Source organism: Polaribacter sp., assembly GCF_049276715.1.
Taxonomy (GTDB): Bacteria; Bacteroidota; Bacteroidia; order Flavobacteriales; family Flavobacteriaceae; genus Polaribacter.
The window spans coordinates 1-96,854 of record NZ_JBASWY010000028.1; the positions used below are offsets into that span (position 1 = coordinate 1).

Consider the following 96,854-nt stretch of genomic DNA (forward strand, 5'->3'; position numbering starts at 1 on the left):
TGTTATGCAATAGCAAAACAAGGAACATCTAAAGTAGAACGTACTAATGCTTTTGCTGAAATAAAAGAAGAAGTTAAAGCTTCTTTTAGTGAAGAAGAAATGACGGAATTTGGTCATCTTGTTGGAGGTTATTACAGGAAAGCTGAAAAAGAAGCTGTTCGTGAATTAACATTAAGTGAAGGTTTACGATTAGATGGTAGAAAAACTGATGAAATTAGACCAATTTGGTGTGAAACAGATTACTTACCATCAACACATGGTTCTGCTATTTTTACTAGAGGTGAAACTCAAGCCTTAGCAACAGTTACTTTAGGAACATCTAGAGATGCTAATAAAATAGATATGCCATCCTTCGAAGGAGAAGAAACATTTTATTTACACTATAACTTCCCTCCTTTTTGTACAGGTGAAGCACGCCCGTTAAGAGGTACTTCTCGTCGTGAAGTTGGTCACGGAAATTTAGCACAACGTGCATTAAAAGGAATGATTTCTGAAAATTGTCCTTATACTGTTCGTGTAGTTTCTGAAGTATTAGAATCTAACGGTTCATCTTCAATGGCAACAGTTTGTGCTGGTACAATGGCACTTATGGATGCTGGTGTAGAAATGAAAAGACCAGTATCTGGAATTGCAATGGGATTAATTTCTGATGGCGATCGTTATGCAGTATTATCTGATATTTTAGGTGATGAAGATCATTTAGGTGATATGGATTTTAAAGTTACAGGAACAGCTGATGGTATTACAGCTTGTCAAATGGATATTAAAATCAAAGGATTAAGTTACGAGATTTTAGTAAATGCTTTAAAGCAAGCAAGAGATGGTCGTTTACACATTTTAGAGAAATTAACAGATACAATTGCTGCACCAAATGCAGATGTAAAAGCACATGCTCCTAAAATGATTACAAGACGTATTCCTAATGATATGATTGGTGCATTTATTGGTCCTGGAGGAAAACATATCCAAGAATTACAGAAAGAAACTAAAACTACGATTGTAATTACAGAAGACCCAATAACTGAGGAAGGAATCATTGAAATTTTAGGCACAAAACCAGAAGGAATAGAAGCTGTAATTGCTAGAATTGAATCGATGCTTTTTAAACCAGAAGTTGGTAGTGTTTACGAGGTAAAAGTAATTAAAATGTTAGATTTTGGTGCAGTTGTAGAATATACAGAAGCTCCAGGAAATGAAGTTTTATTGCATGTAAGCGAATTAGCTTGGGAACGCACAGACAATGTTTCTGATGTGGTAAAAATGGGAGATATTTTAGATGTAAAATATTTTGGTTTAGATCCAAGAACTCGTAAAGAAAAAGTATCTAGAAAAGCTATTTTACCAAAACCAGAAGGTTTTAAAGAAAGACCACCAAGAGATGATAATCGATCTGGAGGACGTGACAATAGAGGTGGAAGTAGAGATAATCGTGGACGTGATAACAGACGTGATGATAGAAAACCTAGAGAAAGAAAAGAAGATTAATGTTTAATCTCTAAATATTTAAAAATAAGGCTGTCTGAAAAGACAGTCTTTTTTTATTGAATGGAATTATGCAAACTATAATTAAGAATAAATATCATCGAATTGTTTTGCTTTTAGTAATTTTGTAAGGAATTTAAATAATTATAAATGGTCATAACTCCGCTTTTCGTTATTCTTTTATTACTAGTATTCATTTTAGTATGGTCCTTTGTTAAAACTATCGATAAACGAAAATGGCTTAACTTTTTAGTAAGCATCGTCTTAACACCTGTTGTTTATTTTTACATATTTTATCCTCTTTTAAATATCTTTAGTAGTTTTCATCATGATAAGTATTTTGATGCTACTGCCTGGAAAGAAAAACCTGCTCTACGTTTTGAAATGAGCAACCAAATTGTAGAGTATAATTTTTTTAAAGGCAAAACAAAAACCCAAGTCCAAGAAACCTTAGGAACAAGTGAATGGTATGGTTGGGATGATAGTATTAAGGAAAATTCTCCTGATAAATGGAACTACAATTTAGGTTTCAAACCTGGAGCATTTAACAATCAACAAGAATGTTTAGAATTAATTTTTGTAAGTGATACAGTTGTAAAAAGCATTCAATATCAAATGGAAAAAAAAGATTATTAAAAATTAGTTTCCAAAAAAAAGTAGCATAAATTTATTTCTACTAAATTTATAAAAGAATAGTAATAATTAGATTCCTTTTATTTTCTTTGTGTTTCTAATATGAAAATTCAAAGAATTACTTATTTATCTCTAGGAACCAATCAAGGTAATAAATTGGAAAACCTGCAAAATGCAATCAATTTAATTGCAGATAAAGCAGGGGCTATTCAAAAAATATCTTCCGTTTATAAAACAACTTCTTGGGGTTTTGATGGTGAAGATTTTTTTAATATTTGTTTAAAGGTAACCACTTATCATCCACCAGAAAAATTGATGACGATTCTTTTAAGTATTGAAAAAGATTTAGGCAGAAAACGAAATGATTCTAATGTTTATTCCGATAGAAATATTGATATAGATATTTTATTATTTGATGATGAAATTATTTTTTCTAAAACACTCATTGTACCTCATGAAAAAATGCTTGAACGTAAATTTGTGTTAGTACCTTTAGTTGAAATTGCAAACAACACTTTTCATCCTATTGCAAAAAAACAGCTTTCTGTTTGCTTACAAAATTGTTCTGACACTTCAGAAATTATATTGATGAATGAGCAATTAAAAAGACCAATTCCTATTTATGAGAAATATAATTATATAGCAATAGAAGGAAATATTGGAGCAGGAAAAACATCATTAGCAAAAATGATGTCTGATGAGTTTAATGCTAAAATAATTTTAGAACGCTTTGCAGACAACCCTTTTTTGCCTAAATTTTATGAAGATGAAGAACGCTTTGCTTTCCCTTTAGAAATGAGTTTTTTAGCTGATAGATACCAACAATTATCTGATGATTTGGCCCAATTAGATTTATTTAAAAGCTTTGTAGTTTCTGATTATTATATTTTTAAATCTTTAATTTTTGCACAAATCACCTTACAAAAGGATGAATATTTACTCTACAGAAAAATGTTCGATTTAATGTATAAAGAAATTACAAAACCAGATTTGTATGTTTATTTATATCAAAATACTGATCGTCTTTTAGAGAACATAAAGAATCGTGGAAGAGCTTATGAACAAAATATAAAACCCGATTATTTACAAAAAATTCATGATGGATATAAAAATTTTATAAGTACCCAACAAGATTTAAACACGGTAATTATAGATGTTTCTGAAATTGATTTTGTGAATAATACAGAAGATTACAATTTTATTATCAATCAAATAAAGCAAAGTTAAAACTAACTTTTTAACTCTAATTTCTCTGCAAAATACGTGCAAAAATCACGCATTGTCTCTGCCATTTTAGCATCGTCTGTAGCTCTCTCAAAAGTATCTGCCATAGACACTAAAGTTTGATGATAGAACTGTTTCATCTCATCAACTGGCATATCTTTTGTCCACAAATCCATACGTAAAGTGTCTTTCTTTTTATGATCCCAAACAGAAATCATTACAGCTTTAGAAGGTTCACTATTTATTCCACCATCTTTAGCAGTCCAAGAAATTTCTTCAGGAACCTTATTTTCGTCTAAACCGATTTTAAATTTTACTTCAGAATTGTGTCTAACAGCCATTACTTTTTAGGTTTGTATTTAGATTTTTGGAAGATTTCTTCTTCGTCTTTTTTTAATAATTCTTGCAAAGATACAGTATTATGTTTCATGTAAGATTTCACAATTTGCCAACCTATAAAAACACCTATTTTACCTGGCGATAAATTATCTTGTTCCATATAAAATTTAGAAAACGGCGCATTTTCCAAAAATCTTTGATTTAGCTTGGAGTCTGTGCTAAACAGCAATTTTCTGTCAATAAAATACATCCAAACTTGTGCTTCATTCTCTAATGCCCAATTAAATTTATCTTGATTAAAACCACTCTTTTCTTTATCGGAAATAGAAGGCAAATAGCTATCTAATGCGTACATTTTTTTACCTTCAAAAATCATCTTTTGCACAAAAGTTCTATTACTTTGTAGCTTTATTTGTGCATCTATAATTGTATTTGCAACATCAACTATTAAATGTTCTTTGGTATTATTTTCTTTGATGTAATTAGGATAATCAGCATAAAAAGGATGCTTTTTACCTAAATAAACATCTAAAGAAACAAGTAATAAACTATCTGCATAGATTACTCTATTCTCATAATCTATGTTTGTTAATAAGGTTATTACATGAGGTGCTGTATATTCTGGGTTGTAATATTTTACGTGCTTAAATAGTGATTTCAATTGATTTTCTTCTGATGAAAAATCAGTAAAAATCTTCTGTGTTTCTCTAAATAATTCTTGTTCTTGCTGGTCATTAATTTTTGCAAATGCTAAACTGTCTGTAAATTCGTTAGGAAATAAATAAGGATACTTTTGCTTCACTTTTGGCAAAGTTTCATAGGTTGCATTATAAAAATCTACCTCATATCTTTTTACAGAAAAATCAACTTGAATTTCAGAAATTTCTTTTTCATTATTCTTTTTATCAGAACAAGAAAAAAAACAGTATAAAACTATGAATCCTGCAAAAAGAAATCTCATATTTTTTGTATTTTAGTAACTCAAATTAAGAACGATAAAAATACTAAAATAGTTTATCAATGAATACAGAAAAAGTAGCAGATTATATTATCAATTGGTTAAAAGAGTATGCAACAAATGCCAAGGTAAATGGTTTTGTTGTAGGTGTTTCTGGAGGAATAGATTCTGCACTAACCTCAACCTTGTGTGCAAAAACTGGCCTACCAACTTTGTGTGTAGAAATGCCTATACATCAGGCAGCAAGTCAAGTTTCTAGAGCAGAAGAGCATATTTACCAATTAAAAAAACGTTTTGAAAACGTTTCTGAAATTCGAGTAGATTTAACTTCTACTTTTGAGGAGTTTAAAAGTATAGTTCCTATTACAGAGAATAAAGATAAAGTAGATTTATCTTTAGCAAACACTAGAGCAAGAATTCGTATGACAACTTTGTATTATTTAGCTGGAATTCATGGCCTATTAGTTGCTGGAACTGGAAATAAAGTTGAAGATTTTGGTGTTGGTTTTTACACAAAATATGGAGATGGAGGAGTAGATCTAAGCCCAATTGCAGATTTAATGAAATCTGAAGTATACGAATTAGCGACTTATTTAGGTGTGCCAAATTCTATCCAAAAAGCAGCACCTACAGATGGCTTATTTGGAGATAGCAGAACAGATGAAGACCAAATTGGCGCTTCTTATGATGAGCTTGAATGGGCTATGGAAATGCAAGATCAGAGTAAAACTACTGATGATTTTTCTGGTAGAAAGCAAGAAGTGTTTAAAGTTTATACTAGATTAAATAGTATAAATCAACATAAAATGTTGCCAATTCCTGTTTGTGAAATTCCAGATAGCTTAAAGTAAATTGGCAGAAATCATTAGCTTTTTAATTCTTAAATAAGCTTTTGATTTAGAACCTTTAGCAATTTCGAAAGGCAAGAAAATAAATAGTTGTACAATTTTTAAAATTTGTAATAATCTTTTCATAATTTAAGTATTAATTTCTTTTCACAATACAAATATACAACAAAGTATTAAAAACTTGTATTTTAAAAAATAGGAAAAACCCCTTTTTTTAAATAAGAAGTATTAATTATGAGGAAGTTAATAAGTATAACTGATACTTTATTATGGATTTTGAGTACAAAAAAATTAAAATAGATTGCTTATTATTTTATAATAACTTAGCAGAAATCATCATTTGTTTGATTCTTATGGAAGCACTTTTTTTCGCTCCATTAGCTATGTCAAAAGGTAGTTTTAAAAACAACTGAATTATTTTTAAAATTTGTAGTAGTCTTTTCATGATAATATTTTTTCTTCTTCGCACACAAAAATAATAAAAAGAGCATAATTTCGCCAAACACTGCAGCGAAAAAATTATATTTTTCTGAATTTAGCAATTCTTTAAGGAAAAAAATTATATTTTAACAATTAAACTACTCTGTTTAACTTTTTAAATAACCTCATTTTTAGGCTAGTATAACTTTTAATCATTTCTAAATCTAAAGTTTCTGTCTTGGCTTCTTTAACTTCTCTCATTAATTCTTCGATTTTTTTATCAATTAGAATTCTTCGAAGATTAAAAATTGAGTCATTTACAGCTTTTGGCAAAACCTCTAATTCTGAGGTTACAAAAATATTTTTACTTTCCCATTTACTTAACTGTTTTTTAGGGTCTTCTTTATCCATTAAAATGGAAGTAATGATGTTCGAAATTTCAGAATTCTGATGATTAATAAAATTATTAATTTCCAATTTTTCAGATTGATTTAATTGATGAATCATTTCTGTATAAATATCTTGAAAAGTTGTGTTCGAAAACTCAATTTCATCATCTTGCAACTGTAAATAAATTTCAGAGGATACCGAATTTTGAAACTTTCTTGCAGATAAAGTTTCTTTTCCATCCTCATCTACATTAACAATTTCCTCAATAAAATCGACATTTTCATTACCATAAAGAACTAAAATTTTGATAATTTCTTTTTCTAAAATTGATAATTGATTTATAGTTTGAGATGACATAGTTCCTCCTTTAACAACTTCTATGGAAGCTTGTTCTTGATAATATTCTGGAGGTGGCTCATTGGGATCTACATTGGTACTGTAAGACCTATTTTTAGTACGTTCTGAAGCTTCTTTTTTTAATAATTGAGCCAATTCACTAAACAAAACACGTTCTGAAATTTCCATAACTCTAGAACATTCTTGCACATAAACTTCACGTTGAATAGAATCTGGAATTTTTGAAATACTCGAGACAATATCTCTAATTACTCCTGCTTTTTTTATAGGATCATTGTTGGAATCTTTTAATAAAAGTGAAACTTTAAAGTTGATAAAATCTTGTGCAGCATTCTCTAGATATTCTTTTAGTTCTGAATCTGAGTGCGATTTTGCAAAACTATCTGGATCTTCTCCATCTGGAAATTGAACTACTTTTACGTTCATTCCTTGTTCTAAAATTAAATCGATTCCACGAATAGAAGCTCTAATTCCTGCTGCATCTCCATCAAATAAAACCGTAATATTTTTTGTTAATCTGTTTACCAATCGAATTTGATCTGAGGTTAATGCTGTGCCTGAAGAAGCTACAACATTCTCAATACCAGATTGATGAAACGAAATCACATCTGTATAACCTTCTACTAAAAAGCAATTATCTTGTTTTGCAATTTCCTTTTTTGCTTGATAAATTCCATAGAGAATTTTACTCTTATGATAAATATCACTTTCTGGTGAGTTTAAATATTTAGCCGCTTTTTTATCAGCAGTTAAAATTCTCCCTCCAAAACCTAAAATACGTCCAGACATAGAGTGAATTGGAAACATAACTCTGCCCTTAAAACGATCGAACTGTTTGTTTTCTTTAACAATTGTGAGTCCTGTAGAAGCTAAATATTTTAATTTATAACCCTTTTCTAAAGCTGCTTTGGTAAAATTATCCCACTCATCTAAACAATAACCTAATTCGAATTTCTTAATAATATCATCCCTAAAACCACGTTCTTTAAAATAACTTAAACCTATTGCTTTTCCCTGATTTGTATTCAGCATTAAATTATAAAAATAATCTTTGGCAAAATTCGACACCAAAAACATACTTTCACGTTCGTTCGTTTGCTCTTTCTGCTCATCAGTTTGTTCGGTTTCTTCGATTTCAATATTGTATTTTTTTGCTAACCATTTTATAGCTTCAGGATATGAAAAATGCTCATGCTCCATTAAAAAAGAAATGGCATTACCTCCCTTACCTGTAGAGAAATCTTTCCAGATTTGTTTTACTGGAGATACCATAAATGATGGTGACTTTTCGTCTGTAAAAGGGCTTAATCCTTTAAAGTTACTTCCTGCTTTTTTGAGCTGAACAAACTCACCAATAACCTCTTCTACTCTTGCAGATTCGAAAACTCGGTCTATGGTACTTCTAGAAATCATTTATTTGGATATATAAAAATAGAGAACAAATATAAAAATATGTTGATAAATGTAATCTTTATAAAATTAAAAACCTCACTAAAAAAGAGATCAGCGAGGTTTAATGTTATTGTTTATTGCAACTTAAGAAGCTGCTCTTAATTTCTTTAAAGTAGTGTTTGTTAATTTTGCTTCAGCATATTCTTTGGTTACATTCAATTCTTTTTCGTCAGAACTTGGTAATTCGAACATGGCATCTGTAAAAATTGCTTCACATAAAGAGCGCAAACCTCTTGCACCTAATTTATACTCAATTGCTTTTTCTACAACATAATTTAAAGCTTCTTCTTCTATTGTAAAATCTACATCGTCCATTTTAAACAATTTTGAATATTGTTTAATTATCGAGTTTTTTGGCTCTGTTAAAATAGCTCTCAAAGCCTTGGTATCTAAAGGATTTAAATAGCTTAAAACTGGAAGTCTACCTATTATTTCTGGAATTAATCCAAAAGATTTTAAATCTAATGGAGTGATGTATTTCAATAGATTGTCATCATTAATTTTACCTCCTTCTAAAGAGGCACTAAAACCAACAGCTTGTCTATTTAAACGTTTACTAATCATTCTATCTATTCCTGAAAATGCACCTCCAGCAATAAATAGAATATCTTTTGTATCTACTTCAATAAATTTTTGCTCTGGATGCTTTCTTCCTCCTTTTGGTGCCACATTTACAACTGTACCTTCTAAAAGTTTTAACAAAGCTTGTTGAACCCCTTCACCAGAAACATCTCTGGTAATTGACGGATTATCTCCTTTTCTTGCAATTTTATCTATTTCATCAATAAAAACAATACCTCTTTGTGCCTTATCTACATCGTAATCTGCAGCTTGTAAAAGTCTGCTTAAAATACTTTCTACATCTTCTCCTACATAACCTGCTTGGGTTAAAACTGTAGCGTCTACAATAGAAAATGGTACATTAAGCATTTTTGCAATAGTTCTAGCAAACAATGTTTTACCTGTACCAGTTTCTCCAACTAAAATAATATTAGATTTTTCAATTTCTATATCATCGTCTTCTTTTGTTTGTAATAATCTTTTGTAATGATTATAGACTGCAACAGCCATTGCACGTTTTGTTTCGTTTTGACCAATTATATATTGATCTAGAAAACTCTTTATTTCTAGAGGTTTTTTTAATATTAATTCTTTAGAAAGCCCAGAAGATTTTGAATCCGAAATTTCTTCTTGCACAATTCCATGAGCTTGCTCTATACATTTATCACAAATATGTGCATCCATACCTGCAATAAGCAAGTCTGTTTCTGGTTTTTTTCGTCCACAAAACGAACATTCTAAATTTTCTTCTTTCGCCATTTAATTTGGTTTCTGGTTATTAGTTGGTAGTTATTGGTTAAAAAAATGCCAAAAACGATCAACCAAAAACTAAATATTATTTTATTTTCTTACTAAAATTTCATCAATCATTCCATAAGCTTTTGCTTCATCTGCCTTCATCCAGTAATCTCTATCAGAATCTTTATGCACTTTGTCTTGTGGTTGTCCAGAATGTTGAGCAATAATAGCATACAATTCGTCCCTTAATTTAATGGTTTCCTTTACAGTAATTTCCATATCTGAAACTTGACCTTGTGTACCACTCATTGGTTGGTGAATCATAATTCTAGAATGTGGCAATGCAGAACGTTTGCCATGTGCACCTGCACACATTAAAACTGCTCCCATAGAAGCAGCCATTCCTGTACAAATTGTGGCAACATCTGGTTTTATTAATTGCATGGTATCGTAAATTCCTAAACCTGCATAAACTCCTCCTCCAGGAGAATTGATGTAAATTGAAATATCTTTATTAGCATCCAAACTTTCTAAGAACAATAATTGTGCTTGAATAATATTTGCTACTTGATCGTTAACGCCTGTACCTAAAAATATAATTCTATCCATCATTAAACGCGAAAAAACATCCATTTGAGTAATGTTCATTTGGCGTTCTTCCATAATATATGGCGTTAAACTACTGGTAACTTTATTGTAAGTTGTACTACTTATTCCTTGATGTTTTGTAGCATATTTTTCGAACTCTTTTCCGTAATTCATTTCTAACTTCTTTTAAAATATTTTGATTTGTAAAGATATAAAAACTATTTGTTACTTTTTTGTTAATGTCTATCACTAAAAAAGCCTGAATTTTATAATTCAGGCTTTCATATATTTTATCTGAAACATGCTCAGTAATGCAATAAATTAAGTTTATTTGTAAACCTCTTTTATAAAATCTTCATAAGAAACTTCTTTTGTTTTAAAGTTGATATTCTCTTTAAAGAAAGTCAATAATTTTTGACTAATTAATTGAGTTTGTAACTTTTGCGCTTCTTCTTTGTTTTGTAAAATTCTACCAGCAATTTCATCCAATTCTTTTTCTTCTGGATTCATATTACCAAATTGAGCCATTTGAGTTCTAATGAAACCTTTTGCATAATCTGCCAATTCTTTGTAATCCAATCTGATATCATTATCCTTCATGATTTTTCCTTCAATCAATTGGTACCTTAAAGCTTTTTCAGATTTATCATATTCTGCAGCAGCCTCTTCTGTTGTTAATTCTTTTTCACCAGCAGTTGCTAACCATTTCTTTAAGAAATCTGATGGTAAATCGAATTTTGTGTTTTCTATTAAATACTCTTGTACAGCATTTAATAATTGTTGATCTCCTTGTTGCTCAAACTGCTTTTCTGCATCTTCCTTAATTTTTTCTCTTAGTTGAGTTGCAGTTGTAACACTTCCATCTGCAAACAATTTATCAAACAATTCTTGGTCTAAATCTGCAGGTTCTGTTTTTGTAATATCTTCTATAGTTAAAGTAACTGTAATGTCTAAATCGTGAATTATATCATGAGAAACTCCCAAAACATGTTGTAGTTTATGGTCGTCTTCAAATAATTCTTTTGTTTCTAGCTCAATAACATCGCCTTTTTTAGCTCCAATTACTTTCTTTTCGTTTTTCTTACCTTTTAAATCGTTTACTAAAAAAGTAGATTTTTTATTGATTTCCTTTTCTTCGTTTACAAAAGTTCCAGTAACATTAGAATGTTCTGTTGCCTCGTCTAAAGAACTCATTTTTCCATAACGAGCTTGAATATTCTTTACTTCTTCATCAATTAACTCATCAGTTGCAACAATATTATATTTATTGATTTTATTTTTTGCTGATAAATCGATTTCAAATTCAGGTGCTAAACCCAACTCAAATTCAAAGGAAAAAGTGTCTGCATTCCAATTAAAATCTTCTTTAACTCTAGGTAAAGGGTTTCCAAGAATATCTAATTTTTCTTCGGTTAAAAACTTGTTTAAAGCGTCTTGTAAAAGCTTATTAACTTCATCTATCATTACAGATTTACCATATTGCTTTTTAATCATTCCCATAGGTACTTGCCCTTTTCTAAAACCAGGAATGTTTGCTTTTTTACGATAGTCTTCTAAAATTTTTGATACTTTTGTTTGATAGTCTTCTGCAATAATATCAACCTTTACAACTGCATTTAATGCATCAACATTTTCTTTTGTAATATTCATTTCTTTTATGTCTCTTGTTCTTAAAAAAATCGACTGCAAAATTAATCATTTTAATTAATTCTACAAGGGGTAAGCAATTCTATTTCAGTTATCTCACTTTTGATTTTTAATTGAATAAAATTCTAAGATTGAAATCTATAAATCAAATATTTAAAAAACAAAAAAAATACTTAATTTTGCATCACTGTAATTTTTCGGAATTATTCTAAAAATTAAAATAATCAAATAAAAAAATGCAATACAAAAGAATCCTTTTAAAATTAAGTGGAGAAGCTTTAATGGGCGATAGACAATATGGAATAGACCCAAAACGCTTAGCAGTTTATGCCAAAGAAATTAAAGAAGTTGTAGAAAAAGGAATTGAAGTTGCTATTGTAATTGGAGGTGGAAATATTTTTAGAGGAGTTGCAGGGGCTGCAAATGGCATGGATCGTGTTCAAGGAGATCATATGGGTATGTTAGCAACTGTTATAAATGGTTTGGCTTTGCAAAGCGCTTTAGAAGATGAAGGCGTACATACACGTTTGCAAACTGCACTCGAAATTAAAGAAGTTGCAGAACCTTATATTAAAAGAAAAGCTAATCGTCATTTAGAAAAAGGGCGTGTAGTAATTTTTGGAGCTGGTACAGGAAACCCTTATTTTACTACAGATACAGCAGCTGTTTTAAGAGCAATAGAAATAAATGCAGATGCAATTTTAAAAGGCACAAGAGTTGATGGTGTTTATAATGAAGACCCAGAAAAAAATAAAAATGCGATTAAATTTGAAACGATTACTTTTAAAGACGTAATAACAAAAGGTTTAAAAGTGATGGATATGACAGCATTTACTTTAAGTGAAGAAAATAAATTACCAATTATTATATTTGATATGAATAAAGCTGGAAACTTAATTAAGTTAATTTCTGGAGAAAAAGTTGGTACAATAGTTGACATTTAGAATAAGAAATCTTTAAATTTAAAAAGATGAACGAAGAAATTGAATTTATATTAGACACTGCAAAAGAGGATATGGATAGTGCTATTGAGCACTTAGAAAAAGAGTTAAGATCTATAAGAGCAGGAAAAGCGAGCCCAGCAATGTTGGGAACAGTTATGGTAGATTATTATGGTTCTCAAACACCATTAAGCCAAGTAGCAAATGTAAATACTCCAGACCCAAGAACATTAAGCATTCAACCTTGGGAAAAAAACATGTTACAAACCATAGAAAAAGCAATCTTAGTTGCGAACCTAGGTTTAAATCCTATGAATAATGGAGATGTAATAATGATAAATGTACCACCATTAACTGAAGAACGCAGAATTGGTTTAGCAAAACAATCGAAAGCAGAAGCAGAACATGCAAAAGTAGGTGTAAGAAATGCACGTAAAGATGCTAACAATGAAATTAAGAAACTAGATGTTTCTGACGATATGAAAAAAATTGCAGAAGACGACGTTCAAAAACTTACAGACTCTTTTGTGAAAATTATTGATGACAAACTAGCCATCAAAGAAAAAGAGATTATGACTGTCTAGTTAAACTAAAAATTTAAAAAGAGTGTTTTTTAAACACTCTTTTTTGTTTCTATTTACTTGCTACTTATTTAACTAACTTTGCACAAATTTTTCTAAATGAATTTCTGGACCAAAGTTGCTGGTATTATTTTAAGAAACCGTTATTTGGTTCTGTTATGTATCGCAATTGTTACTGCTCTTTTAGCATCACAAATTAAAAATATTCAGTTTTCATATACTGAGGCAAATTTACTGCCAGAAAATCATGAAGCAAATGTAGAATACAACAAATTTTTAGAGATTTTTGGTGAAGAAGGAAACTTAGTTCTTCTTGGAATAAAAGATAGCACTGTTTTTACTCCAGAAAAATTTAATGCCTGGAACAAGTTAGTTGATAAATTTGATGGTTTAGACGAAATTGACTTTACAATATCTATTGCAGATGTTAAGGAGTTAAAAAAAGATACTAAAAAAAGGAAATTTGTTTTAGAGCCTTTATACAAAGAAAACCCTAACACAAAAGAAGAAGTTTTAGCAATAAAAAAGCAACTCTTTGAACAGCTACCTTTTTACGACAATCTATTATATAATAAAAATACAGGAACCCTTCAAACAGCTATTTACATTAAAAAAGAAATTATAAATACTCCTGTAAGAAGAGATTTTATTTATAATATTTTAATTCCTGAAATAGAAAAATTTGAAAAAGAAAACAATTTAGATGTTCGCATTTCTGGAATGCCCTATATAAGAACATTAAATGCACAAAACATTCAAGATGAAATTATGCTTTTTGTTTTAGGTGCTTTATTAATAACAGCCATTATTTTCTTTTTCTTTTTTAGATCTTTTAGAGCCACTTTTATAACACTCTTAGTAGTTTTAATTGGTGTTGTTTGGGCCTTTGGTTTTATAGGTTGGTTTCATTACGAAATCACGGTTTTATCAGCTTTAATTCCTCCATTAATTATTGTTATTGGTGTTCCAAATGCAGTTTTCTTAATTAATAAATATCAACAAGAAATAAAAAAACATGGTAACCAAGCGAAATCTTTACAACGTGTAATATCGAAAATTGGGAATGCTACTTTAATGACCAATATTACAACTGCCTCTGGTTTTGCAACTTTTGTTTTTGTAAAAAGTAGTTTGCTTCGCGAATTCGGAATTCTCGCTTCTGTAAACATAATAAGCATTTTTATTTTGGCACTATTAATTATTCCTATTATTTATAGTTTTATGCCATTGCCTAAAAAGAAACATTTAAATCATTTAGAAAGAAAATGGATTGAAAATGTGGTTGATTGGATGGAAACAACTGTAAGAGAAAACAGAATAGGCGTTTATTTTACAACTGTATTTTTTATCATTTTCGGAATTATAGGTATTTATCAAATAAGAGTTTCTGGAAGTTTAATTGAAGATATGCCCAAAAGTCTAGAATTCTATAAAGATATAAAATTCTTCGAAAGTGAATTTGGTGGTATTATGCCTTTAGAGATTTTAATAGATACCAAAAAAGAAAAAGGGGTTATGAAATTAGCTACCTTAAAAAAGATGGAAAAAATTAATGAAACCATTGAAACTTTTCCTGAATTATCGAAACCTGTATCCATTGTAAATCTAGTAAAATATTCTAAACAAGCTTATTATAAAGGTAATCCTAAATACTATCAACTACCTACTAGTCAAGAGCAAAATTATATTCTATCCTATACAAAAAACTCAAATAACGATGCTAGCATGCTAAATAGTTTTGTAGATTCTACAGGACGTTATGCAAGAATAACCACTTTTATGAAAGACATTGGAACTGATAAAATGGATATTATTCAAGAGCGCTTAAAAGCAGTAATTGACAAAGAATTTCCTTCAGAAAATTATAAAGTTTCCTTAACTGGAAAAGCTTTAGTATTTATAAAAGGGACTAACTATTTAATTACCAATTTGGTTTTCTCTCTCTCTCTTGCAATTATTTTAATTGCCATTTTTATGGCTTGGATGTTTCGTTCACCTCAAATGATTTTAATCTCATTAATACCAAACATTTTACCATTATTAATTACTGCTGGTTTAATGGGCTTTTTCGATATTCCAATAAAACCATCTACCATCTTAGTTTTTAGTATTGCATTTGGTATATCTGTAGATGATACTATACATTTTCTTGCAAAATATAGACAAGAGTTAATGGAAAATAAATGGCGCATAAAACCATCTGTTTATGCTGCCTTAAGAGAAACAGGTGTAAGTATGTTTTACACATCAATTGTGCTGTTCTTTGGCTTTTTAACATTTACATTATCTAGCTTTGGAGGCACCATTGCTTTAGGTGGTTTGGTTTCTGTAACTTTACTTTTGGCCATGGTTTCTAACTTGCTTTTATTGCCATCTTTACTATTAACTTTCGAAAAAAGAATTGCCAATAAAAAAGTATTTAGAGAACCATCATTGAAAATTATTCCTCCCAAAGAGGATAATATTGATGAGTAAATTTTAAATTTTAATTGGCTTATCAACTTTGCTTATTTTGAAGCAAAAAAGTATCTTTACAAACCTATTTGTCGAAATTAGTAGTTTTAAAAACGCATTAAAAATGATAAAACAAAGTATTGCCGAAATTTTAAGTTCGGGTACAATTTTACAAGAAATACAACTAAATGGTTGGGTTAGAACTTTTAGAAGCAATCGATTTATTGCTTTAAATGATGGCTCTACAATAAATAATATTCAATGTGTAATCGATTTTGAAAACACAGACGAAACAACACTAAAACGAATTACAACTGGTGCAGCCATTTCTGTAACAGGAACAATTGTGGAAAGCCAAGGTAAAGGACAATCTGTAGAAATTCAAGTTTCTGAAATCGAAATTTTAGGAGATTCAAATCCAGAAGAATATCCAATTCAACCTAAAAAACACAGCTTCGAATTTTTAAGAGAAAATGCACATTTACGTGTTAGAACAAATACTTTTAGTGCCATTATGCGTGTGCGCTCTAAACTATCTTTTGCTGTTCACAAGTATTTCCAAGAAAACGGATTTAACTATGTAAACACACCAATTATAACTGGTTCAGATGCAGAAGGTGCAGGAGAAATGTTTAGAGTTACTAGTTTTGAGGACAATAAAGCTCCATTAACGGAAGATGGAAAAATCGATTTTTCTAAAGATTTTTTTGGCAAAGAAACCAACTTAACAGTTTCTGGTCAATTAGAAGCAGAAACCTTTGCAATGTCTTTAGGTAAAGCTTATACTTTTGGCCCAACTTTTAGAGCAGAGAATTCTAATACAACTCGTCATTTAGCAGAGTTTTGGATGATTGAACCAGAAGTTGCTTTTATGGATTTAGATGGCAACATGGATTTAGCAGAAGATTTTATAAAATCTGTTATCAATGATGTTTTAGAAAACTGCAAGGACGATTTGGCTTTTTTAGATCAAAGGCTAACACAAGAAGAAAAAAGTAAGCCACAAGCTGAAAGAAGTGAAATGAGCTTACTAGAAAAATTAAAATTTGTAGTAGATAATAATTTTAAACGTGTTTCATACACAGAAGCTATCGATATTTTAAGAAATTCTACTCCTAACAAAAAGAAGAAATTCCAATTTCCAATTAAAGATTGGGGGGCAGATTTACAATCTGAACATGAGCGTTTTTTGGTAGAAAAACACTTTAAATGTCCAGTTATTTTGTTCGATTATCCAGCAAATATTAAAGCATTTTATATGCGTTTGAATGATGATGGAAAAACAGTAAGAGCTATGGATGTTCTATTTCCTGGAATTGGAGAAATTGTTGGAGGATCGCAAAGAGAAGAACGATATGACATTTTAGTTGATAAAATGAAAGCTTTAGATATTGAAGAAAAAGAATTATGGTGGTATCTAGATTTGCGTAAATATGGAACTGCAGTACATTCTGGTTTTGGTTTAGGATTTGAAAGATTGGTGCAATTTACAACTGGCATGAGCAATATTAGAGATGTAATTCCTTTTCCAAGAACACCACAAAACGCGGAATTTTAATCGAAATTTTGTATCTTTCAATATATGCTAAAGCAAAGTCTAAATTTTAAACTTTTACAGAAATTATCTCCACAACAAATACAGTTGATGAAGTTAATTCAATTGCCTACACAAGCTTTTGAAGAAAGACTGAAACAAGAAATTGAAGAAAATCCTGCTTTAGATACTGGTAAAGAAGAATTAGATTCTATAGATGACGACTTATCTAATGAATTTGATACTGATAATGATAGTGGAACAGAAAAAATTGATACTGAAGATATTAATATTGATGAGTATTTAAGTGATGACGAAATACCATCCTACAAAACTCAAGCAAACAATTACTCTGCAGATGACGAAGATAAAAACATCCCTTATGCAGCAGGAACTAGTTTTCATCAATCTTTAAAAAATCAATTAAACACCTATAGTTTAACTGATGAAGAATGGGCAATTGCCGAATTTTTAGTAGGCAGTATTGATGATAGTGGCTATATTAGAAGAGATATTTTAGATTTAGTAGACGATTTAGCCTTTACTGGAAATGTGTTTACTACAGAAGAAAAGGTAATTTCAGTACTAAAAAAAGTCGTTCATAATTTAGATCCAATTGGTGTTGGTGCTAGAGACTTAAAAGAATGTCTTATAATTCAATTAAAAGCTAAAGAAATAAATAAGAATAGAAGTTTAGCTATTGAAATATTAGAAACTGCATTTGATCATTTTGTAAAAAAGCATTACGTAAAACTGCAAGAGAAGTTTAATATCTCTGAAGAAGAACTAAAAGAAATAAATACAGAAATTTCTAAATTAAACCCTAAACCTGGAAGCTCTTATGCTGGTAATAATAAAATTGCAGAGCAAATAGTTCCAGATTTTTCTATAAAAATTTTAGATGGTGAACTAGATTTAACCTTAAATTCTAGAAACGCACCAGAACTGCATATATCAAGAGAGTATAATAATATGCTTAAAGGATACCAAGAAACGAACGTAAAAACAAAGTCTCAAAAAGATGCAGTGTTTTTTATTAAGCAAAAATTGGATGCAGCAAAATGGTTTATAGACGCGATAAAACAGCGTCAGCAAACTTTATTAATTACAATGAACACAATTATGCATTATCAATACGAATATTTTTTAACGGGTGATGAGCGCAAACTAAAACCTATGATTTTAAAAGATATTGCAGATAAAATAAATATGGATGTTTCTACGGTTTCTAGAGTTGCAAACAGTAAATATGTTTCTACACCTTATGGAACAAAATTGATTAAAGAGTTCTTTTCTGAATCTATGAAAAACGATCAAGGAGAAGATGTTTCTACCAAAGAAATAAAGAAAATTTTAGAAACTGTAATTCTTGAAGAAAACAAAAAAAAGCCTTTAACTGATGAGAAATTAGCGCGAATACTAAAAGATAAAGGATACCCAATTGCAAGGAGAACTATTGCAAAATATAGAGAGCAATTAGACTTACCTGTTGCTCGTTTACGCAAAGAAATTTAGTGAAATTCTATAAATTTATATCTATTATATTTCATCCAATTGTAGTTCCTACAATAAGTGTAATGCTCTATTTTTTAGTAATCCCTAATAATTTTGACAAAGACCAGAAACTTGTATTTTTAAGTTTTGTTTTTTTAGTTACCTATTTAGTTCCTCTTCTAATCTTAATTGTATTTAAAAAATTTAACCTCATAAAAAGTTATCAAACCGAAAGTGCAAAAGAACGAAAATTACCAATAGCTGTAATGATTGTACTTTTCTATTTAATAGGTAACTATTTAAATAAAATCTATTTATTCAATGACTTAGGCATCCTTTTTTATGCTGCATCATTGGGTTTAGTAATTGTGTATATATTTTTATTTTTTAAAATAAAATTGAGTGTACATCTGCTTTGCACTGGACTATTTATTGGATTTTATATGAGTTTATCTCATATTTATTCACAACCTTTTTTGCTGATTCTAATTATTGGTATTCTAATATCTGGTTTAGTAGCGAGCTCAAGACTTCATTTAAAAAAACATACTCACCCAGAAATATATAGTGGCTTTTTTATAGGGATGTTTTGCCCTTTCATGGTTTATTTTCTTTTATAGAATATAAAAAATAAGACCAAATTTCAAGATTTTTGAATTTATATTTTGATTATTAAATGTAACATTTTCGAAAATTGGATTTAAGCTGTAGAAAATATTTATATTAAACTCATCAAAACCGGCAGAAAGCGTCAGCCCATATCGAAAATTATTATAGGCACTTACATTTTTGAACTGGAATGATGTTCCATTCTCATCAAACTGAAATTTATTTGAAAGGTTATATAAAAATTTAATCCCTCCATAAATTCGCCAAAAATTATATTTTTTTGCGTTTGATGTTCTCCATCTAACCTCAATTGGAAACTCTAAATTATGGCCTTTAAAAACATTATTAGTAATATTTAAGCCTTCGTTAAATATGGTTGTTCCGTTTATTTCTTCAACTTTTAATTCATGATTAAAAAAATCGTAACCATATCCAATTCCCATAGCTAAAGCAAAAGTACCATCCTTATTTAAAGAAAAGTCTTTTAAAATACCTAATGAAATTCCATAAGAAAAAGAACTTCTAGAAATGGCTTCTGGCTGACTAAATAGTTGGGCATATGATATAGAAATATACATTTGATCTTCTGAATACCTGTCTCCTAATTGCAAAGAATCTTTTTGAGCTTGCATAGAAGACGATAAAAATATAATTAAGAAAGTATATACTAATTTATTCATAAGTAAATAATTAGATATAAATATAGAATATATTATTTAATAAGAAATAAAAAAGGGATAACTCTATAGAATTATCCCTTTTTTTATTTTATAAAACTAGACTAATTTTTTGAACCAGTTGTAGTAGAATAATTAATTTTAAGAGCATTTACATCTCTCAACTTCAACCTAATATCATTCATAGTTCCTACATTCGATTCTTTATCTGCTTTAATAGAAGTAGTCATAAAAGGATGCATAGCCTCTGCAAGTTTATCTCTTTTGCTAAAAATAAAGTTAGGTACTTCATCTGCGCTAGAAATTTTATCATTTAATTGAATTTTATTATATCCAACTCCATCTCTATTAGGATCCTTAGATTTACCTATATATATGGTGCTCACTAAACTTTTATCTTCTAATTTTTTTACTTCAGTAGCAGCAGGTAATCTTGGGTTTTCAATTACTAAGTTCGTTTCTCTCATAGTTGTAGTAACCATAAAGAAAAACAATAGCATAAAAACAATATCAGGCAGAGCTGCAGTATTTACAGCAGGCATTCCTTTTTTCTTTTTTCTAAATTTAGACATTGTGATATATTTTAAAATTAATTAAGAAGTTGGCTCAGCATCAGATACAATTTGCGGATAAGCTGTTTTAATGTCTTCAACTTTAATTCTTAATGATTCAACTTGACTTTTCATATCAGCACTCTTTTTAGCATCTAAAAACGATTGCTCAAGCTCATCAAAAGACATTCCATAACGTTCATTAGAAAGCCTGTTTCTTAACTCAGTGTATGCTTTTAACAACTCGTTTTGCACCAAAATATAGGTACCATATTCTGTACCTCTATCACTCTGAACAGAGATAATAGCTTTGTTTGGATGATCAGACGAATCGTCGCTTTTATCTCCTTTACAATAATCGCATATCTTGCCTGGTGTCCCATCTTCTCCTGGATTACCAATGCCTCCACCATTGTCAATAAATTTAACAGCGGCTTCTTTTAGGTCTTTAACATCCATTCTTTCTCCTTCTACCAAAAGTTCGTTTTTCCTGTTAATATTAACCTCAAAGATGTTTTTCTGCTTTATTACAGGAGGAACATAATCTGCTGGTGGCTTCTCTGACAACTTTTTAGAAATTCCAGAATCTACATTCATAGTCGTGGTTACTAAAAAGAAAATCAGTAACAGAAAGGCAATATCTGCCATTGAACCTGCATTAATTTCCGGGTTTTCTCTTCTTGCCATTGTTTATGATTTAACTAATCCTTTTAATAAATCCCACACAAAAAATATACTAGCAATACCACCTAAGATAATGCTATACCAAATTCCAGTTCCAACCCACTGATTCACAGAAGATCCATCTTCACCTCCTGGTAAAATGTTAATATTATTGGCATCGTAAACTGCTTCACTATCAGATAAGAAATAAGCAACTGCTAATAAAACAGCTAGAACGCCTAAACCTCCCAGTGTTTTCTTTAAATTTTCTGGATTTCTTACCAAACTTAATAAAGAAAGACCTATTGTAATCACTACTGCAGCATAAAACAAATATGTTGAGAAATAGATTAAAGGACTAACTATACTATTTGCTACATCCACATTTGTTTCGATGGTTTCAGCATCTTCCATAAATATTCTTATGAAAAGGATACCACCAATAAGAGCTATTGCAGCAATTAAAATATTTAAAATTTTATTACTTTTCATATTAAGTTTTATTTTTTATACTTTACTAATAAATCTACCAAAGAGATAGACGCGTCTTCCATACTATTTACAATACTATCGATTTTTGCAACGATATAATTATAAAATATTTGAAGAATAATAGCCACCACAAGACCAAATACAGTTGTTAATAATGCAATTTTAATACCCCCTGCCACTACTGCTGGAGAAATATCATTTGCAACTGCGATGTCATTAAATGCTCCAATCATACCAATTACAGTACCCATGAAACCAAGCATTGGTGCTAATGCAATAAAAAGAGAAATCCAAGAAACATTTTTCTCTAATTGTCCCATTTGAACACCTCCATAAGCAACTACTGCTTTTTCAGCTTCTTCAACACCTTCATCAACTCTGTCTAAACCTTGATAAAAAATAGAAGCTACAGGACCTTTTGTATTTCTACAAACTTCTTTAGCTGCCTCTACTCCACCTGAGCTTAAAGCATCATCAACACTTGCCAACAACTTTTTAGTGTTTGTTGTTGCCATGTTTAAATAAATAATTCTTTCAATTGCAATAGCTAATCCTAAAATTAAAGCTACTAATACAATTCCCATAAATCCTGGGCCACCATCAATAAAGTTTTGCTTTAAAATTTGGTGAAACGTTTTTGCTTCTGTTGCAGTTTCTTGAGCGAAAGTTGACTGGATAGCTCCAAAAAACATGAATCCTATTACAGATAAGACATTTACTACTTTTTTCATCTTTGTTATAAATTAATTTTAATAGTTAACGGGTTAAAGATATAAATTTTTCATCTAAATAAACTATATCTTTCATAAATTCTATTTTTCAAAAAAAATCTTTTTCTCTTTTATCAAGAGAGTGGCAAGTAACAAAAAATTGTTAAGTATAAAAAAGAAAATTTAAGCTATTTACGTTTTAAATCGTCATTTTTTTAATAATTAGAGGTTTTTCGAGATAAAACAACGATTTACTAGTCCTTTATTAAGAAATTTCTCCTCTTAAAGATTTTTCGAAATAGTATTTAAAATCTTTAGAACTTAGATTTTCGCTTAATAAATACATTAATTTGGCTACTGCAGATTCTGTTGTAATGTCTTTTCCAGAAATAACTCCAATTTCTTTCATCTCTAAACTAGTTTCATAATGACCTTGCATTACACTGCCTCCTAAACATTGTGTAATATTTACAATTCTAATATTTTTTTGAATAGCCTGCTTTAATAAATTTAAAAACCAAATTTCATTTGGAGCATTTCCAGAACCATAAGTTTCTAAAACAACTCCTTTTAAGTTTTTACTCTGTAAAATACTTTTTACAATATTCTCTGTAATTCCTGGAAATAATTTTAAAATAACAATATCAGTCACTAAATTTTTTCTGACAATTAATTTTTCTAATTTTTTGGAATGGTTAAATAAAAAATGCTCATTAAAATTTAAATGCACTCCGCTTTCTGCCAAAGCTGGATAATTCATAGAAGTAAACGCTTCAAATTGTTCTGCATTTACTTTTGTAGTTCTGTTGGCTCTGTATAATTTATATTCAAAATACAGGCAAACTTCTTTTACTACAGGTTGATTATTTTTATTCGCACAAGCAATTTCTAATGAAGTAATTAAATTTTCTTTTGCATCAGTTCGCAAATCCCCTATTGGTAATTGAGAACCCGTAAATATAATTGGCTTACGTAAGTTTTCTAGCATAAAACTTATTGCAGATGAAATGTAAGACATTGTATCTGAGCCAGTAAGTATTACAAAGCCATCAAATTTTGTGTAATTATGCTCTATTATTTCTGCTATTTTTACGTAATAGTTTGTATTCATATTTGATGAATCTATGGGTTCATCAAAAGAAATACTTTCTAAACTACAGTTTAATTGTTGTATTTCTGGAATTTTATCTAAAATTTGGCTAAAATCAAAAGCCTTTAAAGCATTTGTTTTATAATCTTTAACCATACCAATGGTTCCACCTGTATAAACTAATAATATGTTTGGTTTTATTGTCATTTTGACATCTAATCTTAATAAAATATTAAATTCGAAAAATTTTATATGCCATTAATCAATTTTAATGGCCAAAAATTAAATTGGAATAATTTATGTTGTAAATTTATCAAACAAAAATGAAATACAATTTTAAAACATTATAAATATGATAGGTTTTTATATTTTAATTGGTATAATCTCTTTAGTGAGTTGGCTAATTAGTAATACTTTAAAGAAAAAATTTGAGAAATATTCTAAAGTTACGTTAAGAAATGGAATGAGTGGAGCTGAAATTGCAGAGAAAATGTTATCCGATAATGGCATCTACGATGTAAAAGTGATTTCTACTCCTGGAAGATTAACAGACCACTACAACCCAAAAGACAAAACTGTAAATTTAAGTGAAGCTGTTTACAACCAAAGAAATGCTGCTGCTGCTGCAGTTGCTGCTCACGAAGTTGGGCATGCAGTACAACATGCAACTGCTTACGATTGGCTAACAATGCGCTCTAAATTAGTACCTATAGTTAGTGTTTCTTCTAACTTTTCTCAATGGTTAGTAATTGGTGGTTTAATTTTAGGTGCGGCTTCTGGAGCAACTGGAATTGGTTTTTATATTGCTGTTGCTGGTTTGGCAATGATGGCACTTGCAACGCTTTTTAGTTTTATCACTTTACCTGTAGAATATGATGCCAGTAACAGAGCTTTAGCTTGGTTAAAAAATAAAAATATAATTACAAGAGAGGAGTTGGTTGGTTCTACTGATGCTCTAAAATGGGCAGCAAGAACTTATTTAGTAGCAGCTTTAGGTTCTTTAGCAATGCTTTTATATTGGGCCTTACAAGTTCTTGGAGGCAGAGATTAGCATCTCAGATGCTTTTATAATTTCACTCTTATGACTTTATCAAAAAGAATGCTTCGATTTTTCGGAGCATTTTTTTTGTTTTCAGGTAATGTTTTTAAGGACTAAGGCGTCTTGTCTTTATAGAAAATGAATATCTGTTTATCGGAATTTTAACCCAATTCGTCAGATTGTGATTTTTAAAATCTATATAAATTGACACCTTTTTAGTTTGAATAAAAACAAAAAGTGGCTAAACAAGTTAAGCCCAAATTGAAGCCATTCGTCAAGGTTAAGAAAGGCTGATGTTTGAATTCATTTTGGTTTAGTACCCAAAAAAAGTGAGTGCCAAAAGCTGGAAATAACTTCAAATAAAAAAACCTCCTTGATTTCTCAAAAAGGTTTTAATATTGTCTGTTTTTGTCTTGATTTTTAATTCTAAAAATCTTGATTCGTTTTAATCATTCAACTTTAAAACAGCCATAAATGCTTCTTGTGGTATTTCTACATTCCCCACTTGACGCATTCTTTTCTTTCCTTTTTTCTGCTTTTCTAATAGTTTACGCTTTCTAGAAATATCTCCACCATAACATTTTGCAGTAACATCTTTACGCAATGCTTTGGTAGTTTCTCTGGCAATAATTTTTGCGCCAATTGCAGCCTGAATAGGAATATCGAACTGTTGTCTTGGAATTAATTGCTTTAATTTTTCTACAATTTTTTTACCAATCGAAAATGCATTATCTGCATGTAAAAGGGCAGAAAGTGCATCTACTGGTTGGGCGTTTAATAAAATATCTACTCTTACCAATTTCGATTCTTTCATACCAATAGGATGATAATCAAAAGAAGCATATCCTTTAGAAACGGTTTTTAAACGATCGTAAAAATCGAACACAATTTCTGCTAAAGGCATTTCAAAAATCAGCTCAACTCTTTGTGTGGTTAAATACGTTTGATTGATAATTTGCCCACGTTTTTCGATACACAAACTCATTACTTGTCCTACAAAATCGGACTTTGTAATTATACTTGCTTTTATAAAAGGCTCTTCTACTCTATCTAATCTTGATGGATCAGGTAAATCTGTTGGATTGTTTAGAATAATAATTTCCTCAGGATTTTTCTTTGTGTATGCATGATAAGAAACGTTGGGAACCGTTGTTATTACTGTCATATCGAACTCACGTTCTAAACGTTCTTGGATAATTTCCATGTGCAACATTCCCAAAAACCCACATCTAAAACCAAAACCTAAGGCTGCAGAACTCTCTGGTTGAAAAACCAAAGAAGCATCATTTAATTGCAGTTTTTCCATTGAAGAACGCAATTCTTCATAATCTTCTGTATCTACAGGATAAATACCTGCAAAAACCATTGGTTTTACATCTTCAAAACCTCCAATAATTTCTTGTGTTGGGTTTGCAAAATCTGTAATGGTATCTCCTACTTTTACTTCTTTTGCGGTTTTTATTCCTGTAATTAAATAGCCAACATCACCTGTTTTTACAGATTTTTTTGCAACTTGTTGTAGTTTTAAAGTGCCTACTTCATCAGCAAAATAATTTTTACCTGTGGCAACAAATTTTATTTCTTGTCCTTTTTTAATTTCACCATTAAAAACTCGAAAATACGTTTCAATTCCTCTATAAGAATTGTACACAGAATCGAAAATTAAGGCTTGTAAAGGTGCATCAGGATTTCCTTTTGGTGCAGGAATTCTATTAATAATCGCTTCCAAAATATTATCAACTCCAAAACCTGTTTTTCCACTTGCATGAATTACATCTTCTGGGTCGCAACCTAATAAATCTACTATATCGTCTGTAACTTCTTCTGGGTTTGCAGATGGTAAATCTACTTTATTTAAAACAGGAATAATTTCTAAATCGTTCTCTAAAGCCAAGTATAAGTTAGAAATTGTTTGCGCTTGTATACTTTGTGCAGCGTCTACAATTAACAAAGCGCCTTCACAAGCTGCAATAGATCTTGAAACTTCGTAAGAGAAATCTACGTGACCAGGAGTGTCTATTAAATTTAAAATATAATGTTCTCCATTATGAACATAATCCATTTGAATGGCGTGAGATTTTATGGTAATTCCACGTTCACGTTCCAAATCCATACTGTCTAATAACTGCTCTTTTTTTTCACGAGCGGTTACAGTACCAGTAAAATCTAACAATCTGTCTGCTAATGTACTTTTACCATGATCTATATGTGCGATAATGCAAAAGTTTCTAATGTTCTTCATTCGTTAAATTTGATTTGTAAAATAGTATGCAAATATAAGCCATTTAAAAAGTAGAAACAATAAAACATTTTTGCAAAGTATTGGCTTTTTGTAATATTTCTAGTCCTAAAAAATCTTCTAAGAATACCTTAACATATTAAAAATAAAATATTTCGTAACTTTAAGGTGTTTTAATTTTTAAAATAAAAAATAACAAAAATGAAAGTGGTCTATATAATTCTAGGAATAATTATTGCTCTTTTTGTAATCTCTCAAATCTATTTTATGAGCAGTCAAAAAAATATTGAACAATACCCTTTTAATGTAGTAAAAACCTATAATGATTTTGAAATAAGAAATTACGAAGCAACACTTTTTACTTCTGTCGATTTATCTACCAACAATTATGACAAAGCCTCAAACAAGGGCTTTTCTGTTTTAGCAGGATACATTTTCGGCGGAAATGATAAAAATGAAAAAATAGCTATGACTTCTCCTGTTGCAATGACTTTGGATGAAAAAACGACTATGATGTTTATGGTTCCAAAAAAATATAAGAAAGAAGATTTACCAAAACCAAATGATCAATCTATTGAATTTAAAGAGATTCCAGCTAAAAAAGTTGCTGCAATTACTTTTGGTGGTTGGGCAAATAATGAAAAAATTGAGTCTTACAAAAAGAAATTAATAGATGCATTAGATAGAGAAAACCTAAAATATATCAACAAATTTTACTTTCTAGGTTATAATGCACCAATGGAAGTTTTAAATAGAAAAAATGAAGTTATTGTTGAGTTAGAATAGAAATTATCTTGTTATCCCAGATTCTTTAATTGCCAATTGAAACTCATCCCAACTTACGAATCCATCTTTATTAGCATCAAAACTTTGCATCATAAATTCGGCAACCAAACCTCTAATTAAAGAACTTACATTGGCTTCTTTCAGTAAAATTTTAAAATCGGTTTTTGTTAAAAATCCGTCTTTGTCTGAATCGTAATAATCAAAAGCATCTTTTGGTTCAGAGAATTTACTTCTCATTAAGCTTTCTATATTTATAAGAATTTTTTCTTTAGTCCAAGCCATTTCTTAGTCTTGCCATTCAGCAATAAACAAATTTGTATCACGTCCTCCTCCATTATTTCTGTTTGATGAAAACGCTAATTTTTTTCCATCATTAGAAAATACTGGAAACGCATCAAAAGTTTCACCATGTGTTACTCTTTCCAAATTTTTACCATCAATATCAATTAAATATAAATTGAAAGGAAAACCTCTTTCTGCTTCAAAATTGGATGAAAATAAAATCTTTTTCCCTGAAGGATGAAAAAACGGACTCCAATTTGCGTTTCCTAAATCTGTTAATTGACGCAATTCAGAACCATCTGCATTACAAATGTAAAGCTCCATTTCTGTTGGTTCCACTAAACCTTCTGCTAATAAATCTTTGTACGCTTTAATTTCTTCTTCGGTTTTTGGTCTTGACGAACGAAAGATAATTTTTGTACCATCAGGAGAGAAAAATGCACCTCCATCATAACCCAATTCGTCTGTAATTTGTTTTACATCAGAACCATCAATATTCATAGTGTACAATTCTAAATCGCCACTTCTAGTGGATGTAAACACAATCTTATCACCTTTTGGAGATACTGTAGGTTCTGCATCATAACCTTTTTCATTGGTCAATTGTTTTACAATATTCCCTTCTAAATCAGCCACAAAAATGTCGAAACTGTCATAAACTGGCCAAATGTATTTTCCGTTTTTACGCAAAGGTACTTCTGGGCAATTTTCATCAACCAAATGTGTAGATGCGTAAATAATGTGTTTGTTATCTGGTAAAAAATACGCACAAGTAGTACGTCCTTTTCCTGTGGAAATCATTGGCGGCATTTTATCTTTAAAATTCTCATCAGCATTCATTAAAAACATTTGATCACAGCTTACATTCCAGTTTTTATAATTCGACTGAAAAACCAATTGCTTGTCATCAAAACTCCAATAAGCTTCAGCATTATCGCCACCAAAAGTAACTTGACGTAAACTTTTAAAATGTGTTTCTTCAGGATAAATTAATGAATCTTTGACTTCATTTTTTTCTGATACAATTGTTTCAGTTGGTTTTTTATCTGTTTTACAAGAAAGCATTAATAATGCCAATACAAGTGCAGAAAGAATTCTCATTTTCTTATTTATTAATTAACTTTGCAAAAATAATATTATCATTATGAAAAATAGTATAATTATCATCTTTTTAGCTTTATTTATTTCTTGCAAACAAGAAGCTAAAATTGAAAATAGTATTGAAAATGATGTCACTTTTTTAGCTTCGGATGAATTAGAAGGAAGACAAACTGGAACTGAAGGTGAAAAAAAAGCAGCTAGTTATATTACAAAACGCTTTAAAGATTTGGGTTTATCACCAAAAGGAACTCAAGAGTTTTTGCAGCCTTTTTCTTTTAAACCAAAAACAAATCCTCATGATGAAGTAAAATTTGATGTAAATGGAGATGGAACAATTACCGGAAATAACGTAATTGGTTTTTTAGATAACAAAGCCGAAAACACCATCATTATTGGTGCACATTATGATCATTTAGGTTTTGGAGGTGAAGGCTCTTTGTACAGAGATTCTATAAAAGCAGTTCATAATGGTGCAGATGATAATGCTTCTGGAATTGGAATTTTATTAAACTTGGCATCAAAATTAAAAGAAAAAAATACCAAAAATAATTATGTATTCATGACTTTTTCTGGCGAAGAAATGGGACTTTTAGGTTCTAATTATTTTGTAAAAAACCCAACAATCGATCTTAAAAAAGTATCTTATATGATAAATATGGATATGGTTGGCAGAATGAAGAAAGACTCTTCTTTGGCAGTTTATGGCACAGGAACTTCGCCAATTTTTAGGCAAGTTTTAAAATCACATAATGATAATTTTAAATTAATACAGCAAGAATCTGGAGTTGGACCAAGTGATCACACTTCTTTTTATTTGGCTGATATTCCTGTGTTACATTTTTTTACAGGTCAACATGAAGATTATCATAAACCTGGTGATGATTCAGAAAAACTGAATTACAATGGCATGTATTTAATTTCTGATTATATTTTTAATATTATTTCTGATTTAGATGACAATGGAAAATTGGCTTTTAGAAAAACCAAAAACGAAAGTGAAGATGCACCTCGTTTTAAAGTAGGTTTGGGCGTAATTCCTGATTATCTTTTTGATGGAAAAGGAATGCGAATTGATGGAATTTCTGAAGACAAACCTGCACAAAAAGCGGGACTTTTAAAAGGTGATATTGTTATAAAACTAGGTGATAGTTTGGTGACAAATATGATGAGCTATATGCGTGCTTTATCGGTTTTTGAGGAAGGAAACACTACAAAAGTATTGGTAAAAAGAGGAGATGCAGAAATTGAGAAAGAGATAAATTTTTAAAATTAAATTATTTTGGTAAAAATAGGCAACATAGAACTTTCAGATTTTCCACTTTTATTAGCACCTATGGAAGACGTTTCTGATCCACCATTTAGAGCTTTGTGCAAAGAAAATGGTGCAGATGTTGTGTATACAGAATTTATTTCTTCTGAAGGATTAATTCGAGATGCTGCTAAAAGCATCATGAAATTAGACATTTACGAAAAAGAACGTCCTGTTGGTATTCAGATTTTTGGTGCCAATTTAGATTCGATGTTGCAAACTATTGAGATTGTAGAGAAATCGAATCCAGATATTATTGATATCAATTTTGGTTGTCCTGTAAAAAAAGTAGTTTCAAAAGGTGCTGGAGCAGGAATATTAAAAGATATCGATTTAATGGTTTCACTTACAGAAGCCATGGTGAAACATACCAATTTACCAATTACTGTAAAAACACGTTTGGGTTGGGATCATGATTCTATTCGAATAGTAGAAGTTGCAGAACGTTTACAAGATGTGGGTTGTAAAGCAATAGCAATTCATGGCAGAACACGTGCACAAATGTATAAAGGAGATGCAGATTGGAAACCTATTGCTCAAGTAAAGAACAACCAAAGAATGCACATTCCTGTTTTTGGAAATGGTGATGTAACCACTCCTGAAAGAGCTATGGAAATGCGAGACAAATATGGTTTAGATGGTGCTATGATTGGAAGAGCTTCTATTGGTTATCCATGGTTTTTTAATGAAGTAAAACATTTTTTTAAAACTGGAGAACATTTAGAAAAACCTACAATTGCGCAACGTGCTGAAACTGCTAGAAGACATCTGCAAATGGCTATTGATTGGAAAGGAGAGCATTTAGGCGTTGTAGAAACTAGAAGACATTACACCAATTATTTTAAAGGAATTCCGTATTTTAAAGAATACAGAACAAAAATGGTAACTTCTGATGATGCTGCAGATGTTTTTGCTGCTTTTGATGAAGTAGAAAAAATGTTTGGTGATGTTTTAATTTCGGAGATTTAAGTTATTTATTCCAGCATTTCAAAAGAGTTTATAATCTTTTGAACATCTCCCAAATAAAGCTCAAAATAAGGATTTGAAGATTCATAAATAAAATTATAAATTCTTCTTTTCCCTATAATCACAGCATCTATGTGGGTAATTTTGTGGTAGCCACTATCGAATCCATATTTAAAATATACAATTTCACCAAATTTTAAGTTTTTTACTTTTATTACTTCATATTTAAAATCTGATTCAAATCTATTTTTATGACTTTGTTTGTATTCATTAACAATATCATCTAAATTTTTTATTTTTACAGAATCTCTTTCTATACTATGAGCTCTAAAATAATTATTCCAATAATTTCCCTTTTTTATTTTGTGAGATTTATTGTAATCGTAAATTTCTTTAGCATTCTTATATGCTGAAATTGAATCATTATCTTGAAAAAAATATTTACTTGTTCCTAAAGGAGAGTAAATGATAAATTTATGGGCATCGTAATAAATATTCCAATTTTTTGGAGGTCTTATTTTAAAATATTTATGAATAGTATCTGCATTAATAGTATCAATAATTGCATATTGTTTTCTTGATTTTTGAAGCAGTGGATGCTGATTAAACTCTTTTTTTACCTGACAAGAATAAATTAAACTTAAACAAAAAGCTAAAACTATTTTTTTCATAAAATCACTTTTCAATAAACTCTTTATTTATTCTACTACTTGCAATTTTAGATGCTATATAACCCAAAATAGTTATCGTAAAAATTACAATCAATAAATTAGAAAACTGGAATTCTACAGGATAAGGCAAACTTTCTGTGATCATAAACAAACCGAATTCTATTTGTAAAAATACTAAAATAACACCTAAAATTAGCCCAATTAACATCCCAAAGAAAGTTAGTAAAAACCCTTGTAAAACAAATATCTTTTTAATCTCTTTTACACTTGTCCCTAAACTGAATAAGGTTTTTAAATTGGCTCGTTTATCAATAATCATCATAATAATTGCACCAATTACATTAAATAATGCAATAATTATAATCAATGTAAAAATTAAATAGGAAACAAAATTCTCTGTATTTATTACTTTGTAAAAAACTTCATTCAATTGCTCTTTGGTTTGTACTTTATATTCTTTTCCAAAAGTTGTTTGTAAGTTATCTGCAACAATATCAGCATCTTTTCCATTCATTAACTTCAATTCTATGGCAGTAATTTGGTTGTCTTTAAACCTTAATAGTTCTTGAGCCAAATTAAAATCAACAAAAACATATTTACTCTCAAAATCTTGTGTACCTGTATATAAACCAACTACTTGCACACTTGTTTCGTAAAAGGCATTTGTAGGATTTATAAAACCAGTGCCAGGTTTGGGAACCATAATATTTAAGGGCTCTGTGTAGCTTCTAACGCCTAAAGATAACTTTGTAGCTATTGCTCTACCTACAACTGCTGTATTAAAATAATTAGTATTTAGCCATCCACCTGAACTTAAAGAGGAATCAATCTGAGTAATTGCTGGGTAATTGCTTTCTACACCTTTAATGTATGCAATTTCGTTTTTATCATTTTGCTCCAAAAAGACACGTTCTTCAATTATTTTAGAGTAGGCTTTTATTGCAAGATTGTTTTGTAAGATTTGTTCTAAATCTTGAGTAAAAAAATAGGATTTTCCTTTTACAGATGTAATTTTAATATCTGGATCTGAGGCATCTAACAAACTGTAACTAAAAGTGCGCAAACCAGAAAAACCAGATAGAATAATAAATAACGCCAAAGACCCAACAATAACTCCAAATGAAGCTATAATCGTAATAATATTAATGGCATTATTACTGGTTTTGGTAAATAAATATCTTTTGGCTATGTAGTAGGAAAAACTCAAATAACTAGATTTAAGTTATCGTTTTTGACGTCTTGGAAGTACCTCTGGGTTTTTAATAGGATTGGCATCATTTCCATTTAAAGACTTATCTATTTCTTCTAAATAATCTAAAGTATCATCTGCAAAAAATAATAATTCTGGCATTCTACGCAGTTGATTTCGAGTACGTTTTGCCATTTCATGACGAACTAAAATTGTATTGGACTGAATTCCTTTTACAATTTCTGCTCTTTTTTCTGATGGAAAAATACTTAGATATACTTTAGCAACACCCAAATCTGAAGTAACCGAAACTTTAGATACAGAAATAATTACACCCTTCATTCCATCTTGAGCTGCTTTTTGTAAAACATCTACCAAGTCTTTTTGTAAAACTCCCGAAATTTTTTTTTGTCTATTAGTTTCTTCCATGCTGCAAATTTACAACATTTTTAAACAGTGTAAATTTTATTTTTTATAGCATACATTACCAAACCAACCCTGTTTTTTACCTCTAATTTTGTGAATAAATTATTTCTATAACCATCTATCGTTTTTGGGCTCAAGCACATTTTATCTGCAACTTCTTTATAAGTCATTTCTGTACAAGCCAATTTTAAGAACTCAATTTCTCTATCTTTAAGTACTATTGTGTTGCCAATTTCACCAGAAATAGATTTCATTAATAAGTTGGTTACATTTTTGGTGTGGTAAAAACCATTTTCTACTATTTCTGTCAATGCTTTTTCTAAGACTAATTTTTCAGTATCTTTTAACAAATACCCAACAGCACCCGCTTTTAGCATTTTAAGAATTGTGTTATTCTCATCTTCTACAGATAGGGCCATTACATTAACATCTGGATGCGTTTTACTTATCCAATCTGTAGTTTCTATACCATTCATTATTGGCATATTAATATCCATTAAAACTACGTCTGGTATATTGGCTGGTGATGCTGTAAACCGATCTATAACTTCCTGCCCATTTTTACAGGTATATAATACTTTAAAATTCTCAAAAGTATCTACCATAGTTTGTATGGCTTGAGATAGTAACGTATGATCGTCTACTACAATTACCGAAAATTCTTTCATAATGTATAATGTATTTCTAAAGTAGTTCCTTTATTTTTTTCTGATGTAAACTGTGCAGTTGCATTAATTAATTTGGCTCTATTTTTTATATTTATCAAACCAATACCTTCTTTTTTTACTTCGGATGAAAAACCGACTCCATTATCTTTTGCTGTAATTAATAAAAAAGAACTACTATATTCTAAATTTACATTTAGTTGTGATGCCCTAGAGTGTTTTATCGTATTAGAAAAGAATTCTTGTAAAATTCTAAAAATAATGATGCTCGATTTCTTATCGATATCCTTTTCTTCACCAGAAATTGTTAAGGTAGATGCTATAAAATTTAAACGATTAAAACGATCTATTTCTAACTGAACCGCTTCTCTTAAATCTATCGTGCTCATTGCTTCTGGGTTAATGAGTTTAGACAACGCTCTTACTTCTGTTAACCCTTTTGTAATGGTATTAGAAACTTCTTGTATATTCTCCGCTGTTGCACTCTGCAATTGAATTTTTGCCAAAGTTAGTAACTGACCAATATTGTCATGTAACTCCCAACTAATATTTCTTAAGGTTTCTTCACGAATCTCTATTTGTGTTTCTGCAATTGTTCTTTCAAACTCTTCTTTTGTCTTTTTACGTTCTTCTACTAAAACATTTTTTTTGTTTTGAAATGTGGTAAATAAAATAATTAGGGCTATTACAATAATAAGTATTAACCCTGTAGAAACTATTAATATAAATCCTCCGTTTTCTTGCATGCTAATAAGCCGTAAATAAAAATTATTTGAAAAATGGAGGCAAGATAATAAATAATATAAAACATATCTCTAGTTGCAAAAATACTAGAATAAAATAAAGACCAAAAGGGCACTGTGGTTAAATAAAACACTAAAAAAGCAACTGAAAGCCAAAAAGATAATAATTTTTTATAATTTAAAATATTCTCTGAATTTAACAATTCTATAAAAAATAAAATTACAATTATACTATTTACAATTCCTTCTATTGGCACAGTATACATCGTATAAAAATCAAAATAATAAAAAATAAAATAAATCACGTTAAAGACCAGAACTAATGCTTTTAAAATATTTAATCTGGTTTTATCTTTTAATAAATGGTAATAGACTAAAGCAAAACTATTGAATTCAAAAAAAGTATAAATATCAAAAAGGATTAGATTGTTTACCGTAAAAAAAACTGCATTAATGACATCAACAATTACAATAATTAAAATATAAAGTATAAAATATTTATAGAAAGCATAACTTTTATAACGTTTATATAAAAATAGTGATAACAACAATGTTAAGTAAGGTAGCCATGAACCAAGCTGTTTGATAAATAAACCATCATCTGAAACCATACTTTATTACTTAATATGGAGGGTTTAATGTTCCTCTATTTAAAACAGAACTATCATCAGAACCTATTTGGAAACTAAATATACTAGCCCTATTTACCTTTTTGGTGGTTTCATCTGCATATTCATTTAAAACACTTTGCATAGATACTGGTTTCCTCATCGTAGATTTTAATGGTTCATAAGCTACATTTTTACCTTTAATTTTAGCTGTAGGTGCTAGCATAAAAGTAACTCGATTTCTATATTCAGGTATTTTATAGTCTGAAGGATATGCACTTGTAAATATTTTTATTCCTGTAAGATTAATTTCTTTTTCTGCTGAAAGTCTTTTAACATAACTTAAATATTGTTCTAATTCTTCAATAGTAAAAAACTCTGAAATTGTAGCAATGGTATCTTTCCCTTTTGATTTTTTTTTGATATAACCATCCAACACTTTCTTTTGCCCATTGTCATATTCTTTAAACATAGCAGCCATTTCTGGATACGTAATTGCTTGTGTTGGTCTTTTACTTGAAGCCTTTTTAACTTGGTTATTACTTTCAGAAGCACAAGAAAGGATTAAACTCGATACTACTAAAAATGTAAATAGTTTGAATATTAGAGATTTCATTGTTCAATTAAGTTTATATATTAATAAATATTAAAAATACAATTTAAATTTAGATAAGATTCCTAATCGAATTAAAAAAGGGTGTTTTTCCTCTATAATTTTGGGTATTTCTACCTGTAGTTCTTTTCACAAACAGTTGCATCTTTGAAGTAAGAAAAATGAAAAATCTCGGAAGGGAAAATTGCTAAAAAACACCTTTATATTTAAAGGTGTTTTTTTATGCACTACACTGAAATTAGGCATAAAAAAAAACTCAAAATAAATTTTATTTTGAGTTTTCTATTTGTTGATGCACAATTAAATTAGTCAGCTAAAATAATTGCTTTATTATCATTTAACTCTAAAGTACCAGAACTAATTGCTAAAGTTAACACTTTGTCATCTTCTTCGTGTGGAATTAATTTACCACTTAAATCATCTAACTCTATATTCGATTGTGAATGAATATGAATTTTTACAGTTCCTTCTTTTAAATTAGAAACAACTGGTGCGTGATTATTCAACATTTGAAACTCACCATTCACACCAGGAACTGATAATGAATCAATTTCTGAGGAAAATAAAATAGCTTCTGGTGTTACAATTTCTAAAAACATATTTTTCTAGTTTTTAGTTTTGAGTTTTTAGTTTTTAGTTATTTACTCATAACTCAAAACTAAAAACTCAAAACTTATTTATGCTTCTGTTAACATTTTTTCACCTGCATCAATTGCGTCTTGTATAGACCCTCTTAAGTTAAAAGCTGCTTCAGGATATTTATCTAATTCACCGTTCATAATCATATTAAAGCCTTTGATAGTGTCTTTAATATCAACTAAAACCCCAGGAATTCCTGTAAATTGCTCAGCAACATGGAAAGGTTGAGATAAGAAACGTTGTACACGTCTTGCTCTGTGAACAACCAATTTATCTTCCTCAGACAATTCTTCCATACCCAAAATTGCAATGATATCTTGTAATTCTTTATAACGTTGTAAAATTTCTTTTACAGCTGTTGCTGTATTGTAATGTTCATCACCTAAAATTTCAGCAGATAAAATTCTTGAAGTAGAATCTAAAGGATCTACTGCAGGATATATACCTAACTCAGCAATTTTACGAGATAGAACTGTTGTTGCATCTAAATGCGCAAATGTTGTTGCTGGTGCTGGATCTGTTAAATCATCTGCAGGCACATACACTGCTTGTACTGAAGTAATAGACCCTTTTTTAGTTGATGTAATACGCTCTTGCATTGCACCCATTTCTGTTGCTAATGTTGGTTGATAACCTACTGCAGAAGGCATACGTCCTAAAAGTGCAGAAACCTCAGAACCTGCTTGGGTAAATCTAAAAATATTATCTACGAAAAAAAGAACATCTTTACCTTGTGCTTCTCCTGCTCCATCTCTAAAATACTCTGCAATTGTTAAACCAGACAATGCAACTCTTGCACGTGCTCCAGGTGGTTCATTCATTTGTCCGAATACAAAAGTTGCTTTAGAAGCTTTCATTCCTTCTTTATCTACTTTAGATAAATCCCATCCACCTTCTTCCATAGAGTGCATAAAATCATCACCATATTTTATAATTCCAGATTCTAACATTTCGCGAAGTAAATCATTTCCTTCACGAGTTCTTTCTCCAACCCCTGCAAATACAGATAAACCTCCATGTCCTTTTGCAATATTGTTGATTAACTCCTGAATTAATACAGTTTTACCTACTCCTGCTCCACCAAATAATCCAATTTTACCACCTTTTGCATAAGGCTCAATTAAATCGATAACTTTAATACCTGTAAATAAAACTTCTGTTGAAACAGATAAATCTTCAAATTTTGGAGCTGATCTATGTATTGGCAATCCGTTTTCACCTTCTTTATCTAAGTTTCCTAAACCGTCAATAGCATCTCCAGTAACGTTAAATAAACGTCCGTAAATATTATTTCCAATTGGCATCTGTATAGGACTTCCAGTAGCAAAAACTTTTGCTCCTCTTTGTAATCCATCAGTAGCATCCATAGAAATAGTACGTACTGTATCTTCTCCAATATGTTGTTGAACCTCTAAAACTAAAATAGAACCATCAGTTTTTTTAATTTCTAATGAATCATAAATCTTTGGAAGTTCAGACTCTGTGTTAAATTCAACATCGATTACTGGACCGATAATTTGAGAAACTTTACCTGTTATTGTAGACATTATTCTTACTTTAAATTAAATTCTTGAGAAGAGATAAAAACACCTCTTATTTTAGGGTGCAAAGGTAATTTATTTCCCTGAAAATGAAAAGTTTTTTAATTATATTATTTTGAAAAAGTGCCAAAAAAAAAAAGCCTCATCATATTATTAGGCTTTTTTTATATTTTAGATTAAAAATTACTCATTAGTAACTTTAATTTCTACTCTTCTGTTGTTAGCTCTTCCTGCTCTAGTATCATTAGAGTCAATTGGATTAGCTGAACCATAACCTTTAGCTGATAATCTTGAAGGATCTACTCCATTAGAAGTTAAATAATTCATTACAGCTTCAGCTCTCTTTTGAGACAGCCCATCATTGATCTTTTTACTACCAGTACTATCTGTATGACCACCTACAGCAAATGTCGCTTTTGGATGTTTCATCATTACATCAGCAATAGCATCTAATTCTTTTGTAACACCAGATTTAAAGGTAGCTTTTCCTGAATTAAATAATATTGATTTAGCAGTAAAAGCAATTGCTTCAGTAGCCTCTTTAGTGATAACTTCTTCTGGACAACCATTGTTTGATGCAGGTCCAACTTCATTAATACACTTATCATCTTTATCTAACACACCATCACCATCAGTGTCTGGCCAAGGACAACCACTATTTGCAGCAGGTCCAGGTGTCGTAGCACATTTATCATCTTTATCTAAAACGCCATCACCATCAGTATCAGGACATCCATTGTTTGCTTTCGTACCTTTTGAATTAGGACACATGTCATCTTTGTCTGCAACTCCATCACCATCAGAATCTGGACATCCATTCATAGAGGCTAAACCAGCTACATTAGGACAAGCGTCATCAGAATCTTTGATTCCATCACCATCAGCATCTGGACAACCATTGAATTCTTTTAAACCTGGTACTTGAGGACAATCATCGTTTTTGTCATAAATACCATCACCATCTGTGTCTTTTCCACCAAATCTTACTACTAAACCTAAAGAGTGTTGCCAGTGATCTTGTACTTTGTCTGCGAAACCATGTTTTACACCCGTATTAAAATTTAAACCTAAATTATCATTGAACCATGTATTGAAACCAATACCCCCAGTCAACATTCCTTCACCATTACCATCTGCAGAAACATAAGATCCTCCTAAATGAATATAAGGATCAAACCAAGCTGTTTCACCAACTAGTCTGTTTAAATCATACTTTACAGAAGCATCTATTGAATAATAGAAAAAATCTGAGTCATCTTTTGTTGTAAATGTTTCAATTTTATTTAAAGTACCCGCAAATTGCAAAGAAAACCCTTTGTCTAAATATTTTTCTGCAGTAATTCTAGAAATTGAAGGTAAAAAGTTCCAATCAGAAGAACCAACTAAATCTTCCCAATGGTTAGAATCAGAAATTGGCAAATGGATGAAATCTACTACATTTACCCCAAAACCAATAGCCCAAGGGTTATTTTCATCTTGCGCGTTAACGTTGCTAACCGTTATTAACGCGAACAAAGCTATCACAGCTAATTTTAATCGTTTCATTATCAAATTTTTAAATTAAAAGTTCATTTTTATAATAAGCAAAAGTAAGTTGTTAAAACCATATTACAAAGACAAATCTACAAAATATTAACAAAAAAACAAGTTTTTTTAACCATTCTAAATAATATTAAGCTCTTTCCCTATTTTTATGAACGCAAAAATAGCTTTATCCAGGTGTTCTTTAGTGTGTGCAGCTGAGAGTTGTACTCGAATTCTTGCTTTTTCTTTGGGCACAACTGGAAAAAAGAAACCAATTACATAAATACCTTCTTTTAATAATTTATTTGCCATGGTTTGAGAAAGTTTTGCATCATACAACATAACTGGAACTATAGCTGCATCTGCACCAACCAAATCAAAACCAGCTTTTTCCATTTCAGTTCTAAAATAATTTGTATTCCATTCTAATTGATCTCGAAGTGAAGTATCATTAGAAATTAAATCGAACACTTTTAACGATGCTCCCACAATTGCAGGTGCTAAAGAATTAGAGAATAAATATGGTCTTGAGCGTTGGCGCAAAATTTCTATTATTTCTTTTTTACCTGTTGTGTAACCACCCATAGCTCCACCAAGAGCTTTACCTAAGGTTCCTGTTACAATATCAACCCTATCCATTACATTTTTAAGCTCTACAGTTCCTCTGCCTGTTTTACCTATAAAACCTGTTGCATGGCATTCATCTACCATTACCAAGGCATCATATTTATCTGCTAAATTGCAAATTTCATCGAGTTTTGCAACAATTCCATCCATAGAAAAAACACCATCAGTAACAATAATTTTAAATCTGTGGTTTTGTTTATTTGCTTCAATAAGCTGTTCTTCTAGAGAACTCATATCATTATTATTATATCGATAACGAGCTGCTTTACACAAGCGAACTCCATCAATAATTGAAGCATGATTTAAGCTATCTGAAATTATTGCATCTTGATCTGTTAAAAGAGGTTCGAAAACCCCACCATTTGCATCAAAACAGGCAGCATATAAAATAGTATCTTCTGTTTTATAAAATTCTGCAATTTTTTCTTCAAGTTGTTTATGAATATCTTGAGTGCCGCAAATAAAACGTACTGAAGACATTCCAAATCCGTGAGAGTCCATAGCATCTTTAGCAGCTTGAATTACTTCAGGATTATTTGATAAGCCTAAATAATTATTGGCACAAAAATTAATTACCTCTTCTCCAGTAGAAATTTTTATAACAGCATCTTGAGAAGTTGTAATTATTCTCTCAGATTTATACAAGCCAGCATCTTTAATTTCCTGAATTTCTTTTTCTAAAATATCTTTAATTTTTCCGTACATTTTTATCAATTTAATAAATACAAAGTTACAAAGTTTAATGTTTCTTATTAAACCTCTACAATATCAATTTTATCATTTATATATATGAGTAGTTTTTTATCAACTCTAAAATTCATCGATTTTAAAACTCTTTCGTATTTTAAAATTTGCTGATGATATTCGTTTGAGGGATTTCCTGTCTTATAATCGATGATTACCACTTGATTATTATCCGTAAAAACCAATCTATCTGGAATTATAATTTGATTATCGACATCTACAATTTCTCTCTCATTATATATAATGACATCATTGGAGAAATAATTTGCAAGTTTTGGATGATTTACAACAGCATTAATTTTGTCTTTAATTTCTATAAATTGCGTCTCATCTATAAAACCTTGTTGGCTATATTGCTCAACAACTTTATCAACATCATTCTTTGTAATTATTTTTGATAACATTTCGTGAAATAAGTTTCCAAAATCGATGGCTTCTCCTTGAGTTGTATTCCATAATTTTGAAGAACTTGCCAATAAAATAACATTATGATCTTGCCAAGGTGTAGAAATAAATTTATTGTGAACCTCTGCAACAGATATTTTATCTTCTTTTTTACTCACTCTTTTTTCATCACCAAAGGAATATTCCAATAAATCATTATTCCAAAGATTTAGTTGTTTTAAATAATTGATGAAAACACCTGAATAATAATCTGTGTTTTCCTCACCCTTTACTTTTATTTTAAATTCTGTAATAACATGCAATTGCTCTACAGCTCTTGTTAAAGCAACATATAAAAGATTAAAATTATCGAGCTCTAATTCTTCTCTTTGCTGATTATAAATTTCTAGACCTGTTGCACTTACATGACTTAAATCCTTGTTATAATTTACTAATAATTCTGTGAAATGATCGTAGTTTTTTGGCAAATTGTTTAACCAAACTTTCGGACTTATTTGCCCATAAACATATACATCACAAGGAAAAATAACCACAGGAAATTCCAATCCTTTCGATTTGTGTATGGTCATAATCTGAACTGCATTTGCACTCTCTGGAGCAACAATACTTAGCTTCTCTTTTTTAAGTTCCCAAAAATCTAAAAAATCATTAATATCTATGGATTTTCTTTGTTGTTCTAAAACAATATCTAAGAAAAACTGAATATATGCATCAGAAGAAGTAACCAAATTAAAACCTCTTATGATTTCTTCAATTTTTTCGTAAAATGGTAATTGATAAAAAGTAGAAATATCGAACACAATTCCATAGCTTTTTAAAACTTGGAAAATAACTGTATTCTCAGCTTTTGCAAATTCTTTAAAGAAAATATGTTTCGGTTTATCTATTTGTAAATGATGATGTAAAAAATACAACATTTCAAAACGCGATTCTTCATCTGTTGGGTTTTGAATGACTTTTAAAACATCAATAATAAAAATAACTTTCGCGCTATTTTGTAACAATAAAGTTTCTGATGAAATAATATCGATGCTGTTTTCTAATAGGTAATTTGCAATGGCAACTCCATCTTTTTTTGTGCGCGTTAAAATGCAAATTTCATTCAAAGAAAATTCTTCTTTTAATTGATTAATTTTCTCTAAAACTTTCTTTGGATATTTTATTTTTTCATCCTCTTTATTTTCTTCTTTTTCTAAAAAGTTGAGTGAAACAAATCCGCCTTTTTTGGCATTTTCTAATTGCGTATTTCCATCAAAAAAAAGGTTTTTGTACGAATGGTTTTGCAGAAAATTTGAAGTATGTTGAAAAAATAAATTGTTAAATTTAATTACCTCTGAATAACTTCTAAAATTAGTGTCTAAATTTTTTATTTTTTTATCAATTTGAAAAGGATTTTCAGCCTCTGAACCTAAGTTGATAAACTGTTCTGCTTTTCCTCCTCTCCATCTATAAATGGCTTGTTTTCCATCGCCAACTAACAACAAATTACTTTTTTCTTGCGCTAAAGCATTGTCTATTAAAGGAATTAAATTTTGCCATTGCAAAACAGAAGTATCTTGCATTTCATCTATAAAATAATGCTGAAAACGTTGCCCAATTCTTTCGTAAATAAAGGGCGCTGGTTGTTCTTTAATATTGTCTGAAATTAGTTGATTAAACTCTGCATTTAACCTGATGTTATTCTCTTCTTTTATTTCTTCTAATTCTTGGTTAATATTATTTAAAACTGCTAATGGAATGATATTTTTTAAGACGAGTTTATTCATCAGAAATTGTTGATATAATTTTTCTGAATTCATGTATAAGTCTAATAAACTTGGCAATATAGATTCTATAGAACTTTTAATTACATCAGGTTTATTCTTGCTGTAAAAAACATTTTCTTCAATTCTTTCTCGCAATTTATTACTATCAAAAAAACCTGTTTTCTCTGGTTGAACAGAAAGCGATAAAAAATGTTTTGGCAATAATGAGTAATAAAAATCTTTATGCTCTAAACTGGCTTCATCAATAATTTTTAAACCTTGACTTCCAATTTCTAAGAGTTGCTTTTTTATTTCTTTTTGATGTAAAAAAAGCTTCAATTTTAGGTTTGTAAAATCCTCTAAGCTTTTTTCTGAAAGTTTTCTAAAATGTTTTACATCATCTTCATTTAAAAGAATTTTAGCAAATTCGTTTAAGTCTCTAGAAATATCCCAAGATTTATCATCATCTGTTTTATCTAAAGAATAATCTATAAGGAGTTTTGTGATTTTTTTGTCAGTTCCTATTTTAGAAATTAAAACATCAACAGCTTCATTTAAAAGGGAAACTGCATCCATTTCTACTTCGAAATTTAGCGACAGTCCTAAATCATAAGCAAAACTTTTGATGATTTTATGTGTAAAACTATCGATTGTAGTGATTGAAAATGCTGAATAATTTTGCAGAATTGCATCTAAAATTTTCTGACTTCTTTCTTTTATGGTTGGCTTATCAACAGCTATTTCATTGATAATTTTTTTGAATAAATCATTCTCTATTCCATCAGCAAAATCTTCTAAATTAGAAAGAACTCGTTCTTTCATTTCTCCAGCAGCTTTGTTGGTAAATGTGATTGCTAATATTTTTTGAAATGTAAAAATATCATCAGCATTTAATAATACTTTTAAATATTCTTTTACAAGTGTAAAGGTTTTTCCACTTCCAGCAGAAGCATTGTAAACTTCGAAAGTTGACGGTTGTTGCACAATTTATTTTTATAGACGAATTGCACGAATTTAGTTTATTAATCAGAGACTCACAAAGAAATCTAAGAGATTTGCAGAGAAAAAAGACAATGATTTCACCCATTTTCACGGATGAAATTAAACAATCTTAAAAGTATCAATTAAATTCCCTTAAAGATTTTTAGCAAGGGTATTTCTCCACTTTAGGAATATCAAAATCGACTTTTAGCCTAACCCAACATCTAAAGACATCATTACAATAAAACCACCAATAAAACCAAGTGTTGCAATATCTGTATATTTATCTCTTTGTGTTTCAGGTATTACCTCTTCTACCACAACAAATATCATTGCACCAGCTGCAAAAGCTAAAGCATAAGGCAAAATTGGTGTAAAAAACGAAACTGCTAAAGCCCCTACAACTGCTGCAATTGGTTCTACAACTGCAGACAATTGCCCATACCAAAAACTTTTTAACCTGCTAACTCCTTGTCTTCTTAAAGGCATTGCTACTGCAAAACCTTCTGGAAAATTCTGAATTCCAATACCAATTGCCAAAGAAATTGCAGCAATAATCATTTCTGTTTGCTCTACACCAACTAAAGTTGATGCTGCCCCAAATAAAACCCCAACTGCCAAACCTTCTGGAATATTGTGTAATGTAATTGCTAAAACTAATAATGTAGATCTGTGTAGTTCTGTTTTTACACCTTCAGCCTCATTTTTTTCGAAGTTGATATGTAAATGTGGTAAAATTTTATCCATTCCAAAAAGTGATAAAGCACCTAAAGCAAAACCAACTGCTGCTGGCAAAACCTTTATAAAACCTTCTCCTGGGCTGTTGTCAATTGCTGGCGCAAGTAAACTCCAGAAACTGGCAGCAACCATTACACCTCCAGTAAAACCTAACATTCCGTCTAAAACGGCTCTATTTAGTTTCTTAAAAAAGAAAACTAAAGCAGCTCCTAATGCAGTTAAACCCCATGTAAATAAAGAAGCATAAAATGCTGCTAGAATTGGATGTTCTTTTCCAAATTCTACTAATTGATCAAATGATATCATGCTTTTTGAATGTATAAATTATTCGCAATTTTTTTTGAAATTGATAATTTTTTATCCCCAATTTCAATGGATAAAGAATCGTCAAAATCTTCTTTTTCTAAAACTTTTATTTTTTTTCCTAAAACAATTCCTTTTTTATCTAAAAATTGTAAAAACTCTGATGAAGAATCTTTAACTCCAATGCAAAGTCCGCTTTCATTTTTCTCTAATGTCGATAACAAACTCTTTTCTACTTTTTTAAAATTACCTTCTTTATCTGGTATTGGATCTCCATGAGGATCGTATGTTGGAAAACCTAAAAAAGCATCTATTTGATTAATAAGTTTTGGAGATTTTATATGCTCTAACTGCTCTGCAACATCATGCACTTCGTCCCAAGAAAAGTTTAATTTATCTACCAAAAAAACCTCCCACAACCTATGTTTTCTTACAATATTTGCAGCTATTTTTCTTCCTTCCTCAGTTAATTCTACTCCATAATATTTTTTATAGCTTACTACTTTTTTATCAGATAATTTTCGAATCATATCTGTTACAGAAGAGGGTTTAGTTTCTAATTTTGCTGCAATTGAATTGGTACTTACTCCACTTTTTTCAACTGTAGATAAATGAAAAATTGCTTTCAAGTAATTTTCTTCTGATGGACTAAACATTTTTTTTATTTAAATAACAAAGATATAAATTTTTGACATATTAAAATCATTTTTTAGTCTTGTCTAAATTTATTTTTATATTTGTAAAAATATTCTTTAATGAAGCAGATTATTTTTATCTTATTATTTTTAATTGCCATATCTTTTAATGGGCAAAATGTAACAGGAAAAATCACTTCTGTAAATAATGAACCAATAGCTTTTGTAAATATTTACATAAAAAACAGTAAAATTGGCACAATCTCTGATGAAAATGGGTTCTATAAATTATCAAATATTAATAAAGAAACGTTTACAATTATTGCAAGTTCTATTGGCTATAAAACAAAAAGTTCAAAAATAGATTTAAGAAACAGAGAAAACATCATTCAGAATTTTGTATTATCAGATGATGAATCTTTAAATGAAATTGTTATTTCTGGTACTTTAAGACCAGTAACAAAAACAAATAGCCCTGTTGCTGTGGAAGTTTATAGTGAAACTTTTTTTAAGAAAAACCCAACTCCCTCCATTTTTGAATCGATGCAAAACGTAAATGGAGTTCGACCTCAATTAAATTGTAATGTTTGTAATACTGGCGACATTCATATTAACGGCTTAGAAGGTCCATATACATTTGTTATGATTGATGGAATGCCTATTGTTAGTGGACTTTCTACAGTTTACGGTTTAACAGGAATTCCCCAAGCTTTAATAGAAAGAGTAGAAGTTGTAAAAGGACCTGCAAGCACATTATATGGTTCTGAGGCTGTTGGTGGTATCATAAATATTATCACTAAAAAACCTACAAATGCGCCACATTTAACCACAGATACTTTTGCAAGTTCTTGGGGTGAAGTAAATTTGGATGTTGGTTTGCGTTATAAATTCTCAGAAAATGCAGATGCTCTTTTGGGTGTAAACTATTTTAATTTCCAGAATAGAATTGATAATAATAATGACAATTTTACAGATTTAACACTTCAAAATAGAATATCGCTTTTCAATAAAATCAACATAGCAAGAAAAAGTAATAAGGTATTTACAATTGCTGGAAGATATGTTTACGAAGATAGATGGGGTGGAGAATTAGATTGGCAAAGAGAATTTAGAGGAACAGATATTAAATACGGAGAAAGTATTTACACAAATAGATGGGAAACTTTTGGAACTTACCAATTGCCAACATCAGAAAATATAAATTTTCAGTTCAGCGCAAATGGGCATTATCAGGATTCTTTTTACGGAACTGACCCTTATGATGCTGAACAATTTATTGCTTTTGGACAATTGATTTACAATAAAAATATCAGAGAAAAACATGATTTATTATTGGGATTAGCCTACAGATATACTTTTTATGATGACAATACTTTCGCGACTTTTGAAAAGGATGGAATTACCAATAAACCATCCATAATTTATTTACCAGGGATTTTTGCACAAGACGAAATAAGTTTGCAAGAAAGAAAAAAACTATTATTGGGTGCTAGATGGGATTATAATAGTGTTCATGGAAATATTTTTTCGCCTAGAATTAATTACAAATGGAACTCCAGAAATAATGCTAATATTTTTAGAGTTAGTATTGGAAATGGTTTTAGGGTTGCCAATGTTTTTACGGAAGACCATGCAGCTTTAACTGGTGCAAGAGAAGTAGAATTTGATGGCAATTTAGATCCTGAAACTTCTTGGAATGCGAACATTAATTATGTGAAAAAAATTAACACCGAAAACTCCTTTATCACTGTAGATGTAAGCGCGTTTTATACGTATTTTGATAACCGAATTTTACCTGATTATGAAACAGATCCCAACAAAATTATTTATGCAAATTTAGATGGGTTTTCGGTTTCTAAAGGTGTTTCTTTGAATGCCTATATTATATTCACCAATGGTTTATCTATAAATGCAGGTGCAACTTTAATGGATGTTTCAGTTACCGAAAATAAGATTAAAAAAAGGCAATTATTAACTGAAAGTTTTAGTGGTGTTTGGTCTATTTCTTATAAATTGAACAATAATTTTTCGATAGATTACACTGGAAATTTATATGGCCCAATGCGTTTGCCTTTGCTTGGCCCAAAAGATTTAAGAGCAGAATTTTCTCCTTGGTATAGTATTCAAAATATTCAATTGAGTAAAAAATTTAGCAATTCTTGGGAAGTTTATGGAGGTGTAAAAAACCTATTGAATTTTACACCTGCTGCAAACAGTATTTCAAGACCTTTTGATCCTTTTGATAAACAAGCAGACCCAAATGATCCAGATGCTTTAACTTTCGATCCAAGTTATGTGTATGCTTCCAATCAAGGAATTAGAGCTTTTGCAGGTTTAAGATATACGCTGTTTTAAATGAAAAAAATTATAATCTTTTTTATCTTACTTGGAAGCTTTTTTACAAAAGCACAAACAGAAAAGCCTGAATTAAAAATCTACTCTTTTTCTGAAATTGAAAAAATGCAGCAAGAAAATCCTAAACCAATTGTTGTTTTTGTATTTACAGATTGGTGTAAAATCTGTTTTGGAATGAAAAAAAATACTTTAGAAAATTCCAATATTATCAAACTTTTAAACAACCATTTTTACTTTGCAAAATTGAATGGAGAAGAAAAAAAAGACATCCATTTTTTAGGGAAAACATTTGTTTACAAATCTTATGGAAATAAAATAGGAAATCATGAGTTAGCTATAGAATTAGCAAGTATAAATAATAAACTCAACTATCCAACAACCATCATTTTAAATAAAAAATTTGAAATAGATTTACAGATTGACACCTATATAAACAGTAAAAAAATGGAGAAAATTTTAAATAATTATTTAAAGTTATAAATTACAACTAATGTTTCCTGTCCCACAATCTTCTATTCATATTTCTTGACCTGAAACTATAAACAATACCAATTGTTGGGTAAATATGTGATCTCTGACTCGTAAATCTACTTTCAGAATATTTGTACATTATTTGCAAATTCAAACCATAATTTGGTAAAACCCAAAATGTATTTCCAGCACCAATATTAATTGTAGTTGTTAGTGCTTTTGCACTCACAAAACTACCACCAATTAAAATATAAGGCACTACATTTTCATAAGAAAGACCAAAATCGTAACGCGCAGCTCCATCAAAAGTGGTATAATTTAAATTATCAAGAATCTTTGTGCTAAAACCAGCCTGAAACGTAATATTTGAGAACATATATCTAGAAATTGTTAACCTAGGTAACTGATCTATAAAAGCACCTCCAATAATTTTTGAATTAGCATCTGCATACATCACAGCACCTAAATGAAGACCCACAGTCCATTTTTCTTCAAAGTTTTGGGCATTTACTTTCTGCGATATTATAAAAAAAAGTAAACTAGCAATTAATAATTTAATTTTCATCTGAATAGTACATTTGTTTGTTACAATAACTAAAACAAAGGCAAATATATTATATTAGAGTTTAAAATAAAATTGAAAATAGCTTTATATTATTTTAAGATAGTACATTTGCACAAACTTTTAAAAGTTGAGTAAACAGCAAATCGTTAATCAATACCAAACATCCGCTAAAGTAAAGCAGATTATTGAAGCTCTTCTTCATGAGCAAAACCATTTTCAAATAACGAATTTGGTAGGTTCGTCATTGTCTTTTGCGATTGCTGAAACATTTAAAAAAGCCGATAAACCTTACCTTTTAATTTTTAATGATAAAGAAGAAGCTGCCTATTATTTAAATGATTTAGAACAACTTTTAAGTGATAAAAATGTGCTTTTTTATCCTGCTTCTTACAAAAGACCTTATCAAATTGAAGAAACCGATAATGCCAATGTTTTACTGCGCTCTGAAGTTTTAAACAGAATAAATTCAAGAAAAAAACCAGCTATCATTGTTACCTATCCAACTGCTTTATTCGAAAAAGTGGTTACTAAAAAAGAATTAGAAAAAAACACTTTAAAAATAAATGTTGGCGAAAATTTATCATTAGATTTTGTAAACGAGGTTTTATTCGAATACAAATTTAAACGTGTAGATTTTGTTACAGAACCTGGAGATTTCTCTGTAAGAGGAGGAATTATAGATGTTTTTTCTTTTTCTAATGATGAACCTTTTAGAATTGAGTTTTTTGGTAATGAAATAGACAGTATTCGAACTTTTGATGTAGAAACACAACTCTCTAAAGAGAAGCTGAAAAAAGTTTCTATTATGCCCAATGTAGAAAATAAAACTTTACAAGAAAGTAGAGAGAGTTTTCTAAAATATATTTCATCGAACACCGTTGTTTTTGCAAAAAATATCGATTTATTAAAAGGAAATCTAGATAAATTTTATCAAAAAGCAGAAGAAGCTTTTAATGATTTATCTAAAGAAATTAAACACGTAAAACCTGCTGAGTTATTTTGTGATGGCGCATTTATTTTAGATCAATTACAAGATTTTTCTTTGGTTAATTTTGATGCCAAGAGTCATTCTAAACTTACTTCAGAATCCAACCAAATCATAGATTTCAATACCATTGCTCAACCCTCATTTAATAAACAATTTAATTTATTAATTGATAATTTAGAAGAATATCACAAAGCTGGTTTTACCAACTATATATTTTGTGCAAACGACCAACAGGCAAAACGTTTTCATGATATCTTTGATGATGCAGAACAAGGTTCTACTGAGCTTAGTCGAAGTAAAGTGCATTATGAAACTGTCGTTTTTCCTTTATATGAAGGCTTTGTAGATGTGGATGCAAAATTGGTTTGCTATACAGACCATCAAATTTTTGAACGTTATCATAAATTTAGATTAAAAAACGGGTATGCAAAAAAGCAAGCCATTACTTTACAGGAACTCAACAAACTCGAAATTGGTGATTATGTAACACACATGGATCATGGAATTGGGAAATTTGGTGGACTCCAAAAAATTGATGTTCAAGGTAAAAAGCAAGAAGCAATTAAGCTAGTTTATGGTGAAAGAGATATTTTATATGTAAGTATTCACTCGCTTCACAAGATTTCTAAGTTTAATGGTAAAGATGGTAAAGCTCCTAAAATTTACAAATTAGGTTCTGGTGCTTGGAAAAAAATCAAAGAGAAAACAAAGACTAGAGTTAAGCATATTGCCTTTAACTTGATTCAATTATATGCCAAAAGAAAGTTACAAAAAGGTTTTGCTTTTGGCCCAGACACTCACATTCAACATGAATTGGAAGGCAGTTTTATGTACGAAGATACTCCAGATCAATTTACAGCTACCCAAGATGTAAAAAATGATATGGAAAAAGAACAACCTATGGACAGATTGGTTTGTGGTGATGTTGGTTTTGGTAAAACAGAAGTTGCTGTTAGAGCTGCTTTTAAGGCAGTTGATAATGGAAAACAAGTGGCAATTTTAGTTCCTACAACTATTTTGGCTTTTCAACATTATCAAACATTTACAGAAAGGTTAAAGGATTTTCCAATAAAAATAGATTACTTAAACAGATTTAGAACTGCCAAACAAAAAACGGAAGCTATAAATGGCGTAAATGATGGGGCTGTAGATATTATTATTGGCACACATCAACTCACAAATCAAAAACTAAAATTTAAAGATTTAGGTCTTTTAATTATTGATGAGGAGCAAAAATTTGGTGTTGCTGTAAAAGATAAATTAAAAACTTTAAAAGAAAATGTTGATACGTTAACCTTAACTGCAACTCCAATTCCAAGAACTTTACAGTTCAGTTTAATGGCTGCCAGAGATTTATCTGTAATCAAAACACCTCCACCAAACAGACATCCAATAGAAAGTAACGTAATTCGTTTTTCTGAAGAAACCATTAGAGATGCTATTTCTTACGAAATTTCTAGAGGAGGACAAGTGTTCTTTATTCATAATAGAATTGAAAATATTAAAGAAGTTGCTGGTTTGTTACAAAGATTGGTGCCATCAGCAAAAATTGGAATTGGTCATGGACAAATGGAGGGCAAAAAACTAGAACAATTAATGCTTGGTTTTATGGACAATCAGTTTGATGTTTTGGTTTCTACAACCATTGTAGAAAGTGGTTTAGATGTGCCAAATGCAAATACCATTTTTATAAATAATGCTAATAATTTTGGTTTGTCTGATTTGCACCAAATGCGAGGTAGAGTTGGTAGAAGTAACAAAAAAGCATTTTGCTATTTTATAACACCTCCTTATCATATGATGACAGATGATGCAAGGAAAAGACTAGAAGCCTTGGTTTTATTTTCTGATTTAGGAAGTGGAATTAACATTGCCATGAAAGATTTAGAAATTCGTGGAGCAGGAGATTTATTAGGTGGTGAACAAAGTGGATTTATTAATGAAATTGGGTTTGATACGTATCAAAAAATATTACAAGAAGCGATTGAAGAACTGAAAGAAAATGAGTTTGCAGATTTATATCCAACTGATAATTCGAAACCAAAAGAATACGTAAAAGAAGTACAAATTGATACCGATTTCGAAATTCTTTTTCCTGATGATTATATCAATTCTATTACAGAAAGATTGGCTTTGTATAACAAATTAGGAACCTTAGAAACCGAACAAGAACTGCAAATTTTTGAAACCGAAATTACAGATAGATTTGGAGAAATCCCAACGCAAGTAGAAGATTTATTAGATTCTGTTAGAATAAAATGGTTGGCTAAAGAATTAGGTTTAGAAAAAGTTATTTTAAAACAAAAAAGAATGATGGGTTATTTTGTATCTAATCAACAAAGTGATTTTTATCATACAGAAGCTTTTACAAGGGTATTAAAATACGTGCAACAAAACCCTAAAAGTGTGGTTATGAAAGAAAAAGACACCAAAAATGGTTTGCGTTTGTTAATCACTTTTATCAGAATCGATTCTGTAAAAACAGCTTTATCCATTTTAAATAAAATTTAATGGAAAACTCACACACCAAAAACTTATCAGTATTATTATTAGCAACACTTTTTATAAGTACTTCTGGTGTTTTAGGGAGATATATTGCATTGCCAACTGAAATTATTATTTGGTTTAGGGCTGCTTTAGCAATGGTTTTTATCTATATTTTTTGTAGGTATAAAAAGATAAGTTTAAAAATAAAATCATCTAAAGACTATAAGCCTTTTTTAATTAGCGGAGTTTTAATGGCTGCACATTGGGTTACTTATTTTTATGCATTAAAACTCTCTAATGTTGCTTTGGGAGTTTTATCTTTATATACATTTCCTATAATCATTGCATTATTAGAACCACTTTTTTTAAAAGTTAAATTCAATCCCATATACATTATTCTGGGATGCATGGTTTTATTAGGACTATATATTTTAACTCCAGATTTTGATATAGAAAGTTCGCAGGTAAAAGGTATTTTATTTGGTGTTTTTTCTGCGTTCTGTTATGCAGTTAGAATATTAATTATGAAACAACATGTTGCCAATTATAATGGTACCATGCTCATGTTTTATCAAACAGTAATAATTACTATTATTTTATTGCCAACCTTATTTTTTATGGACTTGTCTGCTTTAGAAAGCCAATTCCCTTATCTGTTATTGCTAGCTTTTTTAACAACCGCAATTGGCCATAGCTTAATGCTACATTCTTTAAAGTTCTTCTCAGCTTCTACAGCTAGTATTATAAGTAGTTTACAGCCTATTTTTGGGATTATTTTAGCTTTTTTATTTTTACAAGAAACACCTTCTTGGAATACTTTTTGGGGAGGAAGTTTAATTTTACTTACTGTGGTTGTAGAGAGTTTGAGGAGTAACAAATAAATTCCTTTAACATAATTTTAACTTTGGCATCTTATTTGATTTTGATTTTAGAAATCTATTTCTATGAACTCAAAATTTAAAATTACCATTCCAAAACCTTGTCATGAAAACTGGAATGCAATGACACCTAAAAAGAAAGGTAAATTTTGCAGTTCTTGTTCTAAAACTGTAATTGATTTTACTAAAAAATCAACCGAAGAAATTCAAGATTATTTAATTGAAAATAAAAACCAACGAGTTTGTGGACATTTTAATAGAGAGCAACTAGATGATATTGTAATTGAAATACCTCAAATTGCCTTTCAGCAAAAATTATCTTTTCAAAAAGCTTTTATTTTGGCTTTGTTTTTTGCGATGGGAACTACGCTTTTTAGTTGCAAATATTCTGATGGAAAAAAACAAAAAATTGAGAATATTATTATTAAAGATTCAGTTAAAATAGATAAAGAAGATGTTGGGTTAATTTTCTCAAAGCTAGATGACAATGATTCTACAGTGACAAAAAAAGAAACTCCAATTAGCTACAACTACAAAAATATTCCACCACTAATTACAACTGGAATTATTATTTGTCCAACTATTCCAAAAAAAGAAGTTGCAATTAAAGGAAAAAATAAAGCTATTAATCCTACTGATACAATTGAAGAAATTCCAATAGAAATAAAAGGTGATATTACGTATGAAGCTGAAGAAGATATTGATGACATTGTTGTTGGTTTGTTAATAATTGAAGAAACTCCAAGGTTTAAAGAGGCTAAAAACTTATCGAAAAAAGAGGCTAAAGCATATTTTGATGAAAAAATGCTAAATTTTTTTAAAGATAATTTTGATGAAAGCTTAACTAGCAATCTTAGTCTAAAAGCAGGGAAATATAAAATATTGACACAATTTATTATTGATGAAAATGGTTTTGCAACTAAAATAAAAGTAAGAGCACCTCACCCAAAACTTATAAAAGAAGTTAAAAATATTTTTCTAAAATTACCACAGTTTTTGCCTGGAAAACAAAAAAATAAAGTTGTAAAAACGAGATATACTTTGCCAATTTCCCTTATAGTAGATTAGTTTATAGTATTGCAAAAAGCTAGCAAACAAGTCTAGCCCAGATTGAACGATTTGTTTAAGCTCTTTTGAGGAACGAAAAAAGCGAGTAGTGAAAGCTGGAAATAGCTTCTAAAAAAATTAAAACAATTCTTGATTTCTAATATCTAAATAGTTACGTTTTACAAAATCTAAAATAGTTTCTAAAATTTCTCCCATATTTTGGCATTTTTTAAATTTAACATCACCTACATATTGTACCAAATGTTTTTTTAAAAGTTCTACATTTTCTGGGTACGAAATCGTATCGTTTTTCATGCATTTAATTAAACGTGAAGTTCTTCTAGGTGCAGTAATCATTCTTTTTGCCATAAAAGAACGCTCTTCGATTTTGTATTGTGTAATGGATTTATTTTGCAATTTTTTACTTACCATTTCAACCATCTTAAAGTTCTCTTTCATAAACTGTAAATTGTAAACTTTAAGGTTTCCTTCAAAAGATTGCTGATCGAAATCGATGGCTCTAATTTTATAAATAATATGATCAAAATCGTGAGTGGGTGTAACAACATAATTGTAAGAACGCATATCTCCTAATAAACGCACCAAGCATCGCTCTTTAAATTTTACGAACTCTTTGGCTATTTGAGATTTTTCTGATTCTGTACATTTGGGTAAAAAATCTCTTATAAAATCATCTCCAGGAATCCCTGCAATGTGTTCTTCTATTAAAGTATCTTCATACACCAAAAAGTTCATGTTGTGAGGAGATAAAATATGTTCTAACTCTAAACCATAAACTCGAGAAGCATCTGCTTTTTTTACATAAAAATAGATAAAATTATCGTTTAAGATATTTCTAATTTTTATTCGGAAAGGTTTTGAGTTACCAAACGTACAATAGTCAATGGCATCAACATTTAAATACGGCATTGCTTCTTCATTACCATCAGAATGAAGCATTGTATATATTTTTTTTAGGCTGTGGTCTATTTCTTCTCTATCCCATTCAGAATAATAAGTTCTTATCCAAAGTGTGTCTTCATCATTTTTATCATACACTGTAATTGAGCCTTGAAAACGCAATAAGTCATCATAAAAAATAGGGATTTTTATATTTCTTTTATATTTTTTGAGATAACTATCCAACATTTCGTTAATAGGAAATGCTGGTTTTTTCTTCGACATTAATTTTCTTGCTTCTCTCATTTTCAAGTTTTGGATAATCTCAAAAGTAAGAATAATTTAATCACTTATTGCCTGATGTTGCTTTTCGTTGAAGTTAAATGAAAAAAAGAATTAATGTTTATGATAATTAGTTTTAAAAGTTATTTTTTAGTTTGATTTTGGAACAACTTTCAGTTTTACACAACATATATGTAAAGCTCACATCATGTATTCAGCAGGAAATTCAGTTCAATCAGTAAAAAAAACTTTAAGATATCCATCAAGAAAAAAAGATCGCAAACTTTTTTTTGATAAAACTAATCAATTTAATATTCTTAAAAGAAAGAATATTTTAAATTCAGAAGATAGAGAATTATCTAATGATGAAATTCAACTTATTAAAGCAAAAATTTATAAACAACGAAAAAAAGAAATGTTATTTAATATGATAACTTTTATCGTTTCTGATTTTTACAATTAATATTTTAAAGGTTTTATTTAAAACAATTTTAGACCTTTTATAAATTAAAAGTTCCTTATCAAAATTGATAAGGAACTTTTAATTTAATTTAATTTATCAATCCTAATCTTACATTTTCTGCAACCAGGTTTTTACTGCAACTTCTGCTTTTATAATTTCTTTTAAATCTGCAATTGCCACACGTTTTTGCTCCATAGAATCTCTATATCTAATGGTTACAGATTTATCGTCTAAAGAATCGTGATCTACTGTAATACAAAATGGAGTTCCTGCTGCATCTTGTCTTCTATAACGTTTACCAACTGCATCTTTTTCATCATAAAAAACGTTGAAATCCCATTTTAAATCCTCCATAATTTCACGTGCAACTTCTGGCAAACCATCTTTTTTAACCAAAGGTAAAATGGCTGCTTTAAATGGTGCTAAAACTGCTGGTAATTTTAAAACTGTTCTTGTAGTTCCGTTTTCTAGATCTTCATCCACTAAAGAATGTGAGAAAACTGCTAAAAACATTCTATCTAAACCAATAGAAGTTTCTACAACATAAGGTACATAACTTTTATTTTCTTCATGGTCGAAATATTGTAATTTCTTTCCAGAATATTCTTCATGTGCTTTTAAATCGAAATCGGTTCTTGAATGGATTCCTTCTAATTCTTTAAATCCGAAAGGAAAATTAAACTCAATATCTGCTGCTGCATCTGCATAATGTGCCAATTTATCATGGTCGTGAAAACGATAATTTTCTGCTCCCATGCCTAAACTTAAATGCCATTTCATTCTGGTTTCTTTCCAGCTTTCATACCATTCTTTTTGCGTTCCTGGTTTTACAAAAAATTGCATTTCCATTTGCTCAAATTCACGCATTCTAAAAATAAATTGTCTTGCAACAATCTCATTTCTAAAGGCTTTACCTGTTTGTGCAATTCCGAAAGGAATTTTCATTCTACCAGTTTTCTGTACATTTAAAAAGTTTACAAAAATACCTTGAGCCGTTTCTGGACGTAAATAAACTTGCGTAGAATTTTCTGCTGATGCACCAATTTGAGTGCCAAACATTAGGTTAAATTGCTTCACTTCTGTCCAGTTGTTAGAACCAGAAACTGGGCAATTGATGCCCAAATCTATAATTAATTGTCTAAAACCAACTAAATCATTTTCTTCTTGAACTCTTGTTAATTCCGCAGTAATTTCATCCATTTGTGTTTGTCTACGAATAACATTGGCATTCGTAGTTCTAAACTCATTTTCATTAAAAGCATCACCAAAACGAGTTTTTGCTTTATCAATATCTTTTTGAATTTTCTCTGAAATTTTCTCTCTAAACTCTTCTACTAAAACATCTGCTCTGTAACGTTTTTTAGAATCTTTGTTATCTATTAAAGGATCGTTAAAAGCATCTACATGCCCAGAAGCTTTCCAAGTTGTTGGGTGCATTAAAATTGCAGCATCTATACCTACAATATTTTCGTGCATTTGCACCATTGCTCTCCACCAATAATCTCTAATATTTTTCTTTAGCTCAACTCCATTTTGAGCATAATCGTAAACAGCACTTAAACCATCATAAATTTCTGATGATTGGAATACAAAGCCATATTCTTTCGCGTGCGATAAAACTTTTTTAAATTGATCTTCTTGTTTTGCCATAATGAGGGCAAAAATAATTTAATTATATGAATTTTTAGCATATAAAAATATACTTTTGTTTAAATAGCTTTCTTAAAATAGTTGCATGAAAAAAATTACCTCAACCCTACTTTTTAGTCTTTTTATTTTTAATGTATTCTTAGCACAAGTTCAAAAAACAAATACTCCAAATTGGGTAAATAAAGTAGAATATAACAAAAACCCTAAAATTGATGAAGCTTCTATAGAACAAGGTCTTTTTAGTTTGCTCTATGAGCAGCAAATAAATGAAACTACTAAAGAATTTCACTTTAGATATGCCACCAAAATAACAGAAAATGTAGGTGTGCAAGCAGGTTCTTCTATAGATATTTTATATGACCCAAGTTTTGAAAGCTTGGAATTTCATTCTATTTACATCATTAGAAATGGAGAATATATTGATAAATTAAAAACTTCTGATTTCCAGTTAATTAGAAGAGAATTAAACTCTGAAAACTATATTTATGATGGCACATTATCTGCAATGTCTAATCTTTCAGATGTTAGAGTTGATGATATTATTGAATATTCTTATTCTATAAAAGGTGACAATCCTATACATAAAGGCAAATTTTTCTATACTTTTTATTTGAACGATTTTCAGCCTATAGGAAAAATTCATTTAAGTGTACTTACCAATAAAAACTTAGATTTTTCTTATAAGAATTCATCAAAAGAATTTAATAAATCAAAAAAAGGAGACTCTTTTTATTATTTATTTTCAGATAAATCGATTAATACAAATGATTACGACCAGAATGCACCTGGTTGGAAATTACAATACAAAATGGCTTTCGTATCTGAATATAAAACATGGAAAGATGTAATTAATTGGGGTGTAAATGTTTTTGATGTAAACAAAAGTTTGTCAAAAGAATTAAAAAATAAAATTTTAGAAATAAATAATGCAAATGCTTCTTCTGGTGATAAAATAAATGCATCACTAAATTTTGTACAGGATGATATTAGATACTTAGGTTTAGAATCTGGAATTGGAGCCTATGAGCCTTTTTCTTCCAGTAAAGTTTTCGAGCAACGTTTTGGTGACTGTAAGGATAAAAGTTTGCTTTTGGTAACTATGCTAAACGAAATGGGCATTGAAGCATACCCAATGCTGGTAAACACCTATCTTAAAAAAACCATTACAGAATTACCTCCTTCTCCAACCGTATTTGATCATTGTGTGGTTAAAGTAATAGATAAAAAAGTGGGTGTGCTTTTTTATGATCCTACCATTGCAAATCAAGGAGGAAGTTTCGATACAAATGCTTTTCCTGATTATAGATTTGGACTTGTATTAAAAAAGGGGAATACCGAACTTGACGAAATTTATTCTTTAACAAACAGTAATGCAGAAGTTACAGATTATTACGAATTAGAAGAAGTTGGTAAAGGTGCTACCCTAAAAACTACCTCTGTATATTTTGATGCACAAGCAGATTATATGCGAAGTTATTACAAAAATAATAGCATTAATTCTATAAAAAAAGAATACGAAAGTTTTTATGCCAATTACTTTTACAACATTAAAAGCAAAAAAATACCCCAATTTAAAGATGATATAGAAAATAACAAATTCACAACTTACGAAACTTATGAAATAGATAGTATTTGGCAAACTTCTTTGGTTACCAACCAAATTATTGCCAGTTTTTATCCATACACTATAATTAATACACTTTCAATGCCAGAAAAAAGAGATAGAGATTTGCCTTTTGCACTTCCTTATCCAACAACCAGAACTCATAAGATAAACGTTAAACTTCCACAAAAATGGAATATTGACAGGGAAAACATCAACATTAATTCTTCTAGTATTTTTTATGATTTCGATGCTAGATATAATGAAAGCAAAGATTTATTATCTCTAACACATATTTTAAAATTTAAAAAAGATCATGTTACATTCGAAGAATTTAACTCTTATTACGATGATGTCAAGAAAATAGACACAAATATTGCTTACAGTTTAATAATTCCTGTAAATGCTAAAAGTTCTTTTAGTTCAGAAAATTGGCTGGAATACTTTGGTATTTTCTTATTTATACTTGTATTCTTATCTGCTGTTTGGTCTGCAATAAAAGTTTATGAATATGATCCTGAACCAAAAATAGAATCCTATTTTGAGGAAAATAAAAAAATAAATGGTTGGTTAATCCTTCTGGGAATTAGCTTATGTTTGTCTCCAATTGGGGTTTTAATAACTTTATTTTCTAGTGATGCAACACTTCTGAATGGGAGCTGGATTCTCTTTTTAGACCCGAATTCTGAGTTTTATAATTTATCTTTAGGTATTGTAATCTTATTCGAAATGGTGGTAAATGTCTTTCTTTTCGTTTACTTATTTCTCTACATTTATTTGTTTTTCACAAAAAGAAGCAGCTTTCCAAAACTTTACGCTTACACACTTATTGGCATTCTAATATTCATAATTTTAGATACTTTTCTAGTAAATTTAATTTCTAATGTAAACACAGAACAGTCAGAAATAAATGAAATAATTAAAAGTTTTTTAAGAGCTGCTATTATATCATCTTACCTGTTATTATCAGATAATGTAAAAGAAACATTTATAAAAAGGCTTGATAAAAAAAATAATTAATTAAAATTCATGAAAGTTCTAAAAGATCTTTTCAATATTTTTTATCCGGATTTATGTGCAGTTTGCGAGCAACAATTGGTTACCAATGAAACTACTATTTGCACAAGTTGCAGACACGATTTACCGCTAACAAATTTTACAGATTATAAAAACAATAAGGTTACCCAAACTTTTTATGGTAAAGTAATTATTGATAAAGGGTACTCTTTATTGTTTTATAGAAAAGAAGGAATAACTCAAAAATTAATGCAAGAGTTAAAATATAGAAATAATGAGGAAATTGGCGTTTTTTTTGGCAATTGGATAGGCAAAATGCTGCAAGAAAATCAAGAATTTAACAAAATAGATTATATAATTCCTGTTCCTTTACATCCTAAAAAATTTAGAGAAAGAGGTTACAACCAAGTAACCAAATTTGGAGAAAAATTAAGTGAACATTTAGAAATACCATTTGTAGAATACAATTTAGTTAGAATTTCTGCTACCAAAACCCAAACACTTAAAGAACGTTTTGAGCGTTTTAAAAACGTAGACACAAAGTTTTTACTTAAAAATCCAGAAAAATTTAAAAACAAAAACATTTTATTAATTGATGATATTATTACATCTGGTGCCACTTTAGAAGCTTGCGCAAAAGAATTTTTGAAATCTAGTAATTGTACAATTAGCATTTTAACAATGGCGTACACAGAATAAATTTTATATTCGCAAATTAGTTGTTAATTTGTATTAAAACTATTGTAGTGAAAACTTTTTACAAACTTATATTTTTCTTAATTGTAATTTCTTTTTTAGCCAACTGCGCTAGAACAGGAAGACCAGATGGAGGCCCAAAAGACGAAGAAGCTCCTTTGTTTGTTACTGCCATTCCACCCTACAAAAGTATAAACTTTAACAAAAAAGAAATAAAAATTAATTTTAACGAATACATTACTTTAAAGGAATTAAATAAGCAGTTTGTAGTTTCACCACCAATGAAAAATCCTCCTTTAATTTCTCCTCAAGGCACACCAAGTGAATTTATTAAAATTGAAATTATAGATACTTTACAACAAAATACAACCTACATTTTTAATTTTGGAAACGCCATTCAAGATAACAATGAAGGAAACAAATTAGAAAATTTTAAATATGTATTTTCAACAGGAGCTTTTATAGATTCCTTAAGTACTTCTGGTACTATTAAAGAAGCAGAATTGCTTGAAACACCTAAAAATGTAAATGTTCTATTGTATAGAATAGACAGTTCTTTTAACGACTCTATTGTGTTTAAAAAGAAACCAAACTATGTTACAAATACTTTAGATTCTACCAATTTTAATTTTACAAATCTTAGAGATGGTAAATATTTAATAATCGCCTTAAAAGAGTCCATTAACGATTATATTTTTAATCCTAAAACAGACAGAATAGGTTTTATTGCAGACACTATAAAGCTTCCAAGAGATAGTATAATTACAAAACCCATTATTTTATTTAAAGAAAATCTACCTTACGAATTTGCAAGAGCAAAAGAAATTACCAAAGGAAAAATTGAATTCGGTTTTGAGGGTGATGGAAAAAATATGGAAATAAAACTAATGTCTAAAGTACCCGATGATTTTAAAAGTGTCTCAAAATTTATGATTGATAAAGACACTTTAAACTATTGGTTTACTCCATTTGAAACAGATTCTTTAAACTTTATTGTAAAAAACAATCAATTTTCTGATACATTAACAGTAAAACTTAGAAAAAACAAGCTAGATTCGCTAGAAATAAATACCTCCACAAGGGGTTTAATTAACTTTAGAGATACATTTTTCATCAACACTAATAACCCAATTATTAGAATTGACACCACTAAAATATCGCTAGTTGATAGAGATACACTTGTTGTAAAATACAAAGCACTAGTATCTAACTTAGAAAATAAAATTGGTTTTATCTTTGATAAAAAACCTCAAGAAAAATATACATTATCTTTATTACCAGATGCTTTTAACGATATCTTTGGCATAAAAAACGATAGTTTAAAATATAGTTTTGGCACTAAAAATATTGATGATTATGGGAGAATAACTATTAATATAAATAATGTGAATTCTAAAAATATAATCATAGAATTACTTTCTGGAAACAAGCAAAACGAACTGATAGAGAGAAGGTTTATTACTACCTCTGCAAAACTTGTTTTCGATTTGTTAGACCCCAAAAAATATACAATTAGAGCTATTATTGATGACAACAAGAACAACAAATGGGATACAGGTAGTTATCTAAAAAAACAAATGGCAGAAAAAATAATTTATCACGAAGCTATTAATAGTACTGAGTTAAGAGCTAATTATTATCTAGAAGAAAACTTTACAATCGAATAAAAAAATTCATGAAAACACCCCAACTTATTATCTTAATTTTAGTAACCTTCTTATTTTGGGCTAAAGCGATATCCGATATTATAAAAACAAGATTTAAAAACGAGAATAGTAGTAAAATTTGGTTGTTAATTGTGTTTTTTGTGCCTGTTTTAGGTGCTTTGATGTATTTTATTTTAAAAAAACGGTTTATTAAAACAAAACCTAAAATATTTGTTTCCAAATTTGAGGACAAGTAGTCTAAAAAAGCTTTTAAATTTATAAATTTAAAGCCTCTTCTAAATCTGCTAATAAATCTTCTACATCTTCAATACCAACACTTAAACGTATTAAAGAATCTGTAATTCCTATTTTTAAACGTTCTGACTCTGGTATAGAAGCATGACTCATTGTTACAGGATGATTAACCAAACTTTCTACACCCCCTAAAGATTCTGCCAACGTAAACAATTTTGTGTTTTCTAAAAATTTAAATGTTGCTTCTTTGCTTTCGTCTTTTAATCTAAAAGAAACCATTCCACCAAAATCTTTCATTTGTTTTTTGGCAATTTCATGGTTTGGATGATTCTCTAAACCTGGATAATAAACTGCACCCACTTTTGGGTGGTTCAATAAAAAATTAGCAACTGCTCTCCCATTTTCACAATGTCTTTGCATTCTAATATGCAAGGTTTTAATACCTCTTAACACTAAAAAAGAATCCATTGGGCCAGCAATTGCTCCTGCTGCAAACTGAATAAAATGAATATCTTTTGCCAGCTTTTCATCTTTAACCATTAAAGAGCCCATAATTACATCTGAATGACCTCCTAAATATTTTGTTGCAGAATGCATTACAATATCTGCGCCTAAATTTAAAGGTTGCTGCAAATATGGGGTTGCAAACGTATTATCTACAGCTATTAAAATACTGGAATCTATGTCTTTTACTGCGAATGAAATTGCTTGAATATCTGCAATTTTCATTAATGGATTTGTGGGTGTTTCAATCCAAATTAACTTTGTTTTTTGCGTAATTGCATTGGTTACGTTTTCAACAGAATTCATATCTACATAACAAAACTCTAAACCATATTTTTGGAATAATTGCGTAAACATTCTATAGGTTCCTCCATACAAATCGTCTCCTGCAATAATTTCATCACCGGGTTTTAATAATCTCAAAACGCAATCTATGGCAGCCATTCCAGATGCAAAAGCAAAACCATTTGTGCCATTTTCTATAGCTGCAAAATTATTTTCTAAAGCAGTTCTTGTTGGATTTGCTCCTCTTGCATAGCCATAACCTTTATGTTTTCCTGGACTAGCTTGTGCAAAAGTAGATGTTTGAAAAATTGGTGGCATTATAGAACCTGTAGCTTCTTCTGGTTTTTGACCACCGTGAATTGTTTTGGTGTTGAATTTCATTTCTTAAATTTTAGACCATTTTTTAATTCTCTAAAAGTTGGCAAAAAAGTGTAGCCCAGATTGAAACGACATCCTTTTTGCTTTTTCAGCAAAAAGATATAGTGGAAAGCTGGAAATAGCTTCTAAATAAACTTTTTAATAGCTCTTATAATTCCATAATGAATGCCTTCGTGAAAATTATTAAACGGAATTGCATTTTCTATAGACGTTAAAGTAAAGCCTGTACTTGTTGGGTATTCTGTGTAATTTTGGAAAATTCCTGCTTCGAAATCTTCTTCTAAAGTGTCTGGCAAACCGATTAACAAGTCTTTTACTTCTTCGAATTCTTCTTTTGTTAAATTGGTTGTTGGCGCTGTTCCTTTTCTGTAAGCTTCAATTAATTCGTCTGGACATAAACAGTCTAAACCAGACAATTTATAATGTAATAATTGCTGAGTAACCACCAAATGTGCCACATTCCAAGCTATATTATTTTTAAAACCAGCTGGAATTTTATGAACATCTTCTAAAGTTAAACCTTCTAACTCTTTTAAAACCAATGCTCTAGATTTTCTTAAAATATCAAAGTGAGTTTTCATTTTTATACTTAATTTTGAAATGTAAATATAATTGATATAAAATGAAGAAAGTATATTTTTTACAAACTTGTGATACCTGCAGAAGAATTTTAAAGGAAGTCAATACAGATGGTTTTGAACTACAAGAAATAAAAACTAATAATATTACAGTTACACAATTAGAGGAAATGTATGCCCTTTCTGGCAGTTATGAAGACTTGTTTAACAAACGTGCGAAGTTGTATAAGGGAATGGATTTAAAAAATCAGGTTTTATCTGAGACAGATTATAGACAGTTTTTATTGAATGAGTATACATTTCTAAAACGACCTGTATTTATTGTTGATAATGAAATTTTTATAGGAAATAGTAAAAAAGTCATTGAAGAATTAAAAGAGAAGATTGGTTAAATCTTCTCTTTTAATTATTTTTTACTTACTGTTAACGCTAGAAATTATTTCTGATAACTCGTCTTTAGTTAAATTTGTTTTTAAGCCAAATAGCACCAATTTGTCATCTTCACTATTTGTTCTAATAATAATTTCTTCTACCAAATTATTTTTCTCTAAAATATAAAAAGCAGCTTTACTGTTGTCGCTTTTTATGCGTGTCATTGTTTTTAAATTGTGCTTTTTTAAATACTTATTAAAATCTTTAGATACAGATTCGTCTTCGTTATTAAAAACCATCAATTTAAAATCTCCAGATTTTTTTATTAGTTTTTGTAAGTCTTCATTATCATCATCATCTAAAAATGAACCTGCTATTGAAGCTGATAAATTGATTGAAAAAGTAGATAGCTCTTTATGTTTTTTATAAAAACTATTAAAAGTGGTTTCTTGGGCTGCAGCATTAAAAATAAAAAGTGCAAATAAAATAGTGGTAAGTAGTTTCATGTTTCTTGGTTTTGTTTTTAAGACGAAACATAAAAGGTTTTGTTACAATTACCTATTTTTCTTTAAAAATTCATTGAAATACCTATACCTAAACCTTTAAAATTTAGATTAAATTCTGGCTGAAAATTACCACTTACTGCAGGTAAACCTGCATTATACAATTCTACAGCTTTCGTAGTTTTTTTATTAAAACCTTTAACAATAGGAATTGTTGCTACTAGTAAAGCAGCTCCTGCTCCTGCTAAAGCCCATTCTGGATCTCCACCACCAATGGCAGTTCCAATAGGAAAACCAATCAAAGCTCCACCAGCAGAACCCAAAATTGTTGCCCAAGTTTGGTTAGATTTTGCAGATTTTACTAAATCAAATGCCTCTTGGTTATCTTTCATAATTTCCTGCATTCGACTTAAGGTTAAATTCTTATCATTTTGTTTAAATTGATACCCGCCAAAAACTTTTTTCATTTCAATTTTTTGTGCATTTATAGTTGATAAACTAAAGATAAAAAAAGCGAATAGTACTAATATTTTTTTCATTATTATTTTAAATTTTAATTCACAAAATTAAACATATTTGTAAATCTGCATTAAACGTTCAGCTTCTTTTTTGGCACTCCAATTTTGTACAATTTCTGCTCTTGCTTGTTTTCCTAAAAACGGAATTTCTCCCTTTATTTTTTTTGATAAAAGTTTTTCTAGTTCAGCAATATTTCCAGTCTCGAATAAATATCCGTTTTTGTTATTTGTAATAATTTCTGAATGCACACCAACATTTTTTGTAGCTATTACAGAACATTCGCAGCTCATAGCTTCTGCAGTAACTAAAGAAAAACCCTCAGAAAAACTTGGAGCAACTACTATTTTTGCTGCTTGATAATAAGAAATAATATCTCTAGTTTCATCTATAAAATAAACTTGATTTTCTATTTCATATTTTTTAGCTATCATTTTTAATGTTGATAAAAATTCTGGTTTATCAACTTTACCCACAATAACCAGCCCCCAATTTTTATGTTCTCTTAAAACTTTTGCTGCCTCTAATAAAACAAGTTGTCCCTTTGCTTTACGAACTCTGCCAGCATTTAAAATGATGTTTTCTTGTACAATATTTTCTAACTTCATTTTTTGATTCGGCACAAACTCATCAATCTTTACTCCATGACCAATAATGGTGTTTTTAATGCCTAAATTGGCACTCATACTTTTTATAAGAGTAATTACTTTATCTGCTTTTTTAAGTAAAAAAAAAGTTAAGCTAGATGGTTTTGTTTCTGCATGTCTTGTAGCAATTAACAAAAATTTTGCCCCTAAAAAACGATACAAAAGCATTTGCATTATTTCGTTGTTTCGATGGCAATGAACCACTATTTTTTGATCAGAAAATAATAATGCTTTTAATTTAGATTTGGCAATATGAGTTCCATTAATATTAGAGCCGTAAACATAGGTTTCGAAGTTATCTGTAAAAAAAGGAAGCACGTTTTCTATGCTTCTAGTAACGCCAGTTTTTCGTTTATGAAAATGTGTATGAATTAGGATTGGTTTCACTTTGTATGTGTAATTGTGTAAAAGTTGAATTGCTTAAAAGTTTAAAACCAACTACCATTTACAGTTGCACTCTTAACCTTTTAAACAATTAAACTTTTTTAAGCAAACTTGCGCTCAATTATTTCCATAAAACGCATTTCTAATTCTTCGTGTTTTGACCAATTATAATCTGGTTTTATCATTTTATTGACAAAGGTTTTAGCTTCTTTATCCGATTTAAAAGAATTTAACTGGGAGACAACTCTATTATAATCTTCTTGGCTGCCATCAAACAAATGTTTTACAAATGCAATTCTATCATTTAAACCTATTTGAATGTTATTTGCAAACTTATCATTTAAAGATTTTGGTTGCGCATTCTCAAATAAATCTGCAATTATATCTACAGAAATTGTGTCTTGTAATTCGTCTTCTAAGGTGGCTGTTTTTCTAGCTCCAACATCTTTTACATCATTCTTAAAATTAGTTGCAGTGTTGTTTTCAGAAAATATCAATTCTTCTAACTCATCAAAGGGTTGTTCTAAAACTTCTTTTACTTTTGTTTCTTCTTTCTCTTGTATTGGCAAAACTTCAAGCTGTTTTTCTTCTATTTTTGGTTCATCAATTAAATTAAAAACCACTTTTTCCTCCACTTTACTTTCGTTCTCAGAATCGGCTTTTTCAGCTATAATTTCACTTTGCGAAACAATTTCATCAAAAGTAATTTCTTCTTTAATTTTATACCCTTCTTCAACTTTTTCCAATAACTCTGCCTTTGTTTCTTTTAAACCAGGTGTAGAATTTACATATTCTTCTACAAACGCTAAAACAGATAATTTTTCATAGATTTCTTTCGATTTCTGCTTCAATAAAAACACATTTTCTTTGTTTTTCATTTGCAAAATGCTGTGTGCTAAACTAATTAAATCGGACTCTAATTTTTTGTGCATAACTTGTTTGTTGCTATTTCTGAATCATGTTCAGAATAAATTATTTTTAACTGCTAAATATTTATAAATTTGCTAAACTCTAAAGTTTATCAATTCGTCTAATAATAAGAACGCTTAAAATTACAAAATGTTTCTTGAAAATACAGTAAATCATACAGAACAATTTGGTTGGATAGAAGTAATTTGTGGTTCTATGTTTTCTGGTAAAACAGAAGAATTAATTAGACGTTTAAGACGTGCTCAATTTGCCAAACAAAATGTTGAAATTTTTAAACCTGCAATTGATACACGTTATGATGATGAGGAAGTGGTTTCGCATAACGATTCTAGAATTCGCTCAACACCTGTTCCAGTTGCTTCTAATATTCGTTTATTAGCCAATAATGTGGATGTTGTTGGTATAGATGAAGCTCAATTTTTCGATGATGAAATAGTGGCTGTTTGCAACGATTTAGCAAATAGAGGAATTCGTGTAATTGTGGCTGGTTTAGATATGGATTTTAAGGGAAACCCTTTTGGGCCAATGCCAGCATTAATGGCTACTGCAGAATATGTAACCAAAGTGCACGCAGTTTGCACACATACAGGGAATTTAGCACATTATAGTTTTAGAAAAGCCCAAAATGATAAATTGGTAATGTTGGGTGAAACTGAAGAATACGAACCCTTAAGCAGAGCTGCATATTACAAAGCTTTTAAAGCTCAAAAACAACAAATCTTATCTAAAAAAGATTCTGAATCTAGTTCAGAGACTCTGAAATAAATTCAGTAAAAAAAAATGAATAACCACGTAACTGTTTTAGAAATTGATGGAAATGCATTAGTGCACAACCTAAATTATTTTAAGCAAAAATTAAAGCCAAAAACTAAAATTTTAGCAGTTGTAAAAGCTTTTGGCTATGGTAGTGATGGTGTGCAGGTTGCAAAATTTTTAGAGGACAAAGTAGATTATTTTGCGGTTGCTTATGCACAAGAAGGTATTGCTTTGCGTGAAGCAAATATTAAAACACCTATTCTGGTTTTACATCCTCAAATACCTACTCTACAAGATATTATCGACTTTAGATTAGAACCAAATTTGTATAACTTTAAAATTTTTAATGCCTTTTTAGAGTTAGCAGATAAAAAACTTTTAATGAATTACCCAATTCATTTAAAATTTAATACTGGCCTAAACAGATTGGGTTTTTGGCATACAGATATTCCTAAAATCATATCAGAATTAAAAGAAACAAGCCATATAAAAGTACAATCTCTTTTTTCGCATTTGGCAGCCAGTGAAGATTTAGAAGAAAAAGAATTTACCGTAAATCAACTAAATAGTTTTGCATACATAGCAAAACAATTTTATACACATTTAGACTATGAACCTATGTTGCATATTTTAAACACTTCTGGTGTTGTAAATTATGCAGAGGCGCAATTTGACATGGTTAGAATTGGAATTGGTTTATATGGGTTTGGAAATGATGAAAAAGAAACTGCTCAGCTTAAAAACACACATAATTTAAAATCTATTATATCTCAAATTCATTTAATAGAACCTGGAGAAACTGTTGGTTACAACAGGGCTTTTGTGTCTAACAAGCAAACAAAGTCAGCTACAATTCCTGTAGGTCATGCAGATGGTTTATCAAGAAAATTAGGCAATAAAAAAGGGTATGTTGTTATCAATAATCAAAAAGCAAATATAATAGGTAATGTGTGTATGGATATGATTATGGTAGATGTTACTAAAATAGACTGTAAAGAGGGTGATACAGTAATTGTATTTAACACTCAAGAAATGATTCATCATATTACAAATGTTTCTGAAACTATTGTATATGAAACATTAACATCCATTTCTCCACGTGTTAAGAAAGTTTTAAAATAACAATTAGTTTAACTATGCTTTTTATTAAAAAGTATATTCTTTATAACTTAGAAAAAAGAAGCTTAATAGGCTGACTTATACCTTTTATCGAATAAATAAAATACCTAAAATTTAATTTTTCTATTTTAGCCATAATTAACTAAAAACACATTAAAATGTTAAAAGAATTTAAAGAATTTATCACAGGTGGCAATGTAATAGAATTTGCTGTTGCAGTAATTATGGCAGGTGCTATTGGAGCAGTTGTTAAAGGTTTTGTAAGTAATATAGTAATGCCTGTTGTAGGTATGTTTACAGGTGGTGTAAGTTTTGCAGATCAAAAATATATTTTATCTGAAGCTGTAAAAGATGCTGCTGGTAAAGTAACAACTGCAGAAAATGCAATTATGTATGGTGCTTGGATAGACACTATTATTAATTTAATTATTGTAGGTTTTGTTATGTTTATGATGATAAAATCTTACAATAAAATGAAAAAGAAAGAAGAAGATCCAGCAGCGCCTTCAGGACCAAGTCAAGAAGATTTATTAGCTGAAATTAGAGATTTATTGGCTAAAAAGTAAACTTCTTAAAAAGAATTACCAATATACAAATCCTGAGTTTTAAAGCTCAGGTTTTTTTTTGACCCTCTGTAAAAAAATGATATTTAGATTGATCTTTTTAAAAATTCATGGTTTTCTGAAAATAATAAATTAAACAGCATCTTATACCATACAAAATTTGACACAAAAACACTTTCTGTTAAAATTCATTCAGGTATAAATATCAACTTTGGTAAAGAAAAAAAACTTACTAAAGTTCTCATTTATAATGCTTAAAAAGAAACAGTAAATTAAATTTAATCTCAATAAAAAACACTATTTTTAGCATAAATTGTGTTATCGTTTATTTGGATATGTAATTCATGGCAATTTTAAAATTGGATAGATTATTTTCTGTGAAATCAAAATTACTTTTATTGGTACTATTCTTTTTTTATTGCATTTCTGCAATAACTCAGACTACCTATACAGAAAATTTCACTGAAAAAGGATATCCTTCCAATTTACCAGAAAATGCTTATTGGAAATTTTATAACGACATTCATCCAGAACAAACAAATTGGAATAAATTTATTCCTGGTGATGGAAATGCCTATATAACTGTAGATGCTGATATTACAAATGATACAGACGACACTTACCCATATCAAACGTTAGTTTTTGGTGGAGTATCAGAAAATCATAGACTTGAAGTAAGAATGAAAGGCGCAGCTGTTGATGGTGGTTTAGCTGCATTTATTTTCACCTATCATCAAGAAGGAACAATATTTAATGAAGTTGATATAGAGGTTGTAGCGCAAGATGGGCAATCTCCAACAAGTCCTCACGAAATTTATGCACCCAATGGTTGGACAGATGCAAGGTTTAACACCTGGAGAAATGCAGACGAAATAACAACATTACCTTTTTCAGGTTCTCAAAAACCAGTTGTAGATAAAGATAATAAAAGAATTTCCTTGATAGATGATGAATTTCACACCTACACAATTGATTGGAAAGAAGATCAAGTAGATTTTTTTATTGACGAAGTATTACAAGAATCTTTTACTTCAAATATTGCTACAGGTTGGTCAGAAGTAATTATTGGTTATAGAAACTTGCCTTGGGCTGGTGATTTTAATTGGACTGGAGAACATACTATGGTTATCGATTATTTTAAAATTGAACCTTTATTAAATACGTTATTTACAAATTCATTTAATAATGATGATAACCAAATTGTTAGGTTATTTCCTAATCCAACAAAAGACAAAATAAACATTGAAATTTCTGAGGATAAAAAAATTCGAAAAATGGAATTGATGAATGTGCTTTCCTCTAAAATAATTCATTTAAATAACTTCAATTCTGATTTTAATTCTTCGAAAGAAATAGATATTTCTAACTTTGCAAAAGGTATTTATTTTTTGAATGTAGTTTTAGAAAGTGGTAAAACGATTACCAAGAAAATAGTAAAACTATAATTTTTTAATCATTAGAAATAATAACTTTTTTATAACCAATAGAAATGTAATTTTAGTTCTAAAATTAATTATTTTAAAAAAATAAATGTCAATTAAAGAGAATAGAGCTTCTTATTTACAAGGAATTACCAGTTTAGCAGTAGATGCTACTTTAGGCGTTACAGATTTGGTAGAAACTATGCATAAAAGAGTGGTTCATCCTCCATTGTTACCATCAACACCCATTCAGCATCTTATTACCAAGATTGCGAGTTTTACATATAAAAATATTAAATTAAGTACGAAACTGGTAGGTAATGGCTTGGATAAAACACTAGAATACTTGGCTCCTTTTTTAGGCGAAATAAAGCCCAACAATAAAAATAATGCGATTCAGGCTGTCTTAAATGGTATAATAGGAGATTATTTAGTACAAAAAGAAAATCCTCTAAGCATTAAAATGCAATTCATACATTTAAATAAAACTATTTCTTTCGATTGTAATAATTTATGTGAAATAATTCCAAACATAAATGGTAAAATTCTTTTGATGGTTCATGGTTCGTGTATGAACGATTTTCAATGGACTAGACAAGAACACAATCATGGTTTAGCAATAGCAAAAGAATTGCACAAAACACCCATTTATTTAAATTACAATAGTGGACTTCATATTTCCGAAAATGGTAAACAACTAAATGTTTTATTAGAAAACCTACTTTTAAATTGGCCTGTACCTTTGCAAGAAATAACTATTATAGCTCACAGCATGGGTGGTTTGGTAGCTAGAAGTGCTATTTATTACAGTAATATAGAGGATAATAGTTGGTCAAAATATCTTAATAAAATTGTTTTTTTAGGAACCCCACATCATGGAGCTCCTTTAGAAAAAATAGGTAATTATATAGATGTTATTTTAGAATCTATTCCTTATTCAAAACCGTTTGCTAGACTAGGAAAAATAAGAAGTTCGGGCATCACAGATTTAAGGTATGGAAATTTGGTTGATCAAGATTGGCAAAACCAGGATAGATTTAAATTGCAAGGAGATAAAAGAGAAAATATACCCTTACCAAAAAAGGTTGAAAGTTACAGTATAGCAGCTGCTATTGGCAAAGAAACAAAATCGTTGACCAAAATAGTTGGAGATAATTTAGTTGATGTAAAAAGTGCTTTAGGGCAGCATTCCAATCCTAATAAAAGCTTAAATTTTAAAAAGGAAAATACCTGGATTGCTTATGAAAATTCACATTTAGATTTATTAAACAATCCTGAAGTTTATTCCAAAATTAAAGCGTGGTTCACAGAGTAGTTCTGATTAATTTTTAAGAATTTCCAAAAACTGGGCTCTATCTATTTCTTGCGCTCCTAAAGTTGCTAAATGATCATTATAAACTTGGCAGTCTATTAATTTGTAATTATTACTTTTTATCAAATGAATAAAAGCCAATTTAGATGCATTCGAAACTTTACTAAACATACTTTCACCACAAAAAATAGCATTAATCTCTACACCATACAAACCACCAACCAACTGGTTATCGAGCCAAACTTCAATAGATTTTGCAATTCCTTTTTTATGTAAATTGATGTAGGCTTGTTCCATATCATCTGTAATCCAAGTGCCTAAACCATCATTTCTATCAATATTTTTACAATTATAAATTACCTCTTGAAATGCTTTATTTTCTGTAATTGTGAACTCATTTTTATTGATGATTTTCTGCATCGATTTCGATACTTTTAAATCCTCTGGAAATAAAACCATCCTTTTTTTGGGGCAATACCATACAATTGGATCATCTTCAGAAAACCAAGGAAAAATTCCATTTTTGTAAGCCAACATTAAACGTTCTTCAGACAAATCGCCTCCCAAAGCTATGATACCATCTTTGGTTGTAAATTTATAATCTGGAAAGGAAATTTTATTGGTAAGCCAAATCATGTTTTTAAATTCATTTTAACAAATTTAATAATTTCATAAAAAAAAAGTTAATGTTTATTTACATCCTAAATAATAAGTATTTTGTTGCTATTTTTGCAGACCGTTTTAATTTTATTTAAAACCTTGAAATGCCAAAAAAAAAGATAGAAAAAAGAAAAAAATCTAAAAAACTGAAAGCAAAGTTAGTGCATAATTATTATGCAAGAACTGGGTTTTATGCTTTTGTTGGTAAAAATTTAAAAAGCGCCATACTTCCTATTATTGGGGTTATTTTAGCAATTTTTCTATTCAATAAATATGTTTATAATATCAATGATGGTTTACATCATTTTACAGAAACTTTTTCCAGAGTCTCTATTTTAATTGTATTTTTTATATCCGAAACTTTATTAGGATTAATTCCTCCAGAAATATTTATTGCTTGGACAAAAAAAACGGATGAACCAATTTTAAACTTGGCTTTTTTAGCAACACTCTCTTATTCAGGTGGATTATTAGCTTATTTTATTGGAAAAGCTTCGTTAAAAATAAACTCTGTAAGACAATATTTAGAAGTTAAAATGGCTAAAAACCTAGAGAATGCTCAAAAATGGGGAGGCATTTTAATTTTAGTAGGGGCTTTGCTACCTTTACCTTTTGCAATTGCTTGTTTAGCTGCTGGAATGATTAAATACCCTTTTAAAAATGTGGTATTCTTTGGCTTGTTTCGATTTGCTAGGTTCGCAATTTACGCCTGGGCTATTTTTCAAGTAGTTCATTAAGTTATCAAATAAAAAAATATGGCATTATCAAATAATGATATTTTCAAAAAATTAAGAGTAGCTCATAAATTTAGAGATACAGATATTATAGATATTTGTGCTTTGGTAGATTTTAAAGTTACAAAAAGTGAAATAGGCTCTATTTTCAGAAATGAAGATCATCCAAAATACATGGAATGTGGAGACCAATTTTTGCGCAATTTCTTAAACGGATTGGTTATTCATTTACGTGGACCAATGCCTAAAAAAGAGAAAAAGGTTTAAGGTTTTAAAAAAAATAGCCTTAAAAATGCTGAAGGAAGAAGAATTTTATTGAATAAAAAAAGAGTGCAAATTTTAAAATTTTGCACTCTTTTTTTTTGTGTTGATTCTTGACTCTAAAAAGTTTTATTTCCAAATAATTATTTAGAATGGTAAATCATCTGGCTCTTCATCAGAAATATCAGAAGCTGGCTCAAACTGATCTACAGGAGGTAAATTTTGTGCTTTTGGAGCGCTTCCTAAATTTTCGATTCTCCATCCTTGAACAGAGTTAAAATATTTAGCCTCTCCTTGTGGGTTTATCCACTCTCTACCTCTTAAATTGATAGATACTTTTACATCTTGCCCAACTTTATAGCTGTTTAATAAATCGCATTTGTCTTGCACAAATTCAATCATAATCATTTGTGGATATTGCTCATCTGTTGTAACCACTAATTCTCTTTTTCTAAATCCATTAGAGCCAAATTTTTGTACTTCTCCAATTAATTTTACTTTACCTATAACTTCCATAATTCTTATTTTAATAAAAGCACGTTCCAAGCACTTTCTACATCATTTTTACTTAAAAACTCTTGAGCAAATGTATGTTTTTTTGCACTTTCTAGCCCAATAAATTGTGGATGTTCTTTTCCAAAGTTATTAACAGTTTCTTCTGCAGGCAGTTGCTCGACGTTTCCTAACATGCCCAAATTATTACCTGTTAAAATTTTACTATTTCGAATTTCCGAAGGAATTGCATCCACTCCAATACCCAAAGTTGAGACTGGTTTAGGAATTTCAAAAAAACCATCTCTTGCTCTTGAGTAATAATTACCTCCTGCTCTTGCCACCAAATCAATTTTATGCTGATCTATAGCTCCATCATCATCTAATACGTCATCAGAAATATGAATCTTTACAACTTCACAAATTATTAAATTTCCTGCTCCACCTTCTGTTCCTGTAAAAATTACATCTGTAACTTTACACTCAAATTGCACAGGAGATTCTGCCACTCTAAAAGGTTTTATTTTATCTGATTGTAACATTGTAAAACCTGCTTTTTCAAACTCGTTTACACCTTCAGGATACTCTGTAGAACTCAAAGACATTTGCTGAACAATATCATAATTTACCACATTTATAACCACTTCTCTTGTTGCCAAAGCATTGTCTAAAGTATGTTTTGTAGTATTATCTCTAACTCTTCTTGCAGGCGAAAATATTAGCGTTGGTGGATTTGAACCAAACACATTAAAAAATGAAAAAGGCGATAAATTTGGATTTCCATCAGCATCAATTGTACTGGCAAAAGCAATTGGCCTTGGAGCAATTGCACCTAATAAATAACCATGTAATTTACCTGTTGATATTTCTTTTGGATCTATAGAAAGCATAATTTTATTTTTAAAGCTGCCATTTATAGTGATTTTCGATGTTCAAAGAAAATTGAATCGAGAAGTTCTCGATACTAATCTACTTCGTTTTCACTTCGTAAATTCACTCGAACTGACAAATAATTTTTACAAACGTAAATATACTATCAAATCTTGAAACGAGTTATATAGTAGAAATGTTATATTTGTTTTTATGAACTTTTTTTCGAATACACTTTTATTTAAAAGAATTACCATTCTTGTCTCCTTTGTAATTGTCTCTTTAATTCTCTGGAATACCTATACTTTTTTTCAGAAATTTAAAAATGAAGAAAGAATTAAAATGGAAATTTTAGCGGAAGCTCAAAAAGAAATTGGAACGTATTCAGATTTAAATGCGAGTGTTAGTTTGCCTTTAAAAGTTATTGAAAACAATAACAGCATTCCAATGATTTTGGTTGATGAACAAGGTCTTATCTTAAATACTCAGAATTTAGACTCCATAAAATCTTTAGATAGTAAGTACTTAGAAAATCAATTGGCAATTATGAAAGAGCAAAACGAGCCAATTGTTATTAGTTATGATGGAAAAAACAAACAATATATTTATTACAAAGATTCAGATTTATTAAACAAGTTAACCTATTATCCTTTAGCATTAATTTTAATTTTAGTTCTTTTTTTAAGTGTTATTTATTTATTCTACAGTTCTAATAAAGCAGCTGAAACCAATAAACTTTGGACAGGAATGGCCAAAGAAACAGCGCATCAAATTGGTACACCTTTATCTTCTCTATTAGGTTGGATTTCTATTTTAAAGATGGAAAAAGTTGATGATACCTATATCAAAGAAATAGAAAAAGATGTATACAGATTAAACACTATTGCAAATCGTTTTTCTAAAATTGGTTCAACTCCAGAACTAAAAAAAGAAAATATTGTAGATATTACAAAACAAGCTTTCGATTATTTAGAATCTCGAAGTTCTAAACAAATTTCGTTTTCATTTTCATCAGAAAGTGATAAAATTTATACCCAATTAAACACAGAGTTATTTGGTTGGGTAATAGAAAACCTAATTAAAAATGCCATTGATGCAATGCTTGGAAAAGGCGAATTAAACTTAAACATTACAAGTGATGTAAAAAAAGTAAAAATTAAAGTTTCTGATACAGGAAAAGGAATGTCAAAAAAATTATTTAAACAAATTTTTAAACCAGGTTTTACAACTAAAAAACGTGGTTGGGGATTAGGTTTATCGCTTTCTAAAAGAATAGTAGAAGACTACCACAAAGGAAAAATATTCGTAAAAAAATCTGAAATTGATAAAGGAACTACTTTTGAGGTTTTGTTGAATAAACTTTAATTCCCTGTCATTCCTGGGAAAGAAGAAATCTGAAACCTATTCAAAATTCCCAGAAATACTTTTTGCTAAACTCACAAACTCCTCGTTCGTAAACTTTACTTTTTGCTGAAATTGCATATCAGCCATCGCATTTATAGGTATTAAATGCACATGTACATGTGGCACTTCTAAACCAATAACACTCATTCCAATTCGTTTACAAAGCACAGTTTTTTCTAAAGCTTTGGCAACTCTGTAAGAGAAATCCATTAAACTTCTATATTCTTCTTTTGATAAATCAAAAATTTTGTTTTCTTCTTTTTTTGGGACCACTAAAGTATGCCCTTTTGCATTGGGGTTAATATCTAAAAAAGCAATAAAATCATCATTTTCTGCTACTTTATAACTTGGTATTTCTCCTGTAATTATTTTTGTGAATATGCTCATAATATTAAGTTTTGCTTGGTGCTTTTTAGTTGGTAGTAAACATAAAAAGAATTCGGGCTTTGGCAAAGCCAAAACCCGAAATTATATTTTTAAAACTTCTTCCATAAAACTGCCAACTACAAGCTTCTTTTTTACCTCGAAATCTCTAAGACTTCAAATTTCATAGTTCCATTTGGCACCTTAATTTCTGCAATTTCTCCAACTTTTTTACCTAATAAACCTTTCCCTATTGGAGAGTTTACAGATAACTTTCCATTTCTAACATCGGTTTCAGAATCTGCAACCAATCTGTATGAAAACTTCATTCCGTTTGTTGCATTTTTAATTACAACATTAGAATGTATTAATATTTTCGAAGTATCTAATTGGCTTTCGTCTAAAATACGTGCATTTGAAACAACATTTTTAAGCTTTGCAATTTTAGTTTCTAAGTGAGATTGCTCTTCTTTTGCTGCGTGATACTCTGCATTTTCACTCAAATCACCTTTATCTCTTGCCTCTGCAATTTCTTGCGTAACTCTTGGACGCTCAACATGTTCTAACTGATACAATTCGTCTTTCAATTTCTTTAATCCTTCAGGAGAATAATATGATATTTCGCTCATTTTCTATCGTTTTAAAAATATCTATTTCTCTGTAAAAATTAAAATTGTACAAAAAAAATAGACATTACCATTTCTGCAAAAAACCCTTTAAGGGCTAAATCTAAAAATCTCAAACCTATAACAGGAATGAGATTGGATTACAAATGTACAAAATATTTGTAACTTGCAATCGTTTTTATAAAAAGAGCATTAGAATATGACCAAAAAAATAATCCTTTTAGTTTCTTTTCTTTTACTAATAAACTGTTCTGATACAACAAATTTAGCGAACTGTATTCGATCTTTTAATTTAAATTTGGTAACAGATTTAAATAATCCAGAATTGATAAACGCGCAAACTCCTGGAGGTTTTGCTCCACTTCCTGGAGGTAATAAAGGTATTTTATTATTTAATAAAAATGGAACTGATTTTGTGGCTTATGATAGATTATGCCCAAGAAACAATTGCACTGCTCCAATGACTTACCAAAATAGGCTTTTAACTTGTACTTGTCATAACAGTTCTTACAGCGTAGATTTTGGAGGTGCTCCTCAAACAGAAGGTTTTGAGTGCCCAGCAATAGAGTATAGAGTTACAATAAACGGCTCTACAATTCGAATCAGCAATTTTTAGTAGTTTCTTATTTTATAGATGCTTATTTTTGCTGAAATACAACAATTTTAAACGTGAAAAATTACTTCTCTTCAAATTTTAAATTAGGTGTTTTAGGTGGTGGACAATTAGGAAGAATGCTATTGTCTGAAACCCAAAAATTTGATATTCATACATCTATTCTAGACAATGCTAAAAATGCACCTTGTGCAGAAATCTGCAACACTTTTGTACTTGGAGATTTGTTAGATTTTGATGCAGTTTACAACTTTGGTAAAACTGTAGATTTATTAACAATCGAAATAGAAAATGTAAATTTAGATGCACTTGATAAATTAGAAGATGAAGGTCTAACAATTTATCCAAAACCGAAAGATTTAAGAATTATTCAAAGCAAAGCAAGGCAGAAAAATTTTTATATTGATAAACAAATACCAACTGCAGAATTTTCTCATTATGCATATTTGCAAGAGTTAATTCATTCTTATGAGAATGATATTATCAGTTTTCCTTTTGTTTGGAAAGCAGCACGTTTTGGTTATGATGGAAATGGCGTAAAAATTGTAAGAAATTTTGATGATTTAAAAAACCTACCAAAAGTAGAATGTATTACAGAAAAACTAATTCCTTTTAAAAATGAATTGGCAGTAATTGTTGCTAGAAATGCGAATGGTGAAACTAAAACGTATCCTATTGTAGAAATGGAGTTTCATCCAGAAGCAAACCAAGTAGAATATGTAATTTGCCCTGCTAGAATCGATTTTAAAATAGCCGAAAAAGCAAGAGAAATTGCTTTAAAAGTAGTGAGTGAATTGGATTTTGTAGGACTTTTAGCTGTAGAAATGTTTCAAACTATAGATGATAAAATCTTGGTAAATGAAGTTGCTCCAAGACCTCATAATTCTGGCCATTATTCTATAGAAGCAAGTTATACCAATCAATTTGAACAACATTTACGATCTATTTTAAACCTTCCATTAGGAAATACAGACAGTAAAGTTGCAGGAATTATGGTAAATTTAGTAGGCGAAGAAGGTTTTTCTGGGGATGTAATTTATAAAAACATAGAAGAAATTTTAAAAATTGATGGTGTTACACCTCATATTTATGGCAAGAAAGAAACACGTCCTTTCAGAAAAATGGGACATGTAACTATTGTAAATTCTGATATTGATAAAGCAAGAGAAATTGCACAAAAAGTAAAAGAAACGATTAGAGTTATTTCTGAGTAATTATTTTTTTAACCAATTCTAATTTAGAATATTTTTTAACGTACTAAAAACTCAAATAAACCAAGAGTAAATAAATCAATTTTTTTTAAAATGAATAAAATAATTTCTTTTAAAACTTCATCAGAAAACAAAGATTTTGAAATTATTTTAGATGAGCAAAAGCAAACTTTTTGGGCAACTGAACAAAAAATTGCAGAACTTTTTCAAAGAGATAGAACTGTTATTTCAAAGCATTTAAAAAACATATTTAAAGAGCAAGAACTTATTCAAGATTCAGTATGTGCAAAATTTGCACATACTGCAAATGATGGAAAAACTTATGATGTAAATCATTATAATTTAGATGTTATCATATCTGTTGGTTATAGAGTAAAGTCTAAAATTGCAACTCAATTTAGAATTTGGGCAACTAATATTTTAAAAGAACATCTTACAAAAGGCTATTCTGTAAACGAAAAACGTTTAGAACAACTACAAAAAACAATTCAACTTGTTCAAAGAGCATCAAAACTCGCAAAAAACACAAAAGATTTAATAGATATTTTATCCGATTATTCTTCTGCATTAGCCATTTTAGATAGTTTTGATCATCAAACACTAACAAAAGAAAATGTAACTAATTTTGTATCTTATAAAATTGATTATAAGAAAGCTAAATCCGCAATAGATCAATTAAGAACAAAATTTGGAGGCTCATCATTATTTGGTAACGAAAAAGATGAATCTTTTAAAAGTTCAATTGCAACCATTGACCAAACTTTTGATGGAAAAGATTTATATCCAAGTATTGAGGAAAAAGCAGCTAATCTTTTATATTTTGTTGTAAAAAATCATTCTTTTAGTGATGGCAATAAACGAATTGCAGCATGGTTATTTGTTTGGTACCTGTATGAAAATGATTTTCTATACAGAGAAAATAATTCTAAAAGAATTTCAAATAACACACTTGTTGCTTTAACTTTGATGATTGCAGAAAGCAATCCAAATGAAAAAGAAATGATGATAAACGTAATTATCAATTTAATAAATTAAAGATGATAGGAATAATAATGGGAAGCGATTCAGATCTTCCAATAATGCAAGAAGCAATAGATATTTTAGAGAGTTTTGATATCCAAATAGAAGTCGATATTGTATCCGCTCACAGAACTCCAGAAAAATTGTTTGATTATTCTAAAAATGCACATTTACGTGGTATAAAAGTAATTATTGCTGGTGCTGGAGGTGCTGCACATTTACCAGGAATGGTTGCAAGTATGAGTCCTTTACCTGTAATTGGAGTTCCAGTAAAAAGTAGAAATTCAATAGATGGTTGGGATTCTGTACTATCTATTTTACAAATGCCTGGAGGCGTTCCTGTTGCAACTGTAGCTTTAGATGGCGCAAAAAACGCAGGTATTTTAGCAGCACAAATTATTGCAACATCAGACAAATGTGTGCTAGATAAAATAATAGCATACAAAGAAGGCTTAAAACTTAAAGTTGAAAAAGCTTCTGAGAGAGTTAGAAAGTAATTGAGTTTTTTTGCAATTACACGATTAAACATTTTCACAATTACACGTTTTAAAAATGAACCCACTTTTACAAGAATTTAATACAGCTCCATTTTCTAAAATTGAAGCGGAACACTATAAACCTGCTATTAAAAAAGGAATTGAAATTGCAAAAGCCGAAATTGATGAAATTGTTAACAATTCTGATGCTCCAACTTTTGAAAACACAACAGTTGCTTTAGATTTTACTGGCGAAAAACTAAACAGAATTACCTCTATTTTTTTTAATTTAAACTCAGCAGAAACGAATGATGAAATTCAAAAAATTGCGCAAGAAGTTTCTCCTTGGTTAAGTGAATTTAGAAACGATATCACTTTAAACGAAAACTTATTTAAAAAAGTAAAAGCTGTTTTTGATGCTAAAGGGCATTTAGATTTAAATACAGAACAGCAAATGTTATTGGATAAACAATACAAAGGTTTTGCAAGAAATGGTGCAAATTTAAATGAAGATGATAAAACTCAACTTCGACAAATTGATTCAAAACTATCTAAATTATCACTGCAATTTGGCGAAAATGTTTTGGCAGAAACCAATGCTTTTGAAATGCATTTAATTGAGGAAAAAGATGTTTCTGGTTTGCCAGAAAGTGTAAAAGAAGCAGCACATCAATTGGCAAAAGAACAAGATAAAAGAGGATATGTTTTTACCTTGCAATACCCAAGCTACATTCCGTTTTTAACCTATGCAGACAATAGAGAATTGCGCAAAAAAATGGCAATTGCTGGTGGAAAAAAAGCATTTCAAGACAATGAATTTAATAACGAAAAAATTGTTTTAGAAATTGTAAATCTTCGTCAGAAAAGAGCGAATTTGTTAGGCTACAAAACACATGCTCATTTTGTTTTAGAAGAAAGAATGGCTGTTTCTCCAGAAAAAGTAATTGAATTTTCGAATAATCTATTGAAAAAAGCAAAACCTACAGCTAAAAAAGAATTTGAAAATTTAGAGAAATACGCCAAAAAATTAGATGGTATAGATGAACTTCAAAAATGGGATGGCGCTTATTATGCAGAAAAACTGAAGAAGGAATTGTTCGATTTAGACCAAGAAATTTTAAAACCATATTTTAAACTAGAAAACGTAATTGATGGTGTTTTCGAAATTGCAAACAGATTGTACGATTTAAAATTCGAAGAAGTTTTTAATATCGACAAATATCATCCTGATGTAAAAACGTATAATGTTACTGAAACTAATGGAAATTTCATTGCTGTTTTTTATGCAGATTATCATCCTAGAAAAGGAAAAAGAAATGGTGCTTGGATGACGAGTTATAAATCGCAACAAATTAAAAACGGAATTAACGAAAGACCTCACGTTTCTATCGTTTGTAATTTTACAAAACCAACAGCTACAAAACCATCTTTACTAACATTTAACGAGGTTACTACATTATTTCATGAGTTTGGGCATGCATTGCATGGAATGTTAGCAAACACCACTTACAATAGTTTGTCTGGCACATCTGTTTCTTGGGATTTTGTGGAATTACCAAGTCAGATTTTCGAGAATTGGTGTTATGAAAAAGAAGCCTTAGAACTATTTGCCAAGCATTATAAAACCGGCGAAATTATACCAATGAAATATGTTGAAAAAATAAAAGAATCTGCAAGTTTTCATGAAGGAATGCAAACCTTACGTCAGTTAAGCTTTGGTTTGTTAGATATGAAATGGCACTCTGAAAATCCATCAGAAATAACTTCTATTAAAGATTTTGAAAACGAAGCTTTTTTAGATACAAAATTATATCCTGAAGTTGAAGAAAATTGCATGAGTACTGCTTTTTCTCATATTTTTCAAGGAGGATATTCTGCAGGTTATTACTCATACAAATGGGCAGAAGTGTTAGATGCTGATGCGTTTGAATACTTTTTAGAAAAAGGTATTTTCGATAAAGAAGTGGCTACAAAGTTTAAAGAAAATGTCTTGTCTAAAGGTGGTACAGAAGAGCCAATGGAATTGTACAAACGTTTTAGAGGACAAGAACCTAAGCCAGATGCATTGCTAAAAAGAGCTGGTTTAATTTAGTGAAAAGTATTCTGTAATTTGTATTTTATTATCTCATGAAAAATAATATTTTTCTTTTTTTACTTTTCTTTTCGATTTCGATTTCATCACAAATTGATATCACAGGTACTGTCTATTTCGAAAATAAGCCATTAGAAAATGTTGCTGTGTATTTAAACAACACTATGTTAGGCACAACAACGAACGAAAAAGGCGAATTTTTAATTTCTGTTAAAGAAGGGCAATATGAATTGATTGTCTCTTATTTAGGATTCAAAAAAATTAATTATGTCCTAAACACATCAACTTATATAAAACCATTAGTTTTTGTTTTAGAGGAAGATGAAAATGTGTTGAATGAAGTCATCATCAAAAAAATAGTTTATGATGATACATGGAAAAATAATTTATACGTATTTAAACAAGAATTTATAGGGATTACAGAACTTTCGAAAGATTGTGAAATTTTAAATCCGGAAGTTTTATATTTTGAATTTAATCAAAAAGAAAACTCTTTAACAGCTTTTGCCAGAAAACCTTTAGAGCTAAAGCATAAGAGTTTAGGGTATTCAATTATTTACGAATTGGAGGGTTTTGAAAGAGGTAAAGACTTTGTAACATTTTTAGGTTACACTCGCTACAAAGAATTAAAAGGGGGTAAAAAGAAGCAAAAACGTTGGAAAGAGAATAGACAAAAAGCATATAATGGTTCTAATCTCCATTTTTTTAAATCTGTTATAAAAAACACTTTTAAGGATGAAGGGTTTATCGTGAATCAGTTTAAAAGAGTTCCAAACCCAGAAAGACCTTCTGAAGATGAAATTAAAAATGCGAGAGAATTAATTAAGTTAAGTAGAAGTTCTATTGATTTTTCTTTAGAAATTGAAACTCCAAAAAATGCAGTAGATTCTGCTTTAGTTATTGTAAAAAAAGCAAGACTGCCTAAATTTAATGATTATTTGTACAAATCAAATTTAAAAAAAGAAGATATTATTGGTGTTAAAAACAATACTTTCTATCTTTCTTTTGACAATAATTTAAGCGTTGTTTACACTAAAGAAAAAGAAGAAATAGGTTACATTACTAGAAACGCTTTTAGTAAAAAACGAGATCCTTTGCCACAAACCTCAAGTTTAGTTCCGTTCAAAAAAAATAGTATTCTAGACAAAAGCGGTGTTTTAGTAAACCCTTTAGAAGTTTTTTTTGAAGGATATTGGTCTTATGAAAAATTCGGAGATTCATTACCTTTAGATTATGACCCTAAAGATATTTCTGAGTAAGCAATAATTTAGTTCGCTTTTTTACTGAAAACTATTTTACATTCTATTTAATTTACCCCTGCATTTTTAGGATTGTATTTTTTACTGTTGCAATAAACTTTTTAAAAAATAATCTTAACAAATAATCCGTTTTATTCGAGGATTACAAATATCACCCTTTATTATTTTTTTTGTTCTATTAATATTCGTTCCTTTCAAAGTAATTCAAAAATTACTTTTCTTTTGATTCAAAATATTGGCTTCTTAAAAATTAAACTAAAATTAAACTATTTGTTTTTTGCAATACTTTTTGCGGTAAACACATTTTCTCAAGAAAATTCAATAGCAAATTTTGAAACTTATTTTGAACGCGCCAAAGAATTAAATAAACTAAGCTTATTTTCTAAAAGTATTATCGAGTTAAATAAGGCTATAGAACTCGCTAAAAAAAATAATCTTGAAAAAGAATATTTGGAATCGAGTGTTTTTTTAGGTGAAATGATGCGAAGAACTGCTGACCATAAAAAAGGAATTGAAATACTAGAAAAACTAAAAAACTCAAAAAATTATCCAAAAATTCATGCTTACAAATTAGGAAGAATGGCTGCATTGTATGCAGAAGGAGGAGAGTATCCTGGAAGGTCTCCAGAAGATTCTATAAAAAAATATTTAAGTACAGGGCTTAAAATTTCTAAAGAAAACAACTTCTATGCTGAGGAGGCTGCAATGAGTAATGAACTAGGTTTCTCTATTCTAAATAGCGGAAAATTTGAAGAAGCTAAACCCTATTTAATCAGGTCTGCAAAACTTTTTAAACAAATAAATGATGAAAATAACTATGTAGTAGTTATGTGTCACCTGCTTAAAATTAAAACTATTGAAAAAAAGTTTATAGAGGCAGATGCCATTTCTAAAGAACTGTTAGACTTAGTAAAAAATAATAATTGGTATGGAACTGAGCAAACTTTATATAGAAATATAGCTGGTAGATATTTAGCAGAAAAAGATTCTATAACTTATTATAAATATGTAACTAAAGAAAAACAAGCTGCTTATCAACTTTTAAATGCGCGTACTAATTTAGAATTATCTTATTACAGAGTTAATTTGGAAACGGATAAATTTAAAAGTAAAGCTTTAACTGCCGAAAATGATTTAATGATTAATGTCCTAAATTTATCTAAACAAAAACAATTTAACCAAATACTATTACTATTTATCATTGTTTTTACTGTTTTAACTATTATTGTTTTTATCCTCTATTCCAAAAAAAATAAAATTGCGAAAAGTTTAGAAATCAGTAATAAAAAATTTGAGCTTTTAATGACTGAAAGCAACCATAGAATTAAAAACAACCTACAAATGATTTTATCTATGGTAGATTATTCTAGTGAAAACTTAGACAAACAACAAACTAAAACATTACATAAAATTAGCAGTAAAATACAAACAGTGGGTGTTCTGCATAAACATTTATATGCAGATATTCACAATCAATTTGTTCATATAGACACTTATTTTAACGAAATAATTTACTTATATACAAAAATGAATTCTAGCAATTTAGTTATAAAAAGCAATATTTTTCCTATTAAAATAGAGAGCGAACGAATTGTATATTTTGGCTTAATTTTAAATGAACTATTGGCTAACACTTTAGAGCATAATTTATCGGAAATTAAAAATGTTACAATTCAAATAACAGAACATTTAAACAAATTCCGATTTTTATATTCAGATAATTCCCCTCACTTAAATTCGAATAAAATAAATAAAGGAGGTATTTTATTAAATCAATTAGTTGAAAGGATTAAAGGAGAAGATTTTACTGTAGATAGAGATCCAGGAACCTATAAATTTTTGTTTAAAGATGTTGAATAAAGTAATTATAATTGAAGATGAAATGTTTGCTTTAATGCATCTAAAAAAAATTATTTCATCATTAGGATATACAGTTGTTGAGACATATTACAATGCAGAAGATTTTTTAAATGAACCTAATTGGAATTTTGATGTGGCAATTGTAGATATTTTACTATCTGGAAAACTAACAGGTTTGGATGTAGCTAAAGAGATTAAAAAAAAACGCAAACCCTTTATTTTCTTAACCGCGAACCAAGATAGTTTTACCATAAATGAAGCCGCAAAATTAGCGCCAGCTGCATACTTGAGTAAACCTTTTCAAAATGCAGAAGTAGAAGCTGCTCTTATTATGCTTAAATTAAAAATAAAACCAAATAATTTAGACCCCTACTTTGTTTTTTTATCTCAAAACGAGCATACGATTGCGCCTTTAACCATAAGAGAAGTAGATGTATTAAAAAATTTAATTGAAAATTCATCGACCGAAATAATTGCAGAAAAATTATTTATTTCTAAAAACACAGTAAAAACGCATATAAGAAATCTTTATTTAAAATTTACCATAAAAAATAAAGAGGAGCTACTTGAAAAAGTAAAAAATATATTCTAATAATTAGAATTAATTTTTTATGATTCTTTTTGAAACAATTCCTCTTGAAGTAACTAATTTAATTAAATAAATTCCATCTTTCAAATGATTTAAATTAATGTAATTAAATTTCTTTTTCTTTTGTATCACAACTTTCCCTAATAACCATAAAAATAAAGATGATTATAATTTATACGCTTTTACTTTACAAACCTATTATAATAAAATTAACAAGAGTAAAATACAAGGGTGAAATTTCTAATCGTTTTATGTGAAAACTTAATTTTAAGACACTTAATATATGCAAGTTATATTTATTATTAAGCTGATGATAATTTCTATTCAAAAACTAAATTTGATAGTGAAAAAGCTACAAACTGTAATGCTAGTTACCATTCTTCTCTTCAATCCATTTACTCATAAACTTTGTAGCTTGTAAAGTTTGATGTTGTAACAAGTTTCCTAAAAAATTCTGAGTTCTATGTTGTTCTAAGTTTTGCTGAAGTACAATAATTTGGTTTATAACAGGAGTACTCAACTTTTCCTTATCATATATATGATTAATGATTTCTACACCTGTTTCTTGATAGTGTTTCCACGTATTTTTATTTCTATACAATTCTGCAGACATCAGAGCAAAGTCAGAAAAATTGTCTTCTATAAAACCACTCCATAAAATACTTTCAGACATTCCTTCTGCACCAATTGTAGTGGTAACACTTGGTGTTCCACAAATCATGGCTTCTGTTAGTTTACCTTTTATACCTGCTCCAAAACGCAAAGGCGCTAATAGTACTCTGGAGTTTTCAATAACTTCTTTGGCATTTTCTGCAAAACCTTTAATAATAAAGCCTTCTTTTTTATTGTGTAATTCTTGTATTTGCTGATTTACATACGCACCATAAATATGAACTTCAACATTAGGCAAATATTCTCTTATTTCACTCCAAATTTCTTCTTTTAAAGTGATCACAGCATCCACATTTGGTTTGTGAAAGAAGTTACCGATAAAAATAAAATTAGTTCTTTCTTCGAAAGGATTCCATTTTTTTATGTGATTTTTATCAATCTTATCCAACAAAAAAGGCAAGTAATACAGAATTTTTTCATCAATTTTAAAAACGGATTTTAGCAAATCCATTTCATAAGTAGAAATAATTAAAGACAAATCGCATCTTAAAATGGAAGCGATTTCTCTTTTTGTATCATCAGACTTTAATAAAGCTTCGTTTGTAAATTCTTCTTCTTTTTTTAACTGTTGATGACGAACTTTTCGTAAAAAGTGTAAATCTTCTGTATCTAAAATTCGCAATGCATTTGGGCAATGTTCTGCAACTCGCCAACCAAATTGTTCTTCTGTCATAAAACGATCAAAAACAACGATAGTTGGGTCTAATTTTAGAATAAAATCATCAAAAGAAGCTGAATTCAATTCAATAAGAACTTCATCAACATTTAAAGAATTTAAGTTCACAGCTTTCTCAGATTTTTGAGAAGCTGATACAAAAGTTACTTTCCAGTGTTGTTTTAAAAATAATTCAATAAATTGCAACATTCTGCTTCCTGCAGCAGAAGAATTGGGCTCAACCCAAACTGATCCAATAATTAAAACATTTTGCGAAATCAACTATTCTAAAGCCATTTGTTTTTTATACTCTCCTTGTACTTTTTTACCCCAAGTAACAATAGCATCAATTTGTTCTGGTGTTAAATTTGCCTCAGAATGCACCCAAGTATATGAATCTAAAGGCATTTCTTTTTTCTCCACTTCTTCATGCAATTCATCCATTTTGTGTTCTTTTTTCTTTAAAGAATATTCACTCCATTTCGAAAAGTCTAAATGTTTTTTTCCGTCTGCAATATGGTCTTCTAGCCAATAGTTTACAGGAGTAATATTGTTATACCAAGGATAATTTGTTTTAGAAGAATGGCAATCAAAACAACTTGTTTTCATAATATTCAATACTTCTTCAGACGGATTTGTTTCTGCCACAAAAGCATTTACAGTATTTATATTTCCATCATTTTTTTCGGGTCTAAAAAATTGAGCAATAATAAAAATCAACAATACTACAAGACCTATTTTCTTAACTATTTTCATCAGATAAAGTTTATAAATTATCAAAAGGTAAATCTACATAATTTGAAGAATATTCTCTAAATTATCCTTATTTTTGTTGTTTAATTTTCCATTAAACACATTATGAAATACGATATTATTGTTATTGGTTCTGGTCCTGGAGGATATATCTCTGCAATTAGAGCGTCACAATTAGGTAAAAAAGTAGCTATTATTGAAAAATACTCAACTTTAGGAGGAACTTGTTTAAATGTTGGATGCATTCCATCGAAAGCATTATTAGATTCTTCTCATCATTTTTACGATGCTGTTCATCATTTTGAAGAACATGGAATTTCTGTTGAAAAACCAAGTTTCGATTTCACAAAAATGGTTGCAAGAAAAGCGAATGTTGTAGAAACAACCACAGGTGGAATTAAATATTTAATGGACAAAAACAAGATTGATGTTTTTGAAGGTTTGGGTTCTTTTGAAGATGCTACTCATGTAAAAATCTCTAAAAACGATGGTTCATCTGAAGTAATAGAAGGGACAAACATCATCATTGCAACTGGCTCAAAACCATCAACTTTACCTTTTATTACCATTGATAAAGATAGAATTATAACCTCTACAGAAGCCCTAAAACTAAAAGAAGTTCCAAAAGATTTACTAGTTATTGGTGGTGGAGTAATTGGGTTAGAATTGGGTTCTGTTTACAAACGTTTGGGTGCAGAAGTTACTGTAATCGAATACATGGATAAAATTGTACCTGGAATGGATGCTGATGTTTCTAAAGAATTACAAAAAGTGTTTAAAAAACAAGGTATTAATTTTGCGACCAGTCATAAAGTAACTTCAGTAACCAGAAATAACGATACTATTGTTGTAAAAGCTACTGATAAAAAAGATAGAGAAATTGAGTTTTCTGGAGATTATTGCTTGGTTTCTGTAGGAAGAAAAGCGTATACAGAAGGGTTAGGTTTAGAAAAAGTTGGGGTAAAAGTAAATGAACGTGGACAAGTAGAAATAAATGACCATTTACAAACTAATATCAAAAATATTTATGCCATTGGCGATGTTGTAAAAGGTGCTATGTTAGCTCACAAAGCAGAAGAAGAAGGTGTTGTGGTTGCAGAATATTTAGCTGGCGAAAAACCACATATCAATTATAATTTAATTCCTGGTATTGTGTATACTTGGCCAGAAGCTGCTGCTGTTGGCAAAACTGAAGAAGAATTAAAAGCTGCTAAGATTGATTATAAAGCTGGTAAATTTTCGATGCGTGCTTTGGGAAGATCTAGAGCAAGTGGAGATTTAGATGGTTTTGTTAAAGTTTTAGCAGATAAAAAAACCGATGAAATTTTAGGTGTTCATATGGTGGGTGCAAGAGTTGCAGATTTAATTATGGAAGCTGCAGTTGCAATGGAGTATAGAGCATCTGCTGAAGATTTAGCCAGAATTTGTCATGGTCATCCAACATATTCTGAGGCTGTAAAAGAAGCTGCTAAAGCTGCTTGGGATGGAAAACCATTGAATGCTTAATAAACTTTAAAATATATTTAGACCTCACAGGTTTTAAAAACCTGTGAGGTTTTTTTGCTTAAAAAATGCAAAGAACTACCAAATCTTTTTCAGTTGATAATATCAAGGATTTTAAACAAAATTTATTGTCTTGGTCACAACAATTCGAAACTGTTATTTGGTTAGACTCTAATAATTACAAACAACAATATTCTAGTTTTGATTGTGCTTTGGCTGTTGAGGAATTCACTTCAATAAAAACCGATTATTTTAATGCTTTCGAGAAATTAAAAGAATATCAAACCCTTACAAAAGATTATATTTTTGGCTACATTTCTTATGATGTTAAAAATGATATTGAGCAACTTTCATCAAAAAATTTTGATGGTTTGGGTTTTGCTGATTTGTATTTTTTTCAACCTCAGAAGTTGTTTTTTATCAAAGGGAATTCTGTTGAGTTTCGGTATTTAAAAATGGTTGATGATGAGATAGAAAGTGATTTTGAAGAAATCCATAAATCCAGAAATCTAACAATCCAAGAATCTAAAAGTGACATCAAAATAAAACTCAGAATTCATAAAGACAAATACAAACAAAAAGTAAACAAGGTTTTAGAACACATAAAAAGAGGAGATATTTACGAAGCTAATTTTTGTCAGGAATTTTATGCAGAAAATTCAACAATAAATCCATTAGAAGTTTACCAACATTTAAACAAAATTTCTGAACCTCCTTTTGCTGTTTTTCTAAAAATGGAACATCAATATTTATTGTCTGCTTCACCTGAAAGGTATTTAAAAAAAGAAGGTAACAAGATAATTTCTCAACCTATAAAAGGCACTGCAAAACGTTTACGCAGTAAAATTGATGATGACAATATTGCCTCTAATTTAGCTAGAGATATTAAAGAACGTTCTGAAAATGTAATGATTGTAGATTTGGTAAGAAACGATTTATCTAAAACAGCCAAAAAAGGTTCTGTAAAAGTAGAGGAATTATGCAAAGTATATTCTTTTAAACAAGTGCATCAAATGATTTCTACTGTGGTTTCTGAAATTGATGAAAACACGCATCCTATTGATGTTTTACAAAGTACTTTTCCAATGGGAAGTATGACTGGAGCTCCAAAAGTTTCTGCTATGAAAATCATAGAAAATTTAGAGGAAACAAAACGTGGTTTGTATTCTGGAACTGTTGGTTATTTTGCGCCTGGAGGCGATTTCGATTTTAATGTGGTGATTAGAAGCATACTTTATAACGAAGAAAAAAAGTATATTTCGTATTCTGTTGGAGGCGCAATTACTGCAAAATCGAGTCCAGAAAAAGAATATGAAGAGTGTTTATTAAAAGCAAAAGCGATGCGTTTTGTTTTACTGAATTATGAATAGGTTTCTATATATTTACAAAATGATCATCAATCAAGAAGAGAAATTTCAACTTGTTTTTAATGCTTTAAAAGAGAAACCAACTGAACAAACTATGTTCAATAAATTTCTGGAAATGTATGCTGATGAATGGAAACAGCTAAAAGTAACTTTTTCTAAATTTAACAGAAGTAAACAATTTGGAAAAACAATTCCTTTACCAAAACCAGAACAATCTCTTAGAAAAGAAATTAGAATTTGGTTAAAAAATCATAAAAATGGCTGAGTTCATTGGTTGTATTTTAGAACTTTATTTAGATATTAAACATTGGTTTCAAATAAAAAAAAGAAGAAAGTTTGAAAAAGAAAACAACCTTCCAAAAAGTATTGTTTGGCATCCAATGACAAAACCTTTTGTTGTTTTTTCTATAATTTTTTTGATATCAGCTTTTATCTTTTTTTCCTTTGTATCAAAAAATGAATTTGAATTAAAAACAAAAAAGAAATTAAATGAAATCTCTGAGATACTTGAAGCAGAAAAAAAAGAATTTGGAAAATACCCTGTTTCTTTGAATGAAATTATCAGAAATAATCCTTTAAGAAAAAATATTACTTTAGATTATTGGAAAAATGAATTTATTTATAGAATCTCAAAAGATTCCTTAAATTACACACTCATTTCTTTAGGAAAAGACAGACAGCAAAATACTTCTGACGATATTAAAATAACTAATTAGCATCCCAAAATATGACACACGACGAATTTCATTTCAACATTTACAAAACCGAATTTTTCGGTCAATATTGGAAAGCCAAAGAAACTAAAGCAGTAATTGTTTTGGTTCATGGAATGGGAGAACATTCAACCAGATATGTGCATGTTGCAAAAAAATTAACTATCAACCACTATTCTGTTGTGGCTTTCGATCATTTTGGTCATGGAAAAACCGAAGGCAAAAGAGGGCATAATCCTAGTTTTGAAGCTGTTTTAGAAAGTGTTTCTAAAACTATTGAAAAAGCAACTACAATTTTTGAAAACAAGCCTATTTTCTTGTATGGACATTCTTTAGGGGGTAATGTTGTTTTTAATTACCTATTAAGAAAAAAACACAATATTAAAGGAGGAATTGCTACTGGTGCTTTTTTAAAACTAGCTTTTGAGCCCCCAAAGCTGAAGCTATTTGCAGGTAAAATTCTGCAAAAAATTGCACCTACTACAACAATGCCAAGTGGTTTAGATGCTACTGGAATCTCTAGAATTGATACTGAAGTAAATAAGTACAAAGACGACCCTTTAATACATGATAAAATTAGCCCCAACTTCGGATTGACCTTTATAGAAACTGGCAAATGGGCTTTAGAAAATGCATCAAATTTAAAAACACCTATGTTACTTTTGCATGGTACAGATGATAAAATTATAGATTATAAAGCTATAGAAGAGTTCTCAAATAAAACAAAAAAAGCAACTTTAAAACTCTATCAGGGTGGATATCATGAATTACATAATGATTTGTGTGCTGAAGAAGTTTTCCAAGATATTATAGATTGGTTAAATACTCAACTATAATTTACTTTTTTTAATAGTATAAATGCTTCAGAAATTTAATACTCATATTGTAAATAATTTTCCTTTTTTAAAGGATAAAAGACTATTAATTGCCATTTCTGGTGGATTGGATTCCGTTGTTTTACATTATCTTTTATCGACTTTAAAATTTGATATTTCTTTGGCTCATTGTAATTTTAATTTACGTGGAAAAGAAAGTGATTTGGATGAAAAATTTGTAAATAAATTATCACAAAAAACGTCTAATCAGATTTTTATAAAATTATTTGATACAAATAATTTTGCAAAAGAACACAAACTTTCTACACAAATTGCTGCTAGAGAATTGCGTTACAACTGGTTTCAAGAATTAGTTAAAGAACATGATTTTGATTATATTTTAACAGCACATCATGCAGATGATAATTTGGAAACCTTTTTAATTAATTTAACCAGAGGTTCAGGTTTAGATGGTTTTACAGGAATTCCGAAAATAAATGGAAATATTGTTCGCCCTTTGTTGCCTTTTTCTAGAGAAGAAATTTTAGAATATGCTCAAAAGAATAATATTGAATGGAGAGAAGATGCAAGCAACGCTTCTACAAAATACACCAGAAATAAGATTAGGCATCAAGTAATTCCTGTTTTAAAAGAAATAAATCCAAGTTTGTTATCATCATTTGAAAAAACGATGGAGAATTTGCAGGAAAGTCAGCAAATTATTGAGGATAGAATTTATAATGTTTCTGAAAATATTATTCAGAAAGATTTCTCGACTGCACTCGGAATTACAAAATTAAGCATCAATAAAATACAACAATTATTAAATCCGAAAGCGTATTTGTATCAACTTTTAAAAGAGTACAATTTTACAGAATGGAATGATGTTTACGACTTGCTTACTGCACAATCTGGAAAACAAGTTTTTTCGAATACACATCGTTTATTAAAAGATAGAGATTTTCTGATTTTATCGAAAAGAGATTTCTCGACTATAGTCGAAATTACATTGGAAATTAAAGAAGATACATATGAAATAAAAAACCCTATACATTTAACTTTTGAAGAAGTTGAGCAAAAATTAGCAGAGAATAAACAAACCATTTATGTTGATAAAGATTTGTTAAAGTACCCTCTAATTGTTAGAAAATGGGAAAATGGAGATTATCTTTATCCTACAAAGATGGAAGGCAAAAAAAAGTTGAGTAAATTTTTTAAAGATGAAAAATTTTCACTTTTAGAAAAAGAAAATACTTGGTTACTTTGTAATGCAGATAACGAAATTGTTTGGGTTGTAAATTACAGACAAGACAGACGATTTTCATCAAACATAGCAACAAAAAATTATTTAAAAATTAGAGCTTTATAATGAAAAAATTGATCATTTTTTTTATCCTTTTATCAACTTTAAGTTTAAAAGCACAAACTGCAGATGAGCCTATAAAAATAGAAACTTCTGTAAAAAAAATATCCAACACAGAGTATGATATTATTTTTAGCGCAAAACTCTACAAAGGTTGGTATTTATACTCTCAATACAATCCTGAAGATGCTTCTTTACCCCTAGAAATTAGCGTTTCAGAAGGAGAATTTGGCTATAAATTAATTGGTAAAGCAATTGAAAAAGATACGTTTAAAAAATATTCTGATGTTTGGGAATTAGAAGAAATTGTTTTTAAAGACAAGGCAATTATTACACAAAGAATTCAGTTAATCAATAAAACAATTACTCAAGTTAAATTAGGATTTTATGGGCAAGTTTGTGAAACTGCCTGTATAAATTTCGATGAAAATTTTACGATTTCACTTACAGGAAAAGATATTATTTTAAATAATTCTGTTGATGAAAAAAGTGTACAATTAACCAACCAACTAAAATTAGATTTAAAAAACACGGAACTTTTAAACAATAGTTCTGATTCAAATTCAGAAAGTTCAAATGGTTTGTTTAGCATCTTTATTCTTGGTTTTGTTGGTGGATTATTAGCACTTTTAACACCTTGTGTTTTCCCAATGATTCCTTTAACGGTTTCATTTTTCACAAAACAATCTAAAAATAAAAAGAAAGGTATTTTCAATGCAATTTTATATGGAGTTTTTATAGTTATTATCTATGTTTTATTGAGTTTACCTTTTCATTTTTTAGACAATTTAGATCCTGAAATTCTAAATACAATTTCTACAAATGTTTGGTTGAATATTTTCTTTTTTGTGGTTTTGGTATTTTTCGCGTTTTCTTTCTTTGGTTTTTATGAAATTACCTTGCCAAGTTCTTGGGGAAATAAAATGGATGATGCTTCTTCTGTTGGTGGCATTATTGGCA

General features: G+C 29.4%; 95 protein-coding genes and 1 pseudogene. 48 read left to right on the plus strand and 48 right to left on the minus strand.

Translation table 11 applies throughout. The annotated features are described in order from the left end of the window. From WAO74_RS07990 to folK, 3 genes are all read left to right on the plus strand, one after another. On the plus strand, positions 1 to 1,485 hold a 1,485-nt coding region (locus tag WAO74_RS07990), incomplete at its 5' end, for a polyribonucleotide nucleotidyltransferase (RefSeq protein ID WP_422161038.1). A 147-nt stretch (positions 1,486 to 1,632) separates the two neighbouring features. Beyond that, positions 1,633 to 2,118, plus strand: a complete 486-nt coding sequence (locus WAO74_RS07995) for a hypothetical protein (RefSeq protein ID WP_422161040.1) — start codon at positions 1,633 to 1,635, stop codon at positions 2,116 to 2,118. Between the two features lie 99 nt (positions 2,119 to 2,217). Beyond that, entirely contained in the window at positions 2,218 to 3,342 is a 1,125-nt protein-coding gene (folK, locus tag WAO74_RS08000; RefSeq protein ID WP_422161041.1) for a 2-amino-4-hydroxy-6-hydroxymethyldihydropteridine diphosphokinase, read from the plus strand. A gap of 2 nt (positions 3,343 to 3,344) precedes the next feature. Here the strand turns inward: folK and gldC are convergent, their stop codons facing one another. Together gldC and gldB are read right to left on the minus strand one after the other, a co-directional pair. Next, the gene (gene gldC, locus WAO74_RS08005) at positions 3,345 to 3,680 is read right to left on the minus strand and encodes a gliding motility protein GldC (RefSeq protein ID WP_422161043.1); all 336 of its coding nucleotides are present in this window, start codon (positions 3,678 to 3,680) and stop codon (positions 3,345 to 3,347) included. Then, positions 3,680 to 4,639: a gliding motility lipoprotein GldB gene (gldB, locus tag WAO74_RS08010; protein ID WP_422161045.1), complete on the minus strand. Its 960-nt coding sequence runs from the start codon at positions 4,637 to 4,639 to the stop codon at positions 3,680 to 3,682. The genes gldC and gldB overlap by 1 nt, the downstream gene beginning before the upstream one ends. 59 nt (positions 4,640 to 4,698) lie before the next feature. Between gldB and nadE the strand changes: the two genes are divergently transcribed. Further along, complete coding sequence (gene nadE, locus WAO74_RS08015; RefSeq protein WP_422161047.1) at positions 4,699 to 5,487, plus strand: NAD(+) synthase; 789 nt, start codon at positions 4,699 to 4,701, stop codon at positions 5,485 to 5,487. On the opposite strand, the gene WAO74_RS08020 is transcribed toward nadE, so the two are convergent. The 6 genes from WAO74_RS08020 to tig all read right to left on the minus strand — a co-directional run bounded on the left by WAO74_RS08020 (position 5,479) and on the right by tig (position 11,640). Next, positions 5,479 to 5,610: a hypothetical protein gene (locus WAO74_RS08020; protein ID WP_422161048.1), complete on the minus strand. Its 132-nt coding sequence runs from the start codon at positions 5,608 to 5,610 to the stop codon at positions 5,479 to 5,481. The two genes, nadE and WAO74_RS08020, sit on opposite strands and share 9 nt — an antisense overlap. A gap of 187 nt (positions 5,611 to 5,797) precedes the next feature. Continuing rightward, a complete protein-coding gene (locus tag WAO74_RS08025; RefSeq protein ID WP_422161050.1) occupies positions 5,798 to 5,929 on the minus strand; it encodes a hypothetical protein in 132 nt (43 codons plus the stop codon). A 128-nt stretch (positions 5,930 to 6,057) separates the two neighbouring features. Continuing rightward, entirely contained in the window at positions 6,058 to 8,064 is a 2,007-nt protein-coding gene (gene dnaG / locus WAO74_RS08030) for a DNA primase (protein ID WP_422161052.1), read from the minus strand. 123 nt (positions 8,065 to 8,187) lie between these two features. Next, a complete protein-coding gene (clpX, locus tag WAO74_RS08035) occupies positions 8,188 to 9,423 on the minus strand; it encodes an ATP-dependent Clp protease ATP-binding subunit ClpX (protein WP_422161054.1) in 1,236 nt (411 codons plus the stop codon). An 81-nt stretch (positions 9,424 to 9,504) separates the two neighbouring features. Further along, positions 9,505 to 10,164, minus strand: coding sequence for an ATP-dependent Clp endopeptidase proteolytic subunit ClpP (gene clpP, locus WAO74_RS08040; protein ID WP_422161056.1), 660 nt, complete (start codon positions 10,162 to 10,164; stop codon positions 9,505 to 9,507). Positions 10,165 to 10,317: 153 nt separating this feature from the next. Further along, entirely contained in the window at positions 10,318 to 11,640 is a 1,323-nt protein-coding gene (gene tig, locus WAO74_RS08045; protein WP_422161058.1) for a trigger factor, read from the minus strand. A 233-nt stretch (positions 11,641 to 11,873) separates the two neighbouring features. On the opposite strand from tig, the gene pyrH reads away from it, so the two are divergent. The 6 genes from pyrH to WAO74_RS08075 all read left to right on the plus strand — a co-directional run bounded on the left by pyrH (position 11,874) and on the right by WAO74_RS08075 (position 19,261). Next, complete coding sequence (pyrH, locus tag WAO74_RS08050) at positions 11,874 to 12,581, plus strand: UMP kinase (protein ID WP_422161060.1); 708 nt, start codon at positions 11,874 to 11,876, stop codon at positions 12,579 to 12,581. A gap of 26 nt (positions 12,582 to 12,607) precedes the next feature. Beyond that, on the plus strand, positions 12,608 to 13,162 hold the full coding sequence (gene frr, locus WAO74_RS08055) for a ribosome recycling factor (protein ID WP_422161062.1): 555 nt from the start codon (positions 12,608 to 12,610) through the stop codon (positions 13,160 to 13,162). Between the two features lie 96 nt (positions 13,163 to 13,258). After that, on the plus strand, positions 13,259 to 15,634 hold the full coding sequence (locus WAO74_RS08060) for an efflux RND transporter permease subunit (RefSeq protein ID WP_422161064.1): 2,376 nt from the start codon (positions 13,259 to 13,261) through the stop codon (positions 15,632 to 15,634). Positions 15,635 to 15,737: 103 nt separating this feature from the next. Further along, positions 15,738 to 17,171 (plus strand): asparagine--tRNA ligase, encoded by a 1,434-nt coding sequence (gene asnS / locus WAO74_RS08065; protein ID WP_422161065.1) that lies wholly within the window; start codon positions 15,738 to 15,740, stop codon positions 17,169 to 17,171. A gap of 24 nt (positions 17,172 to 17,195) precedes the next feature. After that, complete coding sequence (gene rpoN, locus WAO74_RS08070; RefSeq protein ID WP_422161067.1) at positions 17,196 to 18,662, plus strand: RNA polymerase factor sigma-54; 1,467 nt, start codon at positions 17,196 to 17,198, stop codon at positions 18,660 to 18,662. Between the two features lie 62 nt (positions 18,663 to 18,724). Then, a complete protein-coding gene (locus WAO74_RS08075) occupies positions 18,725 to 19,261 on the plus strand; it encodes a hypothetical protein (RefSeq protein ID WP_422161069.1) in 537 nt (178 codons plus the stop codon). On the opposite strand, the gene WAO74_RS08080 is transcribed toward WAO74_RS08075, so the two are convergent. The 6 genes from WAO74_RS08080 to WAO74_RS08105 form a co-directional block, all read right to left on the minus strand. After that, complete coding sequence (locus WAO74_RS08080; protein ID WP_422161071.1) at positions 19,256 to 19,930, minus strand: porin family protein; 675 nt, start codon at positions 19,928 to 19,930, stop codon at positions 19,256 to 19,258. The genes WAO74_RS08075 and WAO74_RS08080 overlap by 6 nt on opposite strands. Positions 19,931 to 20,031: 101 nt before the next feature. After that, on the minus strand, positions 20,032 to 20,499 hold the full coding sequence (locus tag WAO74_RS08085; RefSeq protein ID WP_422161073.1) for an ExbD/TolR family protein: 468 nt from the start codon (positions 20,497 to 20,499) through the stop codon (positions 20,032 to 20,034). A 21-nt stretch (positions 20,500 to 20,520) separates the two neighbouring features. Next, complete coding sequence (locus WAO74_RS08090) at positions 20,521 to 21,165, minus strand: ExbD/TolR family protein (protein ID WP_422161074.1); 645 nt, start codon at positions 21,163 to 21,165, stop codon at positions 20,521 to 20,523. 3 nt (positions 21,166 to 21,168) lie between these two features. Further along, complete coding sequence (locus WAO74_RS08095) at positions 21,169 to 21,633, minus strand: hypothetical protein (protein WP_422161076.1); 465 nt, start codon at positions 21,631 to 21,633, stop codon at positions 21,169 to 21,171. A gap of 8 nt (positions 21,634 to 21,641) precedes the next feature. Then, entirely contained in the window at positions 21,642 to 22,364 is a 723-nt protein-coding gene (locus WAO74_RS08100) for a MotA/TolQ/ExbB proton channel family protein (protein WP_422161078.1), read from the minus strand. 244 nt (positions 22,365 to 22,608) lie between these two features. Beyond that, a complete protein-coding gene (locus tag WAO74_RS08105; RefSeq protein ID WP_422161080.1) occupies positions 22,609 to 23,640 on the minus strand; it encodes an asparaginase in 1,032 nt (343 codons plus the stop codon). Positions 23,641 to 23,785: 145 nt separating this feature from the next. Between WAO74_RS08105 and WAO74_RS08110 the strand changes: the two genes are divergently transcribed. Continuing rightward, on the plus strand, positions 23,786 to 24,484 hold the full coding sequence (locus WAO74_RS08110) for a zinc metallopeptidase (RefSeq protein WP_422161082.1): 699 nt from the start codon (positions 23,786 to 23,788) through the stop codon (positions 24,482 to 24,484). Positions 24,485 to 24,917: 433 nt separating this feature from the next. Here WAO74_RS08110 and lepA read toward each other — a convergent pair whose 3' ends face one another. Beyond that, entirely contained in the window at positions 24,918 to 26,714 is a 1,797-nt protein-coding gene (gene lepA / locus WAO74_RS08115) for a translation elongation factor 4 (protein ID WP_422161083.1), read from the minus strand. Between the two features lie 198 nt (positions 26,715 to 26,912). Here lepA and WAO74_RS08120 point away from each other — a divergent pair, with 198 nt between their 5' ends. After that, entirely contained in the window at positions 26,913 to 27,497 is a 585-nt protein-coding gene (locus tag WAO74_RS08120) for an SOUL family heme-binding protein (RefSeq protein WP_422161085.1), read from the plus strand. 3 nt (positions 27,498 to 27,500) lie between these two features. Here the strand turns inward: WAO74_RS08120 and WAO74_RS08125 are convergent, their stop codons facing one another. Beyond that, entirely contained in the window at positions 27,501 to 27,779 is a 279-nt protein-coding gene (locus tag WAO74_RS08125; protein ID WP_422161086.1) for an EF-hand domain-containing protein, read from the minus strand. Between the two features lie 3 nt (positions 27,780 to 27,782). Next, entirely contained in the window at positions 27,783 to 28,880 is a 1,098-nt protein-coding gene (locus tag WAO74_RS08130) for a TolB family protein (protein ID WP_422161088.1), read from the minus strand. Positions 28,881 to 28,923: 43 nt separating this feature from the next. Here WAO74_RS08130 and WAO74_RS08135 point away from each other — a divergent pair, with 43 nt between their 5' ends. Continuing rightward, complete coding sequence (locus WAO74_RS08135) at positions 28,924 to 30,147, plus strand: M28 family peptidase (RefSeq protein WP_422161090.1); 1,224 nt, start codon at positions 28,924 to 28,926, stop codon at positions 30,145 to 30,147. Positions 30,148 to 30,159: 12 nt separating this feature from the next. Then, positions 30,160 to 31,158, plus strand: coding sequence for a tRNA dihydrouridine synthase DusB (dusB, locus tag WAO74_RS08140; RefSeq protein WP_422161092.1), 999 nt, complete (start codon positions 30,160 to 30,162; stop codon positions 31,156 to 31,158). A 5-nt stretch (positions 31,159 to 31,163) separates the two neighbouring features. On the opposite strand, the gene WAO74_RS08145 is transcribed toward dusB, so the two are convergent. The 14 genes from WAO74_RS08145 to WAO74_RS08210 form a co-directional block, all read right to left on the minus strand. Then, positions 31,164 to 31,826 (minus strand): hypothetical protein, encoded by a 663-nt coding sequence (locus WAO74_RS08145; RefSeq protein ID WP_422161094.1) that lies wholly within the window; start codon positions 31,824 to 31,826, stop codon positions 31,164 to 31,166. Positions 31,827 to 31,830: 4 nt separating this feature from the next. Further along, positions 31,831 to 33,033, minus strand: a complete 1,203-nt coding sequence (locus WAO74_RS08150; protein WP_422161095.1) for an ABC transporter permease — start codon at positions 33,031 to 33,033, stop codon at positions 31,831 to 31,833. Between the two features lie 15 nt (positions 33,034 to 33,048). Next, on the minus strand, positions 33,049 to 33,444 hold the full coding sequence (gene rbfA, locus WAO74_RS08155) for a 30S ribosome-binding factor RbfA (RefSeq protein ID WP_422161096.1): 396 nt from the start codon (positions 33,442 to 33,444) through the stop codon (positions 33,049 to 33,051). Between the two features lie 20 nt (positions 33,445 to 33,464). After that, complete coding sequence (locus WAO74_RS08160; RefSeq protein ID WP_422161097.1) at positions 33,465 to 34,109, minus strand: response regulator; 645 nt, start codon at positions 34,107 to 34,109, stop codon at positions 33,465 to 33,467. Continuing rightward, a complete protein-coding gene (locus WAO74_RS08165) occupies positions 34,106 to 34,852 on the minus strand; it encodes a sensor histidine kinase (protein ID WP_422161098.1) in 747 nt (248 codons plus the stop codon). The genes WAO74_RS08160 and WAO74_RS08165 overlap by 4 nt, the downstream gene beginning before the upstream one ends. Then, positions 34,825 to 35,460 (minus strand): hypothetical protein, encoded by a 636-nt coding sequence (locus tag WAO74_RS08170; protein ID WP_422161099.1) that lies wholly within the window; start codon positions 35,458 to 35,460, stop codon positions 34,825 to 34,827. The genes WAO74_RS08165 and WAO74_RS08170 overlap by 28 nt, the downstream gene beginning before the upstream one ends. A 10-nt stretch (positions 35,461 to 35,470) precedes the next feature. Beyond that, positions 35,471 to 36,073 (minus strand): hypothetical protein, encoded by a 603-nt coding sequence (locus tag WAO74_RS08175; protein ID WP_422161100.1) that lies wholly within the window; start codon positions 36,071 to 36,073, stop codon positions 35,471 to 35,473. A gap of 302 nt (positions 36,074 to 36,375) precedes the next feature. Beyond that, positions 36,376 to 36,669: a FoF1 ATP synthase subunit delta/epsilon gene (locus WAO74_RS08180; RefSeq protein ID WP_422161102.1), complete on the minus strand. Its 294-nt coding sequence runs from the start codon at positions 36,667 to 36,669 to the stop codon at positions 36,376 to 36,378. Positions 36,670 to 36,747: 78 nt separating this feature from the next. Continuing rightward, positions 36,748 to 38,256, minus strand: a complete 1,509-nt coding sequence (gene atpD / locus WAO74_RS08185; RefSeq protein WP_422161103.1) for a F0F1 ATP synthase subunit beta — start codon at positions 38,254 to 38,256, stop codon at positions 36,748 to 36,750. 177 nt (positions 38,257 to 38,433) lie between these two features. Beyond that, the gene (locus tag WAO74_RS08190) at positions 38,434 to 39,795 is read right to left on the minus strand and encodes an OmpA family protein (protein ID WP_422161105.1); all 1,362 of its coding nucleotides are present in this window, start codon (positions 39,793 to 39,795) and stop codon (positions 38,434 to 38,436) included. Between the two features lie 117 nt (positions 39,796 to 39,912). Further along, positions 39,913 to 41,106, minus strand: a complete 1,194-nt coding sequence (kbl, locus tag WAO74_RS08195; protein WP_422161107.1) for a glycine C-acetyltransferase — start codon at positions 41,104 to 41,106, stop codon at positions 39,913 to 39,915. Positions 41,107 to 41,153: 47 nt separating this feature from the next. Next, positions 41,154 to 44,279, minus strand: a complete 3,126-nt coding sequence (locus WAO74_RS08200) for a UvrD-helicase domain-containing protein (protein ID WP_422161109.1) — start codon at positions 44,277 to 44,279, stop codon at positions 41,154 to 41,156. A 204-nt stretch (positions 44,280 to 44,483) separates the two neighbouring features. After that, positions 44,484 to 45,320, minus strand: a complete 837-nt coding sequence (locus WAO74_RS08205) for a ZIP family metal transporter (protein ID WP_422161110.1) — start codon at positions 45,318 to 45,320, stop codon at positions 44,484 to 44,486. Beyond that, entirely contained in the window at positions 45,317 to 45,973 is a 657-nt protein-coding gene (locus WAO74_RS08210; protein WP_422161111.1) for a metal-dependent transcriptional regulator, read from the minus strand. The genes WAO74_RS08205 and WAO74_RS08210 overlap by 4 nt, the downstream gene beginning before the upstream one ends. A 99-nt stretch (positions 45,974 to 46,072) precedes the next feature. On the opposite strand from WAO74_RS08210, the gene WAO74_RS08215 reads away from it, so the two are divergent. Together WAO74_RS08215 and WAO74_RS08220 are read left to right on the plus strand one after the other, a co-directional pair. After that, complete coding sequence (locus tag WAO74_RS08215; RefSeq protein ID WP_422161113.1) at positions 46,073 to 48,307, plus strand: TonB-dependent receptor; 2,235 nt, start codon at positions 46,073 to 46,075, stop codon at positions 48,305 to 48,307. Further along, positions 48,308 to 48,787: a thioredoxin family protein gene (locus WAO74_RS08220; protein WP_422161115.1), complete on the plus strand. Its 480-nt coding sequence runs from the start codon at positions 48,308 to 48,310 to the stop codon at positions 48,785 to 48,787. A 7-nt stretch (positions 48,788 to 48,794) separates the two neighbouring features. Here the strand turns inward: WAO74_RS08220 and WAO74_RS08225 are convergent, their stop codons facing one another. Then, positions 48,795 to 49,343 carry a hypothetical protein gene (locus WAO74_RS08225; RefSeq protein WP_422161117.1) on the minus strand — a complete coding sequence of 183 codons (549 nt, stop codon included), beginning with the start codon at positions 49,341 to 49,343 and terminating at the stop codon, positions 48,795 to 48,797. A 127-nt stretch (positions 49,344 to 49,470) separates the two neighbouring features. On the opposite strand from WAO74_RS08225, the gene mfd reads away from it, so the two are divergent. From mfd to WAO74_RS08240, 3 genes are all read left to right on the plus strand, one after another. After that, entirely contained in the window at positions 49,471 to 52,842 is a 3,372-nt protein-coding gene (gene mfd / locus WAO74_RS08230; protein ID WP_422161119.1) for a transcription-repair coupling factor, read from the plus strand. Further along, complete coding sequence (locus WAO74_RS08235; RefSeq protein ID WP_422161121.1) at positions 52,842 to 53,699, plus strand: DMT family transporter; 858 nt, start codon at positions 52,842 to 52,844, stop codon at positions 53,697 to 53,699. The genes mfd and WAO74_RS08235 overlap by 1 nt, the downstream gene beginning before the upstream one ends. 63 nt (positions 53,700 to 53,762) lie before the next feature. Then, a complete protein-coding gene (locus WAO74_RS08240; protein WP_422161122.1) occupies positions 53,763 to 54,764 on the plus strand; it encodes a hypothetical protein in 1,002 nt (333 codons plus the stop codon). A gap of 117 nt (positions 54,765 to 54,881) precedes the next feature. On the opposite strand, the gene WAO74_RS08245 is transcribed toward WAO74_RS08240, so the two are convergent. Beyond that, positions 54,882 to 55,949 (minus strand): hypothetical protein, encoded by a 1,068-nt coding sequence (locus WAO74_RS08245; protein WP_422161124.1) that lies wholly within the window; start codon positions 55,947 to 55,949, stop codon positions 54,882 to 54,884. Positions 55,950 to 56,133: 184 nt separating this feature from the next. Between WAO74_RS08245 and WAO74_RS08250 the strand changes: the two genes are divergently transcribed. Next, the gene (locus WAO74_RS08250; protein ID WP_422161126.1) at positions 56,134 to 56,388 is read left to right on the plus strand and encodes a hypothetical protein; all 255 of its coding nucleotides are present in this window, start codon (positions 56,134 to 56,136) and stop codon (positions 56,386 to 56,388) included. A gap of 108 nt (positions 56,389 to 56,496) precedes the next feature. Here WAO74_RS08250 and WAO74_RS08255 read toward each other — a convergent pair whose 3' ends face one another. After that, on the minus strand, positions 56,497 to 58,038 hold the full coding sequence (locus WAO74_RS08255; protein ID WP_422161128.1) for a glycine--tRNA ligase: 1,542 nt from the start codon (positions 58,036 to 58,038) through the stop codon (positions 56,497 to 56,499). Between the two features lie 85 nt (positions 58,039 to 58,123). Here WAO74_RS08255 and WAO74_RS08260 point away from each other — a divergent pair, with 85 nt between their 5' ends. The 4 genes from WAO74_RS08260 to WAO74_RS08275 are packed head-to-tail and all read left to right on the plus strand — an operon-like array spanning position 58,124 to position 63,257. Then, on the plus strand, positions 58,124 to 60,661 hold the full coding sequence (locus WAO74_RS08260) for a DUF3857 domain-containing protein (RefSeq protein WP_422161130.1): 2,538 nt from the start codon (positions 58,124 to 58,126) through the stop codon (positions 60,659 to 60,661). A gap of 9 nt (positions 60,662 to 60,670) precedes the next feature. Beyond that, a complete protein-coding gene (locus tag WAO74_RS08265; RefSeq protein ID WP_422161131.1) occupies positions 60,671 to 61,357 on the plus strand; it encodes a ComF family protein in 687 nt (228 codons plus the stop codon). 47 nt (positions 61,358 to 61,404) lie between these two features. Next, positions 61,405 to 63,021 carry an Ig-like domain-containing protein gene (locus tag WAO74_RS08270; RefSeq protein WP_422161132.1) on the plus strand — a complete coding sequence of 539 codons (1,617 nt, stop codon included), beginning with the start codon at positions 61,405 to 61,407 and terminating at the stop codon, positions 63,019 to 63,021. Positions 63,022 to 63,029: 8 nt separating this feature from the next. Continuing rightward, complete coding sequence (locus WAO74_RS08275) at positions 63,030 to 63,257, plus strand: PLDc N-terminal domain-containing protein (protein ID WP_422161134.1); 228 nt, start codon at positions 63,030 to 63,032, stop codon at positions 63,255 to 63,257. A gap of 19 nt (positions 63,258 to 63,276) precedes the next feature. Here the strand turns inward: WAO74_RS08275 and WAO74_RS08280 are convergent, their stop codons facing one another. Continuing rightward, positions 63,277 to 64,425, minus strand: a complete 1,149-nt coding sequence (locus tag WAO74_RS08280; protein ID WP_422161135.1) for a cystathionine gamma-synthase — start codon at positions 64,423 to 64,425, stop codon at positions 63,277 to 63,279. Between the two features lie 122 nt (positions 64,426 to 64,547). Continuing rightward, entirely contained in the window at positions 64,548 to 65,003 is a 456-nt protein-coding gene (locus WAO74_RS08285) for a DinB family protein (protein WP_422161136.1), read from the minus strand. 41 nt (positions 65,004 to 65,044) lie between these two features. Between WAO74_RS08285 and WAO74_RS08290 the strand changes: the two genes are divergently transcribed. Further along, the gene (locus WAO74_RS08290) at positions 65,045 to 65,392 is read left to right on the plus strand and encodes an arsenate reductase family protein (RefSeq protein ID WP_422161138.1); all 348 of its coding nucleotides are present in this window, start codon (positions 65,045 to 65,047) and stop codon (positions 65,390 to 65,392) included. A 21-nt stretch (positions 65,393 to 65,413) separates the two neighbouring features. Here WAO74_RS08290 and WAO74_RS08295 read toward each other — a convergent pair whose 3' ends face one another. From WAO74_RS08295 to WAO74_RS08310, 4 genes are all read right to left on the minus strand, one after another. Beyond that, a complete protein-coding gene (locus tag WAO74_RS08295; protein ID WP_422161139.1) occupies positions 65,414 to 65,878 on the minus strand; it encodes a DUF4252 domain-containing protein in 465 nt (154 codons plus the stop codon). A 62-nt stretch (positions 65,879 to 65,940) separates the two neighbouring features. Beyond that, a complete protein-coding gene (locus WAO74_RS08300) occupies positions 65,941 to 66,414 on the minus strand; it encodes a hypothetical protein (protein ID WP_422161140.1) in 474 nt (157 codons plus the stop codon). Between the two features lie 27 nt (positions 66,415 to 66,441). Continuing rightward, positions 66,442 to 67,425, minus strand: a complete 984-nt coding sequence (locus WAO74_RS08305; protein ID WP_422161142.1) for a glycosyltransferase family 4 protein — start codon at positions 67,423 to 67,425, stop codon at positions 66,442 to 66,444. Positions 67,426 to 67,523: 98 nt separating this feature from the next. After that, a complete protein-coding gene (locus WAO74_RS08310) occupies positions 67,524 to 68,354 on the minus strand; it encodes a hypothetical protein (protein ID WP_422161144.1) in 831 nt (276 codons plus the stop codon). Positions 68,355 to 68,481: 127 nt separating this feature from the next. Between WAO74_RS08310 and WAO74_RS08315 the strand changes: the two genes are divergently transcribed. The 5 genes from WAO74_RS08315 (at position 68,482) to WAO74_RS08335 (ending at position 73,526) form a co-directional block, all read left to right on the plus strand. Next, positions 68,482 to 69,117, plus strand: coding sequence for a thymidine kinase (locus WAO74_RS08315; RefSeq protein ID WP_422161146.1), 636 nt, complete (start codon positions 68,482 to 68,484; stop codon positions 69,115 to 69,117). A 15-nt stretch (positions 69,118 to 69,132) separates the two neighbouring features. Next, complete coding sequence (gene alr, locus WAO74_RS08320; RefSeq protein WP_422161148.1) at positions 69,133 to 70,230, plus strand: alanine racemase; 1,098 nt, start codon at positions 69,133 to 69,135, stop codon at positions 70,228 to 70,230. 155 nt (positions 70,231 to 70,385) lie between these two features. Beyond that, complete coding sequence (gene mscL / locus WAO74_RS08325) at positions 70,386 to 70,793, plus strand: large conductance mechanosensitive channel protein MscL (RefSeq protein ID WP_422161149.1); 408 nt, start codon at positions 70,386 to 70,388, stop codon at positions 70,791 to 70,793. 341 nt (positions 70,794 to 71,134) lie between these two features. Continuing rightward, on the plus strand, positions 71,135 to 72,235 hold the full coding sequence (locus tag WAO74_RS08330) for a T9SS type A sorting domain-containing protein (RefSeq protein WP_422161151.1): 1,101 nt from the start codon (positions 71,135 to 71,137) through the stop codon (positions 72,233 to 72,235). Positions 72,236 to 72,320: 85 nt separating this feature from the next. After that, complete coding sequence (locus WAO74_RS08335) at positions 72,321 to 73,526, plus strand: lipase family alpha/beta hydrolase (RefSeq protein ID WP_422161153.1); 1,206 nt, start codon at positions 72,321 to 72,323, stop codon at positions 73,524 to 73,526. Positions 73,527 to 73,532: 6 nt separating this feature from the next. Here WAO74_RS08335 and aat read toward each other — a convergent pair whose 3' ends face one another. Then, positions 73,533 to 74,159: a leucyl/phenylalanyl-tRNA--protein transferase gene (gene aat / locus WAO74_RS08340; RefSeq protein WP_422161155.1), complete on the minus strand. Its 627-nt coding sequence runs from the start codon at positions 74,157 to 74,159 to the stop codon at positions 73,533 to 73,535. A gap of 128 nt (positions 74,160 to 74,287) precedes the next feature. Here aat and WAO74_RS08345 point away from each other — a divergent pair, with 128 nt between their 5' ends. Continuing rightward, positions 74,288 to 74,920, plus strand: a complete 633-nt coding sequence (locus tag WAO74_RS08345; RefSeq protein WP_422161157.1) for a YqaA family protein — start codon at positions 74,288 to 74,290, stop codon at positions 74,918 to 74,920. Between the two features lie 18 nt (positions 74,921 to 74,938). After that, positions 74,939 to 75,184 carry a DUF1456 family protein gene (locus WAO74_RS08350; RefSeq protein WP_422161159.1) on the plus strand — a complete coding sequence of 82 codons (246 nt, stop codon included), beginning with the start codon at positions 74,939 to 74,941 and terminating at the stop codon, positions 75,182 to 75,184. 141 nt (positions 75,185 to 75,325) lie between these two features. Here the strand turns inward: WAO74_RS08350 and WAO74_RS08355 are convergent, their stop codons facing one another. Beyond that, on the minus strand, positions 75,326 to 75,694 hold the full coding sequence (locus WAO74_RS08355) for a DUF3127 domain-containing protein (protein WP_422161160.1): 369 nt from the start codon (positions 75,692 to 75,694) through the stop codon (positions 75,326 to 75,328). Positions 75,695 to 75,699: 5 nt separating this feature from the next. Beyond that, the gene (locus WAO74_RS08360; protein WP_422161162.1) at positions 75,700 to 76,560 is read right to left on the minus strand and encodes a flavin reductase family protein; all 861 of its coding nucleotides are present in this window, start codon (positions 76,558 to 76,560) and stop codon (positions 75,700 to 75,702) included. A 193-nt stretch (positions 76,561 to 76,753) separates the two neighbouring features. On the opposite strand from WAO74_RS08360, the gene WAO74_RS08365 reads away from it, so the two are divergent. Further along, complete coding sequence (locus tag WAO74_RS08365) at positions 76,754 to 77,905, plus strand: sensor histidine kinase (RefSeq protein ID WP_422161164.1); 1,152 nt, start codon at positions 76,754 to 76,756, stop codon at positions 77,903 to 77,905. Between the two features lie 36 nt (positions 77,906 to 77,941). On the opposite strand, the gene WAO74_RS08370 is transcribed toward WAO74_RS08365, so the two are convergent. Both WAO74_RS08370 and greA read right to left on the minus strand, forming a co-directional pair. Next, positions 77,942 to 78,331 carry an HIT family protein gene (locus tag WAO74_RS08370; RefSeq protein WP_422161166.1) on the minus strand — a complete coding sequence of 130 codons (390 nt, stop codon included), beginning with the start codon at positions 78,329 to 78,331 and terminating at the stop codon, positions 77,942 to 77,944. A 131-nt stretch (positions 78,332 to 78,462) separates the two neighbouring features. After that, positions 78,463 to 78,936 (minus strand): transcription elongation factor GreA, encoded by a 474-nt coding sequence (gene greA / locus WAO74_RS08375; RefSeq protein ID WP_422161168.1) that lies wholly within the window; start codon positions 78,934 to 78,936, stop codon positions 78,463 to 78,465. Positions 78,937 to 79,132: 196 nt separating this feature from the next. On the opposite strand from greA, the gene WAO74_RS08380 reads away from it, so the two are divergent. The 8 genes from WAO74_RS08380 (at position 79,133) to WAO74_RS08415 (ending at position 88,056) form a co-directional block, all read left to right on the plus strand. Beyond that, positions 79,133 to 79,549: a Rieske (2Fe-2S) protein gene (locus WAO74_RS08380; protein ID WP_422161169.1), complete on the plus strand. Its 417-nt coding sequence runs from the start codon at positions 79,133 to 79,135 to the stop codon at positions 79,547 to 79,549. Positions 79,550 to 79,602: 53 nt separating this feature from the next. Continuing rightward, positions 79,603 to 80,760, plus strand: coding sequence for a 5-(carboxyamino)imidazole ribonucleotide synthase (locus WAO74_RS08385; RefSeq protein ID WP_422161171.1), 1,158 nt, complete (start codon positions 79,603 to 79,605; stop codon positions 80,758 to 80,760). A 90-nt stretch (positions 80,761 to 80,850) separates the two neighbouring features. Beyond that, positions 80,851 to 81,792: a RhuM family protein gene (rhuM, locus tag WAO74_RS08390; protein ID WP_422161172.1), complete on the plus strand. Its 942-nt coding sequence runs from the start codon at positions 80,851 to 80,853 to the stop codon at positions 81,790 to 81,792. A 2-nt stretch (positions 81,793 to 81,794) separates the two neighbouring features. Next, positions 81,795 to 82,274 (plus strand): 5-(carboxyamino)imidazole ribonucleotide mutase, encoded by a 480-nt coding sequence (gene purE, locus WAO74_RS08395; protein WP_422161173.1) that lies wholly within the window; start codon positions 81,795 to 81,797, stop codon positions 82,272 to 82,274. 55 nt (positions 82,275 to 82,329) lie between these two features. Beyond that, complete coding sequence (locus WAO74_RS08400) at positions 82,330 to 84,345, plus strand: M3 family metallopeptidase (protein WP_422161175.1); 2,016 nt, start codon at positions 82,330 to 82,332, stop codon at positions 84,343 to 84,345. 35 nt (positions 84,346 to 84,380) lie between these two features. Further along, positions 84,381 to 85,604: a carboxypeptidase-like regulatory domain-containing protein gene (locus WAO74_RS08405; RefSeq protein ID WP_422161177.1), complete on the plus strand. Its 1,224-nt coding sequence runs from the start codon at positions 84,381 to 84,383 to the stop codon at positions 85,602 to 85,604. A 222-nt stretch (positions 85,605 to 85,826) separates the two neighbouring features. After that, positions 85,827 to 87,464 (plus strand): sensor histidine kinase, encoded by a 1,638-nt coding sequence (locus WAO74_RS08410; protein ID WP_422161178.1) that lies wholly within the window; start codon positions 85,827 to 85,829, stop codon positions 87,462 to 87,464. Continuing rightward, positions 87,454 to 88,056, plus strand: a complete 603-nt coding sequence (locus WAO74_RS08415; RefSeq protein WP_422161179.1) for a response regulator — start codon at positions 87,454 to 87,456, stop codon at positions 88,054 to 88,056. Before WAO74_RS08410 ends, WAO74_RS08415 begins: the two co-directional genes overlap by 11 nt. 9 nt (positions 88,057 to 88,065) lie before the next feature. Here WAO74_RS08415 and WAO74_RS08420 read toward each other — a convergent pair. The 3 genes and pseudogenes from WAO74_RS08420 to WAO74_RS08430 all read right to left on the minus strand — a co-directional run. Next, positions 88,066 to 88,188: pseudogene (locus tag WAO74_RS08420) on the minus strand (T9SS type A sorting domain-containing protein); the annotation flags it as partial. 232 nt (positions 88,189 to 88,420) lie between these two features. Further along, positions 88,421 to 89,662 (minus strand): glycosyltransferase family 4 protein, encoded by a 1,242-nt coding sequence (locus WAO74_RS08425; RefSeq protein WP_422161181.1) that lies wholly within the window; start codon positions 89,660 to 89,662, stop codon positions 88,421 to 88,423. Further along, positions 89,663 to 90,136, minus strand: coding sequence for a heme-binding domain-containing protein (locus WAO74_RS08430; RefSeq protein ID WP_422161182.1), 474 nt, complete (start codon positions 90,134 to 90,136; stop codon positions 89,663 to 89,665). A gap of 102 nt (positions 90,137 to 90,238) precedes the next feature. On the opposite strand from WAO74_RS08430, the gene lpdA reads away from it, so the two are divergent. The 7 genes from lpdA to WAO74_RS08465 all read left to right on the plus strand — a co-directional run. After that, positions 90,239 to 91,639, plus strand: a complete 1,401-nt coding sequence (gene lpdA, locus WAO74_RS08435) for a dihydrolipoyl dehydrogenase (RefSeq protein WP_422161183.1) — start codon at positions 90,239 to 90,241, stop codon at positions 91,637 to 91,639. 65 nt (positions 91,640 to 91,704) lie between these two features. Beyond that, on the plus strand, positions 91,705 to 93,006 hold the full coding sequence (pabB, locus tag WAO74_RS08440) for an aminodeoxychorismate synthase component I (protein WP_422161185.1): 1,302 nt from the start codon (positions 91,705 to 91,707) through the stop codon (positions 93,004 to 93,006). A gap of 19 nt (positions 93,007 to 93,025) precedes the next feature. Continuing rightward, complete coding sequence (locus WAO74_RS08445; protein ID WP_422161187.1) at positions 93,026 to 93,268, plus strand: hypothetical protein; 243 nt, start codon at positions 93,026 to 93,028, stop codon at positions 93,266 to 93,268. Then, the gene (locus WAO74_RS08450) at positions 93,261 to 93,719 is read left to right on the plus strand and encodes a type II secretion system protein GspG (protein WP_422161189.1); all 459 of its coding nucleotides are present in this window, start codon (positions 93,261 to 93,263) and stop codon (positions 93,717 to 93,719) included. The genes WAO74_RS08445 and WAO74_RS08450 overlap by 8 nt, the downstream gene beginning before the upstream one ends. Positions 93,720 to 93,730: 11 nt before the next feature. After that, on the plus strand, positions 93,731 to 94,552 hold the full coding sequence (locus tag WAO74_RS08455; protein WP_422161190.1) for an alpha/beta hydrolase: 822 nt from the start codon (positions 93,731 to 93,733) through the stop codon (positions 94,550 to 94,552). Between the two features lie 22 nt (positions 94,553 to 94,574). Beyond that, positions 94,575 to 95,900: a tRNA lysidine(34) synthetase TilS gene (gene tilS / locus WAO74_RS08460; protein WP_422161192.1), complete on the plus strand. Its 1,326-nt coding sequence runs from the start codon at positions 94,575 to 94,577 to the stop codon at positions 95,898 to 95,900. Next, a partial coding sequence (locus tag WAO74_RS08465) for a cytochrome c biogenesis protein CcdA (RefSeq protein ID WP_422161194.1) occupies positions 95,900 to 96,854 on the plus strand: 955 nt, incomplete at its 3' end. The genes tilS and WAO74_RS08465, both read left to right, overlap by 1 nt.

Excerpts from the sequence above, each read along its gene's own strand:
- WAO74_RS08455 (WP_422161190.1), top strand. The coding sequence starts at position 93,731 with ATGACACACGACGAATTTCATTTCAACATTTACAAAACCGAATTTTTC.
- WAO74_RS08120 (WP_422161085.1), top strand. The coding sequence starts at position 26,913 with ATGAAAGTGGTCTATATAATTCTAGGAATAATTATTGCTCTTTTTGTA.
- WAO74_RS08170 (WP_422161099.1), bottom strand. The coding sequence starts at position 35,460 with ATGGTTTCAGATGATGGTTTATTTATCAAACAGCTTGGTTCATGGCTA.
- WAO74_RS08265 (WP_422161131.1), top strand. The coding sequence starts at position 60,671 with ATGAAAGTTCTAAAAGATCTTTTCAATATTTTTTATCCGGATTTATGT.
- WAO74_RS08105 (WP_422161080.1), bottom strand. The coding sequence starts at position 23,640 with ATGACAATAAAACCAAACATATTATTAGTTTATACAGGTGGAACCATT.
- WAO74_RS08220 (WP_422161115.1), top strand. The coding sequence starts at position 48,308 with ATGAAAAAAATTATAATCTTTTTTATCTTACTTGGAAGCTTTTTTACA.
- WAO74_RS08370 (WP_422161166.1), bottom strand. The coding sequence starts at position 78,331 with ATGAGCATATTCACAAAAATAATTACAGGAGAAATACCAAGTTATAAA.
- WAO74_RS08235 (WP_422161121.1), top strand. The coding sequence starts at position 52,842 with ATGGAAAACTCACACACCAAAAACTTATCAGTATTATTATTAGCAACA.
- WAO74_RS08445 (WP_422161187.1), top strand. The coding sequence starts at position 93,026 with ATGATCATCAATCAAGAAGAGAAATTTCAACTTGTTTTTAATGCTTTA.
- WAO74_RS08450 (WP_422161189.1), top strand. The coding sequence starts at position 93,261 with ATGGCTGAGTTCATTGGTTGTATTTTAGAACTTTATTTAGATATTAAA.
- alr (WP_422161148.1), top strand. The coding sequence starts at position 69,133 with ATGAATAACCACGTAACTGTTTTAGAAATTGATGGAAATGCATTAGTG.
- WAO74_RS08260 (WP_422161130.1), top strand. The coding sequence starts at position 58,124 with ATGAAAAAAATTACCTCAACCCTACTTTTTAGTCTTTTTATTTTTAAT.
- tig (WP_422161058.1), bottom strand. The coding sequence starts at position 11,640 with ATGAATATTACAAAAGAAAATGTTGATGCATTAAATGCAGTTGTAAAG.
- WAO74_RS08430 (WP_422161182.1), bottom strand. The coding sequence starts at position 90,136 with ATGAAAATAGTTAAGAAAATAGGTCTTGTAGTATTGTTGATTTTTATT.
- WAO74_RS08215 (WP_422161113.1), top strand. The coding sequence starts at position 46,073 with ATGAAGCAGATTATTTTTATCTTATTATTTTTAATTGCCATATCTTTT.
- WAO74_RS08415 (WP_422161179.1), top strand. The coding sequence starts at position 87,454 with ATGTTGAATAAAGTAATTATAATTGAAGATGAAATGTTTGCTTTAATG.
- WAO74_RS08250 (WP_422161126.1), top strand. The coding sequence starts at position 56,134 with ATGTATTCAGCAGGAAATTCAGTTCAATCAGTAAAAAAAACTTTAAGA.
- rpoN (WP_422161067.1), top strand. The coding sequence starts at position 17,196 with ATGCTAAAGCAAAGTCTAAATTTTAAACTTTTACAGAAATTATCTCCA.
- WAO74_RS08025 (WP_422161050.1), bottom strand. The coding sequence starts at position 5,929 with ATGAAAAGACTACTACAAATTTTAAAAATAATTCAGTTGTTTTTAAAA.
- WAO74_RS08380 (WP_422161169.1), top strand. The coding sequence starts at position 79,133 with ATGACCAAAAAAATAATCCTTTTAGTTTCTTTTCTTTTACTAATAAAC.
- WAO74_RS08145 (WP_422161094.1), bottom strand. The coding sequence starts at position 31,826 with ATGAAAAAAATAGTTTTAGCTTTTTGTTTAAGTTTAATTTATTCTTGT.
- WAO74_RS08255 (WP_422161128.1), bottom strand. The coding sequence starts at position 58,038 with ATGGCAAAACAAGAAGATCAATTTAAAAAAGTTTTATCGCACGCGAAA.
- WAO74_RS08315 (WP_422161146.1), top strand. The coding sequence starts at position 68,482 with ATGTTTCTTGAAAATACAGTAAATCATACAGAACAATTTGGTTGGATA.
- WAO74_RS08335 (WP_422161153.1), top strand. The coding sequence starts at position 72,321 with ATGTCAATTAAAGAGAATAGAGCTTCTTATTTACAAGGAATTACCAGT.
- folK (WP_422161041.1), top strand. The coding sequence starts at position 2,218 with ATGAAAATTCAAAGAATTACTTATTTATCTCTAGGAACCAATCAAGGT.
- gldC (WP_422161043.1), bottom strand. The coding sequence starts at position 3,680 with ATGGCTGTTAGACACAATTCTGAAGTAAAATTTAAAATCGGTTTAGAC.
- WAO74_RS08350 (WP_422161159.1), top strand. The coding sequence starts at position 74,939 with ATGGCATTATCAAATAATGATATTTTCAAAAAATTAAGAGTAGCTCAT.
- greA (WP_422161168.1), bottom strand. The coding sequence starts at position 78,936 with ATGAGCGAAATATCATATTATTCTCCTGAAGGATTAAAGAAATTGAAA.
- WAO74_RS08160 (WP_422161097.1), bottom strand. The coding sequence starts at position 34,109 with ATGAAAGAATTTTCGGTAATTGTAGTAGACGATCATACGTTACTATCT.
- kbl (WP_422161107.1), bottom strand. The coding sequence starts at position 41,106 with ATGTACGGAAAAATTAAAGATATTTTAGAAAAAGAAATTCAGGAAATT.
- WAO74_RS08295 (WP_422161139.1), bottom strand. The coding sequence starts at position 65,878 with ATGAAACTACTTACCACTATTTTATTTGCACTTTTTATTTTTAATGCT.
- WAO74_RS08135 (WP_422161090.1), top strand. The coding sequence starts at position 28,924 with ATGAAAAATAGTATAATTATCATCTTTTTAGCTTTATTTATTTCTTGC.
- frr (WP_422161062.1), top strand. The coding sequence starts at position 12,608 with ATGAACGAAGAAATTGAATTTATATTAGACACTGCAAAAGAGGATATG.
- clpP (WP_422161056.1), bottom strand. The coding sequence starts at position 10,164 with ATGAATTACGGAAAAGAGTTCGAAAAATATGCTACAAAACATCAAGGA.
- WAO74_RS08205 (WP_422161110.1), bottom strand. The coding sequence starts at position 45,320 with ATGATATCATTTGATCAATTAGTAGAATTTGGAAAAGAACATCCAATT.
- lepA (WP_422161083.1), bottom strand. The coding sequence starts at position 26,714 with ATGAAGAACATTAGAAACTTTTGCATTATCGCACATATAGATCATGGT.
- WAO74_RS08085 (WP_422161073.1), bottom strand. The coding sequence starts at position 20,499 with ATGTCTAAATTTAGAAAAAAGAAAAAAGGAATGCCTGCTGTAAATACT.
- gldB (WP_422161045.1), bottom strand. The coding sequence starts at position 4,639 with ATGAGATTTCTTTTTGCAGGATTCATAGTTTTATACTGTTTTTTTTCT.
- WAO74_RS08240 (WP_422161122.1), top strand. The coding sequence starts at position 53,763 with ATGAACTCAAAATTTAAAATTACCATTCCAAAACCTTGTCATGAAAAC.
- WAO74_RS08095 (WP_422161076.1), bottom strand. The coding sequence starts at position 21,633 with ATGAAAAGTAATAAAATTTTAAATATTTTAATTGCTGCAATAGCTCTT.
- WAO74_RS08080 (WP_422161071.1), bottom strand. The coding sequence starts at position 19,930 with ATGAATAAATTAGTATATACTTTCTTAATTATATTTTTATCGTCTTCT.
- pyrH (WP_422161060.1), top strand. The coding sequence starts at position 11,874 with ATGCAATACAAAAGAATCCTTTTAAAATTAAGTGGAGAAGCTTTAATG.
- rbfA (WP_422161096.1), bottom strand. The coding sequence starts at position 33,444 with ATGGAAGAAACTAATAGACAAAAAAAAATTTCGGGAGTTTTACAAAAA.
- WAO74_RS08285 (WP_422161136.1), bottom strand. The coding sequence starts at position 65,003 with ATGAAAACTCACTTTGATATTTTAAGAAAATCTAGAGCATTGGTTTTA.
- atpD (WP_422161103.1), bottom strand. The coding sequence starts at position 38,256 with ATGTCTACAATAACAGGTAAAGTTTCTCAAATTATCGGTCCAGTAATC.
- WAO74_RS08110 (WP_422161082.1), top strand. The coding sequence starts at position 23,786 with ATGATAGGTTTTTATATTTTAATTGGTATAATCTCTTTAGTGAGTTGG.
- WAO74_RS08310 (WP_422161144.1), bottom strand. The coding sequence starts at position 68,354 with ATGCACAAAAAATTAGAGTCCGATTTAATTAGTTTAGCACACAGCATT.
- clpX (WP_422161054.1), bottom strand. The coding sequence starts at position 9,423 with ATGGCGAAAGAAGAAAATTTAGAATGTTCGTTTTGTGGACGAAAAAAA.
- WAO74_RS08355 (WP_422161160.1), bottom strand. The coding sequence starts at position 75,694 with ATGGAAGTTATAGGTAAAGTAAAATTAATTGGAGAAGTACAAAAATTT.
- WAO74_RS08330 (WP_422161151.1), top strand. The coding sequence starts at position 71,135 with ATGGCAATTTTAAAATTGGATAGATTATTTTCTGTGAAATCAAAATTA.
- lpdA (WP_422161183.1), top strand. The coding sequence starts at position 90,239 with ATGAAATACGATATTATTGTTATTGGTTCTGGTCCTGGAGGATATATC.
- WAO74_RS08190 (WP_422161105.1), bottom strand. The coding sequence starts at position 39,795 with ATGAAACGATTAAAATTAGCTGTGATAGCTTTGTTCGCGTTAATAACG.
- dnaG (WP_422161052.1), bottom strand. The coding sequence starts at position 8,064 with ATGATTTCTAGAAGTACCATAGACCGAGTTTTCGAATCTGCAAGAGTA.
- WAO74_RS08100 (WP_422161078.1), bottom strand. The coding sequence starts at position 22,364 with ATGAAAAAAGTAGTAAATGTCTTATCTGTAATAGGATTCATGTTTTTT.
- WAO74_RS08225 (WP_422161117.1), bottom strand. The coding sequence starts at position 49,343 with ATGAAAATTAAATTATTAATTGCTAGTTTACTTTTTTTTATAATATCG.
- WAO74_RS07995 (WP_422161040.1), top strand. The coding sequence starts at position 1,633 with ATGGTCATAACTCCGCTTTTCGTTATTCTTTTATTACTAGTATTCATT.
- WAO74_RS08290 (WP_422161138.1), top strand. The coding sequence starts at position 65,045 with ATGAAGAAAGTATATTTTTTACAAACTTGTGATACCTGCAGAAGAATT.
- WAO74_RS08180 (WP_422161102.1), bottom strand. The coding sequence starts at position 36,669 with ATGTTTTTAGAAATTGTAACACCAGAAGCTATTTTATTTTCCTCAGAA.
- WAO74_RS08125 (WP_422161086.1), bottom strand. The coding sequence starts at position 27,779 with ATGGCTTGGACTAAAGAAAAAATTCTTATAAATATAGAAAGCTTAATG.
- WAO74_RS08075 (WP_422161069.1), top strand. The coding sequence starts at position 18,725 with ATGCTCTATTTTTTAGTAATCCCTAATAATTTTGACAAAGACCAGAAA.
- WAO74_RS08245 (WP_422161124.1), bottom strand. The coding sequence starts at position 55,949 with ATGAGAGAAGCAAGAAAATTAATGTCGAAGAAAAAACCAGCATTTCCT.
- WAO74_RS08400 (WP_422161175.1), top strand. The coding sequence starts at position 82,330 with ATGAACCCACTTTTACAAGAATTTAATACAGCTCCATTTTCTAAAATT.
- mscL (WP_422161149.1), top strand. The coding sequence starts at position 70,386 with ATGTTAAAAGAATTTAAAGAATTTATCACAGGTGGCAATGTAATAGAA.
- tilS (WP_422161192.1), top strand. The coding sequence starts at position 94,575 with ATGCTTCAGAAATTTAATACTCATATTGTAAATAATTTTCCTTTTTTA.
- WAO74_RS08275 (WP_422161134.1), top strand. The coding sequence starts at position 63,030 with ATGAAAACACCCCAACTTATTATCTTAATTTTAGTAACCTTCTTATTT.
- WAO74_RS08210 (WP_422161111.1), bottom strand. The coding sequence starts at position 45,973 with ATGTTTAGTCCATCAGAAGAAAATTACTTGAAAGCAATTTTTCATTTA.
- aat (WP_422161155.1), bottom strand. The coding sequence starts at position 74,159 with ATGATTTGGCTTACCAATAAAATTTCCTTTCCAGATTATAAATTTACA.
- WAO74_RS08280 (WP_422161135.1), bottom strand. The coding sequence starts at position 64,425 with ATGAAATTCAACACCAAAACAATTCACGGTGGTCAAAAACCAGAAGAA.
- rhuM (WP_422161172.1), top strand. The coding sequence starts at position 80,851 with ATGAATAAAATAATTTCTTTTAAAACTTCATCAGAAAACAAAGATTTT.
- WAO74_RS08020 (WP_422161048.1), bottom strand. The coding sequence starts at position 5,610 with ATGAAAAGATTATTACAAATTTTAAAAATTGTACAACTATTTATTTTC.
- WAO74_RS08130 (WP_422161088.1), bottom strand. The coding sequence starts at position 28,880 with ATGAGAATTCTTTCTGCACTTGTATTGGCATTATTAATGCTTTCTTGT.
- pabB (WP_422161185.1), top strand. The coding sequence starts at position 91,705 with ATGCAAAGAACTACCAAATCTTTTTCAGTTGATAATATCAAGGATTTT.
- WAO74_RS08365 (WP_422161164.1), top strand. The coding sequence starts at position 76,754 with ATGAACTTTTTTTCGAATACACTTTTATTTAAAAGAATTACCATTCTT.
- WAO74_RS08300 (WP_422161140.1), bottom strand. The coding sequence starts at position 66,414 with ATGAAAAAAATATTAGTACTATTCGCTTTTTTTATCTTTAGTTTATCA.
- WAO74_RS08405 (WP_422161177.1), top strand. The coding sequence starts at position 84,381 with ATGAAAAATAATATTTTTCTTTTTTTACTTTTCTTTTCGATTTCGATT.
- WAO74_RS08360 (WP_422161162.1), bottom strand. The coding sequence starts at position 76,560 with ATGCTTTCTATAGATCCAAAAGAAATATCAACAGGTAAATTACATGGT.
- WAO74_RS08165 (WP_422161098.1), bottom strand. The coding sequence starts at position 34,852 with ATGCAAGAAAACGGAGGATTTATATTAATAGTTTCTACAGGGTTAATA.
- WAO74_RS08345 (WP_422161157.1), top strand. The coding sequence starts at position 74,288 with ATGCCAAAAAAAAAGATAGAAAAAAGAAAAAAATCTAAAAAACTGAAA.
- WAO74_RS08060 (WP_422161064.1), top strand. The coding sequence starts at position 13,259 with ATGAATTTCTGGACCAAAGTTGCTGGTATTATTTTAAGAAACCGTTAT.
- WAO74_RS08090 (WP_422161074.1), bottom strand. The coding sequence starts at position 21,165 with ATGGCAAGAAGAGAAAACCCGGAAATTAATGCAGGTTCAATGGCAGAT.
- nadE (WP_422161047.1), top strand. The coding sequence starts at position 4,699 with ATGAATACAGAAAAAGTAGCAGATTATATTATCAATTGGTTAAAAGAG.
- asnS (WP_422161065.1), top strand. The coding sequence starts at position 15,738 with ATGATAAAACAAAGTATTGCCGAAATTTTAAGTTCGGGTACAATTTTA.
- WAO74_RS08175 (WP_422161100.1), bottom strand. The coding sequence starts at position 36,073 with ATGAAATCTCTAATATTCAAACTATTTACATTTTTAGTAGTATCGAGT.
- purE (WP_422161173.1), top strand. The coding sequence starts at position 81,795 with ATGATAGGAATAATAATGGGAAGCGATTCAGATCTTCCAATAATGCAA.